Consider the following 112,614-nt stretch of genomic DNA (forward strand, 5'->3'; position numbering starts at 1 on the left):
GTCTGCCTCCAGCTCCAGCCGAGCGGTGCTCGGCACTGCCAAGGACCGCCGTGCGCTGAACGATCCGGCGCGGACCCGGGGTGAACGCGCCGTCCGCTGGAAGGGCGCGAGTCACCTCGTCCCTGCCCTGCTGTTCCTCGGCCTGTTCTTCCTGGTCCCGTTGATCAGCCTGCTGCTGCGCGGCGTCCTCGAACCCACGCCGGGCCTTGGCAACTACCAGACCCTGTTTGCCAATGGGGCCTATGCCCAGGTGCTGCTCAACACCTTTGGGGTCGCTGCCCTGGTGACCCTGTTCAGCGTGCTGATCGGCTTTCCGCTGGCCTGGACCATCACCCTGATGCCCCGCGGCTGGGGCCGGGTGCTGTTCAACATCGTGCTGCTGTCGATGTGGACCAGTCTGCTGGCCCGTACCTACGCCTGGCTGGTGCTCTTGCAGGGTTCTGGGGTGATCAACAAGCTGCTCATGGCGATGGGCCTGATCGACGAACCCCTGGCGCTGGTCAACAACCTCACCGGGGTGGTGATCGGCATGACCTACATCATGATCCCCTTCATCGTGCTGCCGCTGCAGGCGACGCTGCAGGCCATGGACCCCATGGTGCTGCAGGCCGGCGCCATCTGCGGCGCCAGTCCCTGGACCAACTTCCGCAAGGTGTTCCTGCCCATGTGCCGCTCGGGCCTGGGCTCTGGCGCGCTGATGGTGTTCGTCATGTCGCTCGGCTACTACGTTACCCCGGCGCTGCTGGGCGGGGCGCAGAACATGATGCTGCCGGAGTTCATCATCCAACAGGTGCAGTCCTTCCTCAACTGGGGCCTGGCCAGCGCCGCCGCGGCCTTGCTGATCGTCATCGCCCTGGTGCTGTTCGCCCTCTATCTCAGGTTGCAACCGGAATCCCCGGTCGACCCCCAGAACGCGAGGTAACCCCATGCTGCTGACTCCCAGTGCCCTCGGCTGGCGACTGCGCGGTGGCCTGCTGCTGGTCACCGGCGCCATCGCCGCGGTGCTCCTGCTGCCCATCGTCTTCATCGTGCTGCTGTCGTTCGGCTCGTCCCAATGGCTGGTCTTTCCGCCGCCCGGCTGGACGCTCAAGTGGTACCAGCAATTCTTTTCCAACCCGGAGTGGATGCAGGCGGCCCTGGCGAGCCTCAAGGTGGCGCTGCTGACCACCCTGGTTTCGGTAGCCCTGGCGGTGCCTTGCGCCTTCGCCCTGGTGCGCGGCAAGTTCCCCGGCCGCAAGACGCTCTATGCGGTCTTCACCCTGCCGATGATCGTGCCACTGGTGGTGATCGCCGTGGCCATCTATGCGCTGTTCCTGCGCCTGGGCTACACCGGCACCCTGCTGGCCTTCGTGGTCAGCCACGTGATCGTCGCCCTGCCCTTTGCCCTGATCGCCGTCATCAACTCGCTCAAGCTGTTCGATCAGTCCATCGAGGATGCCGCGGTGATCTGCGGCGCCTCGCGCCTGCAGGCCATCTACCGGGTGACCCTGCCGGGGATATGGCCGGGGGTGTTCGCCGGCGCTCTGTTCGCCTTCCTGGTGTCCTGGGACGAGGTGGTGCTGAGCGTGATGATGGCCAGCCCCAACCTGCAGACCCTGCCGGTGAAGATGTGGGCGACGCTGCGCCAGGACCTGACACCGGTGATCGCCGTGGCCTCCACGGTGCTGATCGGCCTTTCCCTGCTGGTGATGCTCGCGGCTGCCCTGCTGCGCCGCCGCCAACCCCTTTCCCGCTGAGCTCCCGGAGCCTGCCATGAGCGCCGTACTCCAGAACAACGCCCCCGCGGCCCCGCTGGTCCGCCTGCAGAACCTGAACAAGCACTACGGCGATTTCACCGCCGTGGATGATCTCTCGCTGGACATCCAGGAGGGCGAGTTCCTCACCTTCCTCGGCTCCAGCGGCTCCGGCAAGTCCACCACCCTGTCGATGCTGGCGGGCTTCGAGACGCCCAGTTCCGGCGCCATCAGCGTGGCTGGCCGCTCGCTGCTGAGGGTCCCACCGCACCAGCGCGACATCGGCATGGTGTTCCAGCGCTATTCGCTGTTTCCGCACCTGTCGGTGCGCGACAACATCGGCTTCCCCCTGGATATCCGCAAGATCGGCGCCGCCGAGCGCAACCAGAAGGTCGACGCCATGCTGCGCCTGGTGCAGCTCGAAGCCTTCGCCCATCGGCGTCCCGCGCAACTTTCCGGCGGCCAGCAGCAGCGGGTGGCCATCGCCCGGGCGCTGGTCTACGAACCACGCATCCTGCTGATGGACGAACCCCTGGGCGCGCTGGACAAGAAGCTGCGTGAAGACCTGCAGGACGAGCTGCGCCAGCTGCACCGTCGCCTGGGCATCACCATCGTCTACGTGACCCACGACCAGGAGGAGGCGCTGCGGCTATCCCAGCGCATCGCCATCTTCAGCCACGGGCGCATCGTCGGCCTGGGCAGTGGCTACGACCTCTACCAGAATCCGCCGAACGCCTTCGTCGCCGCCTTTCTCGGCAACTCCAACTTCCTCAAGGTCACCGCCCGGGCCCAGGCCCATTGCACCTTCGAGGGTCAGGAGCTGGCGATGCGCCCGACCGCCGGCGTCAGACCGGAGCAGGCGTTGCTGCTGATGCTGCGGCCGGAAAAGCTGCAGCTGCTGACCACCGAACAGGCCGCGACCCTGCCCATGCCGGCGGGCTGGAACGAGATCCCGGCCCGGGTGGGCGAGGCGCTGTTCCTGGGCGAGAGCCAGAGCTGCATGCTGCAGACCGCGGGCGGCGCCCCGCTGATGGTCAAGTCTCTGGCCCATACCCAGGGCCTGCAACCTGGCCAGGTGGTACGCCTGCGCTGGGCCGCCAGCGACGCTTGCGTCTACACCGAGTGGAACGACGCCGACCTGACCAAGACCGCCGCCCACTGACGCCGGAGGGCGGACCTGCATGTCCGCCTCAGCCCGCCGCCGATACCAGAAACTGCCGAAACGCCTGGGCCCCAGGGCTCAGGCGTTCCTCGGGACTCCAGATCAGGCCCAGCTCCATGGGTGGGATGGCATCGGCCACCGGGCGGGCTTCCAGCTTGCGCCCTTCCAGGGACCAGCCGCGATAGAGCATGTCGGACAGGATGGTCACGCCAAAGCCATGGGCGACCAGGCCACGCAGGGACTCCATGGACGAGGTCTTGAACACCACGTTGGGTTCCAGGCCGGCCGCGCGCCAGTAGCGCAGCGTGGAGGTTTCTCCTTCGTCCACCGTGGCGAGGATATAGGGATAGGGCGCGATGTCGGCCAGGGTGACGCGTTCCGCAGCCAGCAGCGGATGAGCGCTGGGCAGCCAGAGCTGGCGCGGCGAGCGCATCAACAGATGCCGCTCGAAGGGCTGGGCGGCGTCGACGTTGGAGATGACCGTGAGACCCAGCTCCAGGGTGCCATCGTTGATGCCCGCCTCGATACTGGGTCGATCCATGTCGCGCAGGTCGATGTCGATCTGCGGATAGCTGCGTTTGAAGCGCGCCAGCAGGGTCGGCAGGTAGTAGCCGAGCACCGCATAGGAAGCGCCGACCCGGGCCTGGCCGGTCAGGGCATGACTCTGGAACAGCGGCTGACTCACGGCGTCTTGCAGGGTATCGAGGATGTGTCGGGCATGGTGGTAGAACTGGTGCCCCTCGGCGGTCAGCTTGACTCCATGGGGCAGTCGCTCGAACAACCGCACCGCAAGCGTCGTCTCCAACTGGCTGACCGCCGTGGTCACCGCCGACTGGCTGACGTTGACCGCGCTGGCGGCCAGGGAAAACTGGCTGTTCTCGGCGGCGGCGACGAAATATCGCAGTTGCCGCATCGAGATGTCCTTGTGCAGTGCCATCTGATTTTCCAATACCTGGATTCTATTTTTATCGTTTCACGATAGCGCATTTCTCCTCCTAGACTCAGAGGCACAGGCGCCGCGGTCCTCTCGCGGTTGCCATGACAAGAACAATGAACAGGAGGACGGGTCATGCGCACCCTCGCGCATCGCTCAACATCGGCGTCTGTCCTGGCGCCCCTGCCTTGCCGCTGGCGCCCCTGCCTTGCCGCTGGCGGCCACGTCCGAGCCCTGCCCGGCTGCCGCTGCCTAGCCGCGCCAGAATCGCCGACCTTGCCGCTGCCCTTTTCGATACGCCGACGCCTGCCGTACGGCACGTGCGTGGCCGCTCGACCGCTGCTCTCACCCGCCAATCCCGACAACAGGTGACCCCATGAGCTACCCGAGTCTCAACTTCGCCCTGGGCGAGACCCTCGATCTGCTGCGCGACCAGGTGCGCAACCTGGTCACGCGCGAAGTGGCGCCCCGCGCCGGCGAGATCGATGCCAGCAACAGTTTCCCCATGGACCTGTGGCGCACCTTTGGCGACCTGGGGCTGCTGGGCATCACCGTGGACGAGGAGTACGGCGGCTCCGGACTCGGCTATCTCGCCCATGCAGTGGTCATGGAGGAGATCAGCCGCGGCTCCGCCTCGGTCGCCCTCTCCTATGGCGCCCACTCCAACCTCTGCGTCAACCAGATCCATCGCAACGGCACCACGGAGCAGAAGGCCCGCTACCTGCCCAGGTTGGTCAGCGGCGAGCACGTCGGCGCCCTGGCCATGAGCGAGCCCAACGCTGGTTCGGACGTGGTCTCCATGAAGCTACGCGCCGAGCGGCGTGGCGACCGCTTCGTGCTCAATGGCAGCAAGACCTGGATCACCAACGGCCCCGATGCCCATACCTATGTGATCTACGCCAAGACCGAGCCGGAACAAGGCGCCCATGGCATCACCGCCTTTATCGTCGAGCGTGACTGGAGCGGTTTCAGCCGCGGCAGCAAGTTCGACAAGCTGGGCATGCGCGGCTCCAACACCTGCGAGCTGTTCTTCGACGACGTCGAGGTACCGGAGGACAACGTGCTGGGACAGGTGAACGGGGGCGTGAAGGTGCTGATGAGCGGCCTGGACTACGAGCGCGTAGTCCTCGCCGGGGGTCCGGTGGGCATCATGCAGGCCTGCCTGGACGTGGTCCTGCCCTATATCCACGACCGCCGGCAATTCGGCCAGAGCATCGGCGAATTCCAGCTGATCCAGGGCAAGGTGGCCGACCTCTACACCGGCCTCAATGCCAGCCGCGCCTATCTCTATGCCGTGGCCCAGGCCTGCGACCGTGGCGAGACCACCCGCAAGGACGCCGCTGGGGTGATTCTCTACACCGCCGAGAAGGCCACCCAGATGGCCCTGGAAGCCATCCAGATTCTAGGTGGCAACGGCTATATCAACGAGTACCCCACCGGCCGCCTACTACGCGACGCCAAGCTCTACGAGATCGGCGCCGGCACCAGCGAGATCCGCCGCATGCTGATCGGGCGCGAGCTGTTCAACGAAACCCGGTGAGGAGCCTGCCATGACCGTGCTGACCTCCACCCTGAATCGCCGCACCCCGGACTACCAGCGCAACGCCGCCGCCATGGCCGAGCAACTGGCCCGACTCGACCGGCTCCTGGCGCGCATCCATGAAGGCGGCGGCGCCAAGGCTCAGGCGCGCCATACCGGCCGCGGCAAGCTGCTGCCCCGCGAGCGCATCGACCAACTGCTGGACCCCGGTTCGCCCTTTCTGGAAATCGGCGCCCTGGCGGCCCTCGACGTCTATGAGGACGAGGTGCCGGCGGCCGGGGTGGTGGCCGGTATCGGCCGCATCGAGGGCGTCGAGTGCATGATCATCGCCAACGACGCCACCGTGAAAGGCGGCTCCTATTATCCGCTGACGGTGAAGAAGCACCTGCGCGCCCAGGCCATCGCCCTGCAGAATCGCCTGCCCTGTCTGTATCTGGTGGATTCCGGCGGCGCCAACCTGCCGCGCCAGGAAGAGGTCTTCCCCGACCGCGAGCACTTCGGGCGGATCTTCTTCAACCAGGCGACCATGAGCGCCCAGGGCATCCCGCAGATCGCTGTGGTCATGGGCTCCTGCACGGCCGGCGGCGCCTATGTGCCGGCGATGAGCGACGAGACCATCATGGTGCGCCAGCAGGCCACCATCTTTCTCGCCGGGCCGCCGCTGGTGAAGGCGGCCACCGGCGAGGTGGTCACCGCCGAGGAACTGGGCGGCGCCGATGTCCACTGCCGTACCTCCGGCGTGGCCGACCACTATGCCGAGAACGACACCCATGCCCTCGCCCTGGCGCGGCGCTGCATCGCCAACCTCAACTGGCGCAAGCTGGGTGAGTTGCAGCTCAAGGCGCCAATCGCCCCGCTGTATCCGGCCGAGGACCTTTACGGCCTGGTCCCGGCCGATCCCAAGCAGCCGCTGGAGGTGCGCGAGGTGATCGCCCGGCTGGTGGACGGCAGCGTCTTCGATGAATTCAAAGCGCAATTCGGCACCACCCTGGTCTGTGGCTTCGCCCATCTGCAGGGTCATCCGGTGGCCATCCTCGGCAACAACGGCATTCTCTTCGCCGAATCGGCGCAGAAAGGCGCGCACTTCATCGAGCTGGCCTGCCAGAGACGCATCCCCCTGCTCTTCCTGCAGAACATCACCGGCTTCATGGTCGGCAAGAAATACGAGGAAGGCGGCATCGCCAAGCACGGCGCCAAGCTGGTCACCGCGGTGGCCTGCGCCCGGGTGCCCAAGTTCACCGTGATCATCGGCGGCAGCTTTGGCGCCGGCAACTACGGCATGTGCGGTCGCGCCTACGATCCTCGCTTCCTGTGGATGTGGCCCAACGCGCGCATCGGCGTGATGGGTGCCGAGCAGGCGGCCGGGGTGCTGGTGCAGGTCAAGCGTGAGCAGGCCGAACGTGCCGGAGAAGCCTTCGACGACGAAGAGGCGGCGCGCATCAAGGCCCCCATCGTCGAGCAGTACGAGCGTCAGGCCCATGCCCACTATTCCAGCGCGCGCCTATGGGACGACGGGGTGATCGACCCGGCCCAGACCCGCGAGGTCCTCGCCCTGGCCCTGTCGGCCAGTCTCAACGCCCCCCTCGAGCCGACGACCTTCGGCGTCTTCCGGATGTAGGCCATGACTGACTTCCACACCCTGGATCTGACCCGCGACCCGCGCGGCTTCGCCACCCTCTGGCTCGACCGTCCGGACCGCCACAACGCCCTGGATGCACGGATGATCGCGGAGCTGGGCACGGCGCTCGCCGAGATCGCCGCAGATGCGGAGCTGCGCTTTCTGCTCGTGCGCGGGCGCGGCCGGCACTTCTGCGCGGGTGCGGATCTCGCCTGGATGCAGGCGTCCGCCACCCTGGACGCGGCCGCCAATCAGGCCGACACCGAGCGCCTGGCCGAGGTGATGTATCGCCTGCAGGCCTTGCCGATGCCCACCCTCGCCGTGGTACAGGGCGCGGCCTTTGGCGGCGCCGTGGGTCTGGTCAGTTGCTGCGACCTGGCACTGGCCGCCAGTGACGCCACCTTCTGCCTGTCGGAGGTGCGCATCGGCCTGGTGCCCGCCGTCATCGGCCCCTTCGTCATCCGCGCCCTGGGCGAACGGGCGGCCCGGCGCTACATGCTGGGTGCCGAACGCTTCTCCGGCGCGCGCGCGGCCGAGCTGGGCCTGGTCGCCGAGACCGCGCCCGCCGCCGACCTGGAGCCCCTCGTGGACGCCTGGATCGCCCGCCTGCTGGACAACGGCCCTCAGGCGTTGCGGGCCTGCAAGCGGCTGCTGGACGGCGCCGGCGCAGGCGCACCCAGTGCCACGGTGCGCCCGTTCACCGAGGGCCTGATCGCCGCCGTCCGCGTCACCTCTGAAGCCCAGGAAGGCCTTGCCGCCTTCCTGGAAAAGCGCCGCCCCGCCTGGCAGGAGACCACGCCATGACCTTCGACCGTCTGCTCGTCGCCAACCGCGGCGAGATCGCCTGCCGGGTGATGCGTACCGCCAAGGCCCTGGGCCTGGGCACCGTCGCCGTGCACAGCGCCATCGACGCCAGGGCACGCCATGTGCGCCAGGCCGACCTGGCGGTAGACCTCGGGGGCGCCAAGCCGGCCGACAGCTACCTGGCCGGCGAGCGGATCATCGCCGCCGCCCTCGCCACCGGCGCCCAGGCGATCCATCCGGGCTATGGCTTTCTGTCCGAGAACGCCGCCTTCGCCGAGGCAGTGACCGCGGCGGGACTGGTCTTCGTCGGGCCGCCCGCCGCGGCGATTCGCGCCATGGGCAGCAAGTCCGCCGCCAAGGCGCTGATGACCGACGCCGGGGTGCCCCTGGTGCCGGGCTATCACGGTGAGGACCAGTCCCTCGCCACCTTTCGCGACGCCGCGGCGCGCATCGGCTATCCGGTCCTGCTCAAGGCCACCGCCGGCGGTGGCGGCAAGGGCATGAAGATCGTCAAGCGCGAAGCCGACCTGGCCGAAGGTCTCGCCTCGGCCCAGCGCGAAGCGCTCTCGGCCTTTGGCGATGCGCGGATGCTGGTGGAGAAGTACGTGCTGCAACCGCGCCACGTGGAGATCCAGGTCTTCGCCGACCGCCACGGCCACTGCCTCTATCTCAACGAGCGCGACTGCTCCATCCAGCGTCGTCACCAGAAGGTGATCGAGGAAGCCCCGGCCCCCGGCCTCACACCCGAGCTACGGCGGGCCATGGGCGAAGCGGCGGTGCAGGCGGCCCAGGCCATCGGCTATGTCGGCGCCGGTACCGTGGAATTTTTGCTCGATGCCCGCGGCGACTTCTTCTTCATGGAAATGAACACCCGGCTGCAGGTGGAACACCCGGTCACCGAGGCCATCACCGGCCTGGATCTGGTGGCCTGGCAATTGCGCGTCGCCGCCGGTGAGGCGCTGCCCCTCACCCAGGCCCAGGTACCGCTGCACGGCCACGCCATCGAGGTACGGCTCTATGCCGAGGACACCGATCAGGGCTTCCTGCCGGCCTCGGGCACCCTGCAGCTCTATCGCGAGCCCACGCCTGGTCCGGGGCGGCGCGTGGACAGCGGCGTGGAGGAAGGCGACGAGGTCTCGCCCTTCTATGATCCCATGCTGGCCAAGCTGATCGCCTGGGGGGACAGCCGCGAACAGGCGCGCCAGCGGCTGCTGGCCATGCTGATGGAGACCGCGGTGGGTGGCTTCGCCACCAACCTGCCCTTTCTGCAGCGTCTGCTCGCTCACCCGGCCTTTGCCGCGGCCGAGCTGGATACCGGCTTCATCGAGCGTCACCGGGACGCCTTGCTGCCCGCACCCGGAGAGCTGACCGACGTCTTCTGGACCTTGGCGGCCCAGGCCTGGCTGGCGACGCTGGCGGCCGCTGCCGACCCGACGTCACCCTGGGCTTCCCGTCAGGGCTGGCGCCTGGGTGGACCGCCCCAGATAGCGCTGCGCCTGGCCTGCCGCGGTGAGGTGCGCGCCGTCGCCCTGCCCGGTTCGGCGGCGGTCGAGCGGAATGGTGATCGCCTCCACTGGCAGGCCGAAGGCATTCGCCAGAGCGCCCGCCTCTATCGCCGTGGGCAGACGCTGTTCCTCGAGTGGCAAGACCATTTCGAAGCCGTCACCTGGGCCGACCCCCTCGCCGAGGTCGCGCGCCAGGCGGATGCCGGTGGTCTCACCGCACCGATGAACGCCAGCGTGGTCGCCGTACCGGTAGCCGTGGGCGATGCCGTGGAAGCCGGCGCACCGCTGGTGGTGCTGGAGGCGATGAAGATGGAGCACAGCATCCGCGCGCCCCGCGCCGGCGTCGTGGCCGCGCTGTTCTGCAGCCCTGGCCAACTGGTGGCCGAGGGCACTGCCCTGGTGGAACTGGAGGAGTCGGCACCATGAGCGAGGCCCTGCCGTCCCGGGTGCGGGTGGTCGAGGTCGGGCCACGCGATGGCCTGCAGAACGAACCCCAGGCGCTGGGCATTGCCGAGCGCATCCAGCTGTGCGAGGCCCTGGTCGCCAGCGGCGTGCGGCATCTGGAAGTGGGCAGCTTCGTCTCGCCCAAGTGGGTGCCGCAGATGGCCGGGACCGCCGAGGTGCTGGCGGGACTGGGCCGCCCAGCAGGCGTGGTGCGCTCGGTGCTGGTGCCCAATATGAAAGGCTTCGAAGCCGCCCTGGCGGCGGGCGTGGAGGAAATCGCCGTCTTCGCCGCCGCCTCGGAGGGCTTCTCCCAGCGCAACATCAACTGTTCCATCGCCGAGAGCCTCGCGCGTTTCGTGCCGGTGGTCGAGGGCGCGCAGGCGGCGGGCATCCGGGTGCGCGGCTATGTGTCCTGCGTGCTGGGCTGTCCCTACGACGGCGGGATCGCACCCGACCAGGTGGCCAGCGTGACCCGCGAGCTGCTGGAGCTGGGCTGCGCCGAGGTTTCCCTCGGCGATACCATCGGCGTCGGTACCCCCGGCCGAACCCGGGCGCTCTGGCAGCGGCTGGGGCGGGAGGTGCCGCTCAGCCAGCTGGCCGGGCATTTCCACGACACCTATGGCCAGGCCCTGGCCAACGTCTACGCCAGCCTGCTCGAAGGGGTCGCGGTGTTCGACAGCTCCGTCGCCGGGCTGGGTGGCTGCCCCTATGCAAGCGGCGCCAGCGGCAATGTCGCCAGCGAGGACCTGGTCTATCTGCTCGACGGCCTGGGCATCGCCAGCGGTCTCGACCTGCCCCAGTTCATCGAGGCGGGCCACCAGGTGTCCGCCCAGCTGGGGCGGCGCAACGAGTCCCGGGTCGGTCGCGCCCGGGCAGCGCGAGCGCTCGACTAGCCAGCGCTCTGGCGGACGCCCATGGCAACCGCCGGGGCTTGCTCCCATAATGGCGGTCTCTCTCATCCAAGGACCCGTTTTGGCCAGGAAGTCCCGACGCGAACTCGCCCAGCTCGATGGCACCACCGAGCTGCCCCTCACCGTGCGCGAGGTCGCCCTCGCCGCCGGGGTGTCGCCCATCACCGTGTCCCGGGCGCTGCATCGGCCGAGTCTGGTGAGCGCCGCCACTCGCGAGCACGTCCTGGCGGTGGTCAAGGAGCTGGGCTATGTGCCCAATCTGCTGGCGGGCAGCCTCGCCTCCAGCAAGAGTCGCCTGGTGGCCATCCTGCTGCCCACCATCGCCAATTCCATCTATGCCACCGTGGTGCAGGCGATCATGGAGCGGCTCACCGAGGCGGGCTACCAGGCGCTGATCGGTCCCACCGGCTATTCACCGGAAAAGGAAGAGGAACTGCTGGAAGCCATCCTCGGCCGCCGGCCCGATGGCATCGTCCTTACCGGCACCCTGCACACCCCGGCCAGTCGCGAGCGGCTGGCGGCGCTGAACATCCCGGTGGTGGAAGCCTGGGACCTGAGCGCCGAGGCCCTGGACATGCAGGTGGGCTTTTCCCATGAGCAGGTCGGCATGGCCCTGGCCGATCACTTCGTCGCCCGCGGCTATCGCCGCTTCGGGGTGATCTCGGTGGACGATCCCCGCGCCATGCGCCGCAACCTGGCGCTGCAGGCGCGGCTGGCCGAGCTGGGTATCGGCGAAGTGCCCATGGAAGTGCTGCCGCTGCCCGCCACCTGGGAGGTCGGGCGGATCGGCCTGGCGCGCCTGCTGGAACGCCCGGTGCCACCGGAACTGGTGCTGTGCAGCTCCGATACCCTGGCCCTGGGCGTGGTGGCCGAGGCCAACAGCCGCGGCCTGCGCATTCCCGAGCAGCTGGCGGTAATGGGTTTCGGCGACACCACCAATGGCCGCTTCGCGACCCCGGCGCTGTCCACCGTCAGCGTCAACGCCGATGTCATGGGCCGCAGCGTCGCCCAGTCGCTGCTCGACCGGCTCGCCGGCGAGCGGACCGCGGTCAACCTCGACACCGGTTTCGTTCTCATCGAGCGCCAGAGCTCCTAACGGATTTTTTGCAGCCGACCACAGATTTACCGGTTGAATGATAGCGTTATCTGTTTAATGATAACGCTATCGTTGTCAGACGACTTACAACATAAGACCGCTGCTCGATCTCCGCCCGCACACAAAAACAAACCAGTGGGAGCTCTCCATGCAAGAAACCAAGCAGACGCGCGTCCGCTATCTGATCCTGTTCATGCTGTTCGTCGTGACCACGATCAACTATGCCGACCGCGCCACCATTTCCATCGCCGGCTCCGCCCTGCAAAAAGACCTCGGCATCAGTGCCGTCTCCCTCGGCTACATCTTCTCCGCCTTTGGTTGGGCCTATGTGCTCGGTCAGATCCCCGGCGGCTGGTTGCTGGATCGCTTCGGTTCGAAGAAGGTCTATGCGGCGAGCATCTTCACCTGGTCGGTGTTCACCCTGCTGCAAGGCTACATCGGTGAATTCGGCATCGGCACCGCGGTATTCCTGCTGTTCGCCCTGAGATTCATGGTCGGTCTGGCCGAGGCGCCCTCCTTCCCCGGCAACGCCCGCATCGTCGCCGCCTGGTTCCCCACCAAGGAGCGCGGCACCGCCTCGGCGATCTTCAACTCGGCGCAATACTTCGCCACCGTGCTGTTCGCGCCGCTGATGGGCTGGATCGTCTATCACTTCGGCTGGCAGCACGTCTTCGTGGTGATGGGCGTCCTGGGCATCGCCTTCTCGGCGGTCTGGATGGCGGTGATCTACAGCCCCCGTGAACATCCCCGGGTCAATGCCGCCGAAGTCGAGTACATCGCCAGCAACGGCGGCCTGGTCGACCTGGACACCCCCGGCAAGAAGAGCGAAGGCCCGAAGTGGAGCTACATCGGCCAGCTGCTGACCAATCGCATGATGGCCGGCATCTACCTGGGCCAATTCTGCATCAACGCCCTCACCTACTTCTTCCTGACCTGGTTCCCCGTGTATCTGGTGCAGGAACGCGGCATGACCATCCTCAAGGCCGGCATCATCGCCTCCCTGCCGGCCATCTGCGGCTTCATTGGCGGCGTGCTGGGCGGGGTGATCTCCGACTATCTGCTGCGTCGCGGCAACAGCCTGAGCGTGGCACGCAAGACCCCCATCGTCGCCGGCATGCTGCTGTCGATGAGCATGATCCTCTGCAACTACGTCGACGCCGACTGGATGGTGGTGGGCTTCATGGCCATGGCCTTCTTCGGCAAGGGTATCGGCGCCCTGGGTTGGGCGGTGGTTTCCGACACCTCACCCAAGCAGATCGCCGGCCTCTCCGGTGGCCTGTTCAACACCATCGGCAACCTGTCCTCCATCACCACCCCGATCATCATCGGCTACATCATCGCCGCCACCGGCTCCTTCAAGATGGCCCTGGTGTTCGTCGGCGCCAATGCCCTGGTGGCCGCCATCAGTTATCTGTTCGTCGTAGGCGAGATCAAGCGCGTCGAGTTGCGTGGCGTACCCACGCCGCCCGCCGAAGCCCCGCTCGCCGCTGAAACCTCTCGCTGATCGACAAGGAGCCCGACCATGACTCAATTCAATGCCACCCCGGCCCTGCACACCGGCACCCCGGTGGTCACCTCCCTGGAGGTCGTCCCCGTCGCCGGCCAGGACAGCATGCTGCTCAACCTCAGCGGCGCCCACGGCCCCTACTTCACCCGCAACGTGCTGATCCTCAAGGACAACGCCGGTCGCACCGGCGTCGGCGAGGTGCCCGGCGGCGAGACCATCCGCCAGACGCTGGAAGACGCCCGCCAATTCCTGATCGGCCAGCCGTTGGGCCAGTACCAGCGCATCCTCGGCCAGGTCCGCCAGGCCTTCGCCGGCCGCGATGCCAGCGGTCGTGGCCTGCAGACCTTCGATCTGCGGGTCACCATCCACGCGGTGACCGCCATCGAAGCCGCCCTGCTCGACCTGCTCGGTCAGCACCTGGAGGTGCCGGTGGCCGCCCTGCTCGGCGAAGGTCAGCAGCGCGATGCCGTGGAGATGCTCGGTTACCTGTTCTATGTCGGCGACCGCAACAAGACCACGCTAGACTATCGCAGCGAAGCCGAGAGCGACGACGCCTGGTTCCGCGTGCGCAACGAAGAGGCCCTGACCCCCGAGACGGTGGTGCGACTGGCCGAGGCCGCCTATGACCGCTACGGCTTCAAGGACTTCAAGCTCAAGGGCGGCGTGCTCAGCGGCGACGCCGAGATCGAGGCGGTCACCGCCCTGGCCGAGCGCTTCCCCGAGGCACGCGTGACCCTGGACCCCAACGGCGCCTGGTCGCTCAAGGAAGCCATCCGCCTGTGCCGCGACCAGCACCACGTACTGGCCTATGCCGAGGATCCCTGTGGCGCCGAGAACGGCTATTCCGGACGCGAGGTGATGGCCGAATTCCGTCGCGCCACCGGCCTGCCCACCGCCACCAACATGATCGCCACCGACTGGCGCCAGATGGGTCACGCCATCCAGCTGCAATCGGTGGACATCCCCCTGGCCGATCCGCACTTCTGGACCATGCAGGGCTCGGTGCGGGTGGCGCAGATGTGCAACGACTGGGGCCTGACTTGGGGTTCGCACTCCAACAACCACTTCGACATCTCCCTGGCCATGTTCACCCACGTCGCCGCCGCGGCGCCGGGCAAGATCACCGCCATCGACACCCACTGGATCTGGCAGGACGGTCAACGCCTCACCCGCCAGCCGCTGGAGATCAAGGGCGGCCTGGTCGAGGTGCCGCAGCAGGGTGGCCTGGGCGTGGAGCTGGACCTGGACGCCCTCGCCCGCGCCCACGAGCTGTACAAGACCAAGGGCCTGGGCGCGCGGGACGACGCCATGGCCATGCAATTCCTCTCGCCCAACTGGACCTTCGATAACAAGAAGCCCTGCCTGGTGCGCTAGGCCCTCGGCCCGCCAACAGCGCCCGCTCCGGACTCTCCGGGGCGGGCGCTGTTTCCGTTCCAGCGTCCGAAACATCGTTTTACACCTACCGATAGCCTGCTAAGCGTCCGTTAAGCTCACCGGATCGACACTGATCCCAAGGTATCTCGCAACCCTGCCCGATACCCCCGCGGTTCCAGTCACTTTCGTATCCGGGAGAAGCACATGAACCTCAATCGTCGTATCGCCAAGAGCCTTCTCGTCCTGACCCTCGCCTCGGTGTTTTCCACCGCCGCCCTGGCCGACACCCGACCCGACATCGCCACCCAGCAGGTCGCCACTCTGCCGGCGATCTCCCAGCAGGGCCAGCAGGCCTTCATGGACGTGGTCGCCGCCCGCCAGGACCTCTTCGAGGCCCATGTCGATCAGGCCAAGCAGCAACTGGCCGCCGCCGAAAGCGCGCTGCAGACCGCCCAAACCGACAAGACCGCCTACCTCAAGTCGGCCAGGGACCTGCGGGGTCAGGACGGCAAACTCATGGAGGTCTCCGCGCAGGACGCCAAGGCCACGTCCTGGCTGCCGATCTGGAGCGGCATGGCGCTGCGTGACGACTATGTCGCCACCCCGGCCAAGAACCAGGCCGTGGCCCAGGCCAACGAGAAGATCCAGCAGGGCGACACCCAGGGCGCTGGCGCGATCCTCAAGGTGGCCGGCGTCGACGTCGACTACTCCACCGCCGTGCTGCCGGCCCAGGAAACCCTGGACCTGGTGCACAGGGCCAACCAGGAGCTCAGTCATGAGCAATACTGGCAGGCCAACCTGACGCTCAAGCAGGTGCAGAACAGCCTGAGATTCGACAACGCCAACGTCGACGTGACCCCCACCAGCTGGTTCTCCAAAACCACCTCGATCTTCACCCCGGTCGATAAGACCTGAGCCGGTCGCAGGCACCTGAGATCAACGGAATCGTTAACTTGAGCGTAACGATTCCGCCCTCAGGTTGATTGAACGCCCGGCAGTCGAAGGCTAGGGTGGCTCCACGACAGGTGATTCGTGGAGACCCCAATGACAACGACATCCTCCCCACCGGCTCGGATCGCCAGGCGCCGCAGCGACAAGCAGCAGCGCCTGGACCGGGTGGCTGCGCTGGCCGATGGCAAGGTGCTGCCCACCGCCTCCATCGTCGCGGCCCTGGAGCAGCTGCTGGCCCCCGGCGACCGGGTGGTGCTGGAAGGCAACAACCAGAAGCAGGCCGATTTCCTCTCCCGCAGCCTCGCCCAGGTCGATCCGGCCCGGCTGCACGACCTGCACATGATCATGCCCAGCGTCGGTCGCGCCGAGCACCTGGACCTGTTTGAGCGCGGCATCGCCCGCAAGCTGGACTTCTCCTTTGCCGGCACCCAGAGCCTGAGGATCAGCCAGCTGCTGGAGGACGGCCTACTGGAAGTCGGCGCCATCCACACCTACATCGAACTCTATGCCCGGCTGCTGGTGGACCTGATTCCCAAGGTGGTGCTCAGCGCCGGCTTCATGGCCGATCGCGCCGGCAACATCTATACCGGCCCTAGCACCGAGGATAGCCCGGCGCTGATCGAGCCGGCGGCCTTCAGCGACGGCATCGTCATCGTCCAGGTCAACCAGTTGGTGGACGACGTGTCCGAACTGCCGCGAGTCGACATCCCGGCGGACTGGGTGGATTTCGTGGTGGTGGCCGACCGGCCCTTCTATATCGAGCCGCTGTTCACCCGCGATCCGCGCCACATCAAGCCGGTCCACGTGCTGATGGCGATGATGGCGATCCGCGGCATCTACGAACGCCACCAGGTGCAGTCGCTCAACCATGGCATCGGCTTCAACACCGCGGCCATCGAACTGATCCTGCCCACCTACGGCGAGCGCCTGGGCCTCAAGGGCAAGATCTGCCGGCACTGGACCCTCAATCCCCACCCCACGCTGATCCCGGCCATCGAGAGCGGCTGGGTGGAAAGCGTGCACTGCTTTGGCACCGAACTGGGCATGGAGGGCTATATCGCCCAGCGCCCGGACGTCTTCTTCACCGGTCGCGATGGCTCGCTCCGCTCCAACCGGCTGCTCTGCCAGCTGGCCGGCCAGTACGCCGTGGACCTCTTCATCGGCGCCACCCTGCAGGTGGATGGCGACGGCCATTCCTCCACCGTGACGCGGGGTCGCCTGGCCGGCTTCGGTGGCGCGCCCAACATGGGCCATGATCCGCACGGTCGGCGTCACCCCACCCCGGCCTGGCTGGACATGCGGCAGCAGACCGGCGACGGCGCACCGGCTCTGCTCGAACGCGGCAGGAAGCTGGTGGTGCAGATGGTCGAGACCTTCCAGGAAGGCGGCAAACCCACCTTCGTCGATACCCTGGATGCGGTGGAGGTGGCGCGCAAGAGTGGCATGCCCCTGGCGCCCATCATGGTCTATGGCGACGACGTCACCCACCTGCTCACCGAAGAAGGCATCGCCTATCTCTACCGCGCCCGCTCCCTGGAAGAGCGCCGCGCGATGATCGCCGCCGTGGCCGGGGTCACCGCCATTGGCCTGCGCAGCGACCCGGCCGAGGCCCGGCGCCTGCGCCAGGAAGGCCTGGTGGCCCTGCCTGAAGACCTCGGCATCCGCCGCACCGACGCCAGCCGCGAACTGCTCGCGGCCAAGAGCATCGGCGAGCTGGTGGAGTGGTCCGGCGGTCTCTATCAACCCCCGGCCAAGTTCAGGAGCTGGTGATGCGCGCCCTCGCCCGCCGTACCTCATCGCCCGCCGAGCGCCTGGCCGAGTTGGCCGTATCCGCCCTGGTGGACGAAGCCGAACTCTCGCCCAAGCCGGCCCTGGTGGATCGCCGCGGCCAGGGCGCCCACAGTGACCTTACCCTTGGCCTGATGCTGACCTCGGCCCAGGCCCTGCAGCCCTGTTTCCAGGCCATGGCCGAAGCCGCCGAGCGAGGGCTGCCCGCCGCCGAACTGCGCTGCCTGATCGGCCAACTGGGGCGTGACGGCGAAGCCGCCATGCTGCAGGTCACCGGCGGGGTCAATACCCATCGCGGCGCCATCTGGGCGCTGGGGCTGCTGGTGACGGCGGCGGTACATGAACGTCCGACTTCTGCCCAGGCGCTGTGCCTGGCGGCCGGTCGCCTGGCCAGCCTGCCCGATCCGGACGCGCCCCAGGCCGCGCCCAGTCATGGCCAGCGCGTCGCCCAGCGCTATGGCGTCGGCGGTGCTCGGGCCGAGGCCGCCGCGGGCTTTCCCGCCATCCATCAGCGCGGCCTGCCGCAGCTGCGCGCCAGCCGCCAGGCCAGTGCCGGCGAACAGAACGCTCGCCTGGATGCACTCCTGGCCATCATGACCGCGCTGGACGATACCTGCGTGTTGCACCGCGCGGGCCCCGCGGCCCTCACCACCATGCAGCAGGGTGCCCGCGCCGTGCTGCAGGCCGGGGGCAGCGCCAGTCTCGCCGGTCGCCGCCAGCTGCTGACCCTGGACCGCCAGTTGCTGGCCGCCAATGCCTCCCCCGGTGGCGCCGCCGATCTGCTGGCCGCCACCCTTCTCGTCGATCGCCTGGAGCCACGGCTCCCTGGAGACCTCTGATGGAACACTTCACCTGCAGCTATCCGGCCAGCCAGCGCCGCCAGGGTCGCGCCCTGGTCGGCTGTGTCGGTTCGGGGGACCTGGAGGTCCTGCTCGAACCCGCCATGGCCGACTTCACCCTCAAGGTGACCACCTCGGTCAACGGCAGCGAACCGCGCTGGCGCGCCCTCTTCGACCGGCTGTTCGCTACCCGCGAGGACCTGCCGGCCCTGACCCTGGACATCCACGACTTCGGCGCCACCCCGGGCGTGGTGCGCCTGCGCCTGGAGCAGGGCCTGGAAACCCTCGACCTGGAGGACAGCACCCATGGCTGAAGCCACCCTTCCCGATGTCCAGGAGCTGCTGCACAGCCGCAGCTTCGTCGAACTCGGCGCCCGCGAGCGGGCCCGTGTGGTGCTCGATGCCGGCAGCTTTCGCGAGCTGGTCGGGCCCTTCGAGCGACTGATGTCGCCGTGGTTGCCCAAGCAGGGCATCGTCTGCCAGGCCGATGACGGCGTGGTGGTGGCCAAGGGGCTGATCGACGGCCAGCCCGCGGTGGTCTGCGCCATCGAGGGCGCCTTCCAGGGCGGCAGCATGGGCGAAGTGGGCGGCGCCAAGATCGCTGGTGCCCTGGAGCTGGCGCTGGAAGACAATCTCGCCGGCACCCCGACCCGCGCGGTGCTGCTGCTGGAAACCGGCGGCGTGCGCCTGCAGGAGGCCAATCTGGGCCTGGCCGCCATCGCCGAGATCCAGGCGGCCATCGTCGCCTTGCGCTCACATCAGCCGGTCATCGGCGTCATCGCTGGCAGCGTCGGCTGCTTTGGTGGCATGTCCATCGCCGCCGGCCTGTGCACCCAACTGATCGTCACCCGCGAGGCACGCCTCGGGCTCAATGGCCCCCAGGTGATCGAACAGGAAGCCGGCATCGAGGAATACGATTCCCGCGACCGCCCCTTCATCTGGAGCCTGACCGGCGGCGAACAGCGGGTCGCCACGGGCCTGGCCGACATCTTCGTTGCCGACGACAGCGCCGCCGTGACCACCGCCATCCGCCAGGGCTTCACCCAGGGCGTTGCCGCCCCTCTGCACAGCCAGCGGGTCGACCACTACCTGACGCGCCTCGCCGATCTCGATACCCGTCCCCAGGCGGACGCCGCCGCGGTCCGCCACCTCTATGCCGGAGACCAGCCATGAGCACCCAGCCTTCGCAACGCGGCCTGACCTGGTTCCAGGCCCTGGTCGGCCAGGGTGAGGCCGTCGCCGGCCTGCCCGCCTCCCTGCGCGTCGCCGACCTCGAACTGGCCGGACGCCCCGCGCGCTGGCTGGCGGTGGTAGCGGATGCCGAGAATCCCTTTCCCCGGGCCCGCCAGGGCGAGGTCGGTCTGCTGGAGGGTTGGGGCCTGGCCCGAGCCATTCAGCAGGCCATCGCCGAGGATGCTGGCGCCCAGGTGAAACGCACCCTGATCGCCCTGGTGGACGTGCCCAGCCAGGCCTACGGTCGTCGCGAGGAAGCCTATGGCATCCACCAGGCCCTGGCCGGGGCCGCCGGGGCCTACGCCGAGGCGCGCCTGGCCGGGCATCCGGTACTGGGCCTGCTGGTGGGCAAGGCCATGTCCGGCGGCTTTCTCGCCCATGGCTACCAGGCCAATCGCCTGCTGGCCCTGCGCGATCCCCAGGTGCAGGTGCATGCCATGGGCAAGGCCTCGGCAGCGCGGGTCACCCTGCGCAGTGTCGAGGAGCTGGAACGCCTGGCGGCGGACATCCCGCCCATGGCCTACGACCTGGACAGCTATGCCTCCCTGGGCCTGCTCTGGCGCCAGCTGGAAGTGGCCCAGCCCGACCAGCCCTCGACCGGAGATCTGGAGCAGGTACGCCAGGCCCTGGCCGAGGCCCAGGCCGATGTGCTCGCCAGCGGTACCACCGATCTCAAACTACGTCTGGACGGCGCCAATCGCGCGGCTTCTCGCGCAGTACGCGAACGCCTACGGGCGGGATGGAGCGCGTGATGAGCGGGCGGATGGGCCCGTTGGGCTTCGCTGGCGCTCAACCCAACCTACGGGACACTTTCGTAGGTTGGGTTGAGCGCAGCGAAGCCCAACACCGCCCCCACGACCTCCTCTGGGGCCTGACCCCGGACGCCTTGCCCGCGCACGCTCCACTCTGGGCCCACCAGGTCGCCCAGGCCGGCCTGCCGGTGGTGGTACGCCGGGCGGTGCCCGAGCCTGGCCGCATCCCCGTCGGCCTGCGTGGTGCCACCCGCGCCGAGCGCTTGGCGGCCTGGCTGGCACCGACCGCCGTAGTGCAACAGCGCGGGCCTGAAAACCTGCGGATCACGACCGGCTGCCGCGATCTACCGGTCTTCGACACCCTGGCCCGCGTGCAAACCCTGCTGGATGACCTGAACCTGCCCTGGGGCCCCACCGGCGCCGCGGGCTACGAACTGGCCTCCGGCTGGCCGGCGCTGCATGCGGGGAGCGATCTGGATCTGCTGATCCGCTGCACCGCCCCGCTGCCGCGCGACCAGGCGCGGGCCCTGCTGGCGTCCCTGCAAGGGCAAGCGCTGTGTCGCCTGGACATCCTGCTGGAGACCCCCCTCGGCGGCGTCGCCCTGGCCGATTGGGCCGGAGACGCTCCACGCGTGCTGCTCAAGACCGCGGCCGGTCCCCAGTTGGTGAGCGATCCCTGGCCGGAGGCGCGCGCCGCATGAGTACCCTCTTCCAGTTTCCCGGCCAGGGCGCCCAGCGTCCCGGCATGCTGCATGCCCTGCCCGACGACGCCGAGGTCCGGCGCACCCTGGTGGAAGCCGCCGCGGTGCTGGACCTCGATCCCTTGAGGCTGGACTCCGCCCAGGCCCTCGAACATACCCGCGCCGTGCAGCTCTGCCTGCTGATCGCCGGCGTCGCCACGGCGCGCCTGCTGCTGAGCCGCGGACCGGCGCCACAGCTGGTGGCGGGTTTGTCCATCGGAGCCTATGCCGCGGCGGTGGTGGCCGAGGCCCTGGACTTCGCCGATGCGCTGCGCCTGGTGGCCCGTCGCGGCGAATTGATGCAGGCGGCCTACCCGTCCGGCTACGGCATGCTGGCGATCCTGGGCCTGGGGCGCGGGGCGGTGGAGCGGCTGGTCGCTGACCACCATCGCCCTGCCGCGCCGCTGTACCTGGCCAATGCCAATGCCGAGCAGCAATACGTGGTCGCGGGCAGCGATGCCGGCCTGGCCGCGCTGGCCGAAGCCGCGCGCGCCCAGGGTGCCGCGGCAGCCAAGCGCCTGGCCATGAGCGTGCCGTCCCACTGCCCGCTGCTCGCCGAAGCCGCCCAGACTCTTGATCAGGCCTTTGCCGAGGTCGAGCTACGCGCGCCCCGGCTGGCCTATCTGAGCGGTACCTCGGCACGACGGCTGGTGCGTGCCGAGCAGTTGCGCGACGACCTGGCCTTCAACATGGCGCGGCCCATCGAATGGCACGCCACCCTGGAAGCCGCCTGCGAGCGTGGCGTGCGCCTGGCCATCGAACTGGCGCCGGGCAGCGTGCTCAGCCAACTGGCCAAACGCGTCTTGCCCGCGGCCGGGGTGCTGGCCTGGCAGGACACCCATCCTGACACCCTAGACGCGCTCAGGCGCGAGGAGGCGGCACGACTGGACTGAGCAATCCCCATACGGCGGCTGCCCTCACCCCAGCCCTCTCCCCGAGGGAGAGGGGGTAAAAGCGGGCGCAGCGGCCAGGCTTCACCCCACCCCAAGCACAACCGAGGACAACAACAATGATCATCTACGGTGTAGCGCTCCTGGCCGTCTGCATGCTTGCAGGCGTCATCATCGGTGACTTCCTGGGCGTCCTGCTCGGGGTCAAGTCCAATGTCGGCGGGGTGGGCATCGCCATGCTCCTGCTGATCTGCGCCCGGCTCTACATGGAGCGGCATGGCGGCATGAGCAAGGAATGCGAATTCGGCGTCGGCTTCTGGGGCGCGCTGTACATCCCGGTGGTGGTGGCCATGGCCGCCCAGCAGAACGTGGTCACCGCCCTGCATGGCGGACCCGTGGCAGTGCTGGCGGCCGTCGGCGCCGTGGGTATCTGCGGGGTGACCATCGCCCTGATCAGTCGCAGCCATCGCGGCGAACCGCTACCGCCGTTGCCTGACGAACCCGTGGCGCCAGCGCCGGCCGTAGCCCACGCCGCGCCGGCCGGAGGTCGCTAGGATGAACGACATCGTCACCAAAGCGCTGCAACACAACGGCCTGGTCGCCGCCTTCGCGCTGATCGGCCTGATCATGTGGGTCTCGGTGGTCCTTTCGCGCCGCCTGACCTTCGGCCGGGTGCACGGCTCGGCCATCGCCATCGTCATCGGCCTGGTGCTGGCGTGGGTCGGAGGTACCGTCACCGGTGGCCAGAAAGGCCTGGCCGACCTGGCCCTGTTCTCCGGCATCGGCCTGATGGGCGGCGCCATGCTGCGCGACTTCGCCATCGTCGCCACCGCCTTCGAGGTACAGGCCACCGAGGCGCGCAAGGCGGGGATGATCGGCGCCGTGGCCCTGCTGCTGGGTACGGTGCTCCCCTTCATCGTTGGCGCCGCCGTGGCCTGGGCCTTCGGCTATCGCGACGCGGTGAGCATGACCACCATCGGCGCCGGTGCGGTGACCTACATCGTCGGCCCGGTGACCGGCGCCGCCCTGGGCGCCAGCTCCGACGTCATGGCACTGTCCATCGCCACCGGCCTGATCAAGGCCATCATCGTCATGGTGGCGACGCCCGCCTCGGCGCGCCTGCTGGCGCTGGACAATCCGCGCTCGGCGATGGTCTTCGGCGGCCTGGCCGGCACCGTCAGCGGCGTCACCGCGGGGCTCGCCGCCACCGACCGCCGACTGGTGCCCTATGGCGCCCTAACCGCTACCTTCCACACCGGCCTGGGGTGCCTGCTGGGGCCGTCGCTGCTGTTCTTCTGCGTGCGGGCACTGGTGGCTTAGTTGCGCGCGTACATCCGGCATTCGGCGACGAAGGCCAGCAGATTGGGATCGCGCTCGCGGCTGCGCAGGAACACCGCGCCAATGCGCTGCTGGAGGCGATAGCGCGGAGCCAGGGGCAGCAGCTTGAGGCGGTTCTGGTAGACCGCCTCGACCCGCCCCGGCAGCAGCGCATAGCCCACCCCGGAGCTGACCATGCTCATCAGCGAGAAGATGTCGTTGACCTGCATGATCACCTCCGGCTCGAAGCCGGCCTGGGCGAACACCTGGCGGCCGTCGCGAAAGGTGGCGAAACCCTGGGTCAGGGTCACGAAGGGCACGCCGGCGAGGTCGCGCAGGTCCACCTCGGCCTGGTCGGCGAAGGGCGAATCACTGGGCGCGGCGAGGAAGATGTCGTCGCTGAACAGCTCGACGCTCTCGCAGTCGGCATCCACCACGGCGTCGTCCAGGGCCACCAGCATGGCGTCCAGCTTGAAATCGTGCAGTTGCTCGGCGAGGTCGGCATTGGAACCCAGCACCAGGTCGATGTTGAGTTCGCTGCGCCTGAGCTTGAGGCCCATGATCAGCTGGGGCACGGTCTTGACCGTAAGCGAGTACAGCGCCCCCAGGCGAAAGCGCTCCGCCGAAAAGCCCGCCGCCTGGCGCGTGAGCCGTACCGTCTCGGCCAGGTCCTGCATCAGTCGCTCGGCCCGCGCTTCCAGCACGAAGGCGCCATCCAGCGGCGTCAGGGTACGCCCCTCATGCTTGAACAGTGGGCAGCGCAGGGCGTTTTCCAGGGAGTGGATGGCGCGATGCACGCTGACATGGCTGGTGCCCAGCTCGGCGGCGGCCCGCGCCAGGTTGCGACTGCGCATGAAGGCCAGAAAGATCTCCAGCTTGCGCAGGGTGAGTTCATCGGTATCGGACATGACGGCCAGCAGGCGAGGAAGACAGCTGCCCACCTTGCCCGGATGCGCGGGCGGCGTCGAGTCTTCGAATCGCCCTGGCGGCGCCTGGCTCCCTCGGTGCAATCCCGAGGGTAACCAGGCACCTCCTCCCGGCCCTACAACCAGCCCTTGATCTGCTGGCAGACCGCCGTGGTGGAGATGCCGTAGCGGTCGTGCAGCGTGGGCAGTGCACCCGCGTCGAGGAAGGCGTCGGGCAGCGCGATCTGGCGGAAGGTGGGCGTCACGCCGTTGCGCAGCAGGGTGGTCGCCACCGCCTCGCCCAGTCCGCCGATCAGCGAATGATTCTCCGCCGCCACCACCAGCCGTCCCGGCTTGCGCGCTTCCGCCAGGATCGTTGCCTCGTCCAGCGGCTTGATGGTCGGCACGTGCAGCACCGAGACGTCCACACCATCCGCTGCCAGGGCCTCGGCGGCCTCCAGGGCGCGCATCGTCATCAGCCCGGTGGACACCACCAGCACGTCGCGACCGGGGCGCACCACCTGAGCCTTGCCGAGCTGGAACCGGTAGTCGTAGCGGTCCAGCACCAGGGGCACATTGCCGCGCAGGAGGCGCATGTAGACCGGCCCCTGGTGAGCGGCGATGGCCGGCACCGCCTGCTCGATCTCCAGGGCGTCGCAGGGGTCGATCACCATGAGGTTGGGCATGGCGCGAAAGATCGCCAGGTCGTCGGTGGCCTGGTGGCTGGGGCCGTAGCCAGTGGTCAGCCCCGGCAGGCCACAGACGATCTTGACGTTGAGGTTCTCCTCGGCGATGGCCATGCAGATGAAGTCGTAGGCGCGGCGCGAGGCGAATACTGCATAGGTGGTGGCGAAAGGCACGCAGCCTTCGCGGGCCAGGCCGGCGGCGGCGCTCATCAGCAACTGCTCGGCCATGCCCATCTGGTAGAAGCGTTCGGGGTGGGCCTTGGCGAAGATGTGCAGGTCGGTGTACTTGGCCAGGTCGGCGGTGAGGCCGACGATGTCCGGGCGCTGTTCGGCCAGGGCCGCCAGGGCGTGACCGAAGGGGGCCGGCCGGGTCGGTTGGCCCTCGGCGGCGATGCTGGCGATCATCGCCGAGGTGGTCAGGCGTGGCTTGGTGGCGGTGCTGGTAGTCATCAGAAGTCCCTCCCGGCATCCAAGGCATCGAGGGCCAGGGCCCATTCGTGCGCCTCGACGCGGATGAAGTGAGTCTTGTCGCGGGTTTCCAGGAAGGGCACGCCCTTGCCCATGCGGGTATCGCAGAGAATGATCCTGGGCTGTCGGCCAGGGTGCTGGCGGGCCCGGTCGAAGGCGGCGACCAGCGCCGCGCGGTCGTTGCCGTCGACGCGCTGGACGAACCAGCCGAAGGCCTGCCAGCGCTCGGCCAGGGGCTCGAAGGCGAGGATCTCGCGGCAATGGCCGTCGGCCTGCTGATTGTTCACGTCCACGAGGGCGATGAGATTGTCCAGCTGCCAGTGAGAGGCCGACATGGCCGCTTCCCAGGTGGCGCCTTCGTTGAGTTCGCCATCGGACAGCAGGTTGTAGACGAAGGATTTCGATTGCTTTCGCTTGAGGCCGAGGCAGGCGCCCACGGCGATGCCCAGGCCCTGGCCGAGGGAACCGCCGGTGATCTCCATGCCTGGGGTGTAGGCGGCCATGCCCGACATGGGCAGGCGGCTGTCGTCGCAGCCATAGGTCTCCAGCTCCTCCTGCGGCACGATCCCGGCCTCGATCAAGGCGGCATAGAGGGCGATGGCATAGTGGCCGATGGACAGGTAGAAGCGGTCGCGCCCTTCCCAGCCGGGGTCCTGCGGCTGGTAGCTCAGGGCATGGAAGTAGGCGACGGCCAGGACGTCGGCGACGCCCAGGGCCTGGCCGACATAACCCTGGCCCTGGATCTGGCCCATGCGCAGGGCGTGGCGGCGGATGTTGTGGGCGCGCTCGGCCAGCGAGAGCGGTGCGCGTTGTGGCGAAGAAGCGGTCATGATCTGTACCTCGATTAGCGATTGACCAGGGCGGCGGGAATGCGCAGGACCAGCGTGGCGCCTATCACCAGCACCCCGGTGATGAGGAACATGCCGATGGCGCTGGAACCGGTGCTGGTGGTGATCCAGCCGATCAGGTAGGGCGAGCAGAAACCGGCCAGGTTGGCGAAGCTGTTCACCGCGGCGATGCCGGCGGCGGCGGTGACCCCGCCCAGCAGCGTGGTGGGCAGCATCCAGAACAGCGAGGACGCGGAAAGGATGCCGGCCGCGGCCAGGCACAGGCTGAGGATCGACAGGGTGACGTTGTGGCCGAATACGGCGGCGAGGCTGAGGCCGCAGGCGCCCAATAGCATGGGAATCACCAGGTGCCAGCGGCGCTCGCGATGCTTGTCCCCGCTGCGCCCGGCCAGCAGCATGGCGACGATGGCGCACATATAGGGCAGGCTGGTGAGCAGGCCGATGTGCAGCGGATCGGCGACCCCGGAGTTGCGCACCAGAGTCGGCAGCCAGAAGGTGATGGCGTACTGGCCCATGACCACGCAGAAATAGATGGCGGCCAGCAACCACAGCCGGCGATCCCGAATGAAGTCGCGCACGCTGGCGTGCTCGGTCTTGTGCTGGTTGTCCTCGGCCAGTTCCTTCTGGATCAGCGCCTTTTCCTCATCGTCCAGCCAGGTCGCCTGGTGCACGCCGTCCTTGAGATAGCCGAGCACCATCAGCCCCACCACTACCGTGGGAATGGCTTCGATGACGAACATCCACTGCCAGCCGGCCCAGCCGTGGACCCCGGCGAACTGATTCATGATCCAGCCCGACAGCGGTCCGCCGATCATGCCCGACAAGGGAATGGCGACGAACCAGAGCACCGTCATGCGGGCGCGGCGGTAGGAGGGAAACCAGTAGGTGAGATAGAGCAGCAGGCCCGGCGCCAGGCCGGCCTCGGCCACGCCGAGCAGGAAGCGCAGGACATAGAACTGCCAGGCCGTCTCGACAAAGGCGAACATCCCGGAAAGGATGCCCCAGGTGATCATGATGCGGGCGATCCAGCGGCGGGCGCCGACCTTGTGCAGGATGATGTTGCTGGGCACCTCGCAGAGGAAATAGCCAATGAAAAACATGCCGGCGCCGAGGCCGTAGACGGCTTCGCTCAGCGCCAGGTCGTTCATCATCTGCAGCTTGGCGAAGCCGACGTTGACCCGGTCCAGATAGGCGCAGAAGTAGCACAGCATCAGGAAGGGCATCAGCCGCCAGGCGGTCTTGCGATAGGCATTGGCGCGCGCCGAGGTGGCCGCTGCCAGAGTGAGCGTAGTCATGGTCTGATCTCTTGTTGTTATGGGCGCCGCAGCCGTGGGCGCCCTTTTCGATGCAGAGCGTTGAACACGAGGGGGCGATCAGTGGATCAGCATGCCGCCGTTGACGTCCAGGGTGACGCCGGTCAGGTAGCCGGAGAGATCGCTGGCCAGGAACAGCGCGGCATTGGCCACGTCTTTGGGCTCGCCGAGGCGACCCAAGGGGATGCCGTCGATGATCGACTGGCGGCGCTCGTCATGCATCAGCCCGCCGGTGATATCGGTCTGGATCAGGCCTGGGGTCAGGGCATTCACGCGGATGCCATCCGGCCCGAATTCCCGCGCCATCGCCCTGGTCAGGCCCAGCACCCCAGCCTTGGCGGCACTGTAGTGCGGTCCGCCGAAGATGCCACCGCCGCGCTGGGCGGACACCGAGGACAGGCAGACGATGCTGCCACCGCCCTGCTCGCGCATGGCCGGAATCACCGCCTGGGACATCAGCAGGGTGCCGCGCAGATTGACGTCGAGGATGCGGTCGTAGTCGGCGCGGCCGATCTCCAGGGTCTTCACCGGCTGGGTGATACCGGCATTGTTGACCAGCACGTCGAGGCGACCGTACTGGGCGAGCGCCTGGTCGACCGCAGCCCTGACCTGGGCTTCGTCGGCCACGTTGGCCGCCAGGCCCAGGTGACCTTCGCCGAGGCTGGCGGCGGCATCGCGGGCGGCGCTGGCATCCAGATCGAGGATGATCACCCGCGCGCCCTGGGCGGCGAAGGCCTGGGCCGTGGCGCGACCGATGCCACGGGCGGAGGCGGCGCCGGTGACGAGGGCAATCTTGTCTTGCAGCAGCAGGGAATGCAGGGGCATGACGCTATCCTTCTTGTTGTTGTGGAGGGCTGTCGCTGAGGGCCAGAGTGCCCCTGCCCCAGGGCCCCAGCAACGCAGCCTGCGTCAGACCGTGCTGAATAAAATTCATGCCTACGGCTTGGCAGCCCCGCCTGGCCAACCGAGAATCGACCGTGAAACGCCTACAGGACCGCGACCCATGGATTCAGGCAAGACGCTTTCCCTGCCACCCCTGAAAGCCCTTCAAGCCTTCGAGCAGACCGCCCGCTTCGCCAACGTCGCCCGGGCTGCCGAGCAACTGGCGCTGACGCCCTCGGCGGTCAGCCATCAGTTGGCCAAGCTCGAGGCTCTGGTGGGTCGCGCGCTCTTCGTCCGCGGTGCGCGCGGCATGACCCTGACCCCGGCCGGGGAGCAGTACCTGGAAGAGGTCAGCGAGGTACTGCACCGATTGGCCATGGCCACGGATCGTGCGGCCAGCGATGCCGGCCTGGAATGCCTGCGCCTGCACTCCGCGCCGAGCTTCGGCCTGCTCTGGCTGATGCCACGGCTGGAACAGTTCCGCCAGAGCCATCCCGACCTACAGATCAATCTCTCCTGCTCCTACGAATCCCTGCACTTCAGCCGCGACAAGGTCGACATCGACATCCGCCACGGCCTGCCCAGCTGGCCGAACCTGGAGATCCGCACCCTGCAGCGCGAACGCCTGGCGGTACTGGCCGCGCCGCAGTTGCTGGAAAAACGCCCGGTCCAGTCGCCGGCGGATCTGCTGCACAGCGAACTGATCCTGTCCGAGGCCACCCTGATGAAGTGGCCCAACTGGTTCGCCCAGCAGGGCCTGGCGCTGCCGGAGCGACCCTACACCCTGAGTTTCGATCGCTCCTACATGACCCTGGAAGCCGCCCGCCATGGTCTGGGCTTCGCCCTGGAGAGCACGGTGCTGGCCGCGGACTATCTGGACCGCGGCGATCTGGTGCGGGTCTTGCCCCAGGACGACGACCTGCCGGTGGCCGCGCACCACCTGGTGTTTCCCCGGGCGCACTCGCGCTACGCCCGGGTGCGGCGCTTTCTCGACTGGCTGCAGCAGGAGCTGGGCCAGCCCTTCGAGTATTAGTCTGTCTGCAGCCGCTCCCGGAGCAAGGCGACGAAGGCATGAGCCGCCGGCGTAAGGCTGCGGCCGGTGGGGGTCAGGATGCCCAGTGGCCGGGCCAGGCTTTCGCCGCGGACCGGCAGGGCCACCACCGGGGCCTCGCCGCCCGCCGATTCCGGCAGCAGGGCCAGGCCCTGGCCGGCTGCCACCAGGGCCAGCAGGGTGCTCATGTAGTTGGCTTCCAGCGCCGCCACCAGGCGCAGGCCGGCGGCGGCGAAGGCGAAGTCCAGGCACTCGCGCACGCTGCTGTCGCGACCGGTGAGCAGCAAGGGTACGGCGTCGAGTTCGCCCAGGGTGATTTCGGCGCGGCCCGCCCAGGGATGGTCGCGGGGCACGAACAGCTGCAGGTGATCGACATACAGCGGCTGGAAGTCCAGCCCCACGGCCCGTGGACGGACGCCGATGCCCAGATCCACCTGTCCTTCCCGGACCAGCGCCTCGACTCTACCGGCCACCACATCCTGCAGGCGGACCTCGATGGCCGGATGACGGGCCTGGAAGGTCTTCAGCAATTCGGGAAAGGGGCCCATGAAGAAGGATGGCAAGGCGGCCAGAGTGATGCGTCCGCGACGCAGGCCCGCCAGGTCCCGGGCATGGGTCTGGACATCGCCCAGGTCTACCAGGATGCGCTCCAGGGGCCCACGCAGTTCTTCGCCGGCGGTGGTGAGCTGGACCCTTCGCGGGGTGCGCTCCAGCAGCTGAACCTCCAGCCAGGCTTCGAGTTGCTGGATCTGCACGGTGAGCGCCGGAGGAGACAGGTGCAACTCCTCCGCCGCGCGGGCGAAGGAACCATGACGGGCCACAGCGAGAAAGGCCTGCACGTGCTGGAGCAGATTCTTCATTTTGTTTTTCTGAACACTGCTTCGGAAGATTCCAATTTACAGGACGTCGGCCGTCTTCGAATACTGCGGGCACAACAACAAAACCTCCCGTGTGCCTGCTTGCCGTGCCACGGTCCAAGGAGTCCGCCATGCTCGCCCTGCTCGGTGTCGTCACCATTCTCGCGTTGCTCGTCGCGGTCATGAGCAAACGCGTTTCACCCCTGGTCGCCCTCATCGTCATCCCCATCGCCGCGGCCCTGATCGGTGGCTTCGGCCTGGGCACCAGCGCCTTCATCATCGCCGGCATCAAGGGCGTCGCCCCGGTGATCGGCATGTTCGTCTTCGCCATCCTGTTCTTCGGCATCATGACCGACGCCGGGATGCTCGATCCCATCATCGACCGCATCCTGCGCACCGTCGGCACCCGGCCGACGCGCATCGTCTGCGGCAGCGCCCTGCTCGCCCTGCTGGTGCACCTGGACGGCTCCGGCGCGGTGACCTTCCTGGTGACCATCCCTGCCATGCTGCCGCTCTATACCCGCCTGGGCCTGGACCGGCGCATCCTGGCCTGCGTCGCGGCCATGGCCGCCGGGGTCAACTTCCTGCCCTGGACCGGGCCGGTGCTGCGCTCTTCCGCCGCCCTGCACGTGCCGGTGGCCGATCTGTTCCAGCCGCTGATCCCGGTACAGCTGGTGGGCCTGGCCTTCGTCTTCGCCAGTGCCTGGTGGCTCGGGCGCCGCGAGGAGAAGCGCCTGACCCTGGCCGGCCAGGCGCCCTGGCTGGCCGACGTTGGAGCCGGTGCCGCACCGGAGCGGGTGCTCAGCGAGGCCGAGCGCGCCCTGCGCCGCCCGGAGCGTTTCTGGATCAATCTGCTGCTGACCCTGGTGGTGATGGGCGTGATGATCGCCGGCTGGGTCGATCCGGTGGTGATGTTCATGCTCGGCACCGTGGCCGCGCTGTGCCTGAACTACCCCTCGGTGGACGCCCAGAAGGCGCGCATCGACGCCCACGCCAAGACCGCCCTGACCATGGCCAGCATCCTGTTCGCCGCCGGCGTCTTCACCGGCATCATGCAGGGCAGCGGCATGCTTAAGGCCATGGCCCAGGTAGCGGTGGCGGGCATCCCGGCTGGCCACGGGCAATTGATCCCGGCGGTGGTGGGCTTCCTGTCCATGCCGCTGAGCCTGCTGTTCGATCCGGATTCCTTCTACTTCGGCGTCATGCCGGTGATCGCCGAGGTCGGCCGCAACCTGGGTGTCGACCCGGTGCAGGTGGCCCAGGCCTCGCTGCTCGGGGTGCACACCACCGGCTTCCCGGTCAGCCCCCTGACCCCGGCGACCTTCCTGCTGGTGGGCCTGTGCAAGCTGGACCTCGCCGATCACCAGCGCTTCACCATCCCCTTCCTGTTCGCGGCCTCGGTCCTGATGACCCTGACCGCCCTGCTCCTGGGAGTCTTCTAGATGACCCGTCTCCTTCGCATCGGCTGCGGCGCCGGCTATTCCGGTGATCGCATCGAACCCGCCGTGGAGCTGGCCGAGCATGGCCGCCTCGACTACCTGGTGTTCGAATGCCTGGCCGAACGCACCATCGCCCTGGCGCAACAGGCGCGACTGGCCGATCCCGAGGCCGGCTTCGATCCACTGCTGGAGGCGCGGATGCGGCGCATCCTGCCACTGCTGCGCCAGGTGGATCGTCCGCGCCTGCGGGTGATCACCAACATGGGCGCCGCCAACCCGACCGCCGCGGCGCGCAAGGTCGCCGCCCTGGCCCGGGAGCTGGGCGTCACAGGGCTGAAGATCGCCGCGGTGGCCGGCGACAATGTGCTGGCCCAGCTGCCGGCCGACGCCCTGCTGGACAATGGCCAGACCCTGGCCGAACTGGGCGACCGGGTGATCTCGGCCAACGCCTACCTGGGAGTGGACGGCATCGTCCAGGCCCTGGAAGCCGACGCCGATGTCATCGTCACCGGCCGGGTGGCAGACCCTTCCTTGTTTTTGGCGCCGCTGGTGCATGAGTTCGGCTGGGCGGCGGAGGACTGGGAGCGGCGCGGACGCGGCACCCTGGTCGGCCATCTACTGGAATGCGCCGGGCAGGTCACCGGCGGCTACTTCGCCGATCCCGGCTACAAGGACGTGCCCGACCTCGCTCGCCTGGGCTTTCCCCTGGCCGAGGTGGATGCGGATGGCCACGCCACCCTTACCAAGGTCACTGGCTCCGGCGGCTGCGTGACCCCAGCAACCTGCACCGAACAACTCCTCTACGAAGTACACGACCCAGCGGCCTATCTGACGCCGGACGTGACCGCCGACTTTTCCGGCGTCGCCCTGCAGCAAGCGGGTCCGGATCGGGTCGTCGTGAGCGGCGCTCGCGGCACCGCGCGACCGGACCAGCTCAAGGTGTCGGTGGGCTACCGTGACGGCTGGCACGGCGAGGGCCAGCTCTCCTACGCGGGTCCCGGTGCCGTCGCCCGCGCCCGGTTGGCCGCTGCCGTGGTACGTGAGCGTTTGCATCTCTGCGGCGTACCGGTCGAAGAGCTGCGCTGTGAGCTGATCGGCTGCGACGCTCTCCATGGAGAGACGCTCGCTGCCCGGGCGACCGGCGAACCTTGGGAGGTACGGCTGCGGGTCGTTGGCCGCTGCGCCACCCGCGCGGCGGCAGTGCAGATCGGCAACGAGGTGGAAACCCTCTATACCAATGGCCCAGCGGGCGGCGGCGGTGCGACCAAGGCGGTCCGCGAGGTCATCGCCGTGGCTTCGCTGCTGTGGCCGCGTGCGGTCGTCACCCCTACCCTGGAGCTGGAGACGCTGCCATGAAACTACGCGAGATCGCCCACGTCCGTACCGGCGACAAGGGGGACACCTCGAACATGGCGGTGATCGCCTATCGCCGGGGAGATTTCGACCGCCTGTGCGAGGTGCTCACCGCGGAACGGGTGGCGGCCTGGTTCGCCGACAGTCGTCCGACCGATGCCGCGCCCGTTCGCCGCTACGAGCTACCCGCCCTGGGCGCGCTGAACTTCGTGCTGCCCGGCGCCTTGCGCGGTGGCGTCACTCGCTCCTTGGCCCTGGATGCCCATGGCAAGGGCCTGGGCGCGGCGTTGCTGGATCTGGAGCTGGAGGACTAGGTGCGACTCAACCGGGGGTGCCGACGCCAGCACCGGGCAAGCGCGTCAGCAGGACGGTGTCCTTGTCGAGGGGCACCTGGGCGCCCTTGCGCCTGAGTTCGTTGATGGCGTGCAGCAGGATCAGATTCACCTGCTCGACCTCGCGCATGTCGTCCGCCTTGAGCAACCGCGAGACCCGCACATTGTGATCAGGCTCGATGAGGGTGATCAGCAGGCCATCGTTGCGCCGCTCCAACTCGTGGCGCACGGGCGGATCGAGTTTGGCCAAGCGTTCATGCAACCTGTTCATCTACAGGCTCCCGAAGGAACGTCACCCACTTCAGGCTAGCTGCCTCGATGGAGAGCGCAAGGCGTCTACGTCGACTCACGATGCCAGGGTCACTGGCAGGTACCGCGGTAAGAAAGCGGCTGCGGTTTGTCATGAAGCTGCCATCCGCATCCGGCACCCTGGGCCTCTTGACCGCCACCTCGTGGCAGAGGCCTATCCATGGATACCCGTCCCGCCCTCCGCCTGCGCACCCCTGGAGTCACTCCCTCGGCACGCGTGGCGCTGGTTGCCACGTCGCCCCGCGGTCGCGCCGCCGAAGCGCACGGCCAGCGCATCGCCCTCGCCACCCAGCATCTACTGACGCTCGGCCATCGTCGGATCCTGCTGGTGACCGCCCCGCAACGGCCAGCCGCCGAAGCCGACGCCGAATTGCAGGCGCATTGCCAGGTCATGCTGGCGGAGGGGCTGGCGCTACTGCCCCGGCTGGAGCTCGATCCAGCGGCTCCCGCCTGCTGGCCGGAGCTTGCCGCCACACTGATCGGCATTGCCCCGACCGCCCTGCTCTGCACCCAGCCTGCCCTGGCCAGGGCGCTGCAGACCGCCCTTACGCCCCAGGGTGAGCTGACCATCGTGGGTCCCGAGACAAAGGCCGGGGCTCTGAACGCATCCTGGCACTAGCTCAGACACCCCCCTCAGAAATTCGACCCCCGGATCGTCCGTCCAGCCTGATCGGGCTGCTGCAGGTTGCCCGAGGTATCGGCCTTGATCGGATTCCAGTCGATTTCGGCGCGCTGCACCGCGGCGGCCGTGAAGCGTTCGTTGAGCTCCGGCGCCAGGCGATGGCCCCAGTAGGCCATCTTCGCCTTGTAGCCCACGGTGATCTCCTTTTGCGGCTGCAGCAGCGCCTTGACGATGGCCTGTACCGCCTTGTCCGGTGTGTCCTTGGTCGGCAGATCGGGACGATGGCCGGTATAGGTGGCCGCATGGCCCCAGATCGGGGTATCCAGCGCCCAGGGCAGCACCGTCGACAACTGGATGTTGGGCTGCCGCCCGCGACGCAGTTCCTGCTGCAGGACCCGGCCAAGGCTGAGCACCGCAGCCTTGGATGCCGAATAGGAGGCCTGATAGGCATGGGGAATCTCGCCGTCCACCGAGGCTACGTTGACCAGCCGACCATAGCCCTGGCGGCGGAAGCGCTGCAGGGCCAGATGGGTGCCGATCACCACCCCCTTCACATTGGTATCCAGCAGGCGCAGGTGATCGTCCAGCGGGATCTCCTCGAAGCGGCCCACCGCCACCACGCCGGCATTGTTGATCCAGCCGTCGATGCGACCGAAGCGCTGCTCGGCCTGTTCGGCCAGCGCCGTCATCTGCGCCACGTCGGCGACGTCGGTCGGCACCGCCAGGGCCGCGACGCCCAGCGCCTGCACCTCCACCGCCAGGGCTTCCAGGGCTTCGGTCCGCCGCGCCGCCAGCACCAGATTGGCTCCGTGCCGGGCCAGCGCCAGGGCCACACCGCGGCCGACGCCACTGGAGGCACCGGTGACGACGATGGTCCGGCCATTCAGTTGCTGGCGATCGGGCCGCGACGTACGCCGGGACGAGGTGCGGTTCAGCAGGGCCAGGGCGGCAGGTAGGGCGAGCAACAGTGGCAGGGTACGCATCGGGGGTCTTCCTCGCAGTCTGTGTCTGAGGTGTGACCCGTGGGCGGCCGCACTGACGTCCCGCTTGGGACGACCGGAGCCTGGCACGCCGATGGTGACCGCCTCGCTTGATCGCTGTGATCGCCGTGCCAGGGCAGCTGCCAGCGGCCACGACCGTTCGGCGGAAGACGTCAGTCTTCGGGCTGGCGGTGCGGCATGGCAATGCCGTGCAGCTTGAGCCGTCGATAGAGGGTGGCCCGGGACATACCCAGCGCTCGGGCAGCGGGAACGGCCTTCCAACGGTGCCGCACCAGCGCGGCGAGGATCGATCGCCGTTCAGGGCTATCGACCTGGGGCCGTGGCTCCGTGGACAGCGGCATGCCCGGCCCCAGACTGGCCGGCAGGTGATCGAGGGTGATCAGGCCGCCATCGCACAGGGCGCAGGCATAACGCAGCGCGTTGCGCAGCTCGCGCACGTTGCCCGGCCAGTCGTGGGCGAGGATGGCTTCCTGCACCTGGGGCGCCAACTCCGGGACGGCGCCGCTACCGCGCTCCTCCGCCAGCAGGCGCCGCGCCAGGGCCAGGCGGTCGGCCCGCTCACGCAGCGGTGGCAACTGGAAGACGGCGCCGTTAAGGCGATAGAGCAGATCTTCGCGGAACAGCCCGGCGGCCACCTGTACCTGGAGATCGCGGTGGGTGGCGCAGACCAGCCGCACATCGACCCGCCGCGGCTGGGCGCTGCCTACCGGCAGCACCTCGCCTTCCGCCAGCACCCGCAGCAGGCGAGTCTGCAGGGCCAGGGGCATGTCGCCGATCTCGTCGAGAAACAGGGTGCCGCCATCGGCCGCCACGATCAGGCCGTCGCGACCCTGGCGCTGGGCCCCGGTAAAGGCACCGGCCGCGTGGCCGAACAGCTCGCTCTCGATCAGGCTCTCCGGCAGCGCCGCGCAGTTGAGGGCGACGAAGGGCCGTCCTGCGCGATCACCGCCCTCGTGCAAGGCGCGGGCAAAGACCTCCTTGCCAGTACCTGTCTCACCCGTGACCAGGATCGGCAGGCCGTGGCGATAGAGGCGCTGGCCAGTCTGCAGTGCCTGGCTAATCCGTGGTTCCTGTTCCGGCTCAGCCTCGACCTGGGCGCGAACCAGGGGAATGACCACGCCCGCACGCTGGCGCGGCGCCCGCACCCGGGCATGGAAGTGCGCTTCGCTCAGGCGCAGGGGTTCGCCATAGTCCTCCTGTAGCCGCGCCGAGGCGTCGCGACCGAACAACTCGTCGAGGCGCTGCGGCAGATAGCCCAGCTGGCCCAGGCAGAGCTGTCGGGCCGGACGATTCAGACCGGTCAGGCGACCGCTGGCATCCCAGGCGAGCAGAAATTCCGGCTGGGTGTCCAGGTAGCTGGCCTGGGCATGGCCGCAGAGCACCCAGTCGCCCCGGGCACTGTGCATGAAGTAGGCATTCTCGATGCGCTGGGCGCTGTCACGGGTGAATTGCTGGATCAGCAACTGGCTGCGGCGATCGTCCGGCGAGCGTGGCGCCGACACGTCCAGCACCCCGAGCAACTCGCCACCCGGGGCGAACACCGGCGCGGCGGTACAGGTCAGGCCGGTGAAGGCCACGCGGAAGTGATCGGCCTTGTGCACCGTTACTGGCGCCCGGTCGGTCAGCACCGCGGCCACGCCGCAGGTGCCCTCCTCCTGCTCGGACCAGCAGGTCCCCAGGTAGAGTCCGGCGCGGCGGCATTCCTCATCGAGCCGATCGCTGACCCGGTAGTCCAGGGTATGGCCCTGGGCGTCAGCCAGCAGCACGCAGTAGTCGGCGGCCTCGACCCGCCCATGCAGGGCCGCGAGTTCGCCGTCGGCCACGCGCAGGAAGTCTTCGGCGGCCTGCTGGTGCTGGCGCAATTCGTAGCGCGAGAGGATACGCGGGCCCCGCAGGCTGCCCGGGTCGAGCTGATACTGCTCGAAGGAGCGCCGCCAGGAATCGAGGATGCGCCCGGGCGGACTGGCCGCGCGCAGCGGGGCGCGCAGGGCCTGGTCGATGGCGCGGGCGTGATAGCGGGCCTGGGTAGACAACATGGGCGTCTCTCCCTGAATTCCGGTCATGGCATGGAAGGCCGGTCATTGTTCTGCCCTTCATTTAGCGCTCCCCGGGCGCTGGCTTCAAGTCCGCCGCTCCGTGAGACGAATCGTCTCAGCGTCTCGCTGTTCCGCCATCGCTCTGAGACGAGCGGGCTCGTCCAGCCGCTCCCGACCAGACCGCTCCAGGTGCCTGCAGCCCGCGCCAGGCCTGACCCGCAAGGGATCAACGCCAACCTGGCACCGGCCTTGCTCTGGGCTCTGCGACGCTCCCATGACAACGACAAGAGGGCCAGACCCATGAGCGCATCGCGGTATAGCAGAGCGGCTCCCATGACGGGCGACCTGGCACTCCGGAGCCCGTCATGCCCATAACCGTTGGCATCCTGCCCAACCCGGCCTCGGGCCGTGACCTGCGGCGGCTGACCGGTAATGCCGCCCTGACCTCCAGCACCGACAAGGCCGGGGTGGTGATGCGCCTGCTGGCCGCCTTTGGCGCCACCGGCGTGGAGCGGGTGCTGCTGCCGCCGGACATGACCGGCATCGCCGCCGCCGTGCTCAAGGCCAGCGGCAGCCGTCAGGCCCGCGAGCAGCACTGGCCGGAGCTGGTGTTTCTCGATCTGCCGCTCACGCAAACGGTGGATGACACCCGCCGTGCCGCCAGGGCCTTACTGGCCCAGGGCGCTCGGGTGATCGCCGTGCTCGGCGGCGACGGCACCCACAAGGCGGTCGCCGCCGAGGTGGGCGACCTGCCGCTGCTGACCCTCTCCACCGGCACCAACAACGCCTTTCCGGAATTGCGTGAGGCCACCAGCGCGGGACTGGCCGGCGGCTTGGTCGCGGCCGGCCGGGTCGACCCGGCACTGGCGCTGCGGCGCAACAAGCGGCTGCGGGTGGAAGTGCCCGAGCGCGGCATTCGCGACTGGGCGCTGGTGGACGTGGCGGTCTGTCGCCAGACCTATATCGGTGCCCGCGCGGTGACCCAGGTGGAGGATCTCGCGGAGGTTTTCACCACCTTCGCCGAGCCCTGGGTCATTGGCCTGTCGGCCTTGTGCGGCCTCTGGCATCCGGTCGCGCGCAGCGCCCCCCATGGCGGCTGGGTGCGGCTGGAGCCCGAGGCTCCGGCGCAACTGACCGTTCCCCTCGCCCCTGGCGTGCTGGCCCAGGCCGGCATCGCCGCCAGTGGCCTGCTCCTGCCCGCCGAACCCCGGGCGCTGTCCCTCGCTACCGGCACCCTGGCGCTGGACGGCGAGCGGGAAATCGAATTCGGCCCCGAGGAGCGTCCGCAGGTGACGCTGGACCTCGACGGCCCCCTGAGCATCGACGTGGAGCGGGTATTGGAACTGGCGGCGCAGCAGCGCCTGCTGGTCCGGCGCCTGCCCGCGTCGCCCCTCGGCAATCCTGGAGAACAATAAGATGAGCGAGAACCCCAGCGTCGAAAACCTGAGCCATGCCTACCGGGTGATGCGCACCATCCGCGCCTTCGAGGAGCGGCTGCACGTGGAATTCGCCACCGGCGAAATTCCCGGTTTCGTCCACCTCTATGCCGGCGAGGAGGCCTCGGCCGCCGGTGTCATGGCCCACCTAGGCCATGAGGACAGCATCGCCTCCACCCACCGTGGCCACGGCCACTGCATCGCCAAGGGCGTGGACGTCTACGGCATGATGGCCGAGATCTACGGCAAGAAGACCGGGGTCTGCCAGGGCAAGGGCGGCTCCATGCATATCGCCGACCTGGAAAAGGGCATGCTCGGCGCCAACGGCATCGTCGGGGCTGGCGCGCCCCTGGCCGCCGGCGCCGCCCTGGCGGCCAAGCTCAAGGGCAGCGACGCCGTGGCCGTGGCCTTCTTCGGCGACGGCGGTTCCAACGAGGGCGCGGTGTTCGAGGCGATGAACCTGGCCTCGGTGTGGAACCTGCCGTGCATCTTCGTCGCCGAGAACAATGGCTACGCCGAGGCCACCGCCGCCAACTGGTCGGTGGCCTGCGACCACATCGCCGACCGCGCCGCCGGCTTCGGCATGCCCGGCGTGACGGTGGACGGCTTCGACTTCTTCGCCGTCCATGAGGCCGCCGCGGCTGCCGTGGCCCGTGCCCGGGCCGGCGAAGGCCCCTCGCTGATCGAGGTGAAGTTCACCCGCTACTTCGGCCACTTCGAGGGCGACGCCCAGACCTATCGCGATCCGGACGAGGTCAAGCAGGCCCGGGAGCAGCGCGACTGCCTGATGCAGTTCCGCGAGCGGGTGACCCGCTCCGGCCAGCTCCAGCCCGCCCTGCTCGACAGCATCGACCAGGAGGTGGAACAGCTCATCGAAGACGCCGTGCGCAAGGCCAAGGCCGATCCCAAGCCCGGCCCGGAAGACCTGCTCACCGACGTCTACGTCACCTACGCCTGATCGGAAAACAACAAGGAGCGCCACCATGGCCAGAAAGATCAGCTACCAGCAAGCCATCAACGAAGCCCTGGAGCAGGAGATGCGCCGCGATCCCACCGTCTTCCTCATGGGCGAAGACAACGCCGGGGGCGCCGGAGCGCCTGGCGAGCAAGACGCCTGGGGCGGCGTGCTCGGGGTCACCAAGGGCCTCTACCACAAGTTTCCCGGACGGGTGCTGGACACCCCGCTGTCGGAGATCGGCTACGTCGGCGCGGCGGTAGGCGCCGCCGCCCGCGGCACCCGGCCGGTGTGCGAACTGATGTTCGTCGACTTCGCCGGCTGCTGCCTGGACCAGATCCTCAACCAGGCGGCCAAATTCCGCTACATGTTCGGCGGCAAGGCGGTCACCCCGTTGGTGCTGCGGACCATGGTCGGCGCGGGTCTCCGCGCCGCTGCCCAGCATTCGCAGATGCTCACCTCCTGGTGGACCCATATCCCCGGCCTCAAGGTGGTCTGCCCGGCCACGCCCTACGATGCCAAGGGCCTGCTGATCCAGGCCATCCGCGACAGCGACCCGGTGATCTTCTGCGAGCACAAGCTGCTCTACGGGATGCAGGGCGAGGTGCCCGAGGAGTCCTACGCCATCCCCTTCGGCGAGGCCAGCTTCCTGCGTGAGGGCGACGACGTCAGCCTCATCACCTATGGCCGCATGGTGCACCTGGCCATGGAGGCCGCCGCCAACCTGGCGCGCCAGGGTGTTTCCTGCGAGGTGCTGGACCTGCGCACCACCAGCCCGCTGGATCGTGACAGCGTCCTGGAAAGCGTCGAGAAGACCGGCCGCGCAGTGGTCATCGACGAGGCCAATCCGCGCTGCTCGGTGGCCACCGACATCGCCGCCCTGCTTGCCGAGCACGCCTTCGACGACCTGCGCGCCCCGGTACAGCTGGTCACGGCGCCGCACACCCCGGTGCCCTTCTCCGATGCCCTGGAAGACCTCTACATCCCCGACGCGGCCAAGATCGAGCGCGCCGTACTGAAGATCACCCAAGGGAGGCAGGCCGCATGAGCCAGATCCATACCCTGACCATGCCCAAGTGGGGCCTGTCCATGAGCGAAGGCCGGGTCAACGCCTGGCTCAAGGCCGAAGGCGACAGCATCACCAAGGGCGACGAGGTGCTCGACGTCGAGACCGACAAGATCAGCAGCAGCGTGGAGGCGCCCTTCTCCGGCACCCTGCGCCGCTGCCTGGCGCGGGAGGACGAGACCCTGGCGGTAGGCGCCCTGCTGGCCATCGTGGTGGAAGGCGAAGCCAGCGACGCCGAGATCGAGGCGGTGATTGCGCGCTTCCAGGAAGACTTCGTACCCGGTGGCGAAGACGCCGCCGACGCCGGTCCCCAGGCGCAGCGCATCGAGCTCGACGGCCGGCCGCTGCGCTATCTGGAACGCGGCGAAGGCGGCCTGCCGCTGGTGCTGATCCACGGCTTCTCCGGCGATCTGGACAGCTGGCTGTTCAACCACGAGGCGCTGGCCGGCGAACGCCGGGTGATCGCCCTGGACCTGCCGGGCCATGGCCAGTCCGGCAAGGGCCTGGCCAGCGGGGACCTTGCCGAGCTAGGCGCTGCGGTGCTGGCCCTGCTCGACCATCTGAACATCCCCCGCGCCGTGCTCGTCGGCCACTCCATGGGCGGCGCCGTCGCCCTGCAGCTGGCGCAGACGGCGCCGCAGCGGGTCGCCGGCCTGGTGCTGATCGGCAGCGCCGGGCTGGGCCAGGACATCAATGGCGCCTACCTGGAAGGCTTCGTCGCCGCCACCAGCCGTAACCAGCTCAAGGGGCCGGTCAGCCTACTGTTCAGCGATCCTGGCCTGGTCACCCGACCATTACTGGAGGACCTGCTCAAGTACAAGCGCCTGGAAGGGGTGGACCAGGCCCTGAATCGACTGGCCGGCACCCTCTTCCCCAATGGCCAGCAGGCCCAGGTGCTGCGCCAGGTACTCGAAGGCGATCTGCCCGCCCTGGTGATCTGGGGCAAGGCCGACGCCATCATTCCGGTCCAGCATGCCCAAGGCCTGCCGGAAACCGTCCAGGTCGAGATCCTGGAGGGCCAGGGCCATATGGTGCAGATGGAGGCCGCGGACCGGGTCAATGCCCTGATCCAGGCCTTCCTGCCCCGCTGCGAACGCTAGAGGAGCCTCACGATGAAAGCAGCCCGTTTCCATGCCGCCCGCGACATCCGGGTGGAAGACGTCCCGGCCCCCGGCGCGCCGGGTCCTACCCAGGTCCTGGTGAAGAACCAGTTCTGCGGCATCTGCGGTACCGATCTGCACGAGTACCTTGGCGGTCCCATTTTCATTCCCACCGCGCCGCACAGCTACACCGGCGGCCAGGTGCCGCAGATCCTCGGCCACGAGTATTCCGGTGTGGTGGAGGCCGTGGGCAGTCAGGTGACGTCGGTGAAACCCGGTGACCGGGTCTCCATCCAGCCCATGGTGTCGCCACGGGACGACTACTACGGCCGCCGCGGCCAGTACCAGCTCAGCGAACAGCTGGCCATCATCGGCCTGTCCCATCCCTGGGGCGGCATGGCCGAGTACTCCTTGGTGGAGGACTACAACGCCATCCCCATGCCGGACGATCTCAGCACCGAACATGCAGCGCTGATCGAGCCCACGGCGGTGACCGTCTATGCCACTCACCGGGGCGGCGTGAAGCCTGGCGACAGCGTGCTGGTGGCCGGCGCCGGGCCCATCGGCCAGCTGCAGGTCATGGCCGCTCGCGCGGCGGGTGCCACGCGGATCTTCCTGGTGGACCTCAACGACAACCGCCTGGAGATGGCCCACCGCCTGGTGGAGGGGCTCATCACCCTGAATCCCGGTAGCACCGATGTGCTGCGCGAGGTCCGCGCCCGGACGGCGGGAGGCGTGGGAGTGGATGTGGCCTTCGAATGCGTCGGTGCCGAGGCGCCCCTGGGACTGTGCCTGGAAGCTGTGCGCCGCCAGGGTGTGGTGGTCCAGGTGGGGATGCAGGGCAAGCCACCGGCGCTGGATGGCTTCACCCTGACCTACAAGGACGTCGACCTGCGCGGCTCCTGGTGCTACTCCACGCTGATGTGGCCCCAGGTGGCAGCCCTGATCGCCAGCGGCCAGCTACCGGCGGAGAAGGTCGTGACCCGCCACATCGCGCTGGACGACGTGGTGGAACAGGGCTTCGAAGCCTTGCTGGACAAGGCCGGGACCCAGCTGAAGATCCTGATCGAGCTCTAGGGCTTTCCCACGCGGTCGGCGGGGGCCGCCGCGTGGGCTTTTTGCCTTACTGGAAGCTCGTCGCGGCAAAGCTGGGACGCGCCAGGAGGCGCTGGTGAAAGGCCACCAGCCGCGGGTGCGCGGACCAGTCGATTTCCGGCAGGCGAAAGCTCAGATAGTCGAGCCCGACCGCCACCAGGTAGTGGCTGAAATCAAGGTCCTCTGCATCCAGGGTGGAAGACTGGTCCAGGCGCGCCAGCAGGCGCCCGATGGCCGCCAGCCGGCGAGCGCCCAGCACCGATTCATCCTGGACCGCACCGCCATGCTTGCGGGCGATCACCGTGCCGAAGGCGGCATCGATCAGGCCCTGGCCCAGGCCGGCCAGTTGCAGGCGCTTGGCGGAAAGCGGACTGCCGCCGGCCAACAGATGCAGATGGAGGCAGATCAGCAGGGTCTCGCTGAGGGCGATGCCCTCGTCGGTGATCAGTACCGGGACCTTGTTGCCGGGATGGGCGGCCAGCAAGGTCGGATCGTCGTTCCAGGGATCGCTCCACACCAGCTCAAGACGCTCGCCGAAGCCAGCTTCGAGGGCGGTGACGCGCGCGGCGCGGGCATAGGGTGAGGTCTGGTTCAGCAGCAGTTGCATGGCGGACTCCGGGACACTGGCGGGCGGTGAAAGGGGCCCGCCAGTGTAGCCGCTCCTGTGCGCCTTCAGCGCGGCCGGGTCACGGTGAGGACAACGGCGGCGATGCGATCGGTATGGGCGTAGACGCCCGCCTCCAGTTCTTCACCGAAGACATCCGGATCCAGCTCGCGATAGCGCCAGGCCACGTCCTGGCCGTCCAGGCGGGTGCGGACTTCTTCGAGGAAGGGATCACGGCCCTCGACCATGGCAACGCCGGTATAGAGCAGCAGGGTGCCGCCCGGCGCCAGGCGCTGCAGCGCCGTGTCCAGGATGGCCAGCGACAGGCCAGCCCCGAGGGGACCGCCACCATGGCGATAGGCGCGCTCGCCGGGATCGACCAGATAAGGGGGATTGGACAGGATGAAATCGAAGTCGCCCGCCACATCGTTCAGCAGGTTGCTGTAGCACGCGCTGACATTGTCGGCACCGGCCAGCTCGGCATTGACCCGGGTCAGCGCCAGGGCGCGCTCGTTGATGTCCACCGCCAGCACCTCGGCATCGGGCCGCGCCAGGGCGACCAGGATGGCGCCGGGACCGGCCCCGCTGCCGATGTCCACGGCGCGGCGGATGTCACCGGTCTCGAAGCGCAACTGGGCTTCCAGGGCATTGGCATAGCGATAGGTGTCGGGGCCGAAGAACACCGCATCGGCATCCTCGGTGGGATAGGCGGAATGCACGAACAACTGGTCACCCAGGCTCGATACCCGCACCCGACTGCGCCAGCCGCCCGGCACCGCGGTCAGCAGCTCGGCTGCCGCCAGGGTGTCGATTAGAGAGCCAGGCAGCAGCTCGGGGGAAAACGGCCGGCTCCAGCCGAAGATGCCCTGCAGATCCCGCGCCCAGGCGTTGCCTGGCCGGGCATTGACCCGCGCGTGAGAGGCCGGGGTGGGCGTGATGAAGTGATAGTCCGCTGCGCGCAGCGTCTCGATCAGCAGTTTCAGGGCAGCGGCCGCGTCAGGGCTGGTCGCGATGCGTTCAGGATGTTCCATGGCCGTCACGGGTGGTTCCTTCAATGACAGTCGAAATGAAAAGGACCCTTGCGGGTCCTTGAATAGGGATCAGCCCAACAGGGAGGCGAACAGTCGTGTCGCCAGCAGACCGGCACGGCTGTGGTGGCGCGCCGGTGACAGCTGCTCCACCAGTAATGCCATGGCGGCCGCGCGGCTGGGCTGGCTAGCCAGACGCTGCTCTAGGGCGACTTCATCACTATCGAAGTCGCTCGCCTGGGCCTTGCTCGCATTGGCCGCCGTGCCCTGCTCGGCTTCCAGCGCTGGACATAGACGCTCCTGCTGACGCTGGCGAGCGCGAAAGCTCACCTCGCGGCGCGGCAAGACGGACACCCGCTCGGCGGCCGCCTGGTGCCGGGCGCCGCTGTGCACGAAGTCACCGGCGATCCAGTCGTGAATCAGCTGCTGCTCGTAAGCGGTGAAGACGCCGAACATCTCGGCGCGCTCACCCTGGATCAGGCGCCAGAAGCGACTGTTGGTCGGGTCTTCATGACGCTTGATCCAGCCCTGCTCCTGCATCACCTGGAGAAATTCGGGAATCTGCGCGGGATCGGTCAACCAGTCGCTGACGCTACGGCCACCGATGCGGCAATAGTCCGAATGCACATAGCGGCCAACGGTACTCTTTTCCGCCAGTACCTCGATCACCGCCTGTTCCAGCTCGAAGCCGCCGATCACCGAGGTGGTGCTGGCGCCCAGTTCATTGAGCAGGTAGCCCTGCACCACGCGCTGGTAGAAGGCAGCGCGGCCTTCGGCGGGCATGGCGTCATGTACGGCTTGCAGCGCCTTGCGCGCATGACCGGTGCCGGCATTGTCGACGGTCACATGCAAGGTGAAGTAATAGGGATCGATACCCAGTTCGTTGAGCTCGTAGGAGGTGATCAGCAGGTGCAGCGGCAGCTGCTCGTAACCAAGATTGAAACCCAGCACCTCGGGCAGGTAGTGATCGGCGTTATAGGCCAGCGCCAACTGGATGGCGCCCTGGACATAGTGATCATCGCTCAATTGCGAGAAATCTTCACAGCCATGGCTGGCCAGCAGCTTGCGATAGAGCACCACATGATTCTTGTCGGGCTGACCGTCACCCAGTTCCTCCAGGTAGATCTGGATAGCCGCGCGATAGCGCAAGTCGTCCCAGTGGGCGAGCGTGCCATAGAGCCAGGCGCCATCGACCAGCTTGGTAGGCGCCACGCCACGCAGGAAGTACAGCGCATGGGCCTTGCTGCCGAAATAGCGTCGCGGCGCGCCAGCCTTGCGGGCTGCCAGATAGTCCTGGTACTGGGCGCCGACCCGGGCGTTGTTCTCCAGCACCCAGGCTTCCAGCGCCTGGGGATCCGCCGGGAGGTCGGCCTTCATGGCACTCACGGCCTGCAGCTGGTCATCAAGATAGTGCCGCGCCCGCTCCCGCGCACCACCGCTGGGTTTTTCCACCAGCAGCTCGCGATAGAGCGACTTGGCGGGTTCCAGGGCGACGGGAGTCGACCCAGGGCGCTGGCCGGTTACGGCTCTTGTAGTGGTCTGCATAGAGGGCACATCTGGCAGCTGATGAATACCCTATTCGGCCTGCAGGCCACAGCTTGGTTCCGAGCGGCTCGGGCATGCGGGCTAGCCGTCTCGCTTGAAGCCGTCAAACGCCTGCGCCTGCCCGGTCTGCCATTCGTCGGCGAACGCCCCGATCGCCTTACCTGCCTCCTCTCACCGACAACACGGCGACGGGTGACCGGACGACAGACCTCAGTTCCCGCCGCGCCAGGCCGATAACCTGACAATTCGTTCGACCTCCAGGCCCTGCCCATGTCTCCTGTCGATTCCGCTGTCGATCTTCGCGCCCTCCTCGACTCGATCCAGGAGTTCATCGTCGCCAAGGACGGTCAGGGACGTTGGCTGTTCGTCAACCGTATCGTGCTCGAAGCCTATGCCATGGTCGGCTTCGACTACGTCGGCGTCACCGATGCCGAGTTGATCGAGCGCTTTCCCGCCTTTGCCGAGGCGTTCGTCTACAACATCCAGACCGACGAACTCGCTTGGCAAAACGCCGCGCCTACGCTGGTCGAAAAGTCCTTCATGGGTCCGGATGGACGTATCAATACCTGGGAAGTGGTCAAGACCCCGCACTTCGACGCACGAGGCGAACGCCGGCTGCTGACCATCGTCAGCCGCAATGTCACCGAGCGCAAATTGGCGGAGACCGCCTTGCAGGAAAGCGAGAGTCGCTACAAGTCCCTGGCCTATCTGGATGCCCTGACCGGGGTCGCCAATCGGCGCAGCATTCTCGACCAGATCGCACGCCACAGAGCCAGCGACGCCAGCGGCCCCTGTGCCCTCTTCTACCTGGATCTCGACCGCTTCAAGGCCATCAACGACGAATTCGGCCACGAGTTCGGCGATCTGCTGCTGGTGGCCTTCGTCGCCCGGGTCAGCGCCTGCCTACGGCGGGAGGATCTGCTCGGCCGTATCGGCGGTGACGAATTCATCGTCTACCTGTGCGATACCACGCCCACCGCCGCCCTGGCCATGGCCGAGCGCCTGTGCCGTGCCCTGCAAGAGCCCTGGCACATCCAGGGCGTCACCCTGAGTACCACCTCATCCATCGGCATCGCCCACTGTGCCGATGGCACGCTCAACGTCCATGAGCTGATCCGTCGGGCGGACGCCGCCCTTTACCAGGCCAAGCGGGCTGGACGCGCGCGGGTCGTACTGGCCGAGGCCTAGAGTCGTTCCGTGGGCTGGGCGCGAATCAGGATTTCGCGCTGGCGGAAGGCCGTTTCCAGCTGGCGGCGATAGCCGTCCCACCAGGCCCGATCCAGGGTCTCGGTCATCACTTCGTAGACCAGCAACTCATCGTCCTCGACCCGGTCCGCCGCGTCCTGGCACAGACCTTCGACCGGGGCCCGGCTGAAGGCGGTCAGGCCGCCGAAGCGCTCGACCAACACCTGGCGCACCTCCTGAAACAGCGCCCCTGGCAGGCGCTGGCCGTCATTGTCGTTGAGGGGTAGCAGCAACTGGACGAGGTACATGGCCGTCTCTCCTGGGGTATTGGCTGCAGACCCTGACGCACCCCGGATGGGTTCCCGTCCGTTGGTCCTGCAACCCCTGCCCGCCAGCAGCCTGGAAACGAAAAGGCCCCACCGAGGCTCTCTCGGCAGGGCCTTTCCTGACCTTTACGTCCGGATCAGACCGAGAAGCGGCCAACCAGACGATTCATGTCCACCGCCAGGCGCGAGACCTCATGGGCCGCCGCAGCGGTCTGGTGGGCACCGGCCGAGGTCTGGATCGACAGATCGCGGATGCTGACCAGGTTCTGGTCCACCGACCGGGCGACCTGGGCCTGCTCTTCCGATGCCGTGGCGATGAGGAAGTTGCGCTCGTTGATCTCGGTGATGGAGCGGGCGATTTCCTCCAGGGCGGCGCCGGCTTCGTTGGCGATCTTCAGGGTCGCGGTAGCCTCGTCACGGCTGCGCTGCATGGCCTGCACGGCGCCTTCCGAACCGCTCTGGATGCCGCCGATCATCTGCTCGATTTCACGGGTGGATTCCTGGGTCCGGTGGGCCAGGGCGCGCACCTCGTCGGCGACTACGGCAAAGCCGCGGCCCTGTTCACCGGCGCGGGCGGCCTCGATGGCGGCGTTCAGCGCCAGGAGGTTGGTCTGCTCGGCGATGCCGCGGATCACATCGACCACGGTGGCGATGCCCTGGGCCTGTCCGGCCAGGGCGACGATCTGCTCGCTGGTATGGGACACGGTGCCCGTCAGCGAATGGATGGCATTGACGGTTTCGGTGACCCGGGCCGCGCCCAGACCGGTCGAGCGCTCCGATTGCTGCGCGGACGTCGAGGCCGAGGCGGCGTTGCGCGCCACTTCCTCGACGGCGGCGGTCATCTCGTTGACCGCCGCGGCAGCCTGCTCCACCTCGCCATTCTGGCGCTGCAGGCCACGGCTGGCCTCGTCGGTCACGGCATTCATCTCTTCGGCGGCGGACGCCAGCTGCGTCGAGGCCTCGCCAATGTGGCTGACGGTGTCGCGCAGGGTCTGCTGCATCTGCACCGTGGCGCGCATCAGCTCGGCCATCTCGTCGCGGCCGGTCGCCTGCGCCTCGACGCGCAGATCGCCCTCGGCGATGCGCCGGTTGATGGCCAGCACCTGGCGCAGCGGCTGCAGGATGCTGCGGGTATAGAGCACAGCCAGCACCACGGTGAGCACGATGGCGATGGCGGCAATCACCCCGAGCAGCCAGAGGTTGCGGCTGTAGGTCTGGCTGGCCAGTTCGCCGGCCTGCTTGGCGCCGCGTTCGTTGAAGGTACCCAGGGCCACGATCTTCTCTTGCAGATCGTTGGTCAGCGGACGGATATTGGCATTGGTGAAGGCGGTTCCCTCGCTGGCCGGACGCGTCCGGGCGATGACGATGATCTCGTCGAGACGCGCATCGTAGGCCTTGACGCCAGCGGACACGGCGTCGGCCAATCGTTGCTCTTCAGGCGAGGCGACCAGGGCCTGGTACGCCGCTACCTCCTGCTGCAACTGGCCCCGCGCCTGGGCGATGGTCGCCGCGGCGGTCTGCTTCATCTGCTCGTCTTCCGACGCCACCATGCGCAGGGTTTCCAGACGCAACCTGAGTACCAGGCTATCCATCTTCGCCGTTTGCGCGATGCTGGCCATCCAGTTGGTCTCGACATCCTGTTCGGCCTGGTACAGGGAATTCAAGCCCACGGCCGAAGTAACCGCCAGTACCAGCAGCAACAGGGTAACGGCGGCAAAACACACGGCCGAACGGGCCGACAATTTCAGGGTACGCATGGCGCAACTCCAGGCAGGAAAGGCGTATTCACCCCTTCTGGTCGGCGCTACCGTTACTGGCTGAATAGCCACCCATCGGCGATCAACGGCGTACCCCCCACGAGCTGCAGGCTAGAGCTGACGCGGGCTCCAGGGGAATGTGTCAACCTGACGAGCAACCGCCGCCCTGGCAAAATGCCATGCACAGTCAGGCTAGAATGAGACTTTTCCTCAATCGAAATCCCCATGCCGCCGACGAAGCTTCGCCCTGCGCGTCTGGTCCCGTTGCGCAATCGCCTGCTGGCCATCGCCTTCGCCGGAATCGTGCCCCTGGCGCTGGTAGCCGGCCTGGGACTCTGGCTGCTCGTGCAACACCAGCAGCACGAAGCCGAACAGCGGGCACTGGAGTCCAGTCGCCAAGCCGCGACCACCATCGAAAGCGAATTGCGCCGCTCAGTGACCATTCTCCAGGCGCTGGCCGAGTCGCCCCTGTTGCGGACGGGCGACCTGAGCGATTTCGAAACCCTGGTCGGGCGCATCCTGCCGCTGGTGCCAGGTTGGCGAACGGTGCTGCTCGCCACGCCGGACGGCCAGGTCGTCCGGCGCATATCGAGCGTCAACCGGCCCGTTGGCGGTCCTCTCGCCGAACCGGACAGCTTTGCCGAGGTACTCGCCCAACGCCGGCCAGTGATCGGGCAACTCGGCCGCGGTCCCGCCGGCCTTCTGGCCTTTCCGATCCGGGTCCCGGTGCTGCGCGAGGGTCGACTGAATTTCGTGCTGACCGCGGTAATGACGCCGGAGAGCATCCGCGCGGCGCGCCTGACCCGTGCCCTGCCCAAGGACTGGGTGGGTTCGATATTCGATCGCCATGGCCGGCGCATCGCTCGTACCAGCCGGCACGAGGAAAGCCTGGGCGAGCCGGCCCTGCCAGGTCTGGCGGAGATCCTGGCGCAGCCGGGCGAAGAAGGCGTCGGCACTTCGCGTACCCGGGAAGGCCACGACGTCTATACGGCCTTCGTGCGCCTGCCCGATTCCGGCTGGACGGTGACCACGGCGATCCCCACCGAAGAGGTGGCCGCGGCCGCCAATCGCTCCTTCGCCCTCTATGGCGGCGGCCTGGTGCTGTCGGTAGCCTTTGCCTGGACGGTAGCCCTGCTGCTGTCACGGCGCATCAACCGTCCGGTGCAGGCCCTACAGGAGGCCGCTCAGGCCCTGGGCAGGCGCCTGCCGCCGGTATTGCCCGACAGCGACGTGCTGGAGATCCGCCAGGTGGGCGAAGCGCTGCTGGCCGCCGCCGAAGCCCGGCGGCTGATCGAAGAGGAGCGCGACGACTACCTGCGCGGCCTGCAACTGAGCCAGGCGCAGCTGCAGTTGCAGGTCGCCGACCTGGAAATCCTGCAACGGCTCAATCATCGCCTGCTGCAACTGCCTTCACTGCCACAGCAGCTGCAGGAGATTCTCGACGTCCTCTGTCGCTTTCATCAGACGCCCCTGGGCTGCGTGTCCTTGCTGGAAGACGGCCAGCCGCCACGGCTCCATGTCACCGCCGGTTTCTCGGCCGAGGACCAGGCACGCCTGACCGCCCTGGCTCCCGCGGAGAGCGTCTGTGCAGCCGCCATCGAGCAGGGTGAACGGGTGCTGGTGCCCGACCTGGCAAAGGCATCCGAGCTCGCCGCCCTGGCCGCCATCGGCTGCCGCCTGGGTTTCGCAGCCGTACATGCCGTGCCGCTGCGCAGCACCCTGCACGGCACCCTGGGCGCCCTCACCGTGCACCTGCCGGAGGCACGCGAGCCCACGCCGCGCGAGCAGCGCCTGGCCGACCTGTGCGCGTCCAAGGCGGTGCTGGTGATCGATCGTGCCCGTATCCAGGAGGCTGCCCTGCGGTCGCAACGCCGCCTGCGGGTGGCGCTGGAAAGCTCGCAGGTCTCCTTCGGCATCGCCGTGCCCGCTGCCGAAGGCACTTTCGCCTGGGACTATCTCAACCCCACTGGGACCACCACCCTGGGTCTCGACAGCCGTGACGCCAACGCCCGCCTGCCCTGGGCCAGCACCCGCATCCTGCAGCTCTGCGCGGACCACCAGGCCGAGGAAGTCGCCTGGTCCGTCGAATTGCAGGGGCCGGATGCCCAGGGCGCCAGTTGCTGGCTGCAGATCGGCGCCACGCCCTTCGACGGCAACGTCGCGGTGTGGTTTCTGGACATCAGCGAACGCAAGCGCCAGGAGCAGCAGCTGCGCGACAACGATCGGCAAAAGGACGAATTCCTCGCCGTGCTGGCCCATGAACTGCGCAATCCCCTGGCGCCCATTCGCCACGCGGCGGCACTGATCGCCGCGCCGCAGGCGTCGCCCGAACAGCAACAGCGCAGTTGCCAGACCATCGAGCGGCAGGTGGAGCGCATGGGCGCCCTGCTCAACGACCTGCTGGATATCTCGCGCATCACCTTCGGCCGCATCACCCTGCACAATACCTTCGTCACCCTGCAGTCGGTACTCGAGGCAGCGGCCGATGCGACCCTGGCGCCGATGCAGGACAAGCACCAGCGCTTCGACCTGCACCTGCCCGAGGCGCCGCTCTGGCTGTACGCCGACCCGCTGCGCCTGGAGCAGATCTTCGTCAACCTGCTGGGCAATGCCGCCCGCTACACCCCGGAGGGCGGTCGGATCGTGCTCGCCGTCTCCACGGTTGACGAAGAGGTACGGGTGGAGATTGCCGACAACGGCATCGGTATCGCCCCGGAACGCCTGAGCGATCTGTTCCAGATGTTCGGCCAGATCGATCCACGCCTGGCGGAGCGTTCGCCTGGCCTGGGTATCGGCCTGGCCCTTTCCCGCGAGCTGGCACGGCTGCAGGGCGGCGACATCGCCGCCACCAGCGCCGGCCTGGGCCAGGGCAGCCGCTTCACCGTGAACCTGCCACTGACGGTGGCGCCCCCGGCCACAGAGCAGGAGGCCGTAGCGGCCGCCTCGGCGGCGCCCGCCACCCGCCGGATCCTGGTCGCAGACGACAACTCCGACATCGCCGACACCATCGCCGAACTCCTTGAGCTGGACGGCCACGAGGTGCGTGTCGCCTACGATGGCCAGCAGGCCCTGACCCTGTTCCAGAGCTACGGCCCCGAGATCGTCATCTCGGATATCGGCATGCCGGGCCTGACCGGTCATCAACTGGCCCGGGCGATCCGCGAGACGCCGGCCGGTCAGGCCGTCAAGCTGATCGCCATGACCGGCTGGGGCCAGGCACAGGACAAGGCCGAGGCCCTGGCGGCCGGCTTCGATCATCACCTGACCAAGCCGGCCGACATGCAGACCCTCTATGCCCTGGTGGGCGCCTAGGCCGTGACCCGGCGCGCGCCGGCCAGCCGCGTCAGCCCATAGAGCGCCACGCCCACCAGCAGCATCAGCCCGGCGCGCCACCAGGTCGCCGCGCCCTGCTGGGCGATCAGCAGCGCACAGGAGGCCAGGGCCAGCACCGGAAAGATCCAGTGCACGCGGAAATGCGGATGCTCGACCCGGTCGCGCTTGAGCACCAGCACCGCCAGGTTGGTGCTGATGAACACCACCAGGAGCAGCAGCACCACGGTTTCGGCCAGCACATCCAGGGTGCTGGTGAAGGTCAGGGCGATGGCCACCGCGGTGGTGGCGAGGATGGCGATGCCGGGAGTCTGCCGCCGTGGCAGCACCCGGCCGAGCACCGCGGGCAGCAGACCTTGACGAGCCATGCCGTAGGCCAGACGGCTGGCCATGATCATGGTCAGGAGCGCGCCATTGGCCACCGCGATGAGCGCGATGACGGCGAACACTCGGGTCGGCACGCCCAGGCCCGAGGCGCCGAGGACGTCCATCAGCGGCGCACCCGAGGCCTTGAGCTGCGCCACCGGCAGCACCAGGGCAGCGCCGGCGCCTACCAGCATGTAGACGATACCGGCGATGACCAGGGCGCCAAACAGTGCCCGCGGATAGACCCGGCTGACGTCCCGTACCTCCTCCGCCAGGTTGGCCGAGGTCTCGAAACCGACGAAGGAGTAGAAGGCCAACAGCGAAGCGCTGAGGATGGCCACGGTGGCCGAGGGCGCATCCACCTCCAGCAGTCGCGCCGGCTCGCCTTGCCCCTGGGCGACGAACCAGGCCGCCGCCGCGACGACGATCACCAGACCCGAGAGCTCGATCAGGGTCATCACCAGATTGACTGACAGCGACTCCTTGATGCCGCGCGCATTGAGCAGGCCTATCAACAGCAGAAAGCCCAGGCAGACCCAGCTGGCGGGCCAGGGCACCAGCGCCTGCAGATAGCCACCGGCAAAGGCCACCGCCAGCCCCGCGGCGCTGGTGACCCCGGCGGCCAGCATCGAGAAGCCTACCAGGAAGGATAGCCAGGGCCGCCCGAAGGCCCGTTCGGCGAACACCGCCGCCCCGCCGGCCTTGGGGTACTTGGTGACCAGCTCGGCATAGGAGGCCGCGGTCAGCAGGGCGAACAGCAGGGCAATCAGCAAGGGGGCCCAGATGGCGCCGCCGACCCGGCCGGCGATGGTGCCCGCCAGGGCATAGACGCCCGCGCCCAGAACGTCGCCCAGGATGAAGAACAACAGCATGGGCAGGGTGATGGCGCGTTTGAGTGCGCCCGGTGCGGCTGAGGATTCCTGGGCCATGCGGTGGTGCTCCTTGAGCGATCGAAGGGAAAGCGGCGAACCCTTGCCGGGTCCGTCTCGTGCAACCGTAGAGAGCGCTGGCGACGACCGGGTTCCAGGCGCGGACCGTTCATCCAGCGAACCTGCGGACGCCTTGCAGGCCTGGCCGTCGCTCAGACGTGCCGGTTTCGCTGCCCTGCCCGCCTCGCTTGCCCTGCTCTAGGCCAGGCGACTGGACCAGGTCGCCGTCTCGCTCGAAGGCGCAGCGCTTTTCTCGCGCTGGAGCGTCCTCTCATCCAGTCGGCTTGCCGATCAGCGGCAGAGGCTTTTCTGCCCGAAGCGCGCCCGCCACACTCTGGCGTTTTTCGCGGTCCAACCCTCCCGTGACCGCTTTCGCCGAGGATTTCCAGCAAGATGAGTGAGGTACCCCTGGCCACGCTGACCCGCGCAGAGCTCGAAGCCGAAGTTCTGCGCCTGCGTGCCGCCCTGCAGCCTGCCGCGCCCCGCTCCAGCAAGGCTCGTAGTCGCGCGGTGCTGGAAAGCACTACCCAATTCGCCATCGTGGTCAGCGACCTTCAGGGGCGCATCACCGATTGGAATCCGGGTGCCGAGCAGGTCATGGGCTGGAGCGCTCAGGAGATGATCGGCGAGCAAGCCTCGCGTTTCTTCACCCCCGAAGACCGCGCCAACCATCGCGCCGAATACGAGATGGCTAAGGCCCTGAAGGACGGCAGCGCCCTGGACGAGCGCTGGCACCTGCGCCAGGACGGCCAGCGCTTCTGGGCCTCGGGGGAGATGATGGCCCTCACCGACGAAGACGGGGAGCCCCTGGGCTTCGTCAAGATCCTGCGCGATCGCACCGTCGAACACCTGGCGGGCCTGGCGCTCAAGGAAACCCAGGAGCGCTATCGCCTGGTGGCCGAAGCCACCAACGACGCCATCTGGGATTGGGACTTCAACAGTGGCCAGGTCCTGTGGAACGAAGCCCTGACCACGGCCTATGGTCACCTGCCGGAAACCGTGGAACCCACTGGCAGCTGGTGGCTCGGCCAGATCCACCCGGACGACCGCGCGCGGATCGATGCCTCCATCCACGGGGTGATCGACGGCGACGACGTGGTCTGGACCGACGAGTACCGCTTCCTGCGGGCCGACGGCTCCTACGCCCTGGTGTTCGATCGCGGCCGGGTGATCCGCGACAGCTACGGCCGCCCGACGCGGATGATCGGCGCCATGCTGGACATGAGCCAACTGCAGACCGCCGAAACCGCCCTGCGCAAGAGCGAAGAGCGCTTTCGCGCCATCATCGAGACCATCGGCTCGGCCTTCGCCATCGTCCAGGTCAAGTTCGACGCCGACGACAAGCCCATCGACTACCGCTTCCTGGAGGCCAACCCGGCCTTCGAACGCCAGGCCGGGGTCAACCTGCGCGGCAAGTGGGTGACCGAATTCGCCCCCAACCTGGAACGGTTCTGGTTCGATACCTACGGCCACGTGGCCAAGACCGGCGAGCCGGCGACCTTCGAGAACTACGCCAACACCTTCGAGCGCTGGTTCGATGTCCGCGCCGTGCGGGTGGGCGATCCCGACGAACGCCAGATCGCCATCCTCTTCAGCGACGTGACCGAGCGGCGCAACGCCGAGGAACGGCTGCGCATCAGCGAGGCCCTGGCGCGGGAAAACATCGAGCGGGTGCAGCTGGCGTTGTCCGCCGGCGCCATCATCGGCACCTGGCACTGGGACCTGCCCACCGACAGATTCACCGTGGACGAAGCCTTCGCCACGGTCTTCGGCCTCGATCCGCGCCTGGGTCGCGAAGGTCTGAGCCTGGCCCAGGTGGTGACCAACGTCCATCCCGACGACAAGGACGGTCTCGCCCACGCCATCGACGTCGTGATCGCCCAGGGCGGCCCCTTCGCCCACCAGTACCGGGTACGGCGCGCCGATGGCCGCTACTACTGGATCGAGGCCAATGGCCGGGTCGATCACGCCGCCGACGGCACCCCGCTGCACTTTCCCGGGGTGCTCATCGACGTCGAGGAGCGGCGAGCCATCGAAGCCGAGCGGGACAAGGCCCTGGCCGCCCTGCGGACCCTCAACGAGACCCTGGAGATCCGGGTCGCCGAACGCTCGGCCGAGTTGATGCAGGCCGAGGAAAAGTTGCGCCAGTCGCAGAAGATGGAGGCGGTCGGCCAGTTGACCGGCGGCCTCGCCCACGACTTCAACAACCTGCTGGCCGGCATCTCCGGTGCCTTGGAGTTGATGGAGACGCGCATCGCCCAAGGGCGGCTGCGCGAACTCGATCGCTACCTGGTGGCCGCCCAGGGCGCCGCCAAGCGCGCCGCCGCCCTCACCCACCGACTGCTGGCCTTCTCCCGGCGCCAGACCTTGGCGCCGCGGCCAGTGGACGTCAACCAGCTGATCGATGGCCTCACCGAACTCATCCAGCGCACCGTGGGTCCTGGCATCCAGGTGGAAACCGTCGGCGCCGCCGGCCTCTGGCCCGCCCTGGTGGACCCCAGCCAGCTGGAGAACTCACTGCTCAATCTCTGCATCAATGCCCGCGACGCCATGCCCAAGGGCGGTCGCATCACCATCGAAACCGCCAATCGCTGGATGGATCGTGAAATCGCCCGCGCCCAGGACCTGCCGGAAGGCCAGTACCTGTCGCTGTGCGTGACCGATACCGGAGTGGGCATACCGCCCGAGGTCGCCGCCCGGGTGTTCGAACCCTTCTTCACCACCAAGCCCATCGGCCAGGGCACCGGCCTGGGCCTGTCGATGATCTATGGCTTCGCTCGCCAGTCCGGCGGCCAGGTGCGGCTCTACTCCGAAGTCGGCCAGGGCACCACCCTGTGCATCTACCTGCCGCGCTACCTGGGCGAGGCACCGGCCGCCGAAGGCCTGGCCACCCGCCTGGACGTGGCTGGTACCAGCCAGGGCGAAACGGTGCTGATCGTCGACGACGAGCCGACGGTGCGGATGCTGGTCATGGATATTCTCGAAGACCTCGGCTACGCAGTGCTCGAAGCCGCCGACAGCCTGACGGGTCTGAAAATCCTGCAATCGGACGTGCACCTCGACCTGTTGATCACCGACGTCGGCCTGCCCGGCGGCATGAACGGGCGGCAGATGGCCGATGCGGGCCGCCAGTCACGCCCGGGGCTCAAGACGCTGTTCATCACCGGCTATGCCGAGAACGCCGCCATCGGTAATGGCCATCTGGATCCCGGCATGGAGATCCTCACCAAGCCCTTCGCCGTCGATGCCCTGGCGGCGCGGGTGCGCGAGATGATGGGTGCGGTCTAGAAGCTGGCGCCGAGCTTCAGCGCCACGGTATAGCCCTCCGCCCGGTTGCGGGCGTCGAACTCCTTGTAGGCGTGCAGCCAGATGGCCGGCAATCCCGAGGAGGGGTCGAAGAAGCTGAGCGCCGGCCCCAGTGCCAGGGTCCGGGCACGGTTGCCGCGGGTCAGGCCGGGGGCGTCGTCGTCGCTGAGCTGGCGGTAGTAGTAGCCGCCCAGGCCCGCGGTCCAGGGGCCGAAATGCTGGCCGACGGCGAATTCGTGGCGATACTCCACCCCGCTGCGATAGTCGGTGGCCGCGTTGCGGGCATTGAGGTCGACCTGGAAGCTGGACGACAGCTCCAGTCCACTCGGGCTGATGTAGCTGGCGTTGAGGATCGGCGAGACCGTCCAGTGGTTGGTCCCGGGGCTGACCAGGCGATCCTTGTCGTAGTCGCCGGTAGGTGCCTGGATCGACAGCTGGGTGTTGATGCCGACGCCAGGCGCTGGCTCCCAGGCGAGGATCAGCGGAATCAGCTGCAGATCGGCCGGGCGGAACAGCTCGGCGCTGTCGCTGAACACGCGCTGGCCGCCGGCGTTGATGCCGAGATCGGCGTCCATGCGAAAGAACACCGAGACCGCGCCGAAGCCGTAGCGCGCACCGAACAGCTGCTGGTCGGTCATGCGTAGGTAGGCCAGGCCGATGGCCAGGACGTTGATGTTGAAATCGTTGCCATCGTCCTTGCCATGGCTGTCCTTGATCACCCGTGCCTGATAGTCGCTGAAGCGCAGGCCGACCGTACCGAAGGGCGTCGACGGCGGCATGAAGCCGGCGCCGAAGTCCTGCACCCCGGCCGCGGTGGTCGGCATGCCCTTTTCGGTGGCGTGGGTGGTGGCGGCCAGCGCGGCGAGCGACAGGACGGCGGCGCGAGTCAGCATTCCGGGCAGAGACGGCATGGCAGGATTCCTCAGGGCATTCGAGCGGGCGAGCGAGGCCTCACCGGGCACGGGCGGCGCCCAGTCTTGGCATAGGGGATCAGGGGAGGATCAGTCCGGCGCGGCGGCGACCTGTTGGGCGATCTGCGCCTTGCGGTTGACGCCGAGCTTCTCGTAGATGCGCCTCAGGTGATGGCGGACCGTGGCCGGCGCCATGCCCAGGCTGCGGGCGACTTCCTTGTAGGTCTGGCCCAGGGCGAAGCACTGGGCCACTTCCAGTTCTCGGGCGCTGAGGCGTTCCGCCGAACTGCGCCGACGCGCCTTGAGCAGCAGCAGATCGCCCAGCGGCTGGGCATCGAGCTGCAGGGTGCGGCCTTGGTAGGTGCCCTGAGGATCGCAGGCGGGCGGCAGGCGATTGCCCTGCCAACCCTCCCACTCGCCGGCCAGCAGGGCGGCGAAGCCGGGCTCCATGGACAGCAGCACGCCATAGCGATCGCACACCGCCAGGGCCGTTTCGTCGAAACTGCCCTGGCTGTCTCTCAGGGTCGCCAGGGTGCGCAGGCAACTCTCGCGCTCGGCATGCAGCAGGTGCGGCATCAGCCATTCCACCAGCTGGCATTCGAGGGCGATGAAGGGGGCGGCGGGATCCTCGCGGAACAGGGTGAGGTGCACGCCCAGGCGGGTCTGGTCGTCGGTGAGCACGATGCGCAGGCCATGGGCCAGGCCATACCGCTGCCCCAGGGCAGCCAGGGCCGGCGCGGCCGTCTGGTCCCGGCAATCGAACAGCTGACAGCGGCCCTGCTCCTGATGCAGGTCGCCAAGGGCGTGGTCCTCGGCCTTGAGCGCATCCCATTCCTGGGTATAGCTGCCAGGCAGCCCCAACAGGAAGGTGCTGTGCGCCACGGGGACGCCGTCGCACCAGGCGGAGTTGCCCCATCAGGCCTTGTCGAAGGCGACCAGGCGCTGCAGCTGCTCCAGTGCCTGGGCATGGAATTCGGTGATGGCCCCGCCACGCAGGCGGGCCTGCAGCGCCAGGACGACCTGGCTGAAGCGAGCGACCACCGCACTGGGCACGCTGCAGGAAACGACGGCTGACTGATCCATGCTACCCCCATTGTTTTGATTGTCTTTGGGTAGGATGCCGGCCCCCTGACGGGGCCTGGCTTGGGTCCGAGTCTACCGTACCGCTGCGGCGCGCCTATCGTTCAGATGCAGGATAGGCCGCCCTCTGCTACCCGCGCGTCCGCGCAACGGCCCCGTGCCAATCGCAGTCCAAGGCCCGTCGCCATCGTTCATCTGATCGATAGACCCGCCCGAGCGCTCCGGCGAGGCTGGCGGCGACCCGGCCTCCATCCTGGCGCCCGGAAACCTAGGAGAAGCACCATGCCCGACGTCTTCGCGCGCCTCACCCCGGAGGTGGCCGGCCTGCTGGCGCAGCTGGCCGCTCACCCGCAGCCGCCGCTGGACAGCCTCACCCCGGAGCAGGCGCGCGCCGCCTATGTGCAGCTGAATCGCGCCCTCGGCCTGCCGCCGGCGCCGGTGACGCGGGTGGAGGCGCTCACCGCGCCAGGTCCCCTCGGCCCCATCCCGTTGCGTCTCTATCGGCCCTATGCGGAAGACGCTCGACCGCGCCCACTGGTGGTTTATCTGCACGGCGGTGGCTGGGTGATCGGCGACCTGGACAGCCATGATTCGCTCTGCCGCCAGATCGCCCTGGGCACCGACTGCGCGGTGCTGGCAGTGCACTATGCCCTTGCCCCCGAGCATCCGGCACCGGCGAGCCCCGACGATGTGCTGGCCGCCCTGCACTGGCTGGCCCAGGCCGGCAGCGCCCTGAATCTCGATCTCGACCGCGTCGCCGTGGCCGGCGACAGCGCCGGCGGCGGCCTGGCGGCCATGGCTGCCCTGCACCTGCGCGAAGGACCGCTCCGGCTCAAGGCCCAGGTGCTGATCTATCCCGGCGTCGACAACACGCTCGACGCCTGGAACCACCCCTCGCGCATCGAGAATGCCGAGGTCCCGCCGCTGACCCGGCCGATGATGGATTACTTCTCTGGGATGTATCTCCAGGACGTGGACACCCGCGATCCACGGGTGTCACCCCTTTATGCCTTCTCCCACGCCAATCTGCCGCCCGCGCTGATCTTCGGCGCCGAATGCGATGCCCTGCGCGACGATGCCCGGCTCTATGCGCAGGCGCTGATCGGCGCCGGCAACGCCGTGGAGTACCACGAGCTGCCGGGCATGATCCATGGCTTCATCGAGATGCTCGGGGTGCTGCCGAGTGTGCGCTGGACCCTGGCGCGGATGAACGCCTTCCTGCGCGAGCATCTGCAGCAGGAGGCCTGATTCCGCCCCCCGAATGTCAGACCTGGCCGAACCAGTGCAGCACCAGCCGGTAGAGATGCTCCGGCCAGCGCGACCACCAGCCGGCCTGCTCCACCGCCTCCAGGGCTACCAGCGGCCGGGTCTGCAGGATGCGCTCGCCAGCCACCAGCTCCAGGCGCCCGACCACCGCGCCCTGGGCGATGGGCGCCACCAGCGGCTCGTCCAGCACCAGCCGACGCTCGGGCGGCTGCTGACCCTTGGGGCGGGTCAGCACCACGTCCTGGGTCACCCCCACCGGCAGGGTCGACTGCTCGCCTTCCCAGATCGCCGGGGTACCCAGGGCGACGCCGGCCTGGTCCAGGGTCTGGTTCTCGAAGAAGCGATAGCCGTAGGTCAGCAGCTTCTGGGTATCCGCCGCGCGGTTGTTGATGGAGTTGGAGCCGAACACCGCGGTGATCAGCCGGCGCCCATCGCGCAGTGCCGAGGTCACCATGCAATAGCCGGCCGCCTCGGTATGGCCGGTCTTGAGACCATCCACGCTGTGATCGCGCCAGAGCAGCAGATTGCGATTGGGCTGGCGGATACCGTTCCAGGTGAAGTACTTCTTGGCGTAGAGCTCATAGTAGGCCGACTCGTCCTGGATGATGGCCCGCGCCAGCAGCGCCATGTCGTAGGGCGAGGAAAAGTGTTCGGGGTCGGGTAGCCCGGTGGGATTCATGAAGTGGCTGTCGTGCAGGCCCAGGCGCTGCGCAGTGGCGTTCATCAGACTGGCGAAGCTCTCGTTGCTGCCGGCGATGTGCTCGGCCAGGGCCACGCTGGCGTCGTTGCCCGAATCGATGACGATGCCCTGCAGTAGATCATGCACCGACACCGAGGTGCGCGGATCGAGAAACATCCGCGAGCCCTCGGTGCGCCAGGCGTGCTCGCTGACGGTGACCTGATCGTCGGCCTTGAGCTGGCCGGCCTGGATATCGCGGGTCGCCACATAGACGGTCATCAGCTTGGTCAGGCTGGCCGGCGGCAGGTGCTCGTGGGAATCCTCCTCGGCGATCACCTGGCCGGTGGTGGCATCCATCAGTACCCAAGCCTTGGCCGAGAGCTGGGGTGGCGAGGGAATGAGCACATTGGCGGCGGGCGCAGCGGCGGGCGCGGCCTCGACCTGGCCGAGCCAGGCGAGACCCAGGGCGGCGAGACCGAGGCAGAGCAAGGGGTGTTTCACGGGCGACGGATCCGGTGTGGCAGTGGGGCCCGCCATCCTGGGAGCGGCCCGCTCCGGTCTCAAATGAAGGAAAGTGAAGAAAAATTTAGGAAGCCGCGCCTCAGCCGGCGCTGGTGATGACCACCCGGGCGCCCACCGGCTCGGCCGCTTCGATGCTCAGGCTGAAGCCATGCAGGCGGACGATGGCCGCCACCAGCGACAGGCCCAGGCCGTAGCCCGGCTGTTGGCGACTGGCATCGCCGCGATAGAGTCGCCGCAGCACGCTCTCCCGCTCGGCTTCGGGAATGCCGGGGCCGTCGTCGATCACCTCGATGCGCACCGCGGTGCCGACCCCGCGTGCCACCAGGCGCACCTGGCCACCCTCGGGGGCGAACTTGAGGGCGTTGTCCAGGAGATTGACCAGGGCCTCGAACAGCAACTCGGCGTCGCCCTGCACCTCCGGCAGTTCCTCACCCAGTTCCAGGCTCAGGGTCTGGGCCTTTTCCTGGGCCAGGGGCTCGTAGAAATCATGGGCCTGGCGCAGCAGCGCGGCCAGATCGAGGGGCGCGAAGGCCATGCGCCGCCGGGTGTCCTCCAGCTCGGAGATACGCAGCAAGCCCTGGAAGCGCGACATGATGGCTTCGGTCTCGGCCAGGGCTTCAGCGAGGCTGTCGGCCTGGGGTTCGGCCAGCGGCAGCTGCTGCAACTGGTGCAGGCGCGCCCGCAGCCGCGTCAGCGGGGTGCGCAGGTCATGGGCGATGCCGTCGCAGACCCCCTTCACCTCGTGCATCGAGCGCTCCAGCTGGGCCAGGGTGGTATTGACCGCATCGGCCAGCATGTCCAGTTCGTCGTGCCGCGGTGACAGCGGCAGCCGCTCTTCCAGATGACCGGCGACGATCCGCTCCAGGCTGCGTTGCAACCGTTCCACCCGCCGCAGCGGGCGCCGCCGCAACAGGTGCCAGCCCACCAGTCCGGGAATCAGGGTCAGCGACAGCCCCCAGAACAGCGCCTGGCCGATGATGCCACCGACTGCGGAGATGGAGCCGCCATCGCGGGCAAGCACCAGGATGCGGCCGTCCGCGCGGCGCTGCAGAAAGGCATGGCTGCTGCGGGTCTCGTCCAGGGCGTCGGAGGTCCGGAGTCCCCGCTGCAGGTAGTGCACCCGGCCATCGTCCGGCAGGTTACGCAAGAGCTTGACCAGGTTGCCGGCGACATAGCGGCCATCGGCTTCGAACAGGCCGTAGGCGTCGATACCGGGCATGGAATAGACCTCGCTGGCCTGCAGCTCGCCCAGCAGGTCGGCATCCGCCACCTTGCCGTAGTAGTGCGCCCGCTGCAGCAGGGTGCGCTCCGCCACGGCGCCCAGATAGCCGGAGATCTGCCAGTAGAGCACCCCGGTGAAGACCGCACCCCAGGCCACGAAGAGCAGCGCATAGAGCGCCAGCAGGCGACTGCTCCCCGAGCGCCAGCGCCTGCCGGCCCTAGTCCGGGACGACGAGGACATAGCCGGCTCCGCGGACGGTATGCACCAGCGGCCGCCCCGCCCGCTCGATCTTGCGTCTCAGCCGCCCCATGTGCACGTCGATGATGTTGGTGCCCGGATCGAAGTGATAGCCCCAGACCTGCTCGAAGAGCATGGTGCGGGTCACCAGTTGGCCGGCGTTGCGCATCAGGTAGGTGAGGATCTTGAATTCGGTGGGCAACAGGGCGATGGCCTCGTCGGCACGGGTCAGGGTGTTCTCGATCAGGTCCAGGGTCAGCTCGCCCACCCGCAGCTGGTGACTGGCGGACTGGGCCACCGGCCGCCTGAGCAGTGCCTCCAGACGGGCCATCATCTCCACCAGGGAAAAGGGCTTGGTCAGGTAGTCGTCACCGCCGCATCTCAGGCCGCGGACGCGCTCGTCGACATCGGACAGGGCGCTGAGCATCAGCACCGGGGTGGCGATGCCGAGGCCACGCAGGGTGCTGACGATGGTCAGGCCGTCGAAATCCGGCAGCATGCGGTCGAGGGTGATGATGTCGTGGCCGCCGGCGATGGCCGCGGCCAGGCCGTCGCGGCCGGTGCGTTCCCAGCGCACCTGATAGTCTTGCGCCTGCAATTCGCTGGCGATGGCATGGGCGGTCACCTCGTCGTCTTCGATGACCAAAGCCTGGGTCATAGCGGCCTCTGGATCTGGCGCCCGGTCTGGCGGACCGGACACCCTAGGGAAAACCACCAGGCCGGTAAATTAAATTTTTCTTCATTCGGACTAACGCGCTCCCGCCTTGCCCGCGGTCTATCGTCGGTCTTTTCACCCTGGAGTCATCACCATGTTTCGACGTTTGCCCACCCTCGCCCTCGGCGCCCTGCTGCTGGCTTCCACGCCGCTGCTGGCGGCGCAACCCGCCACCACCCTCACGGTGCTGAGTTCGGGCGGGATCATGGGCGCCATCCGCGAGGTCGCGCCGGCCTATGAAAAGGCCACCGGCGTGAAACTGGACATCGCCGCCGCGCCGTCCATGGGCGACACGCCCCAGGCCATCCCCCAGCGCCTGGCCCGCAACGAGCCGGCCGACGTGGTGCTGATGGTGGGTTCGGCCTTGGACAAGCTGGTCGCCAACGGCCAGGCGCTCAAGGACAGCCGCGTCGACCTGGGGCAATCCTTCATCGCCATGGCGGTACGCAAGGGTGCCCCCAAGCCGGACATCTCCACCATGGAGGCTTTCAAGCAGAGCCTGGAAAGCGCCCAGTCGGTGGCCTATTCCGACAGCGCCAGCGGCGTCTACCTGGCGCACATCCTCTTCCCGCGCATGCAGCTGAGCGATGCTTTCAAGGCCAAGGCGCGCATGATCCCCGCCGAGCCGGTGGGCGAAGTCGTCGCCCGCGGTGACGCACAGCTGGGCTTCCAGCAACTGAGCGAATTGAAGCCCGTGCAAGGCATCGACATCGTCGGCCTGATCCCCGACCAGGCGCAGAAGATGACCCTCTATTCCGGTGCCGTGGTCAGCAAGAGCACGCACCCGGATGCCGCCCGCGCCCTGCTGCAGTACCTGGCCTCGAAGGACGCCGCCAAGGTTATCCAGGACAGCGGCCTCAAGCCGATTCCCGCGCAGTGAACCCCAGGGGAGTCGCCCTCGCGACTCCCCTCCTCCCCTCTGCTACCAGAGCGCCAGGTCGTAGGTCAGGTACAGGCGATTGCTGTCCCGGCCACGGGCGAAGTCGGCGCGATAGACATAGTTGCGCAGCTTGACGCCGAACCCCTTGAGCGAGCCCTTGGGCACCACGTAGGCCAGTTCCACATCGCGTTCCCACTCGTGCAGGCCTTCGCTGCCGGAGCGGCCGTTGTCGCCGCTGATGTAGCGGGTCATGAAGGTCAGCCCGGGCAGCCCCAGCGTCTTGAAGTCGTAGACGTAGCTGAGCAGCCAGGTCTTCTCGTCTTCCTCGATGAACTTGCCGATGCCGACGTTGCTGAAAGAATAGACGGTGGCACCGCTGATGTAAGGCAGGCCGGCATCCCCGCTGAGCTTTTGCAACCCCGCGCCGACCGTATGGCCGCTGTGGGAATAGGTCAGTTGGCCGCTGAGCATGTCGTTGTCGATCTTGCCCGCGTAGGCTGCGCCCGTATCGCGACTCTTGAAGTAACGCAGGTCGCCCGTCAGCACGCCCCCTGCCAGCGGCAGGTCATGCTGGAGGCCAGCGAAATCCTGGCGATAGAAGTTGTTCAGCTCACCGTGGAAGTAGCTGAGCCTCAGGCTCTTGCTCACCTGGTACTCGGCACCGCCGTAGCTGAAATTGCCGGACTGGCTGCCGCTGTAGCCGTCGGGAAAGAGGCCGTTGCTGTTGGTGGAATCGCGCAGCTTGAAGCGATCGAGGTGGGTCAGGGTCAGCGTCAGGCCCTGGATGTCGTCACTGGTAACCTGGGTGCCCTGGTAGGTTTGGGGCAGCAGGCGGGCATCGTTGTAGACCAGCACCGGGGTCTTGGGCAACAGGGTGCCGTGCTTGACCACCGTCTTGCCCAGCCGCGCCTTGGCGGTGGCGCCGAAGGCGCTGGCCTCCGCCGCCGCCCGCCCGTCGCCGTGCACCGGCAACAATCCAGTACCGCTACGCCCACGCCCGGAGTCCAGGCGCACGCCCAGCAGGCCGAGGGCGTCCAGGCCGAAGCCAACGGTGCCCTGGGTGAAGCCCGAGCGGTAGTCCAGCAGGAATCCCTGGGCCCACTCGGTGCGCTCGCTCTTGGCCGTGGCAGCGGCGCGCGCGCTCAGGCCCTGTTCGTCGCGGAAGTTCTCGTTGAAGTAGACGTTGCGCAGTTGCAGCCTGAGCTTGCTGTCTTCGAGGAAGCCGGCGGCGTCGGCGAAGGGCATACAGGCGCACAGGGCGGCGCAACCCGCGCCACCCTTGAGGAGTTGGGACATGAGGAAGTCTCTTGTCGTTTTTGGAGTGGGATTGCAGCGGGCGGGCACGAGCATGCCCGCCCGCCAGGAGGATCAGACGAAGAAGGAGATGGCGCCGGTGAGCAGTGCGATGGCGGTGATGACCAGGGAGGTCAGCACGGCCCATTTGACGGTGGCCTTCTGGAAGTCACCGATGTCGCGGTCGACCATGCCCACCAGCAACAGGGTGGAGGCCACCAGCGGACTCATCAGGTGCACCGGCTGGCCGAGCACCGAGGCGCGGGCGATCTCCACTGGATCGATCCCATAGGCCGCGGCGGCATTGGCCAGGATGGGCACCACGCCGAAGTAATAGGCATCGTTGGACAGCACGAAGGTCAGCGGCATGCTGGTGATGGCCACCACCAGCGGGAACCAGTGGCCCCAGGCCGGCGGAATCCAGTCGACCAGGGTCTGGGCCAGGGCATCGACCATCTTGGTGCCGGAAAAGATGCCGGCGAAGATGCCCGCGGCGAACACCAGGAGCACCACGGTCATGGCGTTGCCCGAGTGCGCCAGGATGCGCTCCTTCTGCAACTCCAGCTGCGGGTAGTTGATCATCAGCGCCAGCACGAAGCCGATCATGAAGAGGATGGCCGCGTGCATCACGCCCATGACCAGGGCGGTCATCACCGCGATCACCAGCACCAGATTGACGTAGGCCAGGCGGGGACGCTTGTTCGGCGAGTCACCGAGGATCTCCTCGATATAGCACTTGCCGCCCGCCGCCCCGCCGCTTTCCAGGGCGACGTTGCCGATGCGCGCGCGCTCGCGGCGACCGAGCAGGAAGGCGGTGAACACCACCCAGGCCGCCCCGCCGATCACCGTGGGCAGCATGGGGATGAAATAGGCGGTGGCGTCCAGCCCCAGCGCGGCGATGGCGCGGGTGGCCGGGCCGCCCCAGGGACTCATGCCGCTCATGATGCTCAGGGAGAGCATGGAGACGGTCGCCAGCACCATGGGATTCATGCCGATGCGCTTGTACAGCGGCAGCATGGCCGCGCAGGTGATCATGTAGGTGGTGGTACCGTCGCCGTCCAGGGCCACCAGCAGCGAGAGCAGCGCGGTGCCGATGGCGATCTTGACCGGGTCGCCGTTGACCCGCTTGAGGATCTTGCGGATCAGCGGATCGAACAGTCCGGCATCGATCATCAGGCCGAAGAAGAGGATGGCGAACAGCAGCAGCGCCGCCGAGGGCGCCACCATCTTCAGGCCGTCAAGCATCATCTTGCCGGTGGTGGGGGCGAAGCCACCGATGAGGGCGAAGACGATGGGCACCACGGTGAGCGCCACGATGGGCGACAGACGTTTGCTCATGATCAGGTAGGTGAAGGTCACCACCATGATCAGACCGAGAAGCGCGAGCATAGGCATATCCCTTGTTCTTGTCGTGTGCCTGGCCAGACGCGGGCCAGCCGTTCCCCTCCTCCGGCCAGGTGACGGCGCGGAGGTGGGACTGCAGCGGTAGCGGGGTTTAAACGATCAGGCGTGGGGACGAACGTCCGGTGCCGTCCACTCGGCGGCCTCGGGCAGCGCCACGGGTTCGGCCTTGCCGCTGGCCAGGGCACGCATTAGCTTGTCGCGATCGCAGGCGCCCTCGCCCAGCGCGATCACCACGGTGGCCACGGCGTTGCTGGCCAGGCTGGTCAGGGCGCGGGCCTCGGACATGAAGCGGTCGATGCCGATGAGCAGGGCCAGACCGGCCAGGGGGATGTCATGAATCACGGTGAGGGTCGAGGCCAGGGCGACGAAGCCGCTGCCGGTCACCCCTGCCGCACCCTTGGAGGACAGCAGCATGATCGCCAGCATGGTCAGGGTCTGGCCGATGGTGAGGTCGATGTTGCAGGCCTGGGCGATGAAGACCGCGGCCAGCGACAGGTAGATGGCGGTGCCGTCCAGGTTGAAGGAGTAACCGGTGGGCAACACGAGGCCGACCACGCCCTTCTTGCAGCCCAGGCCTTCGAGCTTCTGCAGCATGCGCGGCAGCACCGGCTCGGTGGACGAGGTGCCGAGCACCACCAGGAATTCCTCGCGGAAGTAGCGCAGCAGCTTCCACAGGCTGAAGCCGCGCGAGCGGCACAGCGCGCCCAGCACCACGAAGACGAAGAAGGCACAGGCGATGTAGAGGGTGGCGATGAGCTTGGCCAGGGAGCCCAGCGAGGTGATGCCGTACTGGCCCACGGTAAAGGCCAGGGCGCCGAAGGCACCCACCGGCGCGAAGCGCATCAGGTAGCCGAAGATGCGAAAGACCATCTGCGACGCCGACTCCAGCACCTCCAGCACCGGTCGGCCGCGCTCGCCCATGGCGGACAGGGCGAAGCCGCAGAGCACGGCGATGAACAGCACCGGCAGCACCTCGCCCTTGTTGAACGCCCCCATGAAGGTGTCCGGGATGATGTGCATGAAGAAGTCCACCACGCTGAGCTTGGCCGCCGACGCCGTGTACTGGGCGATGCTGGCGGTGCTCAGGGTCGCCGGGTCGATGTTCATGCCCACGCCAGGCTGGAACAGATAGACCGCGCCGAGGCCGATGAACAGGCTGATGACGGTGAGCACCAGGAACAGCAGCAGCGTCTTGCCCATTAGCCGACCCAGGGTGCTCTTGTCGGTCATGCCGGCGATGCCGGTGACGATGGTGCAGAACACCACGGGGGCGATCATCATCTTGATCAGCTTGATGAAGGCGTCACCCAGGGGCTTGAGCGCGACGGCCTGTTGCGCCCAGAAGTGACCGACCAGCACCCCGAGGACCACGGCGCAGAGGATCTGGAAGTACAGCGATTTGGCAAGTTTCATGGGGCATCACCGTTTATTGAAGTTGTGCGGATGCGCTGGTGGCTAGGGGATATCGCTTTAGCTGGCGAGCCTCCGCGCGGTGGGCGCGTAGACATGGCCGGCGAACAGGCGGCGCGCGGTCCGGACGACCGAGGCCTGGATGGTAGTGCCGTCCGCGCCGCCGCGCGACAGCACGACGTCGATCCCGCCGCTGGGATGCTCCAGGCGGACGTGGGTCAGGTCACGCGCCGACTCGCCGAGCCGCGCCATCACCACCGTTTCCGCGGTGACGCAGGCGGTGGCCAGGCCGATGGAACCGGTGATGGCCAAGGCGCGGTGGCAGCTGTGCGGCATGAAATAGCGGACCTGCAGGGTGCCGCCGTGCTGGGGCGGAGAGACCAGTACCGGCTTGGGGATCACCTTGCCGCTGACATCGCCCAGGCCCATGGCCCGACCCGCCTGCAGACGCAGGGCTTCCAGACGCGCCAGTAGCCCGGAGTCGGCGTCCAGCTCGGCCGGGCGCTCGCTGCCGGTCACGCCCAGGTGGCGGGCGTCGACGATCATCATCGGCATGGCCATGTCGATGCAGGTCACCGGCACGCCGTCGAAGACATCGGTAGCCTGGCCGGTGGGAAACAGCTTGCCGGTCTTGCTGCCCACGGCGTCAAGAAAGGTCAGCTGCACCGGCGCGGCGGTACCGGGCACGCCGTCGATGGCGGTGTCGCCTTCATAGCGCACCAGGCCGCCCGGCGTGTGCACCAGCGAATCGACGAAGCTGTTGGTGTTGAGGTTGCGGATGCGCACCAGGGTCTTGCCGTCTTCAGCGGCGACCAGCCCCTGCTCCACGGCGAAGGGACCCACGGCACAGAGCATGTTGCCGCAGTTGGGCGCGGTATCGACGCGGCGCTCGGCGACCATCACCTGGACGAAGAGATAGTCCACGTCGGCATCGGGATGGCTGGACGGGCTGATGATGGCGACCTTGCTGGTCTGGGGGCTGCCGCCACCAATGCCGTCAATTTCCAGTTCGTGACCGGCACCCATGAGGTCGATCAGCATCTCGTCGCGCTGGACGGGATCGCTGGGCAGGTCGCTGGCAAGGAAGAAGGGACCCTTGGAGGTGCCGCCTCGCATGAGAACGCAGGGAATACGTTGCATGACTGCTGACTCTTGTTGATCAATAGCGGTTATTGATGTTCTGCAGGCAAGATTGGCAGCCGGGTATAAATCTATCCAATGCAAATATCAGCGCTATTATTCCACTTGGATAATCAATTACGCCGAGGTTCCGAGGCAGGGCAATCATGGACTACGAGCTACAAGACATTCGATCTTTTGTGAAAATCGCCGAACTGGGCAGCTTCCATGAGGCCGCCGACGCCCTGCACCTGTCGCAACCGGCCCTGAGCCGACGCATCAAGAAGCTGGAAGACGGCCTGGGCACGCCCTTGCTCGAACGCACCACTCGTCGCGTCGGCCTCACCAGCGTCGGCCGCGATTTCCTGCCCAAGGCGCGGCGGCTGCTGGACGACTTCGAGGATTCCATCCTTAGCATCCGCGAACTGGCCGAGCGCCAGACCGGCCAGGTCACCCTGGCCTGCATCCCCACCGCGGCCTTCTATTTTCTGCCCTCGGTGATCCGCCAGTACAACGAGCACTACCCCAAGATCCGCATCCGCCTGCTGGACCTCAGTGCCAACGACGGCCTGGAAGCCGTGCTGCGTGGTGAAGCGGACTTCGGTATCAACATGCTCAGCGGCCAGCACCCGGACATCGAGTTCGTGCCCTTGGTACAGGAGCAGTTCGTGCTGGCCTGCCGGCGTGACCATGAATTGGCCGGACGCCCCTCGATCAGTTGGGCCGAGCTGGTCGAGCACCGGCTGATCGGTGTGGGGCGCCTCAGCGGCAACCGGGTGCTGCTCGACCACGCCCTCTCCGCCCGCGGCATCCGCCCCAAGTGGTTCTATGAGGTACAGCACCTGTCCACCTCCCTGGGCATGGTGGAAGCCGGCCTCGGCGTTTCCGCCATGCCCAGCCTGGCCATGCCGGCCGCCGACCACCCGACCCTGGTCAGCGTGCCGCTCACCGATCCGGAAGTGACCCGCACCCTCGGCCTGGTCTCGCGCCGCGGGGCCTCGCTGTCGCCTGCGGCGGAGAAATTCGTCGCCATCCTGCTCGGCCAGTGGAAGACCGAACAGCCCTAGTCCGCGCCGTGCAGGCGCCCCTGTCCTGAACAGAAGCGGCCAAGCGCCAGTATCCAGTGAACGTCGCGTCCCCTCGGGCGGTCTGTTGGCTGCAACAACTGGTTACGGTCGGGTCCGCTCATGTCCCTAGCGCGAATATCGCGTCCTTCTACTCCTCGTCCGGGGAGCACCTCGAAGCGCCGCTCCGCCGTCGGAGCGCTGGCCGGGCTGCTGCTCGCCGCTTCGCTCACGGGCTGCTCTCCGCTGCAACACGGCTTTTTCGCCCCGGCCGGCCTCGCCGCCAGTGGCGAACGCGACCTGCTGCTGTGGATCGTCGGTCTGGCCCTGGTGGTGGTGCTGCCGGTGATCCTGCTCACCCCGCTGATCGTCTGGCGCTATCGCCACGGCAACACGCGCGCCGCCTACCGGCCACGCTGGGAGTTTTCCTGGCTGCTGGACGTCTTCGCCTGGGGCGTGCCGGCGCTGATCGTGGCAGCCCTGGCCTTCCTGGTCTGGACCCGCACCCACAGCCTGGACCCCTATCGCTCACCGACACCCGGCGTGACGCCGCTAGAGGTCCAGGTGATCGGGCTGGACTGGAAGTGGCTGTTTCTCTATCCCGAACAGGGGATCGCCACGGTCAATGAACTGGTCTTGCCAGCAGGTCGTCCGGTGCAGCTCAGACTCACCAGCGATACGGTGATGCAGTCCCTGCTGCTGCCGCGCCTGGGGGGCCAGATCTACGCCATGGCCGGCATGCAGACTCAGCGCTATCTGCAGATTCCCCTGCCCGGCCAGTTCGAGGGTCGCAATGCCCAGTACAGCGGCGAGGGTTTCCAGGATCAGCACTTCCCGATCCGGGTGCTGGCGGAAGCGGATTTCCAAGCCTGGACTCAGCACATGAGCCAGGTTCGCGAGGCCCTGGATTGCGCCCATTACCAGGTGCTGGCCCGTCCCGGCACCCTGGAGCAGGCCGCCCAGCTGCGCCTGACCCAACCCGCCCTCTTCGCCTGGGTGCTGGCACGCTATCGCCAGGATCCGGTACCCGCCTGCGATACCTTCCAGGGAGCCACCCATGACTGATTCCTCGGCCCTCTGGCATCTGCTGTTCGGCCGCCTGGGCTACGACGCCCTGCCCTTCTACAGCCTGGTCGCCACCTGCGGCGCCAGCGTGGTGATCCTCGGCGCCCTGGCTACCGCCGGGGTGATCACCTGGCTCGGCAAGTGGCGCTATCTCTGGCAGGAGTGGTTCACCAGCCTGGACCACAAGCGCATCGGCATCATGTATGTGGTGCTGGCCCTGGTGATGTTCAGCCGCGGCGTGGTGGAAGGGATGATGATGCGCACCCAGCAGGCGCTGGCCATCGATGCGCCGGGCTACCTGCCGCCAGAACACTTCGGCCAGCTGTTCAGCACCCACGGCACCATCATGGTGTTCTTCGTCGCCATGCCCTTCCTCACCGGGCTGATCAACTTCGTCATGCCACTGCAGATCGGCGCCCGCGACGTACGCTTTCCCCTGCTCAACGCCATCAGCCTCTGGCTGACCGTGGCCGGGGCGGCGCTGGTGATGGTGTCCTTGGTGCTGGGGCGCTTTTCCACCGGTGGCTGGAGCGGCTATCCGCCCTACACCGGTGCCGAGTACCAGCCCGGCGTCGGTCCCGACTACTGGATCTGGGCCCTGACCCTGAGCTCCCTGGGCAGCACCCTGACCGGCCTCAACTTCGCCGTCACCCTCTACAAGGAACGAGCGCCCGGCATGCGCCTGTTCCATATGACGCTGTTCAGCTGGACAGCGCTGTGCACCAGCATCCTGATGATCTTCGCCATGCCGCCGCTGACCGTGGCCACTCTGCTGCTGGCCCTGGACCGCTACCTGGACTTCCACTTCTTCACCAACACCCAGGGTGGCAACCTGATGAACTACATCAACCTGTTCTGGTTGTTCGGCCATCCGGAGGTGTACATCCTGATCCTGCCGGCCTTCGGAGTGTTCTCCGAGGTCTTCGCCACCTTTTCCACCAAGCGGCTCTATGGCTATCACTCGCTGGTCTGGGCCACCCTGGTGATCGCCGTGCTGTCCTTTACCGTGTGGCTGCACCACTTCTTCACCATGGGCCAGTCACCCAAGATCAACGCCGCCTTCGGTATCGCCACCATGCTCATCGGCATCCCCACCGGGGTGAAGATCTACGACTGGATGGCGACCATGTTCCGCGGCCGTATCCGCCTGACCACGCCGCTGATCTATGCGGTGATGTTCATCATGCTGTTCGTGATCGGCGGCCTCACCGGTATCACCCTGGCCACGCCGCCAGTGGACTACCAGGTGCACAACACCGTCTACCTGGTCGCTCACTTCCACAACATGCTGATCCCGGGAATGCTGTTCGGCATGCTGGCGGGCTACCACTTCTGGTTTCCCAAGGCCTTCGGCTTTCGCCTCGACGAGCGCTGGGGGCGTATCGCCGCGCTGAATTTCGGCCTGGGCTTCATTCTCGCCTTCATGCCCCTGTATGTACTGGGCGTCTCCGGTCTGCCGCGGCGCAGCCAGGCCATTCACAACCCCGATTTCGCCCCGTTGCTGTGGGTCGCCGAGCTTGGCGCGGTGGTGCTGCTGGCCGCCCTGGGCAGCCTGGTGATTCAACTGGTGGTGAGCATTCGGCGCCGCGACAGTGCGCGGGTGCCGGTGGGTGATCCCTGGAACGGCCGCACCCTGGAATGGGCGGTCGCCGCGCCGCCGCCGGAGTACAACTTCGCCGTGCCGCTGCCGATCAACGACCGCGACCCCTTCACCTGGCTCAAGGAACAGGGTCTGGCCTACGACCGGCCGCGAACCTATGCCGACATCGTCCTGCCGAAGAACAGCGCCGTCCCGGCCATCGTCGGCGCGGCGGGCTTCGCCTGTGCCTTCGGCCTGGTCTGGCACATCGGCTGGATGGCCGTACTAGGGCTGCTGGTGGCCTGGGGGGCGGTCATCGCCCGCAGTTTCCAGCGCGATACCGAGCGACTGATCTCGGCGGCGGACGTTCGGCGCGAACATGAGGCCTGGCTGGATGAGGTCGCCGCGACCCGCCCCGTCACGCGCGACGAGGAAACCGGGCCGGGCAATCGTGGCCTGGCGGAGATGGGGCCATGAGTTCGCGTGATATGAACCACGCCGGCCTCAACGTCGGTCCCACCGATCACGCGACCCACGTCGAGGCCGAATACTCGCTGTTCGGCTTCTGGATCTTCCTGATGAGCGACGCCCTGGTGTTCGCGCTGCTGTTCGCCATCTATGCGACGCTGCAGCACGCCACCGCCGGGGGACCGGTGGCCCGGGACGTCTTCGAGATCGGCAGTGTCACCGCCCAGACCCTGGTGCTGCTGGCCAGCAGCTTCACCTACGGCCTGGCGTCGCTGGCGATGAAGTACCACGAGGGTCGGCTGCGGCCCCTGGTGACCTGGCTGCTGGTGACGCTGGCCCTGGGGCTGGTGTTCCTCGGCCTGGAGGTGCACGACTTCCTCGGCATGGCGGACAAAGGCGCCCTGCCCCAGCGCAGCGCCTTTCTCTCGGCCTTCTTCGCCCTGGTGGGCATGCACGGGGTGCACGTCGCCAGTGGCTGCCTGTGGCTGGTGGTGATGCTGGTACAACTGAGGGTGTTCGGTCTGGATACGCCAGTAAAGACCCGGCTGATGCGCCTGGGGCTGTTCTGGCATTTTCTCGATATCGTCTGGGTCGCCATCCTGTCGGTGGTCTACCTGCAGGGGCTGTTGCCATGAAGCGTGACGACTATCGCCGCGAACTGGCGAGCTATGTGATCGGCCTGGTGCTGGCGGTGACGCTGAGCCTGATCCCCATCGGCCTGGTGCTCTTCCCGACCTGGCCACGCGAGACCACCCTGGGCGTCATCTTCGGCCTGGGCCTGCTGCAGATCCTGGTGCACCTGCGCTGCTTTCTGCATATCAGCCTGGGTCGTTCGCACCGCCACGACCTCTATCTGCTGCTGTTCACCAGCCTGATCCTGGTGCTGATGGTGGTGGGTAGTTTGATCGTGCTGGGTGATCTGCACCACCGCATGGGTTAACCGGTCACCGCCCCGAAAGACGGCAACCGGATCGTCACCCACCTTACTGGGTGCGCGTCACCCGCCAGACCGTATTGGCCAGGTCGTCGGCGATGATCACGCCGCCACGCTGGTCCACCGCCACCCCGACCGGTCGGCCGCGGGTCTTGCCATCGTCGCCAAAGAACCCGGTGGCGAAGTCGATGGGCTCGCCGGCCGGGCGGCCCTGCTGGAAGGGCACGAAGACCACGCGGTAGCCCACCGGCTTGTCGCGGTTCCAGCTGCCGTGTTCGCCAACGAAGACCCCATCGGTGAATTGCCCACCCACCGCCGCGGTGGAAAAGGTCACCCCCAGGGCGGCGACATGGGAGCCCAGGCTGTAGTCGGGCTTGATGGCGGCGGCGACCTTGGCCGGATCCTGCGGCTGGGCGCGGGTATCGACGTTCTGCCCCCAGTAGCTGTAGGGCCAGCCATAGAAGCCGCCCTCGCGGATGGAGGTCAGGTAGTCCGGCACCAGGTCCGGGCCGATCTCGTCGCGCTCGTTGGCCACCGCCCACAGCTGGCCGCTGTCGGGCTGGATGGCCAGGGCGGTGGGATTGCGCACCCCGGTGGCATAGTTCTTGTGCGCGCCGCTCTGGGCATCGATCTGCCAGATCACCGCGCGATCCACCTCGACATCCATGCCGCGCTCGCCGACGTTGCTGTTGGAGCCGATGCCCACATAGAGGTAGCGACCATCGGCGCTCGCGGCGAGGGACTTGGTCCAGTGGTGATTGATCGCCGCCGGCAGGTCGACCAGCTTGTCCGGCGCGCCGCTGGCCTGGGTCTGGCCGTCCTGGTAGGGAAAGCTGACCAGGGCGTCCTGGTTGGCCACATAGATCCGCCCATTGGCGAAGGCCAGGCCATAGGGCGCGTTGAGATTCTCGGCGAACACGGTCTTGAGTTCGTACTTGCCATCGCCGTCGGCATCGCGCAGCAGCGTCAGGCGATTGCCACCCTTCACCTGGGTGTTGCCCTGGGCCTTGATGTAGCCGGCGATGACGTCCTTGGGCTTCAGCTTCGGCGCGTTGCCGCCACGGCCCTCGGCCACCAGGATGTCGCCATTGGGCAGCACCAGCATCTGCCGTGGAATGCGCAGGTCAGTGGCGATGGCGGTGATGGTGTAGCCCTGGGGCACGGTGGGCGTGCGATCGCCCCAGGGGGCCGGCTCGGCGATCTTCATGCTCGGCAGGAGGCCGCGCTGGGGTTCGGGCAGCTTGGGATCGGGTCCGCGCGCCTGGGTGTCGGCACCGCCTTCGTTGCCGCAGGCGGCCAGCAGCACGGCCAGACCAAGGACGCTCAAGGCTCTTGGAGTGCTCATCGAACCACCTCCGAACGCAGGTTGGAGAGGGCGATCCAGGCGGCCACCAGGCTCAGCACCGAAACCACCACCGAGAGGATCAGCCCGGCGGGCATCACCGCCCAGGCATCCTTGGCGTGTTCGAAGGCATTGACCAGCCCCAGCACCCAGGCCAGCAGCAGCAGCAGGAAATAGGCCACCGGTCGGCGACCCCGGAAACGGGCGCCAAAGAGGTTGCCCAGAGCGAACAGCAGGGCCAGCCCGGACAGCAACAGGGCGCCGGCGATCAGCCAGGCGGCGAAGTTGGCCCACTGGATCTGCATCGTCTGGTAATAGGCGATATCGCTGAGCAGACCGCCGATGAACAGCGGGACGGAGCCGGCCAGCAGCAGCGCGTGCAGCGGGCCGGGCCGGACAGGATGGTAATGGTGGGCAGCTACGGTCACTGACGACTCCTTTTCATGACGGGACGTGGCAGGGCCGGGCAGCCACTGCGCGGCGCAAGACGCACTGAAAAGGATTGCGCGCATGGCGGGTTAGTTCAGCCGTTTCGCTTGGCGGACACCTCTTGCAAAAGAAGAGATAATGACAGCCTCGTTGCAGCCGCGGCCTCTGCCTCGCGTCTGTCCGGCACCGCCGTCCCTGCAATCCGCTGTCCAGCTGCCGACCGAAGGGCTGGACGTCACCTCGTCCATAGGAATTTTCTGCGCATGAGCTCTTCCCGGTCCGTCGACCAGGCCTCCCGGCGCGCGGCCATCGTCCTCGCCTTCTGCCTGCCCAGCGACGTGCTGCTCTACCTCGTCCTGCCCATGTACGCTCCGGTCTTCGGCATCACCCTGATCGAAGCCGGCATCCTGCTGGCCGCCAACCGGGTGATCCGCATCGTCGGCTATCGCTATGTGGTGCAGCTTTATGCCCGCTGCGGCGACCGGCGCAGCCTGGTGGTGGCCGCCGCGGTGGCCGCCCTCTGCGCCCTGGGCAACGCCAACCTCTCGGGTTTCTGGGCGCTGCTGGGGCTACGGCTGGCCTGGGGCCTGAGTTTCGCCACCTTCAACCTGTCCACCCAGGTTCTGGCCACCGCCGACCCGGCCGGCGCCGCCCGGCGCACCGGCACCTCCCGGGCGCTGATCGCCATCGGTCCCATGCTCGCCCTCTCCGCGGGTGCCTGGCTCACCCTGCAGTACGGGCCGCGCGCCGTGCTGCTGCTGAGCAGCGGTCTCTGCCTGATCGGGCTGCTGTTGGCCCTGGGGCTGCCGCGCGCCGGTCACGAGTTGCCGGCGCCCGGACGGCGCCTACGCTGGCCGGATCGCATTGTCACCTGGTCCTTCATCGAAGGCGTGACCCTAGACGGCCTGTTCATCTTTGGCCTGTCGGCCTTTTCCCAGGCGGTGCTGGGCGGCAACGCGGTACTGGTGGCCGGCTTGCTGATGGCGCTGCGTTATGTGTCCGACATGCTGCTCAGCCCCCTCGGCGGTCGGGCGGCGGATCGCTATGGCGCGGCGCCCATGCTGGTGGTCTGCTCGACGCTGACCGCGCTGTTCCTGATCGCCTTCGGCTTCCACTGGCTGATCCTCGGCGCCGGCGGCGTACTGATCCTGCGCGCCCTGCAGATCCCCCTGGTGGTGACCCTGGTCGCCACCCGCCATCCCGGTCAGGCCCGGCTGCCGGCGCTGGCCTCCAACGCCATGTGGCGCGACGTGGGTGCCAGCGTGGGGCCGCTGCTGGCGGGCGTGCTCATCCCGCTGGTGCCTTCGACCCTGCTGTATCCGCTGTCCGGCCTGGCGATCTTGGTCAGCTCCCTGGCGTGCCTGGGCGTGAAGCCGGCGCGCGAGTGAGCCCGCCGGCCCTGGCATCCCGCCCTAGCGGACGGGTGCCAGGGGAGCCTGGTGCTACTTGCCTTTCGCCTGCAGCACCGGCTCGCTGACGCCCTTGACGCCCACCAGGGTCAGACTGGTCAGCAGCACGTTCTGCGGGCCCTGGTAGGCGTCCACCGGCTTGTACCACTCCGCCAGCGAGTGGGCACTGCCGCCCTCCCCGCCGCCGCTGATGGTCATGGCTGGCACGCCCAGGGACATGGCGGTGTTGGAGTCGGTGCTGCCGCCGCTCAAGGTGACCTTGGCGCCGTTGGTGACGGCGACGATGGCGCGCTGCGCCGTCTGCACCATGGGCGAATCCTCCGCCGTGCTACCGGCCGGACGATCACCGATCAGCTTGATGTCGACCGAAATCTGATCGGTGTCCCAGCGCTTGTTCTCCTCCTTCACCGCGTCCTGCACCAGGGCCAGGATCTCCTTCTCTTCGGCCAGCAGCGCGGCCTCCTCGTTGGATCTCATGTCCAGGGTCAGGCGCGCTTCGCCGGCGATGGCGTTGACCGAGGTGCCGCCCTGCACCGTGCCCACGGTAAAGGTGGTCTTGGGCTCCTTGGGCGGCCGCACCTCGGCGATCTTGGCGATGGCACGGCCCATGGCGTGGATGGCGCTGGGTCGCCCGAATTCGGCGAAGCTGTGGCCACCCGGACCCTTGAAGGTCATCTCGTAGCGGTGGCTGCCGGTGCCGCGATTGACGATCCGCCGCACGTCGATGCCATCCACTGAGATGAAGCCGTCGATGCCCTGGCGATCCTTGAACAGGGCCTTCACCCCGCGCAGGTTGCCCAGCTCCTCCTCGCCCACGGTGCCGACGAAGATCAGGTCACCCACCGTCTCGATGCCGCTCTTGTTCAGGGCGTCGATCACCGACAGCAGCGCCGCCAGGCCCCGGGCGTCATCGCCGATACCGGGGCCGTAGGTCTTGCCGTCCTGTTCCTTGAGGGTCAGGTCGGTGCCCTCGGGGAACACCGTATCCAGGTGCGCCGAGACCACCAGCTGCGGACCCTGGCCGCTGCCCTTGCGCGTGGCGATCACATAGCCTTCCGGGGCGATGCTGGCGTCCTTGAGACCCAGCTCCTGGAAACGCTTGAGGTAATACTCGGCCCGCACCTTTTCCTTGAACGGCGGCGAGGGAATCTGGGCGATGTGCTTCTGTTCCGTGAAGGTGCGGCCATCATCGGCGCGCAGCGCGTCCAGGGCCTTGGCGACCCGGGCATCGCCCTGCACGGCGGAGAGGGAACCCTCGACGCCCGGCGCGGCGGCCAGGGGCAGCGCCAGGGTGGCAGTCGCTGCGGTAAGCACTAGAGCGGAAAAGCGGTTGGCCAAGGCCGAACGAGCAAAAGACATCTGACACTCCCATTGCCTGAATTGGTATTCCGAAGAAGCGCAATCGTCAGACGAATGCGCCCCGCCTGACCCTAGGTGCCCGCGAACGAAAGGTCAAAGAACCGGGCGCTCTCAGATATGCAGCGTCGCTGAGGGTGCTGCCTTCGACTCAGGAGTCCAGAAACCTCCGCCCCTCGCCGGCCAGTCCCAGCAGCCGCGGGCAGCTCTCGGTGCCGCGCTTGGCCAGGGCGGCGGGCGGAAAGGTCGCCACGGGAGGAAACGACGTTTGAGCCGTTATCGGACATCCGCGCGCCCACCTCACGCCCTTGAACGGGAGGGGATCCTGGCACTGCCTGAAGGGGATGACCCTCAAGGCCCGGCCAGGCTCACTCGGCCCGCCCGGCCTCGCCCAGGTGCTCCAGCGCCCACTGCTCTGCGCTGGTCACCGCGAATCCGTGCCGGGCATTGAAGGTGTTTTCCATCGGCCAGGCGACGCCGCGGGCCTGGGCGAAGACGGCACGGTACTTCTTGATGTGCTTGGCATTCTCGTCGGACTCCTGCTCCATGGCGTCCACCAGGTAGGGAACCGGCCAGACATTGGTTTTGAAGGGACGCTTCAATACCCCCTCCAACAGGCCGGCCACCTCGCCATAGGCCAGGGTATCGCCGGCGAGATAGACGATTTCATTGCAGAAACGTGGCTCGAAGAAGACGATCTCCGCGGTCAGCCTGCCGATATCCTCGGGGGTCGTCAGCGTGACGCAGGTATCCAGGCTGCCCAGTCCATTCACGGTATCCGTTACGAGGTCGACCACCCCGAACACGGGTTCGAACAGGAAGCTGGTGAACATCCCGGTGGAGATGATCACCCACTCGGTCTGGCGCTGGGCGCGCAGCAATTCCCGCACCTCGAGTTGCGCATCGAACAGGTCCTGGGGACTGCCACGACCGATGACGTCGTAGTCCACCCCGAATTGCCAGGGAAAGTAGCGTTTCACGCCGGAGGCGAGTGCTGCACGCGCCAGTTTCATGGGGGTTTCCCGTCCTGCCACCATGCCGGCACAACCGACGACGGTATCGAATTGGGCGAAGACCGCCGCCAGCTGCTCGATGGAATCCCTGACCAGGTCGGCAGCAACCAGCTCGACGCCGAGCGCGCGCAGCTCGTCTATCTCCCTTTTCTTGCCAGGCTCCTGGCTGTCGAGCGTGGACTGGCGCAGCAGCACGCTGATCCGCGAGCCCGGCTTTTGCCCGGAGAGCCGGGCGAGATTGCGCAGCACCGGCAGGCCGAGTTCGCCGGCGCCGAGCACGAGAATGGATTGGGTTGCGGTAGGGAATTGGGCAGTCATCATGACTCCTGACGTCAGGTGTAAGATGAGCGAATGCTGGCAGACGCCAGCGGCGCTCAGAAGAAGGCACACGCGTGATACCAGGGGATGAGATGACCGATCTGGAGATCCTCCGACAGTCTGAAGCCATCTGCCAGACGCTCAGGCGGGACGAAGACGGCGTACGCCGGGAGGTGCTGACCCATGCGGGCAGTCGCTGGTCCCTGGGGGTCCTGCATGCGCTTGGAGTCTATGGCGTCATGCGGCATGCCGAGCTGGCGCGGCAACTGTCGGGCATCACCCAGCGGATGCTGACCAAGACCCTGCGCGCCCTCGAACGTGACGGCCTGCTGCTGCGCCACGACTTCGACGAAGTCCCGCCCCGGGTCGAATACGAATTGACGCCGCTGGGCCTGAGTCTGCTGATCCGGATGACGCCCATCTGGACCTGGGTCATCGAGAATGTCGAAGACTTCCGCGCCGCGCGCCGTGCCTTCGATGAGCGAGTTCACGAGAAGCCGGCGTGGCAATCGCCAAGGCCCATGCCGGACGAGCCAATTGGCGAAGACCCACGGCCCTGAATGGGACCGCCAGGACAACCCACCGCGTTCCGCGGTGGCCGCCATCGTGACCCAGGCCTGGCCGGTGAACGCCAAACGGATCCTACCGCCCCTTTCGTGCTCGCACCTTACCCACTCAGGAGTCGCACCCATGAGACTTTCCAGCCTGGATCATCTGGTCGTCGTGGCCCCGACCCTCGCCGCGGGCGCTCTGCATGTCGAGCAGCGCCTGGGCGTGGCGCTGCAGCCCGGCGGCAAACACGCGCGCATGGGCACCCACAACCTCCTGCTGCGCCTGGGTGACTGCTACCTGGAAGTCATAGCCCCGGACCCCGACGCTCCACCGCCGACCAGACCACGCTGGTTCGGGTTGGATGAGCTGGGCCCCGATGCCGAGCCCCGCCTGGCCCACTGGGTGGCCAGGACCCGGGGATTGGCAGAGGCGGATGCGCGCCTCATGCAGACCTTCGGCCGCATCGAGTCGATGACCCGCGGCACGCTGGCCTGGCAGATCTCGATCCACGCCGATGGGCAGCTGCCGCTGAGCGGTGTCCTGCCCAGCCTGATCGATTGGGGCGACGCCCGGCACCCCGCGGCTGCGCTGATCGATCAGGGCTGCCGCCTGCAGCGCCTGGAGCTCAGGCATCCCGATGCCGCAGTGCTCGGGCAACAGCTGGAGGCGATCGGCTTTTCCGGACCCGTCGCGGTGATGCCTGGCGAGAGACCCGGCTTGCTGGCCTATCTGGAGACGCCAACGGGTCTGAAGACCCTTTGATGGCCAACCGCTGACGGCTGACGGCTGACGGCTGACCCGCTCGCCCGCTCAGACCGGCACCACCAGCCCCTGGGCACGATAGGCATCGATATCGATGCCATAGGCACCCGAGGGCTTCACCGCGCGGACGCTGATGAGGCGCCCCTGCTGATCGAGCGGATTGCGCGCCAGGTCGAGTACCTGCTCCGGTCGCGGCTGCTTGCTGGTGTCCAGCACGATCAGCACCCGCGGCTTCAATTTGCTGCCGGCGTCGAAGCCGATGATGATGCCCACCTCGCCGGTGCTCAGCTCGACGATCTCGCCCGGCGGATAGACGCCGATCAGCTGGATGAAGGCCAGGACGACGGTTTCGTCGAATTGCGTGCCCCGCGCTTCGAAAAGGACCCGCAAGGCTTCCAGGCTGGAACGGCCCTCGCTGTAGGGGCGATCGCTGGTGATGGCGTCATAGGCGTCCACCACGGCGATAATCTTGGCCTTGAAGGGGATGCGCTGCGCCGGCAGTTGCCGCGGATACCCCTTGCCATCCACCCGTTCGTGATGGGTATGGGCGACATCGACGGCAGCGGGCGGCACCTCGCTGTTGCCCATCAGCAATTGCCAGCCATAGGTGGTATGGGCCTGCATGATGAGAAATTCTTCGTCGGTCAGGCGACCGGGCTTGTTGAGGATCTCGTCGGGTACCTTGATCTTGCCGACGTCGTGCAGCATGCCGCATACCCCGAGCTCTTCCAGCTCCAGGGGCAGCATGCCCAGGGCCTTGCCCAAGGCGATGGCATAAAGGGAAACGCGCAGGCAGTGCTCCGCGGTGTAATGGTCACGCTGCTTGATGCGTGCCAGCCACAGGCTGGCCGCGGGATGCTTGAGCACGCTCTCGACGCACGCCCCCACCGCACGCCGCACCTCGCTGACGTCGAGCTCTTGGCCGAACCGGACGGCGTCGAGCATGCGCATCGACACGGCGCGGGCGTCCCGCCACACCGGTTCGGTGGCCTTGACCGCCTCCCGGTAGTCGATGGCATAGGTCCTGGTCTGATCACCGGCCGGCAGGTTGGCTGCCAGGGGGGTCACCGAATGGCTCTGACGGCGGTCCACCCAGACAAATTCGCAGGTGTCGCGCAGGGTGCGGAGGTCCTGCACGCTCTGAATGGGAAAACCCTGGAACAGGAAAGGCGTGCCCGCCCAGGGCCGATCCAGTTCGCAGACGTACATGCCCAGCTGCAACTGGGAGACCGGCAGTCTGATGCTGTATTCGGGCAGAGCCATGGTGTCTACAGGAGCGCCTTGATGGATTCGGCTACTTAAATATTGCAATAACCATTTATAGCAAAAAGCCACCATACCTCAAAGAACAGGGTACGCCCTTACCGACGAGCCGGCAGAATTCAGTCGTCAGAGGTAATTTATCTGACATTAACCAGCAGACAGCCCCCCCTCGAACGCTCGGCGCCAGGGAAACTCCCCTGGCAGCAAAGGCGGAGCAATTCCAGGCGCGCAGTATCTTCTGCGCGCCCTCCCCTCAGGCCAGCTTGAAGCGTCGCACCAGCGTCCGCAGTTCGCCGGCCAGTTCGGACAGCTGTTCGCTGGCACCCACGGTTTCGCGGTTGCCGTCGCTGGTCTGCACCGAGAGATCGCGGATGCTGATGAGGTTGCGGTCGACCTCGCGGGAGACATGGGCCTGTTCTTCGGAGGCGGTGGCGATCTGCAGGTTGCGCTCGTCGATCAGGCGCACGGCCTGGAGGATGTCGCTCAGCGCCGCCCCGGCTTCCTGAGCCACCGCATAGGTGGCCTGGGCCTGGGTGGTGCTGAGCTGCATGGAATCCACAGCTTCGGCCGAGCCCTTCTGGATCGCCTGGATCATCTGCTCGATCTCACGGGTGGAGGTCTGGGTGCGATGCGCCAGGGCGCGGACCTCGTCGGCGACCACGGCGAAACCGCGACCCTGCTCGCCCGCCCGGGCGGCCTCGATGGCCGCGTTGAGCGCCAGCAAATTGGTCTGCTCGGCGATGGCGCCGATCACGCTGAGCACCTGGCTGATGTCCTGGGCCTGGCCAGCCAGGCCTTCGACCTGCACCGAGGTGGACTGCACCTGCTGCGTGAGGCGCTGCATGGCGTCGAGGGCTTGACCGACCTTGGCATTGCCGTTTTCCGCCGCCGCACTGGATTCCCGCGCAGCCTGGGAGGTGGAGGACGCATTGCGGGCCACCTCTTCCACCGCGGCGCTCATCTCGGTGACCGCGGTGGCGGCCTGGTCGATCTCGGCGTTCTGGCTCGCCAGGGCCCGACTGGCCTGGTCGGTGACGGCGTGCATGGTGCGCGCGGTGTCGCTCAGGCGGTTGGACGAACCGGAGATGCCATGCAGGGTGTCCTTGAGGTTGTCCTGCATCTGCGCCAGGGCGCGCATCAGGCCGGCGGCTTCGTCCCTGCCGCTGGGATCTATCTTGCCGGTCAGCTCGCCTTGGGCGATGGCATCGGCCACGGCCAGGGAAGCCCCGATCGGCTGGGCCAGACTGCGAGTCAGGCGCCAGGCCAGCAGCAGGGTCACCAGCAGCGCCAGCAGCATGATGCCGACGACAATGCTGACGCTGCGGTCATAGATGCCGGTAGCTGCTGCACCTGCCTGACGGGCGCCTTCGCTGTTGAACTCGCGCAGCCGGGTCAATTGCTCCTGATAGCCTTCGGCGCGCTGGCGCTGCTCGCCATTGGCCAGTTTGAGGGCCTCGGCGCGATCGCTGGCGGCCAGGGTCACGACCCGATCCAGTCCGTCCAGATAGCCTTTCATCTGCAGCGCGGCCTGGTCGAAGTTGCTGCGTTCCTCGGCGGTGGAAATCAGGTGGTCACGATAATAGGCCGTCCGGGCGTTCATCAGATCGCGATTCACATGGATCTGCCGGGTGGCGAGGGCCATGGCGGCACTGTCCTCGCTGGCCAGCAACCGGATGCTTTCGAGGCGGGTGTGCAGCAGCGCGACCTGGATGTCATCGGTGGTCTGGACGCTCGCCAGCCATTCGGCCTCCATCGCCTGCTCGGTGGCGCGTAGGGCCTTGAGCTGGACCAGGGCGAAGGCGCCGAGCAGCATCACGAACAGGGTGACTGTGCCAAAGCACAGGATGGCGCGGGGGGCGATGCGTAGCTGACGAAGGTTCAAGACAGGCTCCTTGGATCGGCGGAAGGCGATCCTCTAAAGCCCGTATCGACTGACTAATTTCTTTCTTTAGCGCGTCAGCGATTGGCGCGACAAGAAAGCTGTAGAGGTTGTCCAGCGGCTGTACGGCGCGTCGCAACGGCCTAGCCGCGTGACGCCCCCAGCCGCTCGACCATCTTGACCAGCTCCGCCAGGGAGCCGGCCTGCAGCTTGCGCATGAGGGCCGCGCGGCGCACCTTCACGGTGATCTCGCTGACCCCCAGCTGGGCGGCGATCTGCTTGTTGAGCAGCCCAGTCACCACCCGCGCCAGCACCGCCCGTTCGCCCTCGTTGAGGGTGTCGAGGCGGGTCTGCAACTCCATCAACTGCCGGCGCTGGGCATGGGCCTCCTGCGCCCTGCGCAGTGCCTGGTCGATGGCATCGAGCAGGTCCTGGTCACGAAACGGCTTGGTGAGGAATTCCAGGGCGCCCTGCTTCATCGCCCGGACCGACATGGGGATGTCGCCATGGCCGGTGATGAAGATGATCGGCAAGGCCAGGCCACGCCGCTGCAATTCCTGCTGCAGGTCCAGGCCGTTCATGCCGGGCATGCGCACGTCCAGCACCAGGCAGCCCGGTTCGTCCAGCCTGGCCCGGTCGAGAAAGTCGGCGGCCGAAACATAGCTGCGGGTGCTGAGCCCCACGGACGCCAGCAGGTCTTCCAAGGCGGCGCGGACCGAGGCGTCGTCGTCCACCAAGTGGACCAGGGTGGGCTGGGTTTGGTCGGTCATGCTCGCTGAGGTCATGGTTGTGGATCCTTGGGCAGGCTGCAGTAGACCCCGGTGCCCCCTTCCGGCAGCGAGGTGGCCCAGATCCGCCCGCCATGGGCTTCGACGATGGAGCGACTGAGCGCCAGTCCCAGGCCCATGCCCTGCGCCTTGGTGGTGTAGAAGGCCTCGAACATCTGCTCAAGCGCGCCGGGCGTCAAGCCGCGACCGCTGTCCTCCACGCCCAGGCGGATGGCGCCAGCGGTGTCCTGCCCCACCTGGATGACCAGCCGGCGCTGCTCGGGAGCGACTCCTTCGAGGGCATCCAGGGCATTGAGCAGCAGATTGAGGATGACCTGCTGCAACTGGCTCTCGTCGGCCAGCAGCGGCGGCAAGCCCTCCTGCAGGCGCACCTCCACGGCCACCTGGCGCTCGGCCAGTTCGGCGCGGACGAAATCCAGCACCTTTTCCACGGTAGCGGCGAGGTTGAGCCAATCCTTGGCCACCTGTGCCTGGCGCACCAGGCTGCGCACCCGGGCGATCACCGCGCTGGCGCGATGGGCGTCGTCGATGACCCGTTGCGCGGCCTGCACGGCGCGCTCCACCTGGGGCGGCTGATTGCTCAACCAGCGCTGGCAGGCATTGCCACTGGCGGCGATGGCGGTGAGCGGCTGATTCACCTCATGGGCGATAGAAGCGGCCAATTCACCCAGCTGGCTCAGGCGTCCGGCCTGGACCAGCCGGGCGCGGGCCGCATCGGCGGCGCGCTTGGCCGCCTCCAGGCGCAGCGACAGCGCCGCGACCGCGACGATGGCCAGGAGGCTGATGATGCAGTTGACCAGCCCGGCCTCGCGGTCGCCGGTACGGGTGGCCAGGTAGCTGCAGAGCACCAGCCCCGCGCAACCCAGCGCCGTGACCGTGACCCCGCGGGTGGACAGGAAACCCGCGGCCAGGAGCACCACGACCACCTGGAAGACACCAATGGCGATCTCCCGATCGGTCAGGGTGTCCAGCAAGGCAATGCCCAGCGCCAGGGCGCAGAGCCCCCCGAGCCGTAGCCAGTGGGTGGTGGTGGCGAAGGGTCGTCGATCCATGGCCAGTTTCTCGTTCGTAGTCGCGTGGACGTCCTAGAGCGGCTAACAAAACGTAGCGAGCGGTTGTCAGGCGGGTGCGCGCGGCGCGCAGGAACCGCAGTGTACGAGCGGTACATGAGGATTCCGAGCACTGCACGCGCCCGTCTGGCGGACTCGCAGTAGTTTTATTAGTCGCTCTTAGCCCGGATTTTCCAGGCTGAACATATCGGCCGCCTGATCATAGGCGAAGAGCTCACCATAGCGCCCCCACTGGATGACGCTGCCGAGGGTGCGCGCGGCGTCGGCTTCGTCCATGAAGTCCTCCAGCTCGTCACGGAAACGCCGCGCCGGCGCCGTGTGACCCTGGCGATCGTCCAGTACCCGGCGGATATGGGCCACCAGGGGCACGAAGTTGAGCAACTGGCGGGCGAACAGCTGCTTGCGCACGTCCACCCCCGCCTCGACATAGGCACGACCCGCCGGCAGCAGGCGCAGGTCGCCCCCTTCGAGGACCGCCAGGCGCAGCAGCTGCAGCACCTCGGCCAGGGGAAAGAGCTCGTCCAGTGCATAGCCCAGGCCACCGGCCAGTTCCGGCAGGTCGGCGCGACCGTCATAGGGCGCGGCCTGGACCGCCTCCAGCATCCCGGCCAGGGCATTGGTAGAGACGGTCGGCAGCCGCATCCCCAGGCCGTTGCCGGGAACGCCCCCTTCGTGGGGTGCCGGCGTGGTCTCGCCGGTCATGCGCACATAGATTTCCTCCACCAGTTCGCGGAAGGCCGGATCATGGCGATTGCGCGGCTGCGGCAAGTCGATACGGATCTCGCTGGCGACGCGGCCGGGATTGCTGGAGAAGATCAGCACCCGATCGCAGAGCAGCACCGCCTCGGCGATGTTGTGGGTGACCATGAGGATCGAGCGGATCGGCATGCGCCCTTCGACCCAGAGGTCGAGCAGGTCGGTGCGCAGGGTCTCGGCGGTGAGCACGTCCAGCGCCGAGAAAGGTTCGTCCATCAGCAGCACGTCCGGGTGCACCACCAGGGCACGGGCCAGGCCGACGCGCTGGCGCATGCCGCCGGAGAGCTCCTTGGGATAGGCGCTCTCGAAGCCGTCCAGGCCGATCAGGTCGATGGCGGCCAGGGCGCGGCGACGGCGCTCGTCCAGCGGCACGTGCAGCGCCTCCAGGCCGATCTCGACGTTCTGCAGCACGGTCAGCCAGGGAAACAGCGCGAAGCTCTGGAATACCATGCTGACCCGGGCGCGCTGGCCGTCGTCCTTGGGCGGGAAAGCGACGGTGCCGCCGCTGGGGGTGAGCAGCCCGGCGATGGATCTGAGCAAGGTCGACTTGCCCGAACCGGAGCGCCCCAGCAGGCCGACGATCTCGTTTTCGTGCAAGGACAGGGACACTTCGTCCAGCACGACCCGGGCCGGGCCACCGGCGTTGCCGTACAGCTGGCGGACGTTCTGCACGTCGATGAGGGGACGCGGGTTCAAGGTAGGCAGGTTCATGGCAGGTCTCCTCTCAATCGAGCCGCAGGCGCCGTTCGGCGTAGGCATACAGGGGCCGCCAGAGCAGCCGGTTGAAACCAAGGACGAAGATCGACATCACCACGATGCCCAGGGCGACCCGGGGGAAGTCACCGGCGGTGGTCATCTGCGCGATGTAGGCACCCAGGCCATGGGCCTGCAGGCGCTCGTTGCCCCAGCTCACCACCTCGGCGACGATGCTGGCGTTCCAGGAGCCGCCCGCGGCGGTCAGGGCGCCGGTGACGTAGTAGGGAAAGATCGCCGGCAGGGCCAGCTGCCGCCACCACTGCCAGCGCCTGAGGCCGAACAGCCGGGCCGCTTCGCGCAGGTCGTTGGGCAGCACGCTGGCGCCGGCGATGACGTTGAACAGGATGTACCACTGGGTGCCCAGCACCATCAGCGGCGACAGCCAGATGTCCGGATTGAGATGGAAGCTGACGATGCCCACCACCGCCACCGGGAACAGTACGTTGGCCGGGAAGGCGGCGAGGAACTGGGCCACCGCCTGCAAGCGCTGCGACCAGCCCGGGCGCAGGCCGATCCAGACGCCGATGGGCACCCAGATCAGGCTGGCGACGGCGATCAGCAGCAGCACCCGGGCCATGGTCAGCAGACCCAGGCCGAGCACCGAGACCGCTTCCACCCAATAGACGTCTGCAGCGATGAAGCGATACAGCGCATAGATGCCATAGGGCAGCACCAGCAGCAGCGCGCCGTACCAGAGCATGTCCAGCCCGCGTTGCAGCCAGGCGCGGCTTTGAGGCGCCAGGTGCCAGTGCGGCCAGGGGCGGCGGATCCGCGGGGTGGCTAGCTGGATGCAGAAGCTGCCGAAGCCACCCAGCATGCGGCCCAGGCGCGCGCGGCGGACCAGGTCGTAGACCCAGGAGCGCGGCACCTGCTGGCTGGCGGTCTGCTCGACGCGGAAGCGATCGGCCCAGGCCACCACCGGGCGGAAGAACAGCTGGTCGTAGACCAGGATCACCAGCCCCATGGCCAGCACCGCCCAGCCGATGGCAGCGATGTCCTGCCGGGCGATGGCCAGGGCCAGCCAGGAGCCGATGCCCGGCAGGTTGATGGTGTTGTCGCCCACGGTGATGGCTTCCGAGGCCACCACGAAGAACCAGCCACCGGACATGGACATCATGGTGTTCCATACCAGACCGGGGATGGCGAACGGCAGCTCCAGGCGGAAGAACCGCCGCCAGGGTGACAGCCCGAACTGGCGACTCACCTGCTGCAGGTCCTCGGGCACCGTGCGCAGCGACTGGTAGAAGCCGAACGCCATGTTCCAGGCCTGGCTGGTGAAGATGGCGAAGATGGCGGCGCACTCGGCGCCCAGTTGCCGCCCCGGGAACAGGCCCAGGAAGAAGCTGACGGTAAAGGTCAGGAAGCCGAGGATGGGTACCGACTGCAGGATGTCGATGGCCGGCAGGATCAGCAGCTCCGCCTTGCGACTCTTGGCCGCCAGGGTGGCGAAGACGAAGGTGAACAGCAGCGAGGCGCCCAGGGCGATGAACATGCGCAGGGTGGTGCGCAGGGCGTACTCGGGCAGCCGCGCCAGGTCCAGGGTCATGGGATCGGCGTCGAGCACGGCCAGGGGCGCGCGCATCTCGGCGACGCCGTGCCAGACCAGCGCCAGGGCGATCAGCCCGAGTGCCAGGCAGAGGGCATCGGCCCATAGGGAGGTGGGACGTTGCCGCAGCGGGCGCGGCGCCACGGCAGGGGTGTAGAGGCCAGGAAGGGTCTTCATGGCGTACCTCTTTGGATAGGGGCCTGGGGAGAGCGGCCGACCCTGCCGCGCAGGGTCCGGACACCGGGCTAATCTAGGCTCGCCACCCCGTCCAAGCCATTGAAACGAAGGACGTCTGGCTATACCAAGGTATATCCCGGCCCTGCCCTCGCCTGCTGCCCTGCGCGCCGGAGCCCGTCTCCAGAGCAGAAGCTTCATCGCGCTGTCATCGTCCCGACATCTGCCGCCGGCATTGTCTGCCGCCAATGAGATCGATCTCAAACGAGGCCGGCATGACCGATCTGAAACAGGTAGCGCAACAGGCGGGGGTCTCCCGGGCCACGGCGGCGCGCGCCTTCGCCAACCCCGAGCAGGTGCGCGAGAGCACCCGGCAGCGGGTGCTGGACGCCGCGCGCAGTCTCAATTTCCGTCCCAATCTGCTGGGTCGCCAGCTGCGTCAGCAGAGCACCCGGCTGATCGGCGTGGTGGTGCCCAGCCTGCTCAACCCGGTGTTCGCCGAGCAGTTGCAGGCCATGGAACGCACCGCGCGCAGCCAGGGGTATTCCCTGGTGATCGCCACCACCGACTACCAGCCCGAGCGCGAAGCGGCGGTGGTGGAGGAGCTACTGCGCCAGCGCGTCGCCGGCCTGGTACTGACGGTGGCCGATGCCGACCGTAGCGAGGTGCTGGCCGAGCTGAGCCAGGAGCGGACGCCCTTCATTCTCGCCTATCACGAACCCCAGCGCCCCTATGCGGCGGTGGCGGTGGACAATCGCCAGGGCATGGCCATGGCCACCGAGCACCTGCTCGGCCTGGGGCACCGCCGCATCGCCCTGGTCTCGGGACCGGCGCTGCAGTCGGATCGCAGCGAGCGCCGCTTCGCCGGCTATTGCCAGGCGATGGCCGCCGCCGGCCTGCCGACGCCGCCGCGCCTGGAGCTGGCCAGCCACACCGACGCCGACTGGGCGGAGCTGGCGCCGCTGCTGGAGCGTCACGCCCCGACCGCCTTGCTCTGCACCAACGACCTGCTGGCCATCAGCGTCATCGCCGAACTGCAGCGCCACGGGGTGCCCGTCCCCGAACAACTCTCGGTAGTGGGCTTCGATGGCATCGCCATGGGCGCCCGACTGGAACCCAGCCTGTGCAGCGTCATGCAGCCCTTGCAGAGCCTGGGCGCCGTGCTCGTCACCGAATTGCTGGCGCTGATCGCCGGCAGCCCCATCCACCAGAGGTGTCTGCCCTGCCTCGTCCGTCCCGGCACCAGTGCCGGTCCCTTGAAGGAGCCTTGCCGATGAAATCCCGTTTCCCCTTGCGTCGTCTCCTGGCCGGCGTCGCCCTGGCCTGCGGGCTGGCCAGCGCCCAGGCCGCCGAAACCGCCATCTGCTACAACTGCCCGCTGGAATGGGCCGACTGGGGCGCCCAGCTCAAGGCCATCGCCGCCGACACCGGCATCCAGGTGCCCCAGGACAACAAGAATTCCGGCCAGTCGCTGGCCCAGCTGGTGGCCGAACGCGAAGCCCCGGTGGCCGACGTCGTCTACTACGGGGTGACCTTCGGCATCCAGGCCGACAAGGCCGGGGTGCTGCAGCCCTATCGGCCCAAGCACTGGGACCAGGTCCCCGCCGGCCTCAAGGACCCCAAGGGCCAGTGGACCGCCATCCACTCCGGCACCCTCGGTTTCATGGTCAATACCCAGGCCCTGGGCGGCAAGCCGATACCCCAGCGCTGGAGCGATCTGCTCAAACCCGATTACCGCGGCCTGGTGGGCTATCTCGATCCCTCCAGCGCCTTCGTCGGCTACGTCACCGCGGTGGCGCTCAACCAGGCGCTGGGCGGTAGCCTCGACGACTTCGGTCCGGCCATGGCCTTCTTCAAGAAACTGGCCGCCAACGATCCCATCGTGCCCAAGCAGACCGCCTATGCCCGCCTGCTCTCCGGCGAGATCCCAATTCTGGTGGACTACGACTTCAACGCCTATCGCGCCCGCTACAAGGACCAGGCGCCGGTGACCTTCGTCATTCCCCAGGAAGGCAGCCTGACGGTGCCCTACACCATGAGCCTGGTGAAGGGCGCGCCGCACCGCGCCAACGGCGAGAAGGTGCTGGACTACGTGCTGTCGGACAAGGGCCAGGCGCTCTGGGCCCAGGCCTATCTGCGCCCGGTGCGGGACGTGCCGCTGCCGGACGAGGTGAAGGCGCGCTTCCTGCCCGCCGCCGACTATGCCCGCGCCGGCACCGTCGACTACGGCCACATGGCGGCGGTCCAGGAAGCCTTCGCCAAACGTTACCAGGCCGAGGTGCGCTGAGATGCAGGGCCTCGCCGTTTCCCTCGGGCGCCGCCGGGTGCCGCGCCGGCTGCCCTGGCCGGTGCTCGTCGCCCTGGCACCGGCGAGCGCCTTTTTGCTGGCGTTCTGGCTGCTGCCGCTGGCGCAGCTGCTGGTGCTCGGCGCCCGCCCGGACGCCGCCGGCAGCTCCGGCTACTGGCAGGTGCTGACCAGCGCCGGCTATCTGTCCGGACTCGCCCAGACGGTGGCCCTGGCCGCCGTTACCACCCTGGCCACCCTGCTGGTGGCCGGCATCGCCGGTTGCTTTCTGGCGCGCCATGCCTTCCCTGGGCGTAGCCTGCTGGTGGCGCTGCTGACCTTTCCACTGGCTTTTCCCGGCGTGGTGGTGGGCTTTTTGATCATCCTGCTGGGTGGCCGCCAGGGCCTGTTCGCCGGCCTCGGCCGCAGTCTCTTCGGTGAGCCCTGGGTGTTCGCCTATTCGCTGTTCGGGCTGTTTCTCGGCTATCTCTATTTCTCCATTCCGCGGGTGATCCTCACGGTGATGGCGGCCTGCGAGACCCTCGACACCAGTCTGGAAGAAGCCGCCCGCTCCCTGGGTGCCGGGCTCTTCGCCGTGGTGCGTGATGTGCTGATCCCCGGATTGACCCCGGCGCTGCTGTCCAGCGGCGCGCTGTGCTTCGCCACCGCCATGGGCGCCTTCGGCACCGCCTTCACCCTCGGCACGCGCCTGGCGGTGACGCCCATCGCCATCTACGACACCTTCACCAACTTCGCCAACTTCGGCGTCGCCGCGGCGCTCTCGGTGGTGCTCGGCCTCGTCACCTGGCTGGTCCTGCTGCTGGCCCGGCGCCTCGGCGGTGTCCAGGGAGACCTGCGATGAATCGACCCCTGCGCTTCTGGCTGCAACTGCTGTTCACCCTGCTGGTGGCGGCCTTCCTATTGGTGCCGGTGCTGCTCTCGGTGCTGGCCGGCCTCACCCGCAACTACTTCCAGGGCCTCGCCAGCGGCCTCACCCCCGACTGGGTGCTGCAGGTCTGGCAGGCCTATGCCCCCACCGTCTGGCTGTCGCTGCAACTGGCGCTGGGCACGGCGGCCCTCGCGGTCGTGCTCGGTGTCCCTGCGGCCTATGCCCTGGTACGGCTGGACAACAGATTCGCCCGCGCCTTCGAGGAATTGCTGGTGTTGCCGGTGGCCATGCCCGGCTTCGCCTCGGCTCTGGCGCTGCTGCTGACCTACGGCCACATCGGCGGCTTGCGTCGCAGCCCGGCGATCATCCTGGTGGGTCACCTGCTATTCACCCTGCCCTTCCTGATCCGCCCGGTGATGGCCGTGCTCAGGCGCAGCCAGCTGCCGCAATTGGAAGAAGCGGCGGCGAGCCTGGGCGCCGGTCCCTGGCGGCGCTTCTTCGGCGTGGTGGTGCCCAATGCCCGCGCCGGCATCCTCGCCGGCAGCCTCATGGTGATCACCCTGTCGCTGGGGGAATTCAACCTCACCTGGATGCTGCACACGCCCCTGACCAAGACCCTGCCGGTGGGCCTGGCCGACAGCTACGCCTCGGCGCGGCTGGAGGTGGGCTCCGCCTACACCCTGATCTTCCTCTTGCTGATCGTGCCGCTGCTGGTCGCCCTCCAGGCCATCAGCGCCCGTCTCTCCCGTGGAGCCCTGCGATGACCCAAGGTACCGCCGTCCGCCTGCGCCACTGCGCCAAGACCTTTGCCGGGGGCCGCCAGGTGCTGCAGCCCCTGGACCTCGACATCCACCCGGGCGAGACCCTGGTGTTCCTCGGCCCGTCCGGCTGTGGCAAGACCACCACCCTGCGGCTGATCGCCGGCCTGGAGCAGCCCGATGCCGGCGGCCAGGTGCTGTTCGACGAACGTGACGTCACCGACCTGCCCATCGAGCGCCGCGACGTCGGCATGGTGTTCCAGAACTACGCCCTGTTTCCCAACCTGGACGTGGCCGGCAACATCGCCTACGGCCTGAAGATCCGCGGCCTGCCGCGCGCCGAGCGCGATGCCCGGGTCGCCGAATTGCTGGCCATGATGCAGCTGGAGGCCCTGGCCGAGCGGCGCATCCAGCAGCTGTCCGGCGGCCAGCGCCAGCGCGTGGCCCTGGCCCGGGCGCTGGCGCCACGCCCCCGGGTGCTGTTGTTCGACGAACCCCTGGCGGCGCTGGACGCCCAGCTGCGCGAGCAGCTGCGGGCCGACATCGGCGCCCTGTTGCGCGAACTCGGCACCACCGCGGTCTACGTCACCCACGACCAGCAGGAAGCCCTGGCTCTGGGCGATCGCATCGTGGTGATGGGCGAAGGCCGCATCGCCCAGATCGGCACCCCGACGCAGATCTACCAGCGGCCGGCCAGTCGCTTCGTCGCCGGTTTCGTCGGCCAGCTCAACCGCTTCGAGGTGCGCGGCCACAGCGGCGCCGAGGTGGCGGTCGCCGGCGGACGGCTGCCCTGGACCGGCGCTGCCAGCACCCTGTTCTGTCGCCCGGAACACCTGGAGCCGAGCACGACGCCCGCGCACCTCACCGGCATCTTGGTTGGCCAGTTCTTCCAGGGCGCCCATTCGCGATTGCTGGTGGAGGTGGGCACCGGACAGCCGCTGCTGGTGGACACCGCCCAGCACGTCCAGGCCCAGCCCGGCGACCTGCTGCACCTGAACGTGCGCCCCGACGCCCTCTTCACCCTGGCTTGCTGACTGGAGACCCTCATGCACGCGCCCTTCCTGCTGGCCCAGCTCAGCGACCTGCACATCAAGGCCGGCGGCCGGCTGTCCTACGGGGTGGTCGATACCCTCGGCGCCCTGCGCCTGGCGGTGGACCGCCTCAATGCCCTGCAACCGCGCCCGGACGCCCTGGTCATCACCGGCGACCTGGTGGACTTCGGCACCCCCGAGGAATACGCCACCCTGCGCGAGATGCTGGCCGAACTGGCCATGCCCTTCTTCGTCATCCCTGGCAATCACGACGACCGCACCGCCCTGCGCGCCGCCTTCGCCGATCACCCCTATCTGCCGGCCCAGGGCACCCTGGACTGGCAGCAGGACTGCGGCCCGCTGCGGCTGATCGGGCTGGATACCCATATTCCCGGCGAGCACGGGGGGCGTCTCGACGCCGCGCAACTGGCCTGGCTCGACGACCAGCTCAGCCAGGCACCCGACCAGCCGACCCTGGTGCTCCTGCACCATCCGCCGTTCCCGGTCGGCATCGGCCATATGGATCGCATCGGCCTGGACGGCGGCGCTGAACTGGAAGCCGTGATCCGCCGCCATCCCCAAGTGGAGCGGCTGCTTTGCGGTCATCTGCACCGGCTGATCCAGCGCCGCTTCGGCGGCACCCTGGCCTGCGTCTGTCCCGGCGTGTCGCACCAGGTCGACCTGGACCTGCGCGAAGCGGCGCCGTCGCGCTTCCGCCTGGAGCCGCCGGGCCTGCTGCTGCATCGCTGGGCGGACGCGGCCCTGGTGACCCACCATCTGCCGCTGGGCAACTATCCGGGGCCCTACCCCTTCTTCGCCGCCGATGGCCAGTTGCTGGACTGACACCGCCCCGTTTCGGGTCCGGAGGTAGCAAAGCGGCCGCTAATGCGATCCAGGCTGGTGCAAAAGGTAACGCCAGCGCCGGACCGCTTTGACCGGCGGCCCAGCACTGGCGGGTACCGGGCTCTCTGGCATGGCCCTTGCTCTGGCAGATTGGATACAAAAATCCAGGAAGCCAGCCCATGCCGCTCTCCGCCCTGTCCCGCTCCACTGCCCTGAGCGCCGAAGAAGAGGCCTACCGCCATCTGCTGCAGGCCATCTGCGCCGGCCGCTATCGCAATGGCGAACGACTGATCGCCGAGGACATCGCCACCACCCTGGGCATGAGCCGCATGCCGGTGCGCAGCGCCTTCCAGCGCCTCGCCGCCGAAGGCCTGGTGATCCTCCGGCCGCATCGCGGCGCGGTGGTCAGCGGTCTGGATCTGGAGGACATGCGCGAGGTGTTCGAGATGCGCAGCGCCCTCGAAGGCCTGGCCATCCGGCTGGCCACGCCCCATGTCGGCCCTCGCGAGATGACGCGCCTGGAACGCCTGCTGGAAGACCTGGACGACGAGCAGGAGCCCGGCGCCTGGGTCGCCCAGCACCGCGCCTTCCACGAATACCTGTGCAGCCTGGCGGGTCGGCCGCGGCTGCTGCGCCAGATCAATGGCCTCTATGCCCTGATCGAGCCGCACATGCAGCTCTGGCTGCACGTCGATCGCCCCCAGTCGGCGCGCGAGGAGCACGCGCCCATCCTCGCCGCCCTGCGCGCCGGCGATGCCGCCGAAGCCGAACGGGTGTTGCGCGAGCACATCGAGGGCACGGTGCCCGACCTGCTGACCTTCATCGAACGATCGGGCGACCAGACCCGACCTGAGCCCCCGCGTTGAGCCATCCGCCCTGCCCACCCCCGTCCTTCCGGAGAAGACCATGACCCGCCACCGGCTTTCCTGCAGTCTGCTCGCCCTGACCCTCGTCGCCGGCTTCACCCAGGCCGCCCCGCAGATCCCCGAGCGCCTGGCCAAGGCGTCCAAGATCACCTATTGCGGCGCTCTCGATACCCCGCCGATCGGCTTCTTCGACGAAGCCCAGAAGCCCAAGGGCCTCACCGTCGACCTCGGCGCCGAGATCGCCAAGCGGCTCGGCGACAAGAAGGTCGACTGGCGCGTGGTGCCCTTCTCCGGCCTGATCCCGGCGCTGCTGGCCGGCCAGTGCGATCTGCTGATCGACCAGCTGTTCGACAAGCCCGAGCGGCGCCAGGTGATCGACATCGTCAACTACATGTACTCCAGCCAGGCGGTGGTGGTGCCGGCGGGCAACAAGGCCGGCATCCACACCCTGGACGACCTCGCCGGCAAGAAGGTGGCGGTGCTCAATGGCTCCACCATCCGCACCCTGCTCGACGCCCACAACGAAGAGCTGAAGAAGGCCGGCAAGGCGCCCATGAAGCTGGTGGCCTACAACAGTGACACCGACGCCTTCCAGGCCCTGCGCCTGGGCCAGACCGACGCCTACGGCACCACCGTGGAAACCGCCGCCTACTACCAGGGCGTGGCGCCCGGCCAGTTCGAGACCGGCGTGCCGGCCTTTGCCCGCATCCTCACCGGCGTCGGCGTGCGCAAGGACGACAGCCAGCTCAGCGCGGCCCTCACCCAGATCCTCGCCGACATGAGAGGCGACGGCAGCTACGCCGCGCTCATGGCGAAGTGGCACCTGGAAGGCGACAAGCTCGATTAAAGGATGGCCACGATGAACTTCAGCTGGGATGTGTTCTGGCAGTACCTGTTGCACCCGAGCGACGTCTACCTCTACGGCCTCTGGCTGACCTGCGTCATCGCCATCGGCGCCATGCTGCTGGGCTGCGCGCTCGGCCTGCTGGCGGCGCTGGCGCGGCTGTCGCGCTACCGGGCGCTGCAGTACCCGGTGCGCTTCTATGTCTGGCTGATGCGCGGCACGCCGCTGCTGGTGCAGATCGTCTTCCTCTACACGGCCCTGGCGGCCGGCGGCATCTTTCGCTTCGAGGACCTGGACCTGGGCTTCCTGGTGATCCCGGGCAACATCCAGGCGGCCATCATCGCCCTGGGCCTCAACGAAGGCGCCTACATGGCCGAGATCATCCGCGCCGGCATCGGTGCGGTGGATCGCGGCCAGTACGAGGCGGCGCGCTCCCTGGGCATGACGCCGGCCAAGCTGATGCGCCGCATCGTGCTGCCCCAGGCGCTGCGGGTGATCATTCCGCCGCTCGGCAACGAGTTCAACGTGATGCTCAAGAACACCACCCTGGTCAGCGTCATCGGGGTGCAGGAGCTGCTGCTCAGCACCCAGATGATCACCTCGGCGACCTTCCGCGTCTTCGAGCTGTACCTGGTGGTGGCCATCTACTTCCTGGTCCTGACCACCCTCTGGGGCTTCTTCCAGGCCTGGCTGGAGCGGCGCTTCGGCAAGGCCGACGGTCACCGGCCCACCGCCACCGGCCGGCTGTTCAGCCTGCAGGGCTTCAAGCTACGGGGACGCTAGCCATGACGACCACGCAAGAACCCGTGATCCAGGCGCTGGAGGTGCACAAGGCCTTCGGCGAGCTGGAGATCCTCAAGGGCGTGACCCTGGAGGTGCGCCGTGGCGAGGTGGTGGTGCTGATCGGCGCCTCCGGCTCGGGCAAGACCACCTTCATCCGCTGCCTCAACCACCTGGAAGACATCCAGGGCGGCACCATCCGCGTCAACGGCGAGCTGATGGGCTTTCGCGAGCGTGCCGATGGCTCGAGAGTCAGGGACTCCGAGCGCAATATCGCCCGCCGCCGCCGCGACATCGGCATGGTGTTCCAGAGGTTCAACCTCTTCCCGCACATGACGGTGCTGGAAAACATCATCGAGGCGCCGATCCAGGTGCTGGGCGTGGCGCGCGCCGCCGCCTTGGAGCAGGCGCGCGCCCTGCTCGCCCGGGTGCGGCTGTCCGACAAGGCCGAGCACTATCCGGCGCAACTCTCCGGCGGCCAGCAACAGCGCGTGGCCATCGCCCGCGCCCTGGCCATGAAGCCCCAGGCCATGCTGTTCGACGAACCCACCAGCGCCCTCGACCCGGAAACCGTTGGCGAGGTGCTGCAGGTGATGAAGGAGCTGGCCGAAGACGGCATGACCATGGTGGTAGTGACCCACGAGATGGGTTTCGCCCGCGAGGTGGCCGACCGCGTGGTGGTGTTGCACCAGGGCGAGCTGATCGAAGAAGGCCCGCCGGCCCAGGTGTTCGGCAATCCCACCCATCCACGCACCCGCGAATTCCTCAGCCGCGTGCTCTAGACCGGAGACCTCCATGGCCGTTCGTCCCCTGCTGGCCGCCCTCGCCCTCTGCCTGACGCCCCTGGTTCAGGCCGCCGAGTCCGAGGTGCGCTTCTACAACTGGTCGGACTACATAGGTCCGGACACCCTCAAGCAGTTCACCGAGGCCAGTGGCGTCCAGGTGCGCTACGACGTCTTCGACACCAACGAGATGCTCGAAGCCAAGCTGCTGTCCGGCCACTCCGGCTATGACCTGGTGGTGCCGTCCAACCAGTTCCTCACCAAGCAGATCAAGGCGGGCGCCTACCAGCCGCTGGATCGCAGCCGGCTGTCCAACTGGCAGCACCTGGATCCACGGCTCATGCAGCGCCTGGAAGCGGCCGATCCCAGCAATCGCTACGCCGTCCCCTACCTCTGGGGCACCGTGGGCATCGGCTACAACGCCGCCAAGGTCCGCGCCGCCCTGGGCGATGGCGCCCCGGTGGATTCCTGGGACCTGCTGTTCAAGCCGGAGAACCTGGCCAGGCTCAAGGGCTGCGGCGTGGCCCTGCTCGATGCGCCGCAAAAGGTCTTCACCCAGACCCTGCACTACCTGGGCCTGGACCCCAACAGCCAGAACCCCGAGGACTACCGCAAGGCCTCCGCGCTGCTGCTGCAGCTCAAGCCGTCGGTGACCTATTTCAGCTCCAGCAAGTACATCACCGACCTGGCCAACGGCGACGTCTGCGTGGCCATGGGCTATTCGGGCGACGTCCTGCAGGCCCAGAGCCGCGCCAGGGAAGCCGGCAAGACCAGCGACGTGCGCTACGTGATCCCCAGGGAAGGCGCCAATCTCTGGTTCGACATGCTCGCCATCCCCAAGGACGCCAGGAACCCCAAGGGCGCCCTGGCACTGATCGACTACCTGCTGCGCCCCGAGGTGATCGCCCCGGTCAGCGACTACGTCGGCTATGCCAATCCCAACCGCGACGCCACCGCCCTGCTCGATGCCAAGGTGCGCGACAACCCGGGCATCTACCCGAGCGCGGCCATCGCCGAGCGCCTCTACGTCTCCGCCGATCTGCCGCCGCAGATCCAGCGGCTGATGACCCGCGAGTGGACCCGCATCAAGACCGGACAATGACCCCGAAGAGCCTGCCATGCTGAATTTCTCTGCCCACGACTACCCCTACGCCTCGCAACGCCAGAGCGTCTTCGCGCGCAATGGCATGGTCGCCACCTCCCAGCCGCTGGCCGCCGAAGCCGGCATCACCATGCTGCGCCAGGGTGGCAACGCCATCGATGCGGCCATCGCCACCGCCGCGGCCCTGACCGTGGTGGAACCTACCGGCAACGCCATTGGCGGCGATGCCTTCGCCCTGGTCTGGGTCAAGGACCAGCTGCACGGCCTGGACGCCAGCGGCCATGCCCCGGCCAGCCTCGACATCGCCACGGTCAAGGCCGCCGGCCACGAGCGCATGCCGGTGCACGGTTGGCTGCCGGTCACGGTGCCGGGCTGCCCCGCGGCCTGGGCCGAGCTGTCGCGGCGCTTCGGCAAGCTGCCTTTCGACACCCTGTTCGAACCTGCCATCGCCCTGGCGCGCGATGGCTTCCCGGTCTCGCCGGTGGTCGCCCACCAGTGGCGCATCGCCCAGGCCGAGTACGAGGCCAGCCGGGACCAGGCGCCCGAGCTGGAAGCCTGGTTCGACACCTTCCTCATCGACGGCCAGGCGCCGGTTGCCGGCCAGCTGTTTCGCAATCCGGCCCAGGCGCGCACCCTGGAAGAACTGGCACAGACCCGCTGTGAGAGCTTCTACCGGGGCGCCATCGCCAAGCGCCTGGCGGATCATGCCGCGGCCAGCGGCGGCCAGCTGAGCGCAGCGGACCTGGCCGGCTACCAGCCGCGCTGGGTGGAGCCGATCAAGGTCGACTACCGGGGTTACCAGGTGTGGGAGATTCCGCCGAGTGGCCAGGGCCTGATCGCCCTCATGACCCTGAACATCCTCAAGGGTTACGACTTCGACCAGCGCGACAGCCAGCTCACCTGGCATCGTCAGCTGGAGGCCATGAAGAAGGCCTATGCCGACGGCCTGCATTACATCACCGATCCCGAGCACATGCGCGTTGCCGCCAGCGTCCTGCTGGACGACGCCTACGCCGACCGCCGCCGCGCCGAGATCACCGACCAGGCCCAGCCGCCGCTGCATGGCGATCCCCAGGCCAGCGGCACCGTCTACATCGCCACCGCCGATGGCGAGGGCAACATGGTGTCCTTCATCCAGAGCGCCTACCACGGCTTCGGCTCTGGCGTGGTCCTGCCTGACAGCGGCATCGGCTTGCAGAATCGCGGCTCGGAATTCAGCCTGGATGCCGGGCACTCCAACGCGCTGGCGCCGGGCAAGCAGACCTTCCACACCATCATCCCGGGCTTCCTGAGCAAGGGTGACGTGCCCATCGGCCCCTTCGGCGTCATGGGTGGCTATATGCAGCCCCAGGGGCATGTGCAGATGGTGATGAACCTGGTGGACTTCGGCCTGAATCCCCAGGCCGCGTTGGACGCGCCGCGCTGGCAATGGCTGGGGGACATGAAGGTCGGCATCGAACAGGCCGCTTCGCGGGCCCTGGCCAGCGGCCTGGCGCGGCGCGGTCACCAGATCGAGATCGCCCACGACTCCACCGACTTCGGTCGCGGCCAGATCATCGTCCGAGATCCGGAAACCGGCGTGCTCTGCGGCGGCACCGAGCCGCGGGCGGATTCCCATATCGCGGTCTGCTGACCGCCGGGACGGCCCTGCCCAGGTCCGGGCGGGGCTCTCCGTTAGAGCGCGATCCCAGCCGCCCTGGCCCGCGCCGCGTGCAGCTTGCGATAGCTGTCGATCAGCCGCAGGTGCTTGTCGAGGCCTTCCAGCTTGAGGCTGGTGGGCGTCAGGCCAGGGAAGCGCACCTCGCCCGAGACCGAACCCAGGGCGGCATCCAGGCGCTCGGCGCCGAACATCCGGCGGAAGTTGACCTCGAAGTCGGCCAGTTCCAGTTCGTCGTCCATTTCGACTTCCAGCACCGCATTGAGCGCCTGGTAGAACAGGCCGCGCTCCAGGGTGTTGTCGTTGAACTGCAGGAAGGTCTCGACCTCTTCCTTGGCCTCTTCGAATTGCTGCAGCGCCAGGTGAATGAGCAGCTTGAGCTCCAGCACGGTCAGCTGGCCCCAGACGGTGTTCTCGTCGAACTCCACGCCGATCAGGGTGGCGATGCGGGTGTAGTCGTCCACCTGGGTATCGTCCAGGCGTTCGAGCAGGGACTCCAGGGCCGCATCGTCCAGCTGATGCAGGGTAAGGATGTCCTCGCGCACCGCCAGCGCCTTGTTGGTGTTGTCCCAGATCAGGTCCTCGACCGGATAGATCTCCGAATAGCCCGGCACCAGGATGCGGCAGGCCGGCGCGCCCAGTTCCTCGTACACCGCCATGTAGGCTTCCAGATCCCGTTCGGCGAGGATGCCGAACAGGGTGGCGGCCTCCTGGGCGGTGGAATCTTCGCCCTCGTGGGAGAAATCCCAGTCGACGAAGTCATGGTCGGCCTTGGCGCTGAAGAAGCGCCAGGAGACCAGGCCGCTGGAGTCGATGAAGTGCTCGACGAAATTGTTCGGCTCCATCAGCGCCTGGCTCTCGAAGGTCGGCTGTGGCAGGTCGTTGAGACCCTCGAAGCTGCGCCCCTGCAACAGTTCGGTGAGGCTGCGCTCCAGGGCGATCTCCAGGCGTGGATGGGCGCCAAAGGAGGCGAACACCCCGCCGGTGCGCGGATTCATCAGGGTCACGCACATCACCGGGAATTCACCGCCCAGGGAGGCATCCTTGACCAGCACCGGAAAACCCTGAGCCTCCAGGCCGCGGATGCCCTCGACGATGGCGGGATAGCGCGCCAGCACCGCCTCGGGCACGTCGGGCAACGCCAGTTCGCCTTCGAGGATCTCGCGCTTCACCGCCCGCTCGAAGATCTCCGACAGGCACTGCACCTGGGCTTCGGCCAGGGTGTTGCCCGCGCTCATGCCGTTGCTGAGGTAGAGGTTCTCGATCAGGTTCGAAGGGAAGTACACCACCTCGCCATCGGACTGGCGTACGAAGGGCAGCGCGCAGATGCCGCGTGCCACGTTGCCGGAATTGGTGTCGTGCAGGTGCGAAGCGCGCAGTTCGCCTTCCGGGTCGTAGATCTTGCGGCAATGGCGATCGAGGATTTCCCGGGGCAGCGCATCCTTGGGCCCGGGCTGGAACCAGCGCTCGTCGGGGTGGTGGACGAAGGCCGCGTTGCCGATGGCCTCGCCCCAATACTGGTCGTTGTAGAAGAAGTTGCAGTTGAGGCGTTCGATGAATTCGCCCAGCGCCGAGGCCAGGGCCGCTTCCTTGGTCGCGCCCTTGCCGTTGGTGAAGCACAGCGCCGACTGCACATCGCGCAGGTGCAGCGACCAGACGTTGGGCACGATGTTGCGCCAGGAGGCGATCTCTACCTTCATGCCCAGATTGGCGAGGATGCCCGAGAGCTTGGCGATGGTCTCTTCCAGCGGCCGGTCCTTGCCGGGAATGTAGGTCTCGCTGCCGGTATCGCTGGGCAACAGCAGGGCCTGGGCATCGGCGTCCAAACTCTCCACCGCCTCGATGATGAAGTCCGGACCGGCCTGCACCGCCTTCTTCACCGTGCAGCGGTCGATGGATCTGAGGATGCCCTGGCGATCCTTGTCGGAGAGATCCGCGGGCAGCTCTACCTGGATCTTGAAGGTCTGCTTGTAGCGATTCTCCGGGTCGACGATGTTGCTCTGCGCCAGGCGGATGTTATCAGTGGGGATGTCGCGGGTCTGGCAGTAGAGCTTGACGAAATAGGCCGCGCAGAGCGCCGAGGACGTCAGGAAATAGTCGAAGGGACCCGGGGCCGAGCCGTCACCCTTGTAGCGGATGGGCTGATCGGCGATCACCGAGAAGTCGTCGAACTTGGCCTCGAGCCTCAGGTTGTCGAGAAAATTGACCTTGATTTCCATGCACAGCATTCCGGTTTGGAGACAGATTGGCCGCCATTATCCGGACAAAGGGCTGCGGGTGATACGCAGGCTGTCGTCTCGTGGCCAACGGACCCCGGTCTCGTCCCCCGCTAGTCCAGCCGAAAGATGCCGTTCGGACAGCGCGCGCAGAGGAAATCGACGAAGGCCCTGATCCTGCGGCTCTGCAAGCGCCGCGAGGTGTGCAGCACCCAGAATTCGGTCTCGCCGGCCAGGGTGCCCCAGCGGCGGAGCGCGCCCCCTTCCAGCTGACGTTGCACCAGCGACAGCGGCAGCAGCGCGGTCAACGTGCCGCACTTCGCGGTGAAATTCGGCGCTGAACGCATGCTCGTGGCCATGGGCTTCGGCGCCACCGTCCTGCGGCCCACCTACTTCATCGACAACGAAGCCAGGCTCAAGGACGTCATCCTGTAGCACGGGATCTACCCCATGCCCCTCGGCGGCAAGGGCGTGGCCATGGTCGACACCCGGGACATCGCCGAGGTCGCCGCCCTCGAGCTCATCCACCGCGACCAGGCGCCAGGCAGGCCGCCCAGCGAGACGCTCAACCTGGTCGGCCCGAACACCCTCACCGGCGCAGGCGCCGCGGCGATCTGACGCGAATTGCTGGGCCGCCCCATCCATTATGCCGGCGCCGATCCCCAGGGCTTCGAACAGAGCATGGCGACCGCGATGCCGGCCTGGATGGCCTACGAGATGAGGCTCATCGCCGAGCGCTACGTCAGCGACGGCATACTGCCGCAATCCGGCGACCGCGAGCGGCTGGTGCAGATGCTGGGACGCCCACTGCACGGCTATCGCGACTTCGCCCGGGCGCTGATCGGCTGAGCGCCTCCGCTCTGGCCGTCTGGACAACGCCCGGAGCCGGTACTTTGCACGAGCGGCAGTGTCCCATCCTGGAAGCAGCGCGCTCATTGGGCGCGCCTCAACCGCCCGGGCCCAACCGGATACCTCGGCTGCCCGCACGCCTTTCCAGGAGTCCGCCATGTGTGGCCGCTTTGCCCAGTACCGCTATGCCCTCGACTACCTGGATGCCCTGGGCGCCGCGCCGGCAGAGGTCCGCACCGGCCTGGAACCCCGCGCCCTGGGTCGCTACAACGTGGCGCCCGGCACTCGGGTTCAGCTGCTCCACCAGCAGGCGGATGGCCTGCACCTGGATCCAGTGCGCTGGGGCTACCAGCCCGCCTGGGCGCGCCAGGCCAAGCGTCCGCCGGTGATCAACGCGCGCGTCGAAACGGCGGCCACCAGCCGGATGTTTCGCGGTCTCTGGAAGAACGGCCGTGCTCTGGTGGTTGCGGATGGCTGGTACGAGTGGAAAAAGGACCCTACAGATCCCAAGCTCAAGCAGCCCTACTTCATCCGGCTGAAATCCGGCGAGCCGCTGTTCTTCGCCGCCATCGGCCACTTCCGGCCAGCAGACCAGGCACCCCACGAGGATGATGGCTTCGTCATCGTCACCGCCGCCTCGGACGCCGGCATGGTCGACATTCATGACCGCCGCCCGCTGGTCCTGCCACCCGCCGTAGCGCGCGAATGGCTGGACCCCGAGCTGCCCATGGAACGCGCCGCCGAGATTGGTGAGGTCGAGGGCACGCCCGTGGAGGCCTTCGACTGGTATCCGGTCGGCAAGGCCGTGGGCAGCGTGAAGAACGATGGGCCCGAACTGCTGGAGCGGATCGCCGAGCCGCTGGTGTAGGCACTGACCCATGTCGGCCTCGTTATCCAGCCGGCGGCGCAATGGGTCTGGCCCTGCGGCCTCCTGCCCTTGGCGACCTTGACCAGCAAAGCGCCCGGAGCAAGGCCGGCGCAGCCCGCCAACGCTGGAGTGCCCAGCGCACGATACGCTGGGAAGTCGCCGTTATAATCACGGGATAGCCCTTGCCATGACGTAGTTGCAGGTAGCGTTCATTTCCAACCGTTTTTCTTCCGGCAACGACCCAGGTCCCATGAAAATCATACTGATGCGCCACGGCAAGCCGGCGCTGGAGAACTACCATGCCGTCGCCGCGCGAGACATGGTCGACTGGATCGCGGACTACGATCGGTCCGAGATAGGCACGGATGCCGCCACTCAGGAAGCGATAGCCGCGGTCAGGGACATCGGCCTGGCCACCACCAGCTCTGCCCCGCGCGCCCTGACTTCTCTCGCCGCATTGGGCAAGGCGCCAGCCAGCGAGGACACGACCTTTCGCGAGGCGGCACTACCCGTGGTGCGCGTTCCGCTCCTACGCCTGTCACCCTTCACCTGGGCCTTCGTCTTTCGTCTGCTCTGGCTGTGCGGAGTGACGAAAGACTCCGAGTCCTATGCCCAGGCGAAACGGCGGTCGAGACAGGCAGCAGACAAGCTCGCCGCCTTGGCCAGTGGCCGGGACAGCGTATTGCTGCTGGGCCACGGCTTCATGAATCGACTGATCGCCAGGCAGTTGCTACGTCAAGGCTGGGTAGAAGTCAGCAAGAGCGGCAGTGGCTACTGGGGCTTTGCCGTCTATGAAAAGGCGGAATAACGGGGCGGACTAGGCCAGCACCCGTATCGCGCTTTCCTCCCGTTGCCGCGCCAGGTCGCGATAACTCGCAGCCGGGTGTTCCGCTGGCAGTCGTGGGCCAGCGCCGCCGAGTTTTTCGCGTAGCGTGCCGGCTTGGTAAGCCTGCTTGTAGACACCCCGTCGCTGCAGCTCCGGAACCAGCAAGTCCACCACGTCGGCAAAGGTCTCGTGGGTCACGGCGTAGGCCAGGTTGAAACCATCCACATCGGTCTCTTCGACCCAGCTCTGCAACTCGTCCGCCACCGTCGCCGGGCTGCCTACCAGCAGCGGCCCGAAGCCGCCGATGCCGACCCAGTCGGCCAGTTCCTGCACCGTCCATTGCTTGCCGGGATCGGCGGTGGAGAAGGCTTCCACCGCGGACTGGATGGCATTGGTGTGCAGGTGCTTGAGGACCTGGTCCGGGCGGTAGGCGGCGAAGTCGATGCCGGTCCAGCCGGAGATCAGCGTCAGGGCGCCTTCGTAGCTCACGTAGCCCCTGTAGTCCTGCCACTTGGCCCGGGCCTGGGCATCGCTCTCGCCGACGATGACCGTCTGCAGGTTGAAGATCAGCACCTGGCGCGGATCGCGACCGGCCTCGGCGGCCCGGCGGCGGATGTCGGCCACGGTCTGCTTGAGCACCGTCTTCGACGGGGCGGCGACGAAGACGCATTCGGCGTGCTCGGCGGCGAACTGCCGCCCACGGCTGCTGGCGCCGGCCTGATAGAGCACGGGCGTGCGTTGGGGCGAAGGCTCGCAGAGGTGATAGCCGGGCACCTGGAAGTGCCGGCCATGGTGGCCGATGGGATGCACCTTGGCCGGATCGGTGAAGCGACCGGACGCGTGGTCGCGCAGCACCGCGCCCTCTTCCCAACTGCCTTCCAGCAGCTTGTAGACCACCTGCAGGTATTCCTCGGCGTAGTCGTAGCGAGCATCGTGGTCGGCCTGGGCGGACTGGCCTAGATTGCGCGCGCCGCTCTCCAGGTAGGAGGTGACGATGTTCCAGCCGATGCGCCCCTTGGTCAGGTGATCCAGAGTGGATAGCCGACGCGCGAACGGATAGGGATGCTCGAAACTCAGGGAGGCGGTCAGGCCGAAGCCCAGGTGGCGGGTCACCGCCGCCATGGGGGTGATCAGCGCCAGGGGATCGTTGACCGGCACCTGGGTCGCCTCGCGCAGGGTAGCCTCAGGGCCGCCGCCGTAGACGTCGTAGAGGCCGAGGACGTCGGCGATGAACAGGCCGTCGAACAGGCCGCGTTCGAGCAGTTGCGCCAGCTCCGTCCAGTATTCGAGATCCTTGTACTCCCAGGAGCGGTCGCGCGGGTGGCGCCAGAGTCCGGGGGATTGGTGGGCCACGCAATTCATGTCGAAGGCGTTGAGGCGGATTTCACGGGACATGGGGGCTCCTAATAGGCGGCGTCGCGGCGCCGGGCCAGTTGATTGAGGGTCAGCACCAAGAGGATCAGCAGGCCGGTGGCCACCTGTTGCCAGTAGAAATTCCAGCCCACCAGCAGCAGGCCGTTGGCGGCCACCGCCAGCAGCAGCACGCCCAGCAGGGTGCCGGGCACATTGGGCCGGCCGTGGCGATTGAGGCTGGCGCCGATGAAGACAGCGCCGATGCCATTGATGAGATAGGCATTGCCCGAAAGCGGCACATAGGCATCGATGCGCAGCGCCAGCAGGATGCCTGCCACGGCTGCGGCCAGGGCGGTGGCCAGGCAGGTCCAGAGCGCCAGGCGCCGCAGCGCCAGCCCCGAGTAACGTGCCACCAATGGCTGACTGCCCAGCGCCAGCAAGGCGCGGCCCAGGCGCCCACGGGCCAGCACCAAGCCGTAGAGCACGGCCAGCAGCAACATGGTCCAGACCGCCGCCGGAATGCCGAGCCAGCTGCTCGCGGCGGGCCTGACCTCGGGTCTCAGATACAGCGGCAGGCCGCCTTCGGACAGCAGTTGTTGCAGGCTGGTACCGATGAACAGCAGCCCCAGACTGGCGAGGAAAGGCGACAGCCCCACGCCGGCCACCAGCAGGGCATTGGCCAGGCCAACCAGCAGCCCAAGGCCCAGGCCACCGGCGAGCGCCACGGCCAGCGGCCAGCCGGCGTTGAGCAAGGCGATGCAACCGAAGGCCGCCAGGTCCAGGGCGATACCCACGGAAAGATCAATGCCGCCCGCGGCGATGGCGTAGGTCAGCCCCAGAGCCACCAGCGCCGGCACCAGGCCATTGTTCAGCAGCAGGCTGAGCAGGTTGCCCTGGCTGAGAAAGCCGGGCGCGGCCAGGGCGAAGACCACCATCAGCGTCAGGAACAGCAACGGCAGCGCCAGGCGCAGGCCCGAGCGGCCGAGAGAAAGGGTCGCACTCATCGGTTGCCCTCCTGCCGCAGGCTGGCCGCCGCCACCACCAGCAGGATCAAGGTGCCCTGGACGCCACTGACCAGAAAGCTGCTCACCCCGAGCAACTGGAAGCCATTGCCGAGCATGCCCACCAGCAGCGCCGCCAGCAGGGTGCCACCGACGCTCGGCTGGGAGCGCCAGGAAAACACCGTGCCGAGAAAGGCGATGGCCACCACCGGCAGGAGCAATTCGCCCGACCCAGGCGTACTGCCGCTGAACCAGGCGACTGACAGCAGCGCGGCCAGGCCCGCACAGCCGCCGGCCAGCAGATAGCTGGAGAACACCAGCGTACGTACCGGCAGGCCGGCGGTGCGCGCCGCTTCGGGATGATCGCCCACCGCGGCCAACCGCAGGCCATAGCGCGTACGCTGAAGCAGCAGGGCCAGCACCAGGGCGGTCGCCAGCAGTACCCAACCCGCTGCCGGGATGCCCAGCAGGCTGCCCATCCCGAGCAGATCCAGCCAGGGCGCGCTGGCCGGTAGCACGGTATTTTCGCTCAAGACCAGTTCCAGGCCGGCCACCACATTGAGGCTGGCCAGGGTCGTGAGCAACGGCGGCAGGCCCAGCAAGGTCACCGCCAGGCCGTTGACCGCCCCCACCACCAGGCCGCAGGCCAGGGTCAGGCCGATGGCCAGCGACGCACCGTACCCCGCGTTGACCAGGGTCGCCTGGACCGCCGCGCAGAGTCCGAGATTGGCCGCCAGCGACAGATCCAGGCCCCCGGCCAGGACGTTGCCACCCCCACCGACGATCACCAGGGTGAGGCCCAGCGCCAGGATGCCCGGGATGGCGGCCTGGGCGAGGATATTGGCGAGATTGCCGACGCCCAGGAACCCCGGCGCCCGCCAGGCGAGCAGAATGGCGATCAGCGCGAAGGCCAGCAGCGCCCCGTGGCGCCAGAGATCCAGCCACCCGCCCAGGGCGGGCGCCGCAAGAGGTTCAGGAGGCAAGGCCAAGATCCGCCCTCCCCGTCGTGTCCGCGGCCGGTCTCACCGCGCCGGTGGCGGTGGCCAGCAATTCCTCGGCGCTCAGCTCCCTGGCCGGGCGCGCCGGCAGCAGCCGTCCGCGATGCATCACATGGATGCGGTCACAGAGGTTGAGCAATTCGGGCAGGTCCACCGACAGGATCAACACCCCCGCGCCCTGCTCCACCAACCGAGCGATCTGGCGATAGAGTTCGGCCCGCGCGGCGAGGTCGATGCCCACGCTGGGTTCGTCCAGCAGATAGAGCCGCGCATCGCGGGCCAGCCATTTGCCCAGGGCGACCTTCTGCTGGTTACCGCCACTGAGATGACGCACCGGCGTCTCCAGGTCCGGGGTACGGATGTCCAGCGCCTCGCGTAGCCGTAGTGCAGCCTGGCGCTCGGCACCTGGCCGACGGAGACCGAACCAACTGAAACGCTCCAGGGCGGCCAGGGTGAGATTCTCGGTCACGGTGAGATCCAGGGCCACGCCCTGCTGGCGGCGATTCTCCGGCAACAGCGCCAGCCCCGCCCGCACCGCGGCCCGCGGACGGGCGAACCGCTGCGGACGTCCCTCCAGCAGCAACTCGCCCTCGGCCACCGGCAGCAGGCCGAACAGGGTCTTCAGCAACTCCTTGGCGCCCGAGCCCACCAGGCCGGCCACGCCGACCACCTCGCCCCGACGTACCTGCAGGTCGACCTTGGCGAACGCACCCGGCCGGCCGAGACGCCGGCTTTCCAACAGGACGTCGCCGGGCTGTGCCTGCGCCTTGGGATAGGCCTCGCCGAGTTCGCGATTGATCATCAGCCGCGCCATGGCGGCCGCCGGTGTAACGCGGGGTTCCACTTCCGCCACCACCTGGCCGCCCCGCAGCACCGTGGCCCTGTCACAGAGGCGTTCGACCTCCTGCAGGTAGTGGGACACATAGAGCAAGGCCAGGCCCTGGTCACGCAACTCGCGCAGCAGCTTGAGCAGGCGCTCCACCTCGCCATGGGCCAGGGCTACGGTGGGTTCGTCGAGCACCAGCACCTTGGGTGTAGCCAGCAGCGCCCGGCTGATTTGCAGCAGTTGCTGTTCAGCGCTGCTCAGGTCCGCCACCCGGGTTCGCGCGCGGCAGTGCAGGCCGAAGCGCTCGGCCAGTAGTCGTTCCGCCGCCCGCTCCTGCCCACGGCGATCCAGCAACGGGCCGCGGCGCCGCTCCTGGCCGAAGAACAGGGCCTCGGCCAGGGTGAAGTTGGGCGGCAACAGCCGCTCCTGGTGGATGATGGACACCCCACGCCGGGCCAACTCACGCGGTCCGGCGCCAGGCAGCGACTGGCCATCCAGGCGCAGCTCACCGGCCTCGGGGGTCACCAGGCCACCGAGCACCTTGATCAGGGTGGACTTGCCGGCGCCGTTCTCGCCGACCAGACCATGGATCTCGCCAGCCCTCAGGGTCAGGTCGACACCCGCCAGCGCCTGGGTCGCCCCGTAGCGCTTGGCGATGCCCCGTAGTTCGAGCACCGCCGTGCTCATTGATCACCCCGTAGCGCCGCTACCTGGTCCAGGTTCGCCTTGGTGGTCAGCAGGGTCGATACGTGGGTCTCCTTGGGCAGATCACGGGCGCCGGCGAGGTAGCGGGCGACGTTCCGCACCGCCGTGCGGCCCATCAGCGCCGGTTGCTGCGCGACCACCGCGCCCACCGGGCTGTCGTCACGCTTGAGTAATTCCAGCACCTCGGGGGTGCCGTCGACGCCATAGGTCTTGATCTCGGTACGCCCGGCCTCGATCAGCGCCTGACTGGCGCCAAGCTGGGGAATGTCCCAGGCCGACCAGATGGCGGCGATCTGGCCCTTGGGGTACTTGTTGAGCAACGCGGCGATCTGGCCGCGGGCGTCCTGCACGGTATTGGGGATCACATCGCGCAGCTCGGGCTGGATGATCTTCAGCCCCGGATGGGCGTCGAGCACCTTGCGCAGCTCGGCGTAGCGGATGGCGCACACGGGCACGCCCTGGAAGCCGTTAAAGACCAGGATGTCGCCCTGGCCACCGGTGTCCTTCGCCAGTTGCTCGGCCAGTTCACGCCCGGCCGCGGCGTTGTCGGAGGTGGTGTTGTTGAGGCTGTACCGGGACGGCGCATCGATGGTGAACAGCGGAATGC

Annotated in this window: 104 protein-coding genes and 1 other RNA gene (2 of these 105 only partly in view); 61 read left to right on the top strand and 44 right to left on the bottom strand. The window is 67.7% G+C overall.

Annotated elements, in window-relative coordinates; all coding sequences use genetic code 11:
* The 3 genes in view from V6W80_RS12380 to V6W80_RS12390 are tightly spaced (at most 16 nt apart) and all read left to right on the top strand, a layout consistent with a single transcriptional unit that may run on beyond the window.
* Positions 1–922: the 3' portion of an ABC transporter permease gene (locus V6W80_RS12380; RefSeq protein ID WP_338544389.1), read on the top strand. Its footprint begins 2 nt before the window's first position; the window shows 922 of its 924 coding nt (coding positions 3–924); its start codon straddles the left edge of the window (only 1 of its three bases is visible, at position 1); the stop codon is at positions 920–922.
* Positions 923–926: 4 nt separating this feature from the next.
* Complete coding sequence (locus V6W80_RS12385; RefSeq protein ID WP_338544390.1) at positions 927–1,736, top strand: ABC transporter permease; 810 nt, start codon at positions 927–929, stop codon at positions 1,734–1,736.
* A gap of 16 nt (positions 1,737–1,752) precedes the next feature.
* Positions 1,753–2,895 (top strand): ABC transporter ATP-binding protein, encoded by a 1,143-nt coding sequence (locus V6W80_RS12390; RefSeq protein WP_338544391.1) that lies wholly within the window; start codon positions 1,753–1,755, stop codon positions 2,893–2,895.
* Between the two features lie 28 nt (positions 2,896–2,923).
* Here the strand turns inward: V6W80_RS12390 and V6W80_RS12395 are convergent, their stop codons facing one another.
* Positions 2,924–3,832 (bottom strand): LysR substrate-binding domain-containing protein, encoded by a 909-nt coding sequence (locus V6W80_RS12395; RefSeq protein WP_184287790.1) that lies wholly within the window; start codon positions 3,830–3,832, stop codon positions 2,924–2,926.
* Between the two features lie 373 nt (positions 3,833–4,205).
* On the opposite strand from V6W80_RS12395, the gene V6W80_RS12400 reads away from it, so the two are divergent.
* The 18 genes from V6W80_RS12400 (at position 4,206) to madM (ending at position 23,141) form a co-directional block, all read left to right on the top strand.
* Complete coding sequence (locus tag V6W80_RS12400; protein ID WP_338544392.1) at positions 4,206–5,369, top strand: isovaleryl-CoA dehydrogenase; 1,164 nt, start codon at positions 4,206–4,208, stop codon at positions 5,367–5,369.
* A gap of 10 nt (positions 5,370–5,379) precedes the next feature.
* A complete protein-coding gene (locus V6W80_RS12405) occupies positions 5,380–6,987 on the top strand; it encodes a carboxyl transferase domain-containing protein (RefSeq protein WP_338544393.1) in 1,608 nt (535 codons plus the stop codon).
* A 3-nt stretch (positions 6,988–6,990) separates the two neighbouring features.
* The gene (locus tag V6W80_RS12410) at positions 6,991–7,791 is read left to right on the top strand and encodes an enoyl-CoA hydratase-related protein (protein ID WP_064308606.1); all 801 of its coding nucleotides are present in this window, start codon (positions 6,991–6,993) and stop codon (positions 7,789–7,791) included.
* Complete coding sequence (locus tag V6W80_RS12415) at positions 7,788–9,722, top strand: acetyl/propionyl/methylcrotonyl-CoA carboxylase subunit alpha (protein ID WP_338544394.1); 1,935 nt, start codon at positions 7,788–7,790, stop codon at positions 9,720–9,722. Before V6W80_RS12410 ends, V6W80_RS12415 begins: the two co-directional genes overlap by 4 nt.
* Entirely contained in the window at positions 9,719–10,633 is a 915-nt protein-coding gene (locus tag V6W80_RS12420) for a hydroxymethylglutaryl-CoA lyase (RefSeq protein ID WP_338544395.1), read from the top strand. Before V6W80_RS12415 ends, V6W80_RS12420 begins: the two co-directional genes overlap by 4 nt.
* 79 nt (positions 10,634–10,712) lie before the next feature.
* Positions 10,713–11,747, top strand: coding sequence for a LacI family DNA-binding transcriptional regulator (locus tag V6W80_RS12425; RefSeq protein WP_173147610.1), 1,035 nt, complete (start codon positions 10,713–10,715; stop codon positions 11,745–11,747).
* 148 nt (positions 11,748–11,895) lie between these two features.
* Entirely contained in the window at positions 11,896–13,251 is a 1,356-nt protein-coding gene (locus V6W80_RS12430; RefSeq protein WP_017640446.1) for an MFS transporter, read from the top strand.
* A gap of 18 nt (positions 13,252–13,269) precedes the next feature.
* Complete coding sequence (gene gudD, locus V6W80_RS12435) at positions 13,270–14,628, top strand: glucarate dehydratase (protein WP_017640445.1); 1,359 nt, start codon at positions 13,270–13,272, stop codon at positions 14,626–14,628.
* 204 nt (positions 14,629–14,832) lie between these two features.
* The gene (locus V6W80_RS12440) at positions 14,833–15,543 is read left to right on the top strand and encodes a YfdX family protein (RefSeq protein ID WP_338544396.1); all 711 of its coding nucleotides are present in this window, start codon (positions 14,833–14,835) and stop codon (positions 15,541–15,543) included.
* 129 nt (positions 15,544–15,672) lie between these two features.
* Positions 15,673–17,349, top strand: a complete 1,677-nt coding sequence (gene mdcA / locus V6W80_RS12445; protein WP_173147616.1) for a malonate decarboxylase subunit alpha — start codon at positions 15,673–15,675, stop codon at positions 17,347–17,349.
* Positions 17,349–18,206, top strand: coding sequence for a triphosphoribosyl-dephospho-CoA synthase (locus V6W80_RS12450; RefSeq protein ID WP_338544397.1), 858 nt, complete (start codon positions 17,349–17,351; stop codon positions 18,204–18,206). Before mdcA ends, V6W80_RS12450 begins: the two co-directional genes overlap by 1 nt.
* Entirely contained in the window at positions 18,206–18,520 is a 315-nt protein-coding gene (locus tag V6W80_RS12455; RefSeq protein ID WP_160922573.1) for a malonate decarboxylase subunit delta, read from the top strand. Before V6W80_RS12450 ends, V6W80_RS12455 begins: the two co-directional genes overlap by 1 nt.
* Positions 18,513–19,379, top strand: coding sequence for a biotin-independent malonate decarboxylase subunit beta (locus V6W80_RS12460; protein ID WP_338544398.1), 867 nt, complete (start codon positions 18,513–18,515; stop codon positions 19,377–19,379). The genes V6W80_RS12455 and V6W80_RS12460 overlap by 8 nt, the downstream gene beginning before the upstream one ends.
* On the top strand, positions 19,376–20,191 hold the full coding sequence (mdcE, locus tag V6W80_RS12465) for a biotin-independent malonate decarboxylase subunit gamma (RefSeq protein WP_338544399.1): 816 nt from the start codon (positions 19,376–19,378) through the stop codon (positions 20,189–20,191). The genes V6W80_RS12460 and mdcE overlap by 4 nt, the downstream gene beginning before the upstream one ends.
* 11 nt (positions 20,192–20,202) lie before the next feature.
* Positions 20,203–20,892 (top strand): malonate decarboxylase holo-ACP synthase, encoded by a 690-nt coding sequence (locus V6W80_RS12470; protein ID WP_338547421.1) that lies wholly within the window; start codon positions 20,203–20,205, stop codon positions 20,890–20,892.
* Positions 20,889–21,824, top strand: a complete 936-nt coding sequence (gene mdcH / locus V6W80_RS12475; protein ID WP_338544400.1) for a malonate decarboxylase subunit epsilon — start codon at positions 20,889–20,891, stop codon at positions 21,822–21,824. Before V6W80_RS12470 ends, mdcH begins: the two co-directional genes overlap by 4 nt.
* A gap of 116 nt (positions 21,825–21,940) precedes the next feature.
* Positions 21,941–22,375 carry a malonate transporter subunit MadL gene (gene madL, locus V6W80_RS12480; protein ID WP_017641180.1) on the top strand — a complete coding sequence of 145 codons (435 nt, stop codon included), beginning with the start codon at positions 21,941–21,943 and terminating at the stop codon, positions 22,373–22,375.
* A 1-nt stretch (position 22,376) separates the two neighbouring features.
* Positions 22,377–23,141 carry a malonate transporter subunit MadM gene (gene madM / locus V6W80_RS12485; RefSeq protein WP_160922577.1) on the top strand — a complete coding sequence of 255 codons (765 nt, stop codon included), beginning with the start codon at positions 22,377–22,379 and terminating at the stop codon, positions 23,139–23,141.
* Here the strand turns inward: madM and V6W80_RS12490 are convergent.
* The 5 genes from V6W80_RS12490 to V6W80_RS12510 form a co-directional block, all read right to left on the bottom strand.
* Positions 23,138–24,046: a LysR family transcriptional regulator gene (locus tag V6W80_RS12490; protein ID WP_338544401.1), complete on the bottom strand. Its 909-nt coding sequence runs from the start codon at positions 24,044–24,046 to the stop codon at positions 23,138–23,140. The two genes, madM and V6W80_RS12490, sit on opposite strands and share 4 nt — an antisense overlap.
* A 134-nt stretch (positions 24,047–24,180) precedes the next feature.
* Positions 24,181–25,179, bottom strand: a complete 999-nt coding sequence (locus tag V6W80_RS12495; RefSeq protein ID WP_093251543.1) for a transketolase family protein — start codon at positions 25,177–25,179, stop codon at positions 24,181–24,183.
* Positions 25,179–26,027, bottom strand: a complete 849-nt coding sequence (locus V6W80_RS12500) for a transketolase (protein ID WP_338544402.1) — start codon at positions 26,025–26,027, stop codon at positions 25,179–25,181. Before V6W80_RS12500 ends, V6W80_RS12495 begins: the two co-directional genes overlap by 1 nt.
* Positions 26,028–26,041: 14 nt before the next feature.
* Positions 26,042–27,340 carry an MFS transporter gene (locus tag V6W80_RS12505; RefSeq protein WP_173147632.1) on the bottom strand — a complete coding sequence of 433 codons (1,299 nt, stop codon included), beginning with the start codon at positions 27,338–27,340 and terminating at the stop codon, positions 26,042–26,044.
* Positions 27,341–27,418: 78 nt separating this feature from the next.
* Positions 27,419–28,168, bottom strand: coding sequence for an SDR family NAD(P)-dependent oxidoreductase (locus tag V6W80_RS12510; RefSeq protein WP_026083860.1), 750 nt, complete (start codon positions 28,166–28,168; stop codon positions 27,419–27,421).
* Between the two features lie 193 nt (positions 28,169–28,361).
* Between V6W80_RS12510 and V6W80_RS12515 the strand changes: the two genes are divergently transcribed.
* On the top strand, positions 28,362–29,273 hold the full coding sequence (locus V6W80_RS12515) for a LysR substrate-binding domain-containing protein (RefSeq protein WP_338544403.1): 912 nt from the start codon (positions 28,362–28,364) through the stop codon (positions 29,271–29,273).
* On the opposite strand, the gene V6W80_RS12520 is transcribed toward V6W80_RS12515, so the two are convergent.
* Positions 29,270–30,151: a LysR substrate-binding domain-containing protein gene (locus V6W80_RS12520; RefSeq protein WP_184287734.1), complete on the bottom strand. Its 882-nt coding sequence runs from the start codon at positions 30,149–30,151 to the stop codon at positions 29,270–29,272. The two genes, V6W80_RS12515 and V6W80_RS12520, sit on opposite strands and share 4 nt — an antisense overlap.
* 128 nt (positions 30,152–30,279) lie before the next feature.
* Here V6W80_RS12520 and V6W80_RS12525 point away from each other — a divergent pair, with 128 nt between their 5' ends.
* From V6W80_RS12525 to V6W80_RS12535, 3 genes are read left to right on the top strand one after another with little or no spacing between them, the layout of a single operon-like run.
* On the top strand, positions 30,280–31,590 hold the full coding sequence (locus tag V6W80_RS12525; protein WP_338544404.1) for a CitMHS family transporter: 1,311 nt from the start codon (positions 30,280–30,282) through the stop codon (positions 31,588–31,590).
* Positions 31,591–32,943, top strand: coding sequence for an acyclic terpene utilization AtuA family protein (locus V6W80_RS12530; RefSeq protein ID WP_338544405.1), 1,353 nt, complete (start codon positions 31,591–31,593; stop codon positions 32,941–32,943).
* Positions 32,940–33,254 (top strand): AtuA-related protein, encoded by a 315-nt coding sequence (locus tag V6W80_RS12535; RefSeq protein WP_093251570.1) that lies wholly within the window; start codon positions 32,940–32,942, stop codon positions 33,252–33,254. The genes V6W80_RS12530 and V6W80_RS12535 overlap by 4 nt, the downstream gene beginning before the upstream one ends.
* Before the next feature lie 7 nt (positions 33,255–33,261).
* Here V6W80_RS12535 and V6W80_RS12540 read toward each other — a convergent pair whose 3' ends face one another.
* The gene (locus V6W80_RS12540; RefSeq protein WP_064309489.1) at positions 33,262–33,543 is read right to left on the bottom strand and encodes a hypothetical protein; all 282 of its coding nucleotides are present in this window, start codon (positions 33,541–33,543) and stop codon (positions 33,262–33,264) included.
* A gap of 198 nt (positions 33,544–33,741) precedes the next feature.
* On the opposite strand from V6W80_RS12540, the gene V6W80_RS12545 reads away from it, so the two are divergent.
* Positions 33,742–34,200: a substrate-binding domain-containing protein gene (locus tag V6W80_RS12545; RefSeq protein ID WP_160922586.1), complete on the top strand. Its 459-nt coding sequence runs from the start codon at positions 33,742–33,744 to the stop codon at positions 34,198–34,200.
* Positions 34,201–34,214: 14 nt separating this feature from the next.
* Here the strand turns inward: V6W80_RS12545 and V6W80_RS12550 are convergent, their stop codons facing one another.
* Positions 34,215–35,186, bottom strand: coding sequence for an SDR family NAD(P)-dependent oxidoreductase (locus V6W80_RS12550; protein ID WP_338544406.1), 972 nt, complete (start codon positions 35,184–35,186; stop codon positions 34,215–34,217).
* A 170-nt stretch (positions 35,187–35,356) separates the two neighbouring features.
* Positions 35,357–37,240: a sigma-54-dependent Fis family transcriptional regulator gene (locus tag V6W80_RS12555; RefSeq protein WP_338544408.1), complete on the bottom strand. Its 1,884-nt coding sequence runs from the start codon at positions 37,238–37,240 to the stop codon at positions 35,357–35,359.
* 365 nt (positions 37,241–37,605) lie between these two features.
* Here V6W80_RS12555 and V6W80_RS12560 point away from each other — a divergent pair, with 365 nt between their 5' ends.
* From V6W80_RS12560 to V6W80_RS12580, 5 genes are read left to right on the top strand one after another with little or no spacing between them, the layout of a single operon-like run.
* Positions 37,606–38,655 (top strand): ATP-NAD kinase family protein, encoded by a 1,050-nt coding sequence (locus V6W80_RS12560; RefSeq protein ID WP_338544409.1) that lies wholly within the window; start codon positions 37,606–37,608, stop codon positions 38,653–38,655.
* A gap of 1 nt (position 38,656) precedes the next feature.
* Positions 38,657–39,634, top strand: a complete 978-nt coding sequence (locus tag V6W80_RS12565; RefSeq protein WP_059315076.1) for a thiamine pyrophosphate-dependent dehydrogenase E1 component subunit alpha — start codon at positions 38,657–38,659, stop codon at positions 39,632–39,634.
* A gap of 25 nt (positions 39,635–39,659) precedes the next feature.
* The gene (locus V6W80_RS12570) at positions 39,660–40,679 is read left to right on the top strand and encodes an alpha-ketoacid dehydrogenase subunit beta (protein ID WP_338544410.1); all 1,020 of its coding nucleotides are present in this window, start codon (positions 39,660–39,662) and stop codon (positions 40,677–40,679) included.
* Positions 40,676–41,797 (top strand): acetoin dehydrogenase dihydrolipoyllysine-residue acetyltransferase subunit, encoded by a 1,122-nt coding sequence (locus V6W80_RS12575; protein ID WP_338544411.1) that lies wholly within the window; start codon positions 40,676–40,678, stop codon positions 41,795–41,797. Before V6W80_RS12570 ends, V6W80_RS12575 begins: the two co-directional genes overlap by 4 nt.
* 12 nt (positions 41,798–41,809) lie before the next feature.
* Positions 41,810–42,874: a 2,3-butanediol dehydrogenase gene (locus V6W80_RS12580; RefSeq protein ID WP_338544412.1), complete on the top strand. Its 1,065-nt coding sequence runs from the start codon at positions 41,810–41,812 to the stop codon at positions 42,872–42,874.
* Positions 42,875–42,920: 46 nt separating this feature from the next.
* Here the strand turns inward: V6W80_RS12580 and V6W80_RS12585 are convergent, their stop codons facing one another.
* The 3 genes from V6W80_RS12585 to V6W80_RS12595 form a co-directional block, all read right to left on the bottom strand.
* Positions 42,921–43,499: a glutathione S-transferase N-terminal domain-containing protein gene (locus V6W80_RS12585; protein ID WP_338544413.1), complete on the bottom strand. Its 579-nt coding sequence runs from the start codon at positions 43,497–43,499 to the stop codon at positions 42,921–42,923.
* A gap of 65 nt (positions 43,500–43,564) precedes the next feature.
* Complete coding sequence (locus tag V6W80_RS12590; protein ID WP_338547423.1) at positions 43,565–44,527, bottom strand: class I SAM-dependent methyltransferase; 963 nt, start codon at positions 44,525–44,527, stop codon at positions 43,565–43,567.
* Positions 44,528–44,596: 69 nt separating this feature from the next.
* Entirely contained in the window at positions 44,597–46,069 is a 1,473-nt protein-coding gene (locus V6W80_RS12595) for an iron-containing redox enzyme family protein (protein WP_338544414.1), read from the bottom strand.
* Positions 46,070–46,339: 270 nt separating this feature from the next.
* On the opposite strand from V6W80_RS12595, the gene V6W80_RS12600 reads away from it, so the two are divergent.
* Positions 46,340–47,257, top strand: a complete 918-nt coding sequence (locus V6W80_RS12600; RefSeq protein WP_017641204.1) for a GGDEF domain-containing protein — start codon at positions 46,340–46,342, stop codon at positions 47,255–47,257.
* Here V6W80_RS12600 and V6W80_RS12605 read toward each other — a convergent pair.
* Positions 47,254–47,562, bottom strand: a complete 309-nt coding sequence (locus tag V6W80_RS12605) for a hypothetical protein (protein ID WP_338544415.1) — start codon at positions 47,560–47,562, stop codon at positions 47,254–47,256. The genes V6W80_RS12600 and V6W80_RS12605 overlap by 4 nt on opposite strands.
* A gap of 155 nt (positions 47,563–47,717) precedes the next feature.
* Positions 47,718–49,337, bottom strand: a complete 1,620-nt coding sequence (locus V6W80_RS12610; protein ID WP_338544416.1) for a methyl-accepting chemotaxis protein — start codon at positions 49,335–49,337, stop codon at positions 47,718–47,720.
* 225 nt (positions 49,338–49,562) lie between these two features.
* On the opposite strand from V6W80_RS12610, the gene V6W80_RS12615 reads away from it, so the two are divergent.
* Positions 49,563–52,649, top strand: a complete 3,087-nt coding sequence (locus tag V6W80_RS12615) for a hybrid sensor histidine kinase/response regulator (protein WP_338544417.1) — start codon at positions 49,563–49,565, stop codon at positions 52,647–52,649.
* On the opposite strand, the gene V6W80_RS12620 is transcribed toward V6W80_RS12615, so the two are convergent.
* Complete coding sequence (locus V6W80_RS12620) at positions 52,646–53,962, bottom strand: APC family permease (protein ID WP_064309500.1); 1,317 nt, start codon at positions 53,960–53,962, stop codon at positions 52,646–52,648. The genes V6W80_RS12615 and V6W80_RS12620 overlap by 4 nt on opposite strands.
* A 393-nt stretch (positions 53,963–54,355) precedes the next feature.
* Between V6W80_RS12620 and V6W80_RS12625 the strand changes: the two genes are divergently transcribed.
* Positions 54,356–57,250: a PAS domain-containing hybrid sensor histidine kinase/response regulator gene (locus tag V6W80_RS12625; RefSeq protein ID WP_338544418.1), complete on the top strand. Its 2,895-nt coding sequence runs from the start codon at positions 54,356–54,358 to the stop codon at positions 57,248–57,250.
* Here the strand turns inward: V6W80_RS12625 and V6W80_RS12630 are convergent.
* From V6W80_RS12630 to V6W80_RS12640, 3 genes are all read right to left on the bottom strand, one after another.
* Positions 57,247–58,161, bottom strand: a complete 915-nt coding sequence (locus V6W80_RS12630) for a SphA family protein (protein WP_430707808.1) — start codon at positions 58,159–58,161, stop codon at positions 57,247–57,249. The two genes, V6W80_RS12625 and V6W80_RS12630, sit on opposite strands and share 4 nt — an antisense overlap.
* Positions 58,162–58,269: 108 nt before the next feature.
* The gene (locus V6W80_RS12635; protein WP_338544420.1) at positions 58,270–59,061 is read right to left on the bottom strand and encodes a helix-turn-helix transcriptional regulator; all 792 of its coding nucleotides are present in this window, start codon (positions 59,059–59,061) and stop codon (positions 58,270–58,272) included.
* A gap of 33 nt (positions 59,062–59,094) precedes the next feature.
* Complete coding sequence (locus V6W80_RS12640; RefSeq protein ID WP_338544421.1) at positions 59,095–59,262, bottom strand: hypothetical protein; 168 nt, start codon at positions 59,260–59,262, stop codon at positions 59,095–59,097.
* A gap of 279 nt (positions 59,263–59,541) precedes the next feature.
* On the opposite strand from V6W80_RS12640, the gene V6W80_RS12645 reads away from it, so the two are divergent.
* Positions 59,542–60,507 (top strand): alpha/beta hydrolase, encoded by a 966-nt coding sequence (locus V6W80_RS12645; RefSeq protein WP_338544422.1) that lies wholly within the window; start codon positions 59,542–59,544, stop codon positions 60,505–60,507.
* A gap of 16 nt (positions 60,508–60,523) precedes the next feature.
* Here V6W80_RS12645 and V6W80_RS12650 read toward each other — a convergent pair whose 3' ends face one another.
* The 3 genes from V6W80_RS12650 to V6W80_RS12660 all read right to left on the bottom strand — a co-directional run bounded on the left by V6W80_RS12650 (position 60,524) and on the right by V6W80_RS12660 (position 63,843).
* Positions 60,524–61,693 carry a serine hydrolase gene (locus V6W80_RS12650; RefSeq protein ID WP_184288639.1) on the bottom strand — a complete coding sequence of 390 codons (1,170 nt, stop codon included), beginning with the start codon at positions 61,691–61,693 and terminating at the stop codon, positions 60,524–60,526.
* 112 nt (positions 61,694–61,805) lie between these two features.
* The gene (locus V6W80_RS12655; RefSeq protein ID WP_017641214.1) at positions 61,806–63,188 is read right to left on the bottom strand and encodes a sensor histidine kinase; all 1,383 of its coding nucleotides are present in this window, start codon (positions 63,186–63,188) and stop codon (positions 61,806–61,808) included.
* Entirely contained in the window at positions 63,166–63,843 is a 678-nt protein-coding gene (locus V6W80_RS12660) for a response regulator transcription factor (RefSeq protein WP_017641215.1), read from the bottom strand. Before V6W80_RS12660 ends, V6W80_RS12655 begins: the two co-directional genes overlap by 23 nt.
* Before the next feature lie 151 nt (positions 63,844–63,994).
* Between V6W80_RS12660 and V6W80_RS12665 the strand changes: the two genes are divergently transcribed.
* Positions 63,995–64,780 (top strand): substrate-binding domain-containing protein, encoded by a 786-nt coding sequence (locus V6W80_RS12665; RefSeq protein ID WP_017641216.1) that lies wholly within the window; start codon positions 63,995–63,997, stop codon positions 64,778–64,780.
* A 42-nt stretch (positions 64,781–64,822) separates the two neighbouring features.
* Here the strand turns inward: V6W80_RS12665 and V6W80_RS12670 are convergent, their stop codons facing one another.
* The 4 genes from V6W80_RS12670 to V6W80_RS12685 all read right to left on the bottom strand — a co-directional run bounded on the left by V6W80_RS12670 (position 64,823) and on the right by V6W80_RS12685 (position 70,027).
* The gene (locus V6W80_RS12670; RefSeq protein ID WP_017641217.1) at positions 64,823–66,076 is read right to left on the bottom strand and encodes an OprD family porin; all 1,254 of its coding nucleotides are present in this window, start codon (positions 66,074–66,076) and stop codon (positions 64,823–64,825) included.
* A gap of 72 nt (positions 66,077–66,148) precedes the next feature.
* Positions 66,149–67,462, bottom strand: a complete 1,314-nt coding sequence (locus V6W80_RS12675; RefSeq protein WP_017641218.1) for a CitMHS family transporter — start codon at positions 67,460–67,462, stop codon at positions 66,149–66,151.
* Positions 67,463–67,576: 114 nt separating this feature from the next.
* Complete coding sequence (gene dctA, locus V6W80_RS12680; RefSeq protein WP_338544423.1) at positions 67,577–68,890, bottom strand: C4-dicarboxylate transporter DctA; 1,314 nt, start codon at positions 68,888–68,890, stop codon at positions 67,577–67,579.
* A 57-nt stretch (positions 68,891–68,947) separates the two neighbouring features.
* The gene (locus V6W80_RS12685) at positions 68,948–70,027 is read right to left on the bottom strand and encodes a 4-oxalomesaconate tautomerase (RefSeq protein ID WP_338544424.1); all 1,080 of its coding nucleotides are present in this window, start codon (positions 70,025–70,027) and stop codon (positions 68,948–68,950) included.
* Between the two features lie 146 nt (positions 70,028–70,173).
* Here V6W80_RS12685 and V6W80_RS12690 point away from each other — a divergent pair, with 146 nt between their 5' ends.
* From V6W80_RS12690 to V6W80_RS12710, 5 genes are all read left to right on the top strand, one after another.
* Entirely contained in the window at positions 70,174–71,073 is a 900-nt protein-coding gene (locus V6W80_RS12690) for a LysR family transcriptional regulator (protein ID WP_338544425.1), read from the top strand.
* 120 nt (positions 71,074–71,193) lie between these two features.
* Positions 71,194–72,135, top strand: a complete 942-nt coding sequence (locus tag V6W80_RS12695; protein ID WP_338544426.1) for a ubiquinol oxidase subunit II — start codon at positions 71,194–71,196, stop codon at positions 72,133–72,135.
* The gene (locus V6W80_RS12700; RefSeq protein WP_338544427.1) at positions 72,128–74,191 is read left to right on the top strand and encodes a cbb3-type cytochrome c oxidase subunit I; all 2,064 of its coding nucleotides are present in this window, start codon (positions 72,128–72,130) and stop codon (positions 74,189–74,191) included. The genes V6W80_RS12695 and V6W80_RS12700 overlap by 8 nt, the downstream gene beginning before the upstream one ends.
* Entirely contained in the window at positions 74,188–74,817 is a 630-nt protein-coding gene (locus tag V6W80_RS12705; RefSeq protein WP_338544428.1) for a cytochrome c oxidase subunit 3, read from the top strand. The genes V6W80_RS12700 and V6W80_RS12705 overlap by 4 nt, the downstream gene beginning before the upstream one ends.
* On the top strand, positions 74,814–75,122 hold the full coding sequence (locus tag V6W80_RS12710; protein WP_160922610.1) for a cytochrome o ubiquinol oxidase subunit IV: 309 nt from the start codon (positions 74,814–74,816) through the stop codon (positions 75,120–75,122). Before V6W80_RS12705 ends, V6W80_RS12710 begins: the two co-directional genes overlap by 4 nt.
* A gap of 43 nt (positions 75,123–75,165) precedes the next feature.
* Here V6W80_RS12710 and V6W80_RS12715 read toward each other — a convergent pair whose 3' ends face one another.
* Positions 75,166–76,461 carry a PQQ-dependent sugar dehydrogenase gene (locus V6W80_RS12715; protein ID WP_160922611.1) on the bottom strand — a complete coding sequence of 432 codons (1,296 nt, stop codon included), beginning with the start codon at positions 76,459–76,461 and terminating at the stop codon, positions 75,166–75,168.
* Positions 76,458–76,886, bottom strand: coding sequence for a DUF2231 domain-containing protein (locus V6W80_RS12720; RefSeq protein ID WP_160922612.1), 429 nt, complete (start codon positions 76,884–76,886; stop codon positions 76,458–76,460). The genes V6W80_RS12715 and V6W80_RS12720 overlap by 4 nt, the downstream gene beginning before the upstream one ends.
* A 264-nt stretch (positions 76,887–77,150) precedes the next feature.
* On the opposite strand from V6W80_RS12720, the gene V6W80_RS12725 reads away from it, so the two are divergent.
* Positions 77,151–78,275: an MFS transporter gene (locus V6W80_RS12725; protein ID WP_338544429.1), complete on the top strand. Its 1,125-nt coding sequence runs from the start codon at positions 77,151–77,153 to the stop codon at positions 78,273–78,275.
* A gap of 54 nt (positions 78,276–78,329) precedes the next feature.
* On the opposite strand, the gene V6W80_RS12730 is transcribed toward V6W80_RS12725, so the two are convergent.
* Both V6W80_RS12730 and V6W80_RS12735 read right to left on the bottom strand, forming a co-directional pair.
* The gene (locus tag V6W80_RS12730; RefSeq protein ID WP_338544430.1) at positions 78,330–79,655 is read right to left on the bottom strand and encodes a M20/M25/M40 family metallo-hydrolase; all 1,326 of its coding nucleotides are present in this window, start codon (positions 79,653–79,655) and stop codon (positions 78,330–78,332) included.
* 365 nt (positions 79,656–80,020) lie between these two features.
* Complete coding sequence (locus V6W80_RS12735) at positions 80,021–80,983, bottom strand: aromatic alcohol reductase (protein ID WP_338544431.1); 963 nt, start codon at positions 80,981–80,983, stop codon at positions 80,021–80,023.
* 92 nt (positions 80,984–81,075) lie between these two features.
* On the opposite strand from V6W80_RS12735, the gene V6W80_RS12740 reads away from it, so the two are divergent.
* Together V6W80_RS12740 and V6W80_RS12745 are read left to right on the top strand one after the other, a co-directional pair.
* Entirely contained in the window at positions 81,076–81,543 is a 468-nt protein-coding gene (locus V6W80_RS12740) for a winged helix-turn-helix transcriptional regulator (RefSeq protein WP_338544432.1), read from the top strand.
* 130 nt (positions 81,544–81,673) lie between these two features.
* Positions 81,674–82,297, top strand: coding sequence for a VOC family protein (locus V6W80_RS12745; protein WP_338544433.1), 624 nt, complete (start codon positions 81,674–81,676; stop codon positions 82,295–82,297).
* A 48-nt stretch (positions 82,298–82,345) separates the two neighbouring features.
* Here the strand turns inward: V6W80_RS12745 and V6W80_RS12750 are convergent, their stop codons facing one another.
* The 7 genes from V6W80_RS12750 to V6W80_RS12780 form a co-directional block, all read right to left on the bottom strand.
* Positions 82,346–83,560 carry an HD-GYP domain-containing protein gene (locus tag V6W80_RS12750; protein WP_338544434.1) on the bottom strand — a complete coding sequence of 405 codons (1,215 nt, stop codon included), beginning with the start codon at positions 83,558–83,560 and terminating at the stop codon, positions 82,346–82,348.
* Positions 83,561–83,813: 253 nt separating this feature from the next.
* Positions 83,814–85,442, bottom strand: coding sequence for a methyl-accepting chemotaxis protein (locus V6W80_RS12755; protein ID WP_338544435.1), 1,629 nt, complete (start codon positions 85,440–85,442; stop codon positions 83,814–83,816).
* A 140-nt stretch (positions 85,443–85,582) separates the two neighbouring features.
* A complete protein-coding gene (locus tag V6W80_RS12760; RefSeq protein WP_160922624.1) occupies positions 85,583–86,224 on the bottom strand; it encodes a response regulator transcription factor in 642 nt (213 codons plus the stop codon).
* Complete coding sequence (locus V6W80_RS12765; protein ID WP_338544436.1) at positions 86,221–87,279, bottom strand: sensor histidine kinase; 1,059 nt, start codon at positions 87,277–87,279, stop codon at positions 86,221–86,223. Before V6W80_RS12765 ends, V6W80_RS12760 begins: the two co-directional genes overlap by 4 nt.
* 40 nt (positions 87,280–87,319) lie before the next feature.
* Positions 87,320–87,395: non-coding RNA, sX9 sRNA (locus tag V6W80_RS12770), on the bottom strand.
* Positions 87,396–87,456: 61 nt separating this feature from the next.
* Complete coding sequence (locus tag V6W80_RS12775) at positions 87,457–88,764, bottom strand: ABC transporter ATP-binding protein (RefSeq protein ID WP_338544437.1); 1,308 nt, start codon at positions 88,762–88,764, stop codon at positions 87,457–87,459.
* Between the two features lie 13 nt (positions 88,765–88,777).
* Complete coding sequence (locus tag V6W80_RS12780; protein ID WP_338544438.1) at positions 88,778–90,532, bottom strand: ABC transporter permease; 1,755 nt, start codon at positions 90,530–90,532, stop codon at positions 88,778–88,780.
* Between the two features lie 272 nt (positions 90,533–90,804).
* Between V6W80_RS12780 and V6W80_RS12785 the strand changes: the two genes are divergently transcribed.
* From V6W80_RS12785 to V6W80_RS12840, 12 genes are all read left to right on the top strand, one after another.
* Positions 90,805–91,806 (top strand): LacI family DNA-binding transcriptional regulator, encoded by a 1,002-nt coding sequence (locus tag V6W80_RS12785; protein WP_338544439.1) that lies wholly within the window; start codon positions 90,805–90,807, stop codon positions 91,804–91,806.
* A complete protein-coding gene (locus V6W80_RS12790; protein WP_338544440.1) occupies positions 91,803–92,816 on the top strand; it encodes an ABC transporter substrate-binding protein in 1,014 nt (337 codons plus the stop codon). Before V6W80_RS12785 ends, V6W80_RS12790 begins: the two co-directional genes overlap by 4 nt.
* 1 nt (position 92,817) lies before the next feature.
* Positions 92,818–93,675, top strand: a complete 858-nt coding sequence (locus tag V6W80_RS12795; protein WP_338544441.1) for an ABC transporter permease — start codon at positions 92,818–92,820, stop codon at positions 93,673–93,675.
* Positions 93,672–94,466 (top strand): ABC transporter permease, encoded by a 795-nt coding sequence (locus V6W80_RS12800; RefSeq protein WP_338544442.1) that lies wholly within the window; start codon positions 93,672–93,674, stop codon positions 94,464–94,466. Before V6W80_RS12795 ends, V6W80_RS12800 begins: the two co-directional genes overlap by 4 nt.
* Positions 94,463–95,494 (top strand): ABC transporter ATP-binding protein, encoded by a 1,032-nt coding sequence (locus V6W80_RS12805; RefSeq protein WP_338544443.1) that lies wholly within the window; start codon positions 94,463–94,465, stop codon positions 95,492–95,494. The genes V6W80_RS12800 and V6W80_RS12805 overlap by 4 nt, the downstream gene beginning before the upstream one ends.
* Before the next feature lie 12 nt (positions 95,495–95,506).
* Positions 95,507–96,334, top strand: a complete 828-nt coding sequence (locus V6W80_RS12810; protein WP_338544444.1) for a phosphodiesterase — start codon at positions 95,507–95,509, stop codon at positions 96,332–96,334.
* Between the two features lie 179 nt (positions 96,335–96,513).
* Positions 96,514–97,200: a GntR family transcriptional regulator gene (locus V6W80_RS12815; protein WP_338544445.1), complete on the top strand. Its 687-nt coding sequence runs from the start codon at positions 96,514–96,516 to the stop codon at positions 97,198–97,200.
* Between the two features lie 40 nt (positions 97,201–97,240).
* Positions 97,241–98,047 (top strand): ABC transporter substrate-binding protein, encoded by an 807-nt coding sequence (locus V6W80_RS12820; protein WP_338544446.1) that lies wholly within the window; start codon positions 97,241–97,243, stop codon positions 98,045–98,047.
* 12 nt (positions 98,048–98,059) lie between these two features.
* The gene (locus V6W80_RS12825) at positions 98,060–98,827 is read left to right on the top strand and encodes an amino acid ABC transporter permease (protein WP_338544447.1); all 768 of its coding nucleotides are present in this window, start codon (positions 98,060–98,062) and stop codon (positions 98,825–98,827) included.
* 2 nt (positions 98,828–98,829) lie between these two features.
* Positions 98,830–99,606: an amino acid ABC transporter ATP-binding protein gene (locus V6W80_RS12830; protein WP_338544448.1), complete on the top strand. Its 777-nt coding sequence runs from the start codon at positions 98,830–98,832 to the stop codon at positions 99,604–99,606.
* A 13-nt stretch (positions 99,607–99,619) separates the two neighbouring features.
* On the top strand, positions 99,620–100,708 hold the full coding sequence (locus tag V6W80_RS12835) for a polyamine ABC transporter substrate-binding protein (protein ID WP_338544449.1): 1,089 nt from the start codon (positions 99,620–99,622) through the stop codon (positions 100,706–100,708).
* Between the two features lie 16 nt (positions 100,709–100,724).
* Positions 100,725–102,341 carry a gamma-glutamyltransferase family protein gene (locus tag V6W80_RS12840; protein WP_338544450.1) on the top strand — a complete coding sequence of 539 codons (1,617 nt, stop codon included), beginning with the start codon at positions 100,725–100,727 and terminating at the stop codon, positions 102,339–102,341.
* Between the two features lie 41 nt (positions 102,342–102,382).
* Here V6W80_RS12840 and V6W80_RS12845 read toward each other — a convergent pair whose 3' ends face one another.
* Positions 102,383–104,584: an OsmC domain/YcaO domain-containing protein gene (locus V6W80_RS12845; RefSeq protein WP_338544451.1), complete on the bottom strand. Its 2,202-nt coding sequence runs from the start codon at positions 104,582–104,584 to the stop codon at positions 102,383–102,385.
* A 110-nt stretch (positions 104,585–104,694) separates the two neighbouring features.
* The gene (locus V6W80_RS12850; protein ID WP_338544452.1) at positions 104,695–104,889 is read right to left on the bottom strand and encodes a hypothetical protein; all 195 of its coding nucleotides are present in this window, start codon (positions 104,887–104,889) and stop codon (positions 104,695–104,697) included.
* Position 104,890: 1 nt separating this feature from the next.
* On the opposite strand from V6W80_RS12850, the gene V6W80_RS12855 reads away from it, so the two are divergent.
* From V6W80_RS12855 to V6W80_RS12875, 5 genes are all read left to right on the top strand, one after another.
* Positions 104,891–105,016: a hypothetical protein gene (locus tag V6W80_RS12855; protein ID WP_017641259.1), complete on the top strand. Its 126-nt coding sequence runs from the start codon at positions 104,891–104,893 to the stop codon at positions 105,014–105,016.
* Between the two features lie 15 nt (positions 105,017–105,031).
* A complete protein-coding gene (locus V6W80_RS12860) occupies positions 105,032–105,199 on the top strand; it encodes a hypothetical protein (RefSeq protein WP_338544453.1) in 168 nt (55 codons plus the stop codon).
* A gap of 6 nt (positions 105,200–105,205) precedes the next feature.
* On the top strand, positions 105,206–105,430 hold the full coding sequence (locus tag V6W80_RS12865; protein WP_338544454.1) for a hypothetical protein: 225 nt from the start codon (positions 105,206–105,208) through the stop codon (positions 105,428–105,430).
* Between the two features lie 157 nt (positions 105,431–105,587).
* Positions 105,588–106,298, top strand: coding sequence for an SOS response-associated peptidase family protein (locus tag V6W80_RS12870; protein ID WP_338544455.1), 711 nt, complete (start codon positions 105,588–105,590; stop codon positions 106,296–106,298).
* A 250-nt stretch (positions 106,299–106,548) separates the two neighbouring features.
* Positions 106,549–107,106, top strand: a complete 558-nt coding sequence (locus tag V6W80_RS12875; protein ID WP_017641263.1) for a histidine phosphatase family protein — start codon at positions 106,549–106,551, stop codon at positions 107,104–107,106.
* Positions 107,107–107,115: 9 nt separating this feature from the next.
* Here the strand turns inward: V6W80_RS12875 and V6W80_RS12880 are convergent, their stop codons facing one another.
* The 5 genes in view from V6W80_RS12880 to V6W80_RS12900 are tightly spaced (at most 8 nt apart) and all read right to left on the bottom strand, a layout consistent with a single transcriptional unit that may run on beyond the window.
* Entirely contained in the window at positions 107,116–108,519 is a 1,404-nt protein-coding gene (locus tag V6W80_RS12880; protein WP_017641264.1) for an LLM class flavin-dependent oxidoreductase, read from the bottom strand.
* A gap of 8 nt (positions 108,520–108,527) precedes the next feature.
* Complete coding sequence (locus V6W80_RS12885; protein WP_017641265.1) at positions 108,528–109,481, bottom strand: ABC transporter permease; 954 nt, start codon at positions 109,479–109,481, stop codon at positions 108,528–108,530.
* On the bottom strand, positions 109,478–110,467 hold the full coding sequence (locus V6W80_RS12890) for an ABC transporter permease (protein WP_338544456.1): 990 nt from the start codon (positions 110,465–110,467) through the stop codon (positions 109,478–109,480). Before V6W80_RS12890 ends, V6W80_RS12885 begins: the two co-directional genes overlap by 4 nt.
* Positions 110,451–111,989 (bottom strand): sugar ABC transporter ATP-binding protein, encoded by a 1,539-nt coding sequence (locus tag V6W80_RS12895; protein ID WP_338544457.1) that lies wholly within the window; start codon positions 111,987–111,989, stop codon positions 110,451–110,453. The genes V6W80_RS12890 and V6W80_RS12895 overlap by 17 nt, the downstream gene beginning before the upstream one ends.
* A protein-coding gene (locus V6W80_RS12900) for a sugar ABC transporter substrate-binding protein (protein WP_338544458.1) crosses the window boundary here: on the bottom strand, positions 111,986–112,614 show its 3' portion. The gene runs 337 nt beyond the window's last position; the window shows 629 of its 966 coding nt (coding positions 338–966); the start codon falls outside the window, past its right edge; its stop codon occupies positions 111,986–111,988. The genes V6W80_RS12895 and V6W80_RS12900 overlap by 4 nt, the downstream gene beginning before the upstream one ends.

Source organism: Pseudomonas benzopyrenica (assembly GCF_036884265.1).
GTDB lineage: Bacteria > Pseudomonadota > Gammaproteobacteria > Pseudomonadales > Pseudomonadaceae > Chryseomonas > Chryseomonas benzopyrenica.

Coding starts and splice junctions, on each gene's coding strand:
- V6W80_RS12385 (WP_338544390.1), top strand. CDS start 927: ATGCTGCTGACTCCCAGTGCCCTCGGCTGGCGACTGCGCGGTGGCCTG.
- V6W80_RS12390 (WP_338544391.1), top strand. CDS start 1,753: ATGAGCGCCGTACTCCAGAACAACGCCCCCGCGGCCCCGCTGGTCCGC.
- V6W80_RS12395 (WP_184287790.1), bottom strand. CDS start 3,832: ATGGCACTGCACAAGGACATCTCGATGCGGCAACTGCGATATTTCGTC.
- V6W80_RS12400 (WP_338544392.1), top strand. CDS start 4,206: ATGAGCTACCCGAGTCTCAACTTCGCCCTGGGCGAGACCCTCGATCTG.
- V6W80_RS12405 (WP_338544393.1), top strand. CDS start 5,380: ATGACCGTGCTGACCTCCACCCTGAATCGCCGCACCCCGGACTACCAG.
- V6W80_RS12410 (WP_064308606.1), top strand. CDS start 6,991: ATGACTGACTTCCACACCCTGGATCTGACCCGCGACCCGCGCGGCTTC.
- V6W80_RS12415 (WP_338544394.1), top strand. CDS start 7,788: ATGACCTTCGACCGTCTGCTCGTCGCCAACCGCGGCGAGATCGCCTGC.
- V6W80_RS12420 (WP_338544395.1), top strand. CDS start 9,719: ATGAGCGAGGCCCTGCCGTCCCGGGTGCGGGTGGTCGAGGTCGGGCCA.
- V6W80_RS12430 (WP_017640446.1), top strand. CDS start 11,896: ATGCAAGAAACCAAGCAGACGCGCGTCCGCTATCTGATCCTGTTCATG.
- gudD (WP_017640445.1), top strand. CDS start 13,270: ATGACTCAATTCAATGCCACCCCGGCCCTGCACACCGGCACCCCGGTG.
- V6W80_RS12440 (WP_338544396.1), top strand. CDS start 14,833: ATGAACCTCAATCGTCGTATCGCCAAGAGCCTTCTCGTCCTGACCCTC.
- mdcA (WP_173147616.1), top strand. CDS start 15,673: ATGACAACGACATCCTCCCCACCGGCTCGGATCGCCAGGCGCCGCAGC.
- V6W80_RS12450 (WP_338544397.1), top strand. CDS start 17,349: ATGCGCGCCCTCGCCCGCCGTACCTCATCGCCCGCCGAGCGCCTGGCC.
- V6W80_RS12455 (WP_160922573.1), top strand. CDS start 18,206: ATGGAACACTTCACCTGCAGCTATCCGGCCAGCCAGCGCCGCCAGGGT.
- V6W80_RS12460 (WP_338544398.1), top strand. CDS start 18,513: ATGGCTGAAGCCACCCTTCCCGATGTCCAGGAGCTGCTGCACAGCCGC.
- mdcE (WP_338544399.1), top strand. CDS start 19,376: ATGAGCACCCAGCCTTCGCAACGCGGCCTGACCTGGTTCCAGGCCCTG.
- V6W80_RS12470 (WP_338547421.1), top strand. CDS start 20,203: ATGGGCCCGTTGGGCTTCGCTGGCGCTCAACCCAACCTACGGGACACT.
- mdcH (WP_338544400.1), top strand. CDS start 20,889: ATGAGTACCCTCTTCCAGTTTCCCGGCCAGGGCGCCCAGCGTCCCGGC.
- madL (WP_017641180.1), top strand. CDS start 21,941: ATGATCATCTACGGTGTAGCGCTCCTGGCCGTCTGCATGCTTGCAGGC.
- madM (WP_160922577.1), top strand. CDS start 22,377: ATGAACGACATCGTCACCAAAGCGCTGCAACACAACGGCCTGGTCGCC.
- V6W80_RS12490 (WP_338544401.1), bottom strand. CDS start 24,046: ATGTCCGATACCGATGAACTCACCCTGCGCAAGCTGGAGATCTTTCTG.
- V6W80_RS12495 (WP_093251543.1), bottom strand. CDS start 25,179: ATGACTACCAGCACCGCCACCAAGCCACGCCTGACCACCTCGGCGATG.
- V6W80_RS12500 (WP_338544402.1), bottom strand. CDS start 26,027: ATGACCGCTTCTTCGCCACAACGCGCACCGCTCTCGCTGGCCGAGCGC.
- V6W80_RS12505 (WP_173147632.1), bottom strand. CDS start 27,340: ATGACTACGCTCACTCTGGCAGCGGCCACCTCGGCGCGCGCCAATGCC.
- V6W80_RS12515 (WP_338544403.1), top strand. CDS start 28,362: ATGGATTCAGGCAAGACGCTTTCCCTGCCACCCCTGAAAGCCCTTCAA.
- V6W80_RS12520 (WP_184287734.1), bottom strand. CDS start 30,151: ATGAAGAATCTGCTCCAGCACGTGCAGGCCTTTCTCGCTGTGGCCCGT.
- V6W80_RS12525 (WP_338544404.1), top strand. CDS start 30,280: ATGCTCGCCCTGCTCGGTGTCGTCACCATTCTCGCGTTGCTCGTCGCG.
- V6W80_RS12530 (WP_338544405.1), top strand. CDS start 31,591: ATGACCCGTCTCCTTCGCATCGGCTGCGGCGCCGGCTATTCCGGTGAT.
- V6W80_RS12535 (WP_093251570.1), top strand. CDS start 32,940: ATGAAACTACGCGAGATCGCCCACGTCCGTACCGGCGACAAGGGGGAC.
- V6W80_RS12540 (WP_064309489.1), bottom strand. CDS start 33,543: ATGAACAGGTTGCATGAACGCTTGGCCAAACTCGATCCGCCCGTGCGC.
- V6W80_RS12545 (WP_160922586.1), top strand. CDS start 33,742: ATGGATACCCGTCCCGCCCTCCGCCTGCGCACCCCTGGAGTCACTCCC.
- V6W80_RS12550 (WP_338544406.1), bottom strand. CDS start 35,186: ATGCGTACCCTGCCACTGTTGCTCGCCCTACCTGCCGCCCTGGCCCTG.
- V6W80_RS12555 (WP_338544408.1), bottom strand. CDS start 37,240: ATGTTGTCTACCCAGGCCCGCTATCACGCCCGCGCCATCGACCAGGCC.
- V6W80_RS12560 (WP_338544409.1), top strand. CDS start 37,606: ATGCCCATAACCGTTGGCATCCTGCCCAACCCGGCCTCGGGCCGTGAC.
- V6W80_RS12565 (WP_059315076.1), top strand. CDS start 38,657: ATGAGCGAGAACCCCAGCGTCGAAAACCTGAGCCATGCCTACCGGGTG.
- V6W80_RS12570 (WP_338544410.1), top strand. CDS start 39,660: ATGGCCAGAAAGATCAGCTACCAGCAAGCCATCAACGAAGCCCTGGAG.
- V6W80_RS12575 (WP_338544411.1), top strand. CDS start 40,676: ATGAGCCAGATCCATACCCTGACCATGCCCAAGTGGGGCCTGTCCATG.
- V6W80_RS12580 (WP_338544412.1), top strand. CDS start 41,810: ATGAAAGCAGCCCGTTTCCATGCCGCCCGCGACATCCGGGTGGAAGAC.
- V6W80_RS12585 (WP_338544413.1), bottom strand. CDS start 43,499: ATGCAACTGCTGCTGAACCAGACCTCACCCTATGCCCGCGCCGCGCGC.
- V6W80_RS12590 (WP_338547423.1), bottom strand. CDS start 44,527: ATGGAACATCCTGAACGCATCGCGACCAGCCCTGACGCGGCCGCTGCC.
- V6W80_RS12595 (WP_338544414.1), bottom strand. CDS start 46,069: ATGCAGACCACTACAAGAGCCGTAACCGGCCAGCGCCCTGGGTCGACT.
- V6W80_RS12600 (WP_017641204.1), top strand. CDS start 46,340: ATGTCTCCTGTCGATTCCGCTGTCGATCTTCGCGCCCTCCTCGACTCG.
- V6W80_RS12605 (WP_338544415.1), bottom strand. CDS start 47,562: ATGTACCTCGTCCAGTTGCTGCTACCCCTCAACGACAATGACGGCCAG.
- V6W80_RS12610 (WP_338544416.1), bottom strand. CDS start 49,337: ATGCGTACCCTGAAATTGTCGGCCCGTTCGGCCGTGTGTTTTGCCGCC.
- V6W80_RS12615 (WP_338544417.1), top strand. CDS start 49,563: ATGCCGCCGACGAAGCTTCGCCCTGCGCGTCTGGTCCCGTTGCGCAAT.
- V6W80_RS12620 (WP_064309500.1), bottom strand. CDS start 53,962: ATGGCCCAGGAATCCTCAGCCGCACCGGGCGCACTCAAACGCGCCATC.
- V6W80_RS12625 (WP_338544418.1), top strand. CDS start 54,356: ATGAGTGAGGTACCCCTGGCCACGCTGACCCGCGCAGAGCTCGAAGCC.
- V6W80_RS12630 (WP_430707808.1), bottom strand. CDS start 58,161: ATGCTGACTCGCGCCGCCGTCCTGTCGCTCGCCGCGCTGGCCGCCACC.
- V6W80_RS12640 (WP_338544421.1), bottom strand. CDS start 59,262: ATGGATCAGTCAGCCGTCGTTTCCTGCAGCGTGCCCAGTGCGGTGGTC.
- V6W80_RS12645 (WP_338544422.1), top strand. CDS start 59,542: ATGCCCGACGTCTTCGCGCGCCTCACCCCGGAGGTGGCCGGCCTGCTG.
- V6W80_RS12655 (WP_017641214.1), bottom strand. CDS start 63,188: ATGTCCTCGTCGTCCCGGACTAGGGCCGGCAGGCGCTGGCGCTCGGGG.
- V6W80_RS12660 (WP_017641215.1), bottom strand. CDS start 63,843: ATGACCCAGGCTTTGGTCATCGAAGACGACGAGGTGACCGCCCATGCC.
- V6W80_RS12665 (WP_017641216.1), top strand. CDS start 63,995: ATGTTTCGACGTTTGCCCACCCTCGCCCTCGGCGCCCTGCTGCTGGCT.
- V6W80_RS12670 (WP_017641217.1), bottom strand. CDS start 66,076: ATGTCCCAACTCCTCAAGGGTGGCGCGGGTTGCGCCGCCCTGTGCGCC.
- V6W80_RS12675 (WP_017641218.1), bottom strand. CDS start 67,462: ATGCTCGCGCTTCTCGGTCTGATCATGGTGGTGACCTTCACCTACCTG.
- dctA (WP_338544423.1), bottom strand. CDS start 68,890: ATGAAACTTGCCAAATCGCTGTACTTCCAGATCCTCTGCGCCGTGGTC.
- V6W80_RS12685 (WP_338544424.1), bottom strand. CDS start 70,027: ATGCAACGTATTCCCTGCGTTCTCATGCGAGGCGGCACCTCCAAGGGT.
- V6W80_RS12690 (WP_338544425.1), top strand. CDS start 70,174: ATGGACTACGAGCTACAAGACATTCGATCTTTTGTGAAAATCGCCGAA.
- V6W80_RS12695 (WP_338544426.1), top strand. CDS start 71,194: ATGTCCCTAGCGCGAATATCGCGTCCTTCTACTCCTCGTCCGGGGAGC.
- V6W80_RS12700 (WP_338544427.1), top strand. CDS start 72,128: ATGACTGATTCCTCGGCCCTCTGGCATCTGCTGTTCGGCCGCCTGGGC.
- V6W80_RS12705 (WP_338544428.1), top strand. CDS start 74,188: ATGAGTTCGCGTGATATGAACCACGCCGGCCTCAACGTCGGTCCCACC.
- V6W80_RS12710 (WP_160922610.1), top strand. CDS start 74,814: ATGAAGCGTGACGACTATCGCCGCGAACTGGCGAGCTATGTGATCGGC.
- V6W80_RS12715 (WP_160922611.1), bottom strand. CDS start 76,461: ATGAGCACTCCAAGAGCCTTGAGCGTCCTTGGTCTGGCCGTGCTGCTG.
- V6W80_RS12725 (WP_338544429.1), top strand. CDS start 77,151: ATGAGCTCTTCCCGGTCCGTCGACCAGGCCTCCCGGCGCGCGGCCATC.
- V6W80_RS12730 (WP_338544430.1), bottom strand. CDS start 79,655: ATGTCTTTTGCTCGTTCGGCCTTGGCCAACCGCTTTTCCGCTCTAGTG.
- V6W80_RS12735 (WP_338544431.1), bottom strand. CDS start 80,983: ATGACTGCCCAATTCCCTACCGCAACCCAATCCATTCTCGTGCTCGGC.
- V6W80_RS12740 (WP_338544432.1), top strand. CDS start 81,076: ATGACCGATCTGGAGATCCTCCGACAGTCTGAAGCCATCTGCCAGACG.
- V6W80_RS12745 (WP_338544433.1), top strand. CDS start 81,674: ATGAGACTTTCCAGCCTGGATCATCTGGTCGTCGTGGCCCCGACCCTC.
- V6W80_RS12750 (WP_338544434.1), bottom strand. CDS start 83,560: ATGGCTCTGCCCGAATACAGCATCAGACTGCCGGTCTCCCAGTTGCAG.
- V6W80_RS12760 (WP_160922624.1), bottom strand. CDS start 86,224: ATGACCTCAGCGAGCATGACCGACCAAACCCAGCCCACCCTGGTCCAC.
- V6W80_RS12765 (WP_338544436.1), bottom strand. CDS start 87,279: ATGGATCGACGACCCTTCGCCACCACCACCCACTGGCTACGGCTCGGG.
- V6W80_RS12775 (WP_338544437.1), bottom strand. CDS start 88,764: ATGAACCTGCCTACCTTGAACCCGCGTCCCCTCATCGACGTGCAGAAC.
- V6W80_RS12780 (WP_338544438.1), bottom strand. CDS start 90,532: ATGAAGACCCTTCCTGGCCTCTACACCCCTGCCGTGGCGCCGCGCCCG.
- V6W80_RS12785 (WP_338544439.1), top strand. CDS start 90,805: ATGACCGATCTGAAACAGGTAGCGCAACAGGCGGGGGTCTCCCGGGCC.
- V6W80_RS12790 (WP_338544440.1), top strand. CDS start 91,803: ATGAAATCCCGTTTCCCCTTGCGTCGTCTCCTGGCCGGCGTCGCCCTG.
- V6W80_RS12795 (WP_338544441.1), top strand. CDS start 92,818: ATGCAGGGCCTCGCCGTTTCCCTCGGGCGCCGCCGGGTGCCGCGCCGG.
- V6W80_RS12800 (WP_338544442.1), top strand. CDS start 93,672: ATGAATCGACCCCTGCGCTTCTGGCTGCAACTGCTGTTCACCCTGCTG.
- V6W80_RS12805 (WP_338544443.1), top strand. CDS start 94,463: ATGACCCAAGGTACCGCCGTCCGCCTGCGCCACTGCGCCAAGACCTTT.
- V6W80_RS12810 (WP_338544444.1), top strand. CDS start 95,507: ATGCACGCGCCCTTCCTGCTGGCCCAGCTCAGCGACCTGCACATCAAG.
- V6W80_RS12815 (WP_338544445.1), top strand. CDS start 96,514: ATGCCGCTCTCCGCCCTGTCCCGCTCCACTGCCCTGAGCGCCGAAGAA.
- V6W80_RS12820 (WP_338544446.1), top strand. CDS start 97,241: ATGACCCGCCACCGGCTTTCCTGCAGTCTGCTCGCCCTGACCCTCGTC.
- V6W80_RS12825 (WP_338544447.1), top strand. CDS start 98,060: ATGAACTTCAGCTGGGATGTGTTCTGGCAGTACCTGTTGCACCCGAGC.
- V6W80_RS12830 (WP_338544448.1), top strand. CDS start 98,830: ATGACGACCACGCAAGAACCCGTGATCCAGGCGCTGGAGGTGCACAAG.
- V6W80_RS12835 (WP_338544449.1), top strand. CDS start 99,620: ATGGCCGTTCGTCCCCTGCTGGCCGCCCTCGCCCTCTGCCTGACGCCC.
- V6W80_RS12840 (WP_338544450.1), top strand. CDS start 100,725: ATGCTGAATTTCTCTGCCCACGACTACCCCTACGCCTCGCAACGCCAG.
- V6W80_RS12845 (WP_338544451.1), bottom strand. CDS start 104,584: ATGGAAATCAAGGTCAATTTTCTCGACAACCTGAGGCTCGAGGCCAAG.
- V6W80_RS12860 (WP_338544453.1), top strand. CDS start 105,032: ATGCCCCTCGGCGGCAAGGGCGTGGCCATGGTCGACACCCGGGACATC.
- V6W80_RS12870 (WP_338544455.1), top strand. CDS start 105,588: ATGTGTGGCCGCTTTGCCCAGTACCGCTATGCCCTCGACTACCTGGAT.
- V6W80_RS12875 (WP_017641263.1), top strand. CDS start 106,549: ATGAAAATCATACTGATGCGCCACGGCAAGCCGGCGCTGGAGAACTAC.
- V6W80_RS12880 (WP_017641264.1), bottom strand. CDS start 108,519: ATGTCCCGTGAAATCCGCCTCAACGCCTTCGACATGAATTGCGTGGCC.
- V6W80_RS12885 (WP_017641265.1), bottom strand. CDS start 109,481: ATGAGTGCGACCCTTTCTCTCGGCCGCTCGGGCCTGCGCCTGGCGCTG.
- V6W80_RS12895 (WP_338544457.1), bottom strand. CDS start 111,989: ATGAGCACGGCGGTGCTCGAACTACGGGGCATCGCCAAGCGCTACGGG.